The following is a 115,343-nucleotide window of genomic DNA, read 5'->3' as shown; positions in this document are numbered from 1 at the left end:
GTTATAAATTTTTGGTCAAACAATATCGGCCCGGTGATCGAATATTTATTAGTGGTTTCAGTAGAGGAGCCTTTACTGCGCGCTCATTGGCAGGATTGATTTCATATGCTGGTATTGTAAAACCCGTAGACGGTGATGATGAGACGTTTTTGGATTGGTGGCCCTTTAACAGTGGCTATGTTTTTGGCAATAAAATATTAGAAAGAGTAAAGGACGAAATTGATGTAAAGAACTCAACTGAGTGGGCAACTTGGAAACGAGGCGACCAGCCACTATTGAAACAAGTATTCGAATCTGATGTTGACAAGTATGGTGAAGTAATTGCACAGCAAGCCGAAATCGAGTTTTTGGGAGTTTGGGATACCGTGCCCGGAAGTCAATTCAAGAATTATTTTGAGCTAGGTGACTTAGTATGTAAAGAGCAAAAAGATAATTCCGATACCAAGCAGAGGTATCAGTTAGATTCTTATCCGCCGATACATCATATTGCCCACGCTGTTTCCATAGATGAAAAAAGGGAGGCATTTAGACCTCTGTTTTTATGCTCTAAACGCATAGATAAAGAATCAGTGCATAATGAAAAATTAACAGTATTAGATGAAGTAGCTTTTCCAGGTGCACATGCCGATGTTGGCGGTGGTTACGAAGATAAGAATAATCAACTTCCTGATATTTCGCTCAATTGGATGATAGATAAATTAAAAGAACACTACGATTTAAAATCCTGCATAGGCTGCATAGGCGAAGGTGTTCCAGGAGGGTTAGGGCATTTATCAGTATCAGATAATATTATGCATGTATTTCCTTGGAGTTGTAAGGATCGGCATTTGCCATGCAATGTAAAGCTTCACGAAAGCAACGATGAACGTGAAGTAGATGGCGCTGTCCCTTGGAGATATTTTACTAAAAAGCCCTCAGATAATGCGATCGAACAACAGCAAACTTCAGCTACGGTAAATAAATCATGTGAGCCAGACGATGAAGAAAACATACTCTGCATAAAGCAGTCAAACATTACTTGTGATCGCCTGTTTTCCGATGAAAAATAATATATTCATTAAGTTTTCTACAATTTCTATGGTGCTATTGCTTTCAAGTTGCGCAAGCGATGGCGACTGCCCAAGTATTGCAGATTCCCCTGAACCCGAAACGAAAATAGTTAGTTGTAATAGTGTAAAAGAACTGACTGTGGGATCAACTTGCAGGGAGTCTATTATTGCTAAGGATATTGAAACGAACATTGGATTATTCGTAAAGAAAAATGAAAAATACGAAGTAAGCGTTGCAGACTGCAATCAAGTCTGGAAGGATTGTACTCGGCGCAATATTCCTTTGTGTGGCGAGTCTGGATCTTTTGTTATGAATTTAATGGCATTTAATAAAAAACGGCCAGATTCTCTGTGGTTTTCAGTGATTGCCGAAGTTAAATCTAACACAGACAATCAGTCATCTTATTACGACTTATGTGAAAATTTAACTGATCGAGTAAAAGCCAGAATTGCGCAATTTGAAATTATGAATGATGGCCAGTTGTTTATGTATCCAAATGACGCAATCGATTATTACGATAACAATCGTGGAAAGATATGGCTCGATATTAGACGACTGCAATAAATCGTAAGTTAAATGAATGCGTCAGGTGCGTGATTAAAGCTGCCTCCCTTCTGCGACGCCAACACCTTAATTGTGATAATTAATACCCTTGACTGGATCATTTGACTTTAGGGAACCTATTAAAATCTACGATTAATGGGTTTTAGAGCCCAAAACACTCTCAAAAGTCAACTTTTGCAAGGAATGTTCCTCACATCGGAGTCTTTTCGGCTCCGATGTCCGCCATCAAGACACAGCTAACCTACGAATGGCGAAAAACTCATCATGTTGATCACCAAATTCATGAAACCGATACGCACTTCGGCGCGAGTCAGGCCGATGCAGCGCGCCCCATTGCGCCATCGAGGAAAACACGTGGGAAGCAATCAGCCCTACCACGTCGTCATGCCGTCCTAGCTATGATTTAATCCGCGACAGCGAAAGGCAGCAATTCGTCAATGCGGCTATTGGGCCAGGTGGGGAGTTTTTCCAAGGTGTCTTTTAGCCAGGCGCTGGGATCGAGGCCATTGAGCATGGCGGTGCCGAGCAAGGTTTGAATGACGGCAGCCCGTTGTCCGGCGCGTTCGGAACCAGCGAACAACCAATTCTTTTTTCCCAAGGCAATGGGGCGGATGCTGTTTTCAACGGGATTATTGTGTGTGCCTTGCTAAGGCGCATCTGATTCGTCGGTGTAAATCCGACCCGGCTAACTCTCGCTCCAGCCGGAAGCACTTGGGGCGGCTCGGGAGGTAACAAACGGGCTGAAGCACTCCAAGAAAAGGTCTCCCTGGGAGATCAGCGGGCCATGCGGGCCATAACGTGAGTGAACACTGAGCAGGCCTCGAAATGTCGTCGTGGGAGCCGACCCGCCATAATAACGGGGAAGGCCGATGCTTTTACGGAATCGAGCGACAGAGTCGTAAGAGTCCCACCGGGGTAGTGGTGATAGCACGCATGGGAGAGATCAGGTGGGCAACAAGGGAAGTCCCTGTGGGTGCCCTGATGGCACCGGGCAACGGCGATCCCGTGAGGGATGGAGCCGGCCTGCAGGGATGGCGGAGGGGCGCGTAGTAGTGGTGAAGCCGGGTAACGCCGGTAGAGCGAAGGCGCCCTGTTTCGAAACGTGATGAGGAAAGTGATAAGAGCTAAGGGGATTGACGTGAGTCTACCAACCTCGACAAGTACGGTTCAGATATTACAGACTTCATTGCAGGCGAAAGCCAAAGCAGAACCAGACTACCGTTTCTACAGCCTATGGGATAAAGTCTGTCGTATCGATGTGTTGCAAGTTGCCTACCGGCGCTGCCGCGCCAATCGTGGCGCTCCTGGCTATGATGGCATCCGCTTCGAGCAGATCGAAAACCAAGGGCTAGACGGCTGGCTGGAAAGAGTGCGGCAGGAGTTAGTGGTCGGCGAATACCGGCCGCAGCCCCTGTTGCGCGTGTGGATACCCAAGGCCCAAGGCGGACAGCGTCCTCTGGGCATTCCGGCTATCCGTGACCGCGTGGTCCAGATGGCGGTGTTGTTGGTGATCGGTCCGATTTTTGAAGCCGACCTGCTTCCCCGACAATACGGATTCCGACCTGGAGTCGATGCCAAGATGGCGGTCAGAATGATCCATTTCGGTATCTCCCAAAGGGGCAAACGGGAAGTCGTGGACGCCGATTTGTCTAACTACTTCAACACGATTCCCCATGGTGATCTGATGCGCTGCGTTAGCCGCCGGATCGCGGACGGCACGGTGCTGGCTACGATCAAACAATGGCTAAACGTAGCGGTGGTGGAGCATTGCGAACACGGTGAGCGCCGAACCACGGAAGCGAAGGACACGGGTCGAGGCACCCCGCAAGGCGGTATTATCTCGCCCTTGCTCAGTAATCTTTACTTCCGGCGCTTTCTTTTAGCCTGGCAGAAATTTGGTTTTGCCGACCGGCTTCAGGCCGAAGTGGTGAACTATGCCGATGATCTGGTGATTCTCTGTCCGAAAGGACGGGGTCAGGCAGCCATGGAGGCCATGCGGTGGCTGATGAACCGACTGGGGCTGACGGTCAACGAGAAGAAAACCCGTCTGGCTATGCTGCCAGAGGAGCAGTTTGATTTTCTTGGTTACACCCTGGGCCGATTCTACGGCAAGGATGGACGCCCTTACTGGGGAACACGTCCGTCGAAGAAAGCGATCAAGCGATTAAAACAAGGTATCCATGACGCCACGTCATCGCGCTGGAACGCCAAACCGGTGCAAAGCCGGATTGACGAACTCAATCCGATGATTCGAGGTTGGGCGGGTTATTTCAATCAGGGACCGGTCTGCCCAATCTACCGATGCATCCAGGATTACGCGGAGCGACGGCTGCGAATCTGGTTAATGCGCAGACGTGGTCAGCGCGGAACGGGGTATCGCCAATACCCTGACGAGTACCTGTATGAAACTCTGGGGCTCTACCGCCTGCCACGTACGCGCGCCGACCTGCTGAACGCGAAGGCTTGAGGTTCGAAAGAAAGCCGGATGCGGGAAATCTGCACGTCCGGTTTGACGAGCGGGATGTGGAAACGGAGCGATGGTTAGGCTAATGAGGCACTGCCAAACGAAAGAGGCAGCAACAGTTAGGCCTAACCTTAGGCCATCGCGCCACATCTCGACTCTACCGATGGGCAGATCGCCGCTTTCGGCGTAACGCATCAGCGCAATCCAGCGTTTCAGACTGTAATCGATCGCTTTGGCCGTTGCACTGTTGGGCGCGGTGTTCAGGCGGATTTGCTGTAACCAGTCATGCAAGATTGTCAGCACCGGCAAACTTTTTTCGGCGCGCAGACGTTGCCGCTCATCGACTGCCATATCCCGGCCTTCGGCTTCGATGGCATACAGCTCGGCGATGCGGTTCAGGGCTTCGTGCGCCACAGGGCTGTGACTGGCCTGGAACAGGTCGAAGAACTTCCGGCGCGCATGCGCCCAACACGCCAGTTCGATACACGGTTCGAGGATGTATTGGGTTTCGGGATGCGCGCGGGTAGCGGCAAACAGGGTTTTATAGCCGCCATAGTCGTCGACCACAAGGCGGCCTTGCCAGTCTTGCAAAAACTGCTGCGCATACCGGCCACTGCGACCGGCTTGGTAATCGAAGACGATGATCTTGGGGCCTGGTTGCAAGTCGTTGCTGCGGTAGGCCCACAGATAGGCTTTCTTGGTTTTACCGTTGCCGGGATCGAGCTGCGGCACCGGCGTCTCGTCGGCGTGTAAGCTATGTCGTTGCCGTAAATGCCAGGCTAAACGTTCCGCTAAGGGTTGCAAGGCCACGCCTAGACGCCCGACCCAATCGGCCAGCGTGGAGCGGGATAAGATCACGCCGTCCCGAGCGGCGATTTGTTCCAGCCGGTATAGCGGTAAGTGATCGAGGAATTTGCCGATCAGCACCCAAGTCAATAAACCGACCGCCGCCATGCCGCCGTCGATCACCGCCGGTGGAATCGGCGCGGCCTTGATGGTTTCGCAGGCTCGGCAAGCGTATTGCGGACGGATATGCCGATGCACAAAAAACTTGGCCGGCTCGACATCCAGTTGTTCGCTGACATCTTCGCCGATCTTGATCAAGTCCCGGCCGCATTGACCGCAGGTGCAGGCTTCCGGTTCGTGACGGTGTTCGATGCGCGGCAAATGAGGGGCAAGGGTTGACGGCCAGCGCGTGGGCGTTTCGGGCGGGCTACCGTTTCACAAGGGCTATCGTCTTGCAGTTGTTCGACTTCGGCTTCGATGGCCGAGATATCGGTATTCCAGGTTTCCTCGAACACATCGCGTTGCAATGGCGCCAAGGCTTCGCTTTTGGTACTGAAACGGATGCGCTTGTAGTAGGCCAGTTCGTGCGTCAGCGCGGCGATTTTGACATCTTTGGCATGAATGACGGCATCTTTAGATTGGATGATCTTAGAGCTGGCCCCAAAAAATTGAACAACCGGTTAAGTGAAAAACCCTGCTACTTTTGATCGTCCGAAAGGACAAAGAAACGGAGCAGAAGATGTCTAAAAAACCGAGAAGAAAACATTCCCCGGCCTTCAAAGCCAAAGTCGCCCTGGCGGCCTTGGCGGGCGATAAAACCTTGGGGCAGTTGACCCAGGAATTCGAGGTTCATCAAAATCAGATTGTCGATTGGAAGAAGCAGCTGAGCGAGCGGGCCGCCGAGGTGTTTGGGAAGCCCGCGGAGCCGGAATCGCCCCCCGTCGATCTGCAAGCCCTACACGCGAAAATCGGTCAACTGACATTGGAGAACGATTTTTTAGAAGGCGCGCTCACCCAGGCGGGATGGCTGAGCGCAAAACGATGATCGACCGTCAATCGAAATTACCTCTCAGTCGGCAGGCCAAGCTATTGGGCATCAGTCGCGGTAGCGTGTATTACTTGCCCAAGCCGGTTTCGGCGCACGATTTAGACATCATGCGCCGACTCGACGAACTGCACCTGAAGCACCCGTTCATGGGCGCACGCCAGTTACGGGATCAGCTGAATCTGCAAGGCATCCAGATCGGCCGCAAGCATGTGAAGACTTTGATGAAGACCATGGGCATCGAAGCAGTGTACTGCAAACCCAATACCAGCAAGAAGACGCCGGGGCATGAAATCTATCCCTACCTGCTGCGCGGCATGACCATCAATCGCGCCAATCAGGTCTGGGCGCTGGATACGACCTACATCCCACTGGCCAAAGGATTCGCGTATTTAACGGCGGTCGTCGACTGGGCCACGCGCAAAGTCCTGGCCGCCAAGGTCGCGATTACCCTGGAAGCCTGTCATGCGGTGGACGTGCTGGAACAGGCTTTTAAGCGCTACGGCAGGCCGGATATTGTCAACACCGACCAAGGCAGCCAGTTTACCGCCAAGGTGTTTGTCGATGCCGTGAAAGGCCAGGGCTGTCTGCTCAGTATGGACGGTCGGGGCGCTTGGCGGGATAATGTCTTTGTTGAGCGCCTATGGCGATCGGTCAAATACGAGCGGGTTTACCTGCATGCCTACGATTCCGTCGGCCAAGCCCGCACTTCAATCCTGGATTATTTCGAGTGGTACAACCACGAACGACCGCATTCCAGTTTGAAACGAAAAACGCCGCATCAGGTGTATCACGATGGGTTGCCAACCCTCAAGTTGGCCGCTTAAACCATGGCAGGGATTTCACTTTAAATCATCGATTTTTTGTTCAAACCAATGGGGCCACTTCTCTTGGCATCCCGTTCCGCCTGTTCGATCAGCGATTGAATCAGTGCCGCCACCTCGGTTTTGGCAGCCGGTTCCAGGTTCAATTGATCGAGTTTAACGAGTGGATTCATGGCGGTTATTATACCGCAATCCCCTCTGTAAGCCTTGATAGCAATGGGTTTTAGCGGAATTTTGAAGATCGATTTTACACCGATTCAGACCTGCCAATCGGGTTGGCATTTTGCCGATAGCCGCTGCCAATCAACGCCAGCAATCAACCATTGCCACTGCGACTGACTGATCGCAAACACCTGGTCGTCAGCCTTGGGCCAGATAAAACTGCCCTGATGCAAACGGCGCTGGCACAACCACACGCCATTGCCATCCCACAGCAACAGCCGCAAGCGGTTGCCAGCTCGATTACGAAAGATAAAGGCCGATCCGGCGCAAGGCGAATGCCCCAGGTTCTGCTGAACGATGGCCGACAAGCCATCCAGGCCGCGCCGCATATCGACTGGCGCCACTGCCAACCAAATCTGCGCCGGTGTGTCGATCAAGCCAGGCATCGCAACAACTCAGCGACCCAGTTCGCCGACACGGAAGCCGGTAATTCCAAGCGATGACCTTGGGCATGCGTAAAGACAATCGCCGCAGTTGGCGCAGGCTCAACCTGCACCGGTATCAGTGCAGACGATACTGTCGCTGGTAGTTTTCGATAGTCGCTCAGCCGCGCCGTGAACGTGCGGACGTTAATCTGCTGCTCAGCGCAATACTCGGCTTGCGATAGACCGCTACGTTGCCATGCTTCAATATGCTGAAGCCACTTCGATGTGATCGCCATTACTTCTCCTGGTCAAAAAATCACAGGATGCCGCAGGACGTTTATTTTTTACATGTGGAACGGATGGTTGCTTACAACACGTGCTCGACCCGGCAACTTGTTTTGGATCGAGTGCTGTTACCCTGTTTTTCCCGGTCAATCAGCGGTTTGCCGCTCCCCCTTTTGCGGTAAACCCGGGTGCGAGTTAGCCTTACCTCTAAGGCCGGCTTCCGTGCCTTCGGAGCTGTATACACTGTAGCTCTACACATCACGATTGGTGTTGTCGCTTTCAAGCAAATCGTTCAATGCCCGGGAGTCGTGGACGCAGGCATCGGTGACTGTGTATATGCGCACCAACTTATGGGAATTATCAATGGGTGAGGCACGCTTTGAACATCAAAATCCCATGCCAAGGCTTACAGTCAGCTGACGATTTGCGAGGTTTAACTCGAACCCGATCCAGTAACTGACGAAACACGCTTCCCGATACACAGGTGTTTCTAATTCCAACAACGGATTGCCCAATCGATCCGACGCTTAGCTGCTGTTCATTTTACTCGCGAAGCGCGATTTTTTCAGAGGTTTCCTATTGACGTTTAGTAAAAAAAGCAGCGACCATAGAGCTATTAAGATATCCGACTTTGCACAATGAAATGATGAGCTGGGGGTAGAACAAATGATAGCCCAACGCATATTTGAAATTCTTTTTTTGAGATTAATTACCACTGCAAGGAATATAAGTCTTCCAGCTTGTATTATTTTTTTATCTTCATGTTCATCGAGTATACCGTTTTCAGATATGAAAACCATAGGTGCAAATAATGAGTTAGAGCCATTATTTCCTGTTAATAGCGTAGAAAATTGTATAATAACGAATTCCCGAATAAAAAAAATTAAAAACCATCTCATTACGGTCGATAATTATGGTCATTATGAGCCAATAGAATTATATTCAGAGAGTGAGCTATGTAGCGTATATGATCAGGCTAAGAAAAAAAAGATACATTCAATGAAGAGACTATTTCAATTCACGCAAAAAACATTATTGACGAATTATTTTATCAAAATGAAGACATAACTAATATACTAATTTTTATTCATGGCGGTTTAAATTCTCCAGAAGAAAGTCGTAGAAGAGCCATAGAGGAATCATACTTCATTAGCCAATATAAAGGTGATGGAAAATACGAGGGACGCAAATATTTTCCTATTTTCATCAACTGGCACTCGGAAGGGCTAGATACGTACTCTAATCAAATTTTTCATGTTAGACAAGGAAACGAAGTCAGTGATATTCGCGGTATCACAACCGCTCCGCTCTATTTTCTATCTGATGCAATTCAAGCTATTGGACGCGCGCCTTCGACACTTGAAAAAAACATAGCCAGATTAGTAAAAACAAAGTTCACTGAGAATTTTGAAAAATGCGAACCGGATGAGCGACTTGAGAAAATACTTTGTGAATCTCATGAAAGAACTTTCGCTGAAAAATTACCACGTGTATTAAAATTTGTACCAAGTTTTCTTGCACAGTTGGTTGAAGTCTTGCCAGCTGATTCCTTTGGAAAAAACGCCTGGGTGAATATGCTTCGTAGAACCCAGATGTTGTTAAGAAGCAGCAATGAATTTGAGGCACAGAAAATTAATGAACTTTCTGACAGTGAATCAAATGAATTCAACGGTAAAGGAGATTTAGCAATTTTTTTACGCGCACTTAAAAAAGAAATAGAAAAAATAGAGATTATAAATCCAAATAAAAAATACAAAATTACTCTTATTGGTCATAGCATGGGAACTATAATTGCCAATGAAATTCTTAGAGCCTTTCCTAATCTACCATATGAAGAAATAGTTTATATGGCGGCAGCATGCAGTATTCATGATTTCGAAAACTCTGTAATACCTTTATTAAAGAGGGAAAACAACATTAAGTTTTATAACCTAAGTCTTGACCCAGAAGCCGAAGCTCGAGAATACACCCTTGGCGGCTTTGGGCCGACCGGAAGTTTGTTAGAGTGGATTGATTCTTACTATACAGATCCACCCACTGTGTTTGATATGACAATGGGTAAATGGCAAAATATAGCAATAGCAAAAAACTCTTTTCCATCAGAAGCACGCATAAAAATGACATTTAAAGTATTTGCGTTTGACGAAAAATCTCAGCCTACTACGCATGGCGGAATGCATGATACAAAAAGATGCTGGTGGCAACCTAAATATTGGAATGATACATCAAAAAACAACGAAAACTTTTACATAGATGGATGTCCAGCGTACAACCTTGATAGATGAAAGTTTAATAAAATGCATATAATTATTTTCCTAATATATGGCTTTGCGATTTGATAGATTTTTTGTTTTAGCATTAATTGGCATTATTTTGTTAACGGGCTGTGCAGGTGTTGGATTGCCTATAATTGGATCATCTTTTACAAAAAGTGAAAATCAAGTTGGAATTCCGGATTACTTAATTGTCAATAATTTCGAAATATACAGAGGGGGGCAGCCAAATCCGAATGGATTTAAATATTTAAAAGAAAAAAATATTAACACCATTATCAAACTAAACTCAGAGCAATTAGGCTCTGAAAAAACAACAACAAATCAACTTGGAATTAAATTAGTACTGACAATAATAGATTCTAGTGATTTATATTACGCAATCAATAATTCTGTTTATAGTCAAATTAATTTCGCAATGAAAGCTCTAATGAATCGTAAGAACTGGCCTATTTATGTACATTGTCAAAACGGCTGGGATCGTACTGGTTTGATTATAGCTTTATTTCGTGTGTGTCATGATCGTTACAGCAAAGAAGATGCATACAATGAGATGGTTATGAATGGTTTTGGAACCTTTCATAGGTTATTTTTACCAGGAATTCAAGAGTATTGGGATAAATTTGAAATTAGCAACTGTGAAAAATGGCGGCACGAGTAGTCTGCCAACTATTTCTAGATTAATATACTTGTCAATTTTTCCATCAGTTTATAAATTAATTATCTCATTTTGTTGTTGTCGATAATTCAGAGTTATATCGTTTATTCGGCCGTAGACCCTGTCAAATACTTGGCCGATTTCGATTTAAAACCAGACATTCCAGAAAAATACCCGAACTTCCGCTTTGGGTCGGGACAAGACGATCCTGCCCTACCAAACGGTGGATTTTCCGCGCACTGAAATCCAACCTAACCAAACTGGACTTAACATTACATCCCAGTGGCTTTCATCCCAACCTCAGAATGCAAATAGCCTTATTTTCTCTTCACTCCGCCTAAGCTGGCCGCGTTGCCGGACCTTTAACGCTCGATGCCCATATTGGCTAGGATTCGGCAAACCAAGCGGCGCAATCCGCCGCCGCTTGGCGGATCAAGCTTTCATCGAGTTGGCCGGATAGACTCAAGGCGGCGATGCGCAATACCGTGGCGGCTTGTTCGGCCGTAAGCAGGCCGCTAGGCACAATGTCTGCCTATAGACGGTGGCTTCGGTGGCGGTTTTGGCGATTAACGCCGCCGCCAGCAAATCCATTACGCCGGCCGGGTATTGCTGTTCCAGCAAGACTTGCGCGGAACGCAGTTTTTGTGCGGCTATGGCGTGCAAAGGATTGGCAATAGGCGCGTCGGCGGCAGCTTCGTATAGCGCTTGACCGGCGGCCAACGGCGACGCCGCACCCAAGCGTTGCAGGCTGCGCCAAGTGCGGGTAGCTTGCCGGACAGGCTTTGCGCCGTGCTTTCGTCGTCATCCTGCCAATGTTGTACCACGACCAGCAAGCCGCCGGCCTTACCTAGAATGCGTTCTATGCGCGTTCCGAAGGCGGTTTGAATGCTTGCAGGGTTTTGCCCAATCCCATGTCGTCGGCCAATAGCGCCCGGCCGCGCGCGGCCAAAAACGCGACGCCGTCGACTTGGTACGGAAACAGTTTGACTTTCAAACCCGGCAAAATCCCGTTGCTTTGCTTGATTTGCCGGCTGATTTCCTGGCCGCGTAATGCAGTCGCCGCGTCTTCGGCGTATTGCTGTACATAGCGTTTCGCATCGTCGCCGAGTTGGAAATCGTCGCGGCCGTAGACCAGCTGCTCCAAACGGTAAAAGTCTTCCGGAAGTCGGCCGGTAAAGCGGTCTTGCTCATCGAAAAACTCCGTCAGCCGTGTGCTTAAGTCCGTCGGCAAATCGGGACGGCGCTGTAAGCGCAGAATAGGCAGGGTGGCCGATTCCCAGGCCAAGTAGACGAAGGACACCGGGCAGCCGGCGGCTTTTAAGCGCTGATGGTCGCGATGTTTGCGGGCAAAGTGCAGCACCGCTTCGATATGTTTGCAGGTGCCCAGCCGGTTGCTTGCCAGATCCGGGCAGGTGCAATAATTGACGCGCTAATCCAAGGAGCGAATGTGCACTTGGTAGGAGCGCTGCCAATGGCTGGCGGATACTAAAGAGCTTGCCTGCCAAGTGCCGAAACCCGGATTGCCGCTGATCAGCTTGACCTTGACTTCGTTGCGGCCTTTTTTGATGCGTTCTTGAATCGCTTCGTCCAAAGCGCTGTTCAAGCTGCCGGATTCGATAGGGGCATATTGATCGGCGTAGGCGTATAGTGTGGCGACGGCATGCACGCACATACCGTTTGTCGAGCGGCAATCGCAGTCCACCTCCAAGCGCTCATCGGCTTCGTATGACCTCAGCCAATATTGTTCGCCGTTTTCGTCTTCGACTTGGGCTTCCAGGCTGCCGTCTTTGACGCCGACGCCGATAACCCGGTTATCGGTGAAATAGCGCAAGCCTTGCTTGACCAACTCGTCGGAACAAAGCCGATGCAAACCTTCGGTGTCGTAGAGAAAAAGTTGCTTATCCATGATGCCGGGCAAGTGATTTTTTGCCGGATTCTAACGGTATGCGCCTGATTTGACCACAGGCTTGCAAAGCGGGCCGTTGTGCCTCATGGCGCGGCGGCCTGGCCACCGAAAGGTTCGGCTATTTCCCAGCGCAGGATACGGCGCTGATGGGCTTCGCCTGCCACGTCTTCCACGTAGGATATACGCACCGGTAGACCGTCGCGAATGTCGATAGGCGGCTGCTGTGCGTTGGTAAACGCCGGTTCTTGCGCGCCGGGGGACCAGATAAAAGCGATGCCGGCGACGTAAACGATTTCCCAACGGTCATAGCGGCGCCGGCCGTCTTTGCCGCGCGCTAGTTCTTGCTCCCATTGTTGGTGGTTCGCGATAAGGCCCTCGGCGATGAGATAGTCGCCGCCGGAAAGCCTGCCGATCAGGCGTTGTTGATCCCAGGTATTGATGCCGTAACCCAAGCCGCCTATCAGCGTGGCAAATACGGCGATGACTTTGGCGCTGCCGGAGCTCTGCCGGCGGCGGTGCGCGCGTAGTTGAAACAGTAGCGCAAGCAGCAACATGGCGCCGGCGACATATAAAAACGGAGTGAAATCGGTGCGGTCGTTGCCGGCGATGTCGTATAGCATCCGCCAGGTTCTCATAGGCCGGAGGGTGGTTGCATCGATTGAGCTAGGTTGCGTGGGGCGGGAGAGAACGGGCGGAAATCGCTTGAGCTCAATCTTGTCCCCGGTTTTCGGAGAGTGGCAGGCATGTTACGGTAGGCTTTTGACCGAAATGAGTCTTTTGCAGACGGTGTAGCAGTCGTCCACGTGCGAATTGCCTACAAATTTCATGGCTCCGAATCCGACCGCAGCGTTGGCCGCCCAACCGATGATGGGTACGAATTTCAGCACTTGCTTTCCGGCTGTGCGCCCGGCTACTTTGGTGAGGGTTTGCATGGCGACGGTTTTTGTGACTTCCGCGCCTATCATGGCCAGTCCGGCGCCTTTAACGACTTGAAAAACGATTTGTTTGGTCACAGGATCGTAACCCTTTATTTGTTCGCTGCTTAGCCCGAATTTCCGGTTAATCGCCGGAATGAGCTCCATCAATATCGCGACGTCCGCCGCGATGTCGATGCCGGGGGTGGGAAGCAAGGACGAACCGGCCGAGACGGAGGCCCGCGTGGTGACCATCGTGTAGCATTCGCTACGGATTTCGTTGAGTTCTTCTAGGTTTTTAGGCAGCATGGCGAATCGAAACTTAGCAGGGTTGGGTAGTTTTGCCGCAACAAGGCTTTGTGGGAGGCGTGCGGCTACTCCAATTCAATCGGCGCTGCACACGATACCACCGTGCCGACAATTTCACATCACCGCAAAGCCGGGATTTCGTTGATAGCTTGTTTTATAAGGTAGGGGGCGAATTTATTCGCTCTATCACACTGTTATCAATTAGGGGCATTATTTTTGACCAAATCCTTAGCCTATCGGAAATTCCAATGCCGGGCCGCGTTAATACCAAATGCCTTGCAGGCGACGTAGGTAGCGGATGTGGGCTTTGGTGTGCAGGTGGCTGAGTTGATCGATCTTGCGTTGCGGCAAGCGCGACACGCCGCTTTGGCCGATATCCGAAGCGGCGTTGTTTTGTGCGAATTTTTGTTCCAATCCGAGTTTTAGGCGCCAGGCTTGTTCGATTAACTTAAGGGCCAAGGTCGGCCGCTCTATACGGATCGAGCGTTGCTGCAGGCCGTTCACAGTGAGGATGCTGAAAATTGACTAAGGGTGCGGGCGGCGTTACTGCGACGGCGGTTCGGGCGGCGTGCCGGCGGGCGGCGGCGGAAGGTTGGCTGCAGGTGCGGAAATCGGTTTGGGCGTTTGCGGCGCCGAAAACTGCCCGTTTACCGGCACCCGGTGGCCTTTGGCGTACATACATTGGATGTACGTCATGTCGTAGCGTTGTTGGGTGGCGGACATTGAACTGCTTGCCATGCCGGTGCCTACCGCGCTGCCGGTTACCAATCCCGTTCCGGCGCCTATCGCCGCGCCCGTGCCGCCGCCCAAGGCTGCGCCGGCCGCCGCGCCGACTACGGTACCGGCTGCGGCCGAGCTCAGTCCGCTTTGCGTTGCGGCTTGATTGGGGGTTACGCCGCCCACTTGCATCAGGGCATATTGCTGGCAGACATAGTCGTCGCTGCGAAATTGTTCATAGCTTTTACCGTGGCCGGCTAGCGCCATTACGCTGGGGCCGTCCGGCAAACTAGCGCAGCCGCCGAGTAGTAAGGCGGTGGTTATTACTGGAATCATTGAATAGCGCAACATAGCAGTTCTCCCTAAAAATGAGGTATTCCATCGTTCCGTTTAGCCTGCGGCCAAACAACGCCGGCTTATATGCGGTTTCATTGCGGCGGGGTGGGTTCCACCGGTTGCCAGCCGGACGGGCAATGTTTTACGTAAGGATAATAGCCTTGCGGGTTATCGCAGTAATACCAATAGCCCGCCGGGTACTGCCGGGTCGGCGTTTGCTCGATATATACAGGCGGTTGTGACGGTACGGTAATAATAGTCGGCGGATAATACGAATAGGGGTAGCCGAATCTCCAGCTATAGAAGGGATCGGAGAAAAACGGCGAGCCCACGTAAAACCCGAAACGTCCGCCATGGTGATGGTGGCCGGCCCAGCCTCCGCCGCGGCCGTGCGGCCACGCCGCCGAGCTGTGTACCATGCATGCCGCTAAAACGGTTACGGCTAATGATAATCGATATTTCATGCTTCACCCCCCTGGCGGGCGCCTGGAAACTGAACAACGGCTAGTGTCTCTCGGTTAGCTTGGCAAACCATTCTTTAGCTTTGCTTAAGCGGTGCGGGAACGATTCCTCGTCTTCCCTTCGCCCATGCTCCCGGTGGTTGCGAAGCCGCCCCGGCAGGTTTGCACGGCGGCACCGCCGCCAGGTCCTGTTGCAATCATGTTGTTCGTGCAGGCGAAAGTCAAGCCGGAGCGACGTTCCGCCGCTATACGCCGCGCCTTCCCCGGGGTACCATGCTATTCGCCTAAGAACGGTACGGGCCGATTTGCCGGTAAACTTTTGCGGCAAACCTGCTTCTAACGCCGGTAATAGCGGGATTTACAAAGCCGAACCAGCGGCAGGAGGAGAGTATGAAACGCTTAATGTTATTCCTGATCATTGTGTCGACGGTCGCGGCTGCGGACGGCAACCGGACTTCGAGCGGCACGCTGTATTCCGACGATGGTACGAGTTACATCCGGATGGGCAATACCGTGTACGGTTCGGACGGTTCGACCGGGACGGCGATAGGCAGCTCGATCTACCACGACGACGGCAGTACCTCGATACGCATAGGCAACACCGCGGTGGGTACCGGTCGCTCGTCCGGCCCTGCCGATAGCGGGGCGGATGGAAACGCTTGCCGGCAAACCGGCAAGCCGGCCGATTGCGATTGAGGTTGTTCGCTTGGCGTCTACAGAACCCCCGCAGGCCGCGGCTTGCGGGTTCCGTTAGTTGTAAAGCGAGTCCAGCCCGAACGCATTGGGTTATCCGCAAGCGGCCGCGCTTTACTTTTCCAATTTTTGTTTAGCGGCGTCGACTTCGGCAGCGATAGCCTGCACTCTGGCGCGAAAGTCGTCTTGAGCTTTGTTGGCCGAATCGGCGATAGCGTTGTTGTCGGCGTTGGCTTCTTTGATCAGGCATTCGAAATAAGGCTTGGAACGCTGTTGCCAGTCGTTGATCGCCGCGACGCTGGCGTTAAAGTCTTCCACGCTTTGGCCGTTGACGGTCGGCGCCGGCGGGCGTTCGCCGCAGCCGGAAGGGGTCCAGGTGCCGTTGTGCAGACTTCCGGCTTGCGCTTCGGCAATCAATCCGCCGAATGCGACGGTTAAAATGCGCAGTTTGGTTTTCATGCGTTCCTCCTATAGTTTAAAGCCGTCATTTGTAACCGCTTTTCCAAGGCCGCGACAAGCAAAAAAATCCGCCGGATAGCCGGCAAACCGGCGGTTTCACGATCATGAAACCGCGATATCGCCGCCCCGGCGAATGAAAGGAAGTCGCAGGTAACGCCACTTGCGTCTCGGCCGGGGCATCGCTTCCGCAATCACTGGCGTGGCAAGGCCCGCTGAAAAAATGTCTCCGGTTGGATGAGGGCCGTTGGCTCATGCGGCGCCGATTACTCTAAAATCAGCACATGATTAATCGGCCGTTACATCCGGAATCCACGGCGTTTGCCGCTCCCATATTCAAACCCCGTTGCTTGTGCCTGGACATCGAAACCGCGCGGCAGAACAATCTGCAATTGCGCGAGGTCGGCGCCTTCCGCCCGGATACCGGCGAACGGCTGCGGATCTCCGGCAATGCCAGGGATTTCGCCCAGCGTCTGGATCACATCGCCGAAGGTGCGGCGTTTGTGTTGGGTCATAACGTGATTGCTTTCGACCAGCCGGCCCTGTCGCTACTGCATCCGAATCTGGCTCTACACGGTTTGCCGCTGGTGGATACGCTGGAATTGTCGCCGGTGGCCTTTCCGCAAAACCCCTACCACCGGCTGGTCAAGGATTACAAACTGTGCACGACCACCCGCAACGATCCGGTGCGCGACGCGGAGCTGGCTTTTGAGCTGTTTCTGGACCAGCGCGAGGCCTTGCTGCAACGGGTAGCCGAACAGCCCGAGGAAATGTTGTGTCTGCATTTTTTGCTGGCGCCGGAAAACGGCCGCGGCCCGGCCGGTTTTTTTGCCGGCCTGCGGCATGCCGAGCGGCCGAGTTTGACCGAGGCTCAAGCGGCTTGGCTGGCGGCGACGGCCGGCAAGGTGTGCGCTTCGGCGCAACGGGCAATCGCCGAGCAAGGCCTGGCCGATGCCGATATGCGCAAACCGTTAGCCTACGTGCTGGCTTGGTTGCGGCTGGCCGGCGGCAATTCGGTGTTGCCGCCATGGGTCGGCATCCGGTTTCCGCAAAGTAAAGCCTTGATTAACCAGCTGCGCGACATACCCTGCGGCGATCCGAAATGCGCTTGGTGCGCCGAGCAGCACGATCTGAAACAGTTGCTGCCGCGCTATTTCGCCGGCATCAGCAGGTTTAGACCAACGCCGGCGACCGCGGACGGCGGCTCTTTGCAGCAAACCATCGTCGAACACGCTTTGGCCGACAGGCCGAGTTTGGCGATTCTGCCGACCGGCGGCGGCAAGTCCCTGTGTTACCAGCTGCCGGCCTTGGCGAGGTACTATCGTAGCGGCCGGCTGACCGTGGTGATTTCGCCGCTGCAATCTTTGATGAAGGATCAGGTCGACAATCTGGACGCTCGCGGAATTACCTGCGCCGGCTATCTGAACAGTCTGCTCAATCCGCTGGAGCGGCGCGCCGTGCTGGACAAGCTGCGTCTGGGCGACTTGGGGTTGATCTTCGTTGCGCCCGAGCAGTTTCGCAGCAGTGCCTTTGCCAACGCGCTGGCCTACCGCGACATTGCCTGCTGGGTATTCGACGAGGCGCATTGCCTGTCCAAATGGGGTCACGACTTTCGCCCGGATTATTTGTACGTGTCGCGCTTCGTCAAAGCCAGACAAAAAGACAAGCCGTCGCCGGTGTTCTGTTTCACCGCTACCGCCAAACCGGACGTGGTTGCCGACATCGTCGGCCATTTCCGCCAGCGCTTAGGTTTGGAATTGACTTGTTTGGTCGGCGGGGTCAGCCGGGAGAATTTGAGCTACGAAGTGCACGCCGTGCCGCAAAACGGTAAACAGCAGGCGGCCTTGAGTTTATTGGAAGAGGCGTTGCGCGAACCCGGCGGTGCCATCGTATTTTGCGCCCGGCAAAAAACCGTCGAAGACACCGCCGAATTTCTGACCCAGGCCGGTTTGAATTGCGGCTATTTCCACGGCGGCATGTTGCCGGAGCACAAGCGCCGGGTGCAGGAGGCGTTCATTGCCGGCGAATTGCGGGTCATCGCGGCCACTAACGCCTTCGGCATGGGGGTGGACAAGGCCGACGTGCGTCTGGTCATTCACCTGGATACGCCGGGCTCGCTGGAAAACTATTTGCAGGAAGCGGGCCGTGCCGGCCGCGACCAGGACCCGGCTCGTTGCGTGCTGCTGTTCGACGAGGCCGACATGGAGGTGCAATTTCGCTTGCTGCGCAACTCGCGGCTCAGCCAAAAAGACATTTACGCCATCCTGAAGGCCTTGCGCAGTCTGGACCACAAAGAGCGCGCCGAAGGCAAGCTGGTGGTCAGCAGCGGTGAGATCCTGCTGGAAATCCCCGACAAACACGGCATCGATCCGGACGCCGCCGACGCCGATACCAAGGTGCGCATCGCCGTGGCCTGGCTGGAAGAGGCGCGTTTGCTCAAGCGCGAGGAAAATCACGTGCGGGTGTTTCCGGGCAGTTTTCGGGTCGCCAGTCTGGACGAAGCCAAAGCCCTATTGGCGAAAAAGTTGAAAGCGCATGCCGATCCCGGCCCCTATCTGGCTATTCTGACCGAACTGCTGAGCGCAGGCGACGACGCCGGCATCAGCACCGACGATTTGATGCTGGCCACCGGCCGGCCCGTGCACGAGGTGCAGAAGTTGTTGCATGAACTGGCCGGCTTTCAATTGCTGTCCAACGACCAGGAAATCGGCGTGCAATTCTATCGCGAGCCCGACACGCGGCAACGGCTGACCGATTTGGCCAAGCTGGAGCGGGCGCTGATCGATAGCTTGCGCGAAGCGGCGCCGGACGCCGATTCGGAGCAATGGCAGTTGCTGCATGTGCGGCGTTTATGCGATAGCTTGCGGCGCGATGCCGGGGTGGACTTGCAACCGGACCGGCTGACCCGTTTGCTGAAAGCCTTCGCCGAGCCGTTCGGCGACAAAGCCTTCGGTGGCGCCCGCCGGGCGTTTTTCAGTTTGCGCCCCGGCGGTCCGGATTACCGCTACGTCAAATTGCAGCGCGACTGGCGGCAGATCGAGGTCATTTGCGCCAAGCGCCGCCGGGTGGCTGAGGCCCTGGTGGCTTGTTTCGATAATCTGCGCCAGGGCAACAATTTGCTGATTGTGTGCCGGCAGGAAGCCTTGGAGGCGGCGTTGCAACACGATGCGACCTTGCAAGACCTGGATGTGGCCGATTGGCAATTGGCGCTAGCCGCCGCGCTGTTGTACCTGGATGCCAACGACGTGTTGCATTTGGCGCGCGGTAAGGCGGTGTTTCGCTCCGCCATGCATATCCGGCTGAATCCGGACGCCCGTCGCCGCCAGTTCAAAAATGCCGATTACGCCGAGCTGGCGCTGCACTACCGCGACAAAATCATCCAGATTCACGTGATGAGCGAATACGCCAAACTGGCGTTGGGTAAACTTCAAGCGGCGATGGCGTTTATCGTCGATTACTTCGCGCTGCAGCGTGACGAATTCGTGCGGCGCTATTTCGCCGGCCGCGAGGACATATTGACGATGGCCGGCAGCGAAGCCGCGCACCGCCGCATTCTGGTCGACTTGAAGAATCCCGAGCAGCAAGCCGTGGTTGCCGCGCCGGCAAACGCCAATCTGTTGGTGTTGGCCGGTCCCGGTTCCGGCAAGACCAAGGTCATCGTCCATCGTGTCGCCTGGTTGCTGCACGAGGCGGGTGTGCCGGCCGATGCGATCATGGTGTTGACCTATAACCGGGCCGCTGCGGCGGAAATTCGCGGCCGCTTGCGTGCCTTGGCCGGCGCCGATGGGGCTGGAGTCACCGTGCAAACCCTGCATACCTTGGCGCTGCGCCTGACCGGTACCAGCTGCGCGGTAGCCGCCGAGCGCGGCGAGAGCGTCGATTTCCAGTTGTTGTTCCAGCGCGCCGCCGAGCTGCTGCGCGGGGCCGACGTCGATGAAGCCAACGGTGCTTCGCTTCGTCGCGATCGGTTGTTGGCCGGCTTGAGTCACGTATTGATCGACGAATATCAGGACATCAACGCCGACCATTACCAATTGATCAGCGCACTGGCCGGGCGTGGGGTGCAAACGGCCGACGACAAGCTGGCGTTGATGGCGGTCGGCGACGACGATCAAAACATCTATGCCTTCAATCTGGCTGATGCCGGTTTTATCCGCCGCTTTGCCGAGGACTACCAGGCCACGACCCATTATCTGTTGGAAAATTACCGCTCTACCCTGCACATCATCGCGTGTGCCAACCGAGTGATCGCCAAGGCGCGGCAGCGGATGAAACACGATGGCAAAATCCGCATCGACCATGCCCGCGCTGACCAGGCGGACGGCGGTGCGTTTGAGGTGCTGGATCCGCTTGCCCGCGGGCGGGTGCAGATTTTGCTAACGCCGACGCAAGCCGGCGCCGAGCTGGCGGTAGCACTGGCCGAGTTACAGCGATTGCAGGCTGTGCAGTACGGCGAGGGCGTGCGTTACTGGGGGCGCTGTGCCGTGATTGCCCGGCATTGGGCGGCGTTGGAGCCATTGGCCGCGTTGTGCCGCCGGCAAAACATTCCGGCGCGCTTGCTCAGCGAAGAAAACTTGCCGGCCTTGTACACGACCCGCGAAGGCGCGCTGCTGTTGGACTTGCTGAATCGGCAACGCCACGGCCGGCCGCGTCTGTGGCTGCGTTGCGGTGTACTGTCGCGCTGGTTTCGCCGCCGCTACCGGCAAGCGGTCCACGAACCGCTGCAACATCCCTACCGGGCCATGCTGGCGCAGTTCATCGCCGATAGCGAAACCCTGCCTAGCGACAGTGCGGCCGGCAGCGGTTGGCCGTTGGCCTCTCGGCGGGTGGTAGCCGATCTGATCGAAGCCGTGTACGAATTCGGCAGCGGCCGTCAAGCCCGCTTTGCCGACGGCCCGAACGCGCCGTTATTGCTGATGACGGCCCATAGAGCCAAGGGTTTGGAATTCGACCACGTGCTGATTTTGGATGCGGACGGCTGGCAGCAAACCGGCGACGACGAGCGCCGGTTATTTTACGTGGCGATGACCCGTGCCCGCCAGACCTTAACGCTGTGCCGGCGCACCGGCGGCCGCCACGCCTTTGTCGAAGATTGCGCGCCGCTGTGCCTGAGCAGGTCTATCGAAGCGGCGAGCGAGGTGGCCGACGTAAAACGGCGCCTGTGGCAGGCTACTCCGGAGCACGTCATATTATCCTGGCCCGGTTACTTCGCCGCCGCTCATCCCGTCCACCGCGCTATCGCCGCGCTGGACTACGGCACTCCGCTGGTCCTGCGTCCGCGCGGCGACGGCCAGTCCGGTTGGGAGCTGGCCGATGCGAACGGTACCGCGGTTGCCCGCATGGCTCAGGCCTTTACGCCGCCGCACGGCACTATCGCCGCCGTCCGCGTCGCCGGCATTTTGGCGAGGCAGGTCAAGAGCGACGGTTCGGAAAGTTTGCGCTGCCAGCGCTGGGAAGTGGTGCTGCCGGAGCTGGAATATCAGCTGGATGACTGAGATACGCCGTTGGCGTGATCGGGGTGGTGGCGACTGGTGCGGGGCTGATTCTGTGTGTTATCTAAAGTTTGGTTTATATAAACCATTGACATATAAAATTGGCTTATTTCAACCAAATGCTATTAAAATGTCGACCAGTACTATTGTCGATATTTCAACATGACCATTTTAAGTAGCTTGCTGTGGACGCCGGCCGTTGGGGCGCTGTTGTTGCTGCCGGTTTCCGCGCAGCGCACCGGGGTCGTTCGCGGCGTCAGTCAGACGTTCGCTGCCTTGGCTTTGTTGCTGGCTTGTCTGCTGCTGTATCGGTTCGATGCCGGCGACAGCGCCATGCAGTTTAGCGAGTTCTATCCGCTCAATCCCAAACTCGGCAGCGCCTATGCCTTGGGCGTGGACGGTTTGTCCATGCCGATGTTGGTGCTGGCCTGCTTGTTAACCTTGATCGCCTTGTTCGCATCTTTTTCGGTCAAGTACGATACAAAGGGGTATCATATTTGCGTTCTGCTGCTGGAATTCGGCATGCTCGGCGTGTTCATGGCTCAAGATTGGGCCTTGTTCTACATCTTCTGGGAAGTCACGCTGATTCCGCTGTTTTTCCTGATCGACCGCTGGGGCGGTAAGCGCCGCCACGCGGCCAGTTTGAATTTTGTCCTGTATACCATGGGCGGCTCGGTGTTCATGCTGTTGAGCCTGTTGGCCGTCAGCCAGTACGATTTGGAACATCAAGGTTCGTTGATGGCCTCTATGGGGCAAGCGGCGCAGAACATGCCGATAGTAGAGCAAGTGCTGGTACTACTGGGTTTTTTGTTGGGTTTCGGGGTAAAGATGCCGATTTTCCCCTTGCACGGCTGGTTGCCCTTGGCCCACGTCGAAGCCCCCAGTCCTATCAGCATTCTACTATCCGGCATTCTTCTCAAAATGGGCGCGTACGGTTTGTTGCGGACCGTGGTGATGCTGCCGGTAGCCGCCCAGCTTTTGCAACCCGTATTGGTGTTTCTTGCCTTGTTCGGCATGTTGTACGGCGGTCTGCTGGCCTGGCGTCAAGCCGATTTAAAAGCCATGGTCGCTTATTCCTCCCTCAGCCACATGGGCGTGGTGCTGCTGGGCATAGCCACTCTGAATCCGGCCGGATTTAGCGGCGCCATCTTGCAAATGACCGCGCACGGCTTGATCGCCGGGGCATTGTTCTTGCTCGTTGGTTTGCTGTACGAGCGTACTTACACCCGTAACATCCAAGATTACAGCTCCTTAGTGCAAGTCATGCCGGGATTCGCGGCCTTGACGACGTTGACCCTGCTGGCCGCGATGGGTTTGCCGGGCTCGGTCGGTTTTATCGCCGAATTGCATACGCTGCTGGGTGGATTGCAGCAATGGGGCGCGCTAATGGCGTTGTTCAGCCTCAGTATTCTGATTAGCGCCGCTTATGCGATGCGGACCATAGGTTTGCTGTTCACCGGCCCGATCAAGCCGCAGATGCGTGAGATCGCCGACTTGAAACCGATGGAGTGGCTGGCTTCCGGCACGCTGGTGGTCGGGATCGTCGGCTTCGGTTTGTTGCCGTCGCCGTTGATCGCTATATCCGACGCCACCGTGGCCCGGATGATAGAGGTGATAGGGGAGCGGTTGCCATGACTGCGCCTGTTCAGCCGCATGGGCCGGAAACGGCCGAACTGCGCGATTATGTGTTGAATGCCATCGCCCATTTGGATCATATCCTGCCGGGGCAGGCGCCGATACACGATTTCGTGCACCACAACACGCTGCACGGCTTTCAGCATTTGCCGTTCGAACAGGCCTTGGCCGAATTTCAGGCGTTAACCGGGATCGATTGCTATTTGCCCGCTACGGAATTTCGCAAGTTTTACGCCCAAGGGCGGATAGACGATAGCGATTTGGATGCCGCGTTACGGCAAGCCGGCATGCTATCGGAACCGGCGCCGTTATTCGTGTTAGGGCAAAAGTCGATAAGCCGGCGCGATTTGTACCGGGCCGGCTTATTGCACGATTTGACGCCGCTGCCGGCCAACCGGTTGTCGTGGCAGTTGCAGCAAAAGTTGAGTCATGACCCCGAACAGCAGCAGGTGTGGCAAGCGGTGTTGGCGCTACTCAATCTACAGCCTCCCGATCTGCACCCCGAGCAGTTGTTGGATTTGTCCGACGAGCAGGCGCAAGCGTGGAGCGGCGATAGCGGCGCGCTGTTGTCCGCCGAAATGCAGCGGCGGATTGGCGGCGAAATCGATAGCCTATTCGCGCAAGTCGGGCGGGAATTGACGATGCGCGGCTTGTTGCAGGCATTGACCGGCACGGACGCGCTGGAGCAGGTTCGCCCGCAATTGATCCGCTGGTGCGCTATTGCCCTGGACGAAGGCATGGCGGCTTGGCAGCTGCCGGCGGGCGAGCAGGGCTTGTACTCGGCCTGGTTGGCGTCGGCCGGAACGGACCTGTCCGCGACGTTGCAAGAATTGTCCGGCTGGCGCGATTTGATCGCCGAATTGCCGGCCGATCCCGTAGCCGCTATCGTGCAGCAATTGCAAGCCATGGCGATTCCGTGCGAACGCTGGGAAACCTATCTGCAGCGACTGGCGTTGGAGTTGCCCGGTTGGTCCGGTTTGATCAATTGGCGGCAAACCCATCCGTCTTACCGGCGCGGGGCGGTCGGCGCGCCGCGCTTGGCGGATTATCTGGCGTTACGTCTGGTCTTGGACCGGCTCTACCTGGAGCCGCTGTGCCGAGAGCAATGGCGGCATTCGGCCAGACTGGACAAGTTGCGCGGCTATTTCGACAAAAACCCGGCGGAATTCAGTGTGCGGGTAGCGGTTTTTGCCGGCGAATTGCCTGAATATCTGCAGGAAGCCGGCCAAGCCTTGCTGGCCTCGGCGTCGCCCAAGCAAGCTTGGCAGGAGTTGGCCGAAAGGATTTGGACTTGGCGGCGCAGTCCGTTGGGATCTGCGCAATCGGGCCAACTCGGGGTGTGCGACCACGGCTGGCGCGCATTCGGATTGTGCCGGGCATTGGAGTTGAGCGCTGCGGAAATCGGTCGAATCGCGCCAACCGAGTTGCTGGATTGGCTTAAGACGATCGAACAATTCGATCCGGCTCGGCAGAGTCAGGTTTGGCTGACCGCTTACGAGCGTCATTATCGCCAGCAATTGCTGCAAGCTCTGCATGCCAACCGTGGGCGCGGCCGTTGGGCCAAACGCAACGCCCGGCCGCAGGCGCAGATTATTTTCTGCATGGATGACCGGGAAGAGGGCATTCGCCGCCACTTGGAAGAATTGAATCCGGCGATAGAAACGCTGGGGGCCGCCGGTTTTTTCGGGGTGCCCATGAATTATCGCGGTCTGGACGATAGCCAGGCTACGCCGCTATGTCCGGTGGTAGTGGTTCCGGCGCACGAGGTAAACGAGGCAAGCCAGGCCGGGCAGGAGGTCGCGTTGGCTAAACACCGGCGGGCAAATCTCCGGGTGAAGCGAATTGCCGAAGCGGTGTTCCACGGCTTGCGTCGGCACGTATTGGTCGCTTATCCCTTGCTGCATGCGCTCGCCCCGTTGACGCTGCTGAATCTGCTGCTGAAAGGCGTGGCTCCGGCGCGACAGGCGGCCTTAGTCGATGCGCTGCTCGACCGCTTTGATCCGCAAGTGGCGTCCCGATTGGAGTTCAACGCCAAGGACCCCAGCCTGCCGGCGACGCCGGAGCATCCCCGTCACGGCTTTACCGACCGCGAGCAAGCCGAGCGGGTTGCGGGGTTTTTGCGCAATACCGGTTTGACCTACGGGTTTGCCGAGCTGGTTGTGTTGATGGGGCACGGGTCCATCAGCCAGAACAACCCGCATCTGGCCGCTTACGATTGCGGGGCTTGCAGCGGCCGTCACGGCGGGCCGAATGCGCGCTTGTTCGCGGCGATGGCCAATCGCGCCGAGGTGAGGGCTTTGCTGGCCGAGCGCGGGATTAACATTCCGGCCGATACCTGGTTCGTCGGTGCCGAGCACAATACCGGCAACGAGCAACTGACTTGGTACGACGACGATGCAGTGCCCGGCGCACGCCGCCCGGCACTGCAGCGCTTCCAATCCGAAATGCAGCACGCCCGGCAGATGTCGGCCCACGAGCGCTGCCGGCGTTTGGCCTCCGCGCCGCGCCGTCCCAAGCCGGCGCAGGCCTTGCGGCATTTTTTCGAGCGCACGGCCGATTACTCGCAAGCCCGGCCCGAGCTGGGCCACGCCACCAACGCCTCGGCCTTGGTCGGCCGGCGGGCGCTAAGCCAAGGCGCGTTTTTCGACAGGCGGCTGTTTTTGATTTCCTACGATCCGACTCAAGATCCGGACGGCAGTATTTTGGAAGGCATATTGTTGGCGGTCGGTCCGGTCGGCGCCGGCATTAATCTGGAATACTATTTTTCCACGGTCAATAACGAACGCTTGGGCTGCGGTTCCAAGGTGCCGCACAATCCGACCGGGTTTTTCGCGGTGATGGAGGGTGCGGCCAGCGATTTGCGGACCGGTTTACCGCGGCAAATGATAGAAATTCACGAAGCGATGCGCTTGCAGTTGGTGGTGGAAGCCAAAACCCAGGTGTTGGAACGAATTTACGCCCGTCAAGCCGCCTTGCAAGAGCTGGTTGGCGGCGGTTGGCTGCATCTTAGCGCCATCGATCCGGACGACGGCGCCATCCAGGTGTTCGAACGCGGCCGAGGTTTCGTCGCCTGGCAGCCGCAGCCCGGCGAGTTGCCGGTACGCGCGTCCTCGCCGGATTGCTACCGCGAGGAAACCGGCCCGGTTGCCACTCTGCTGATTCAACAACCTACCGTTTGCTGAGATCGCCATGAACGCTTGGATTGCGTTAATCCCTTTATGTCCTTTTCTGGCTGCGCTAGCTATCGGCGGCTTGCATTTTTTTCGCATCGTTGCCGGCGAGTCGGGCGAACGGGCCAGCAGTGGGCTTGGCGTGGCGGCTTTAAGTTTAAGCGGTTTGTTGTCGGTCGCTTGGTGCTTGGCTTTGTTTTTGGGATGGACGACTGCGGAAACCGTGCATTTCGCCGATTGGCTGCAGTCCGGCAAGGTCAGTATCGCGCTCGCACTGCAAGTTCGCCCGTTCAATTTGGCCGTTGCCGCGCTTTTTAGCGTGTTGCTGTGGCTGGTCATGCGCTTTGCAGTCAACTATTTGCACCGGGAAGCCGGGTTTCACCGCTTCGTGTTTTTGTTGAATCTGTTCGGCGCGGCCATGTTGCTGCTGGTGCTGTCGGCGAATGCGCTGTTTACCTTCGTCGGTTGGGAATTGGCCGGCCTGTGCTCGTATTTGTTGATCGCTTACGCCTACGACAGGCCTATCGCCGCGCACAACGCCACCCGCGTTTTTGTCACCAATCGGGTCGGCGACGGCGGATTTTTGTTGGGTATCGCGCTGGCTTTGGTGTGGTTGGGTAGCGCGGATTGGGCGCAGATCAATGCGCGTAGTGCGGAATTAGCCGCGCAAGACGGCAATCTGTTGGCTTTGTGCTTTGCGTTGGCCGCCTGTGCCAAGTCCGCGCAAGTGCCGTTTACCCCATGGCTGGCCCGAGCGATGGAAGGACCCACGCCGTCCAGTGCGGTGTTTTATGGTGGAGTCATGATACACGCCGGGGTTTTCTTGTTGATACAGTTGCAAGCCATGTTCGAACACGCCCCGGTCGCCCGGGCGTTGTTGCTGGCGGTAGGCGCTACGACGGCGCTGTACGGCTACTGGGTAGGCTTGGCGCAAACCGACGTCAAAAGCGCCCAAGCCTATGCGGCCGCCGCTCAATTGGGGGTGATGTTTGCCGAATGCGGTCTGGGTTGGTGGGAAGTGGCGACCTGGCACATGGCGGCGCACGCGGTGGTGCGTTGCTATTTGCTGTTGAGCGCGCCTTCGATTTTGCACGTTACCGGTGCCCGTCCGGTCAAGCCGGTACATGCGTCGTTAAACGACTGGCGTTTTGGATTTTTAGCCGCTCTGCAGCGCGGTTGGCTGGAACCGGCGGTGGATGCGGTGCTGGTCAAACCGGTGCAGGGCTTAGGTGCCGACATGCGCTATTTCGACGAACAATGGGTAGACCCGGCGTTGGGGATGCCGGCCCCGACGATCAGGGCGATTTCTTCGCTGGCGCAATGGGAAGAGCGGCGGATGGGCGCAAATTTGGAAAGCGATGAGGACAGTTTTGCGCAAGGCAGCGGCATTGCCGGCAAGTTGGCGCAGTGGAGCGCGGCAGTGTTGAATTGGTTCGAGTACCGCTTCATTTTATCCGGGATAGGGCGCGATTCGGTTCGGTTCGGGCGCCGTTTGGGCAGGGCCGCCAACCGCTTCGAGCGCTTGTTGCTGAAACCGCGTTATTTGTCGTTGTTCGTGTTGATCGTTTTGATGGCCGCGGCGGGGTATCCGGGATGACGACCGATATTGTGTATTGGCCGGCCGCCAGTGCCTTTCCGTTGTTGAGCAGTTTGACCCTGCTGCCGCTGGTTGCGGCGCTGGCGGTCTTGTTGGCCCGCCCGGCCTTAACCTTCAGGATTGCTTTTGGCGGCGCGGTTGCCAACGTGTTGCTGAGTCTGTATTTGCTGAGCGTGTTCGACGCCGACGCGGCCGGCATTCATTTGGCGGAAAGTTGGAATATTTTCGGATTGGCTTATCGCGCCGGGGTGGACGGGACCAACATCTTGTTCGTGCCTTTGGCGGCTATCGTCGGTTTGCTGACCCTGATCTACACCACCATTACCCGCCATGTGCACGATCGGCTGTTCGTGGTGTGCGTGCTGGCATATCAGGGGGTATTGATCGGCGCGTTCGTGGCGCTGAACGTGTTGCAATTTTGGTTTTGGTGCTTGATGGAGTTAGTGCCGGTGGTGTTGCTGACCCTGTCCGCCGGTACCGGCATGCGGCGCAACCAAGTGATTAAAACCGTGCTGCAATATTGGTTGTCCGGCTTGGCGATGAGTTTGGCCGGCTTTCTGCTATTGAGTTTCGGGCTGGCAGACAGCGGTTTGCCCTTGAGTTTCGACTGGCTGACGCTGAAGCACCATCAATTGGCGATTCCGCATGAGACCCTGATTTTCATCCTGTTGTTTTTCGGGTTTGCGGTGCGGATGCCGCTGTTTCCGTTTCACGCCTGGCTGCCACCCCTGGCCGAGCACGGCACGGCGGCCAGCGCGGCGATTTTTCTGCACGGCTTGAAATTGGGCATTTACGCCGTGATCCGCTTTATCTTGCCTTTGGTGCCCGGTGCTGCGGAGGAGTGGGCGCATTTCGCGCTGACCTTGGGTTTGATCGGGATTTTCTACGGGGCAGTGTTGGCGCTGATGCAGATCAATATGCGCCGTTTGTTGTCGTTTGCGGTGATCAGCCATACCGGGATGCTGGTCATCGGCATGTTTTCGTTCAACGATTTTGCGTTGGAAGGCAGCATCTTGCTGTCTGTCGCTTACGGCTTGGCGACGGCCGGCATGCTGTTCAGCATAGGCTTGATTTACGAACGCACCCGCACCTCGTTCTTGCCGCGCTTGGGCGGCTTGTTCGAAACCAATTCGGCGATTGCGCTGTTGTTTTTGATCTCGGCGCTCAGCACCATGGTGATGCCGGGTACTCCCGGTTTCGATGCGGCGCATTTGTTGATCGAAGGGGTGATAGAAGAACACGGCTGGTTGACCGCCATCGCAATTTTGTTGGGTAACGTATTGGCGGCGGCGTTTTTGTTGTGGGCGTTCCAACGTCTGTTTATCACCCATAGGCGGCGTTTTGCACAGCCTTACAGCAGCATCCATCACCCGGTTTTGCAAGAACGGCTGATTGCGCTGACCGTGTGCGGTTTGTTGATCGCTACCGGTTTTTACACCACCCCCTGGCTCAAATACATCGATCAGGAAGCCAGCGAAATCGGCGAACACTATCCGGAACATCATAGGCACCACAGCAATCTCCCCGACCATGAATAACTTGCCTTTGCTATCAATCTGCGTGTTTTGGCCGCTAGGCGGAGCGTTGCTTCTGGCCGTGTGCAAACCCGAGCGGGCCAAGCCATTGGCGTTGGCGGTCGCGGCGCTGGAGTTGCTGCTGACGCTGGTTGTGGTGGCAGTGTTCGAGCGCGAGCAGGCCGGTTTTCAGCTGCTGGAAGATCGGCTGTGGATAGAGGCTTTGAACGTGCATTATTTGCTGGGCGTGGACGGCATTTCCTTGTTGTTTCTGCCGATGACCGCGTTGTTGACTTTGCTGGCCATAGCCATGGGCTGGCGTTCGGTGACGACGCTGCAACGTTTTCATCTGGCCTTGCTGTTGGCTTTGGAAACGGCGACCTTGGGCATTTTCACCGCACTGGATTTGTTGCTGTTCTTTTTGTTTTGGGAATTGACCCTGCCGCCGCTGTTTTTCCTGATCGGCTTATGGGGCGGCGGGGCGCAACGCCGTTACGCGGCGATGAAATACACCTTATACATGCTGTTCGGCGGAGTGCCCTTGTTATTTGGATTCGCATTGCTGGCATTGCAACATGCGGAAATTACCGGCAGTTTGAGTTTTAGCTTACCGCAGCTTTTGGCTTTGCCCTTGTCCGATTCCCTGCAGCGCTCGATTTTTGCATTGTTGCTGTTGGGATTTGCCGTTAAAGCGCCGTTGCCGCCGTTTCATACCTGGTTGCCGAGCGTAGCCTTCGAAGCGCCCGCCCAGATCACCGCACTGTTGACCGGCTTGAAACTAGGTTTGTACGGTATCGTGCGGTTTGCCATGCCGCTAGCGCCGGACGCAGCCGGCGAGCAGCGCTGGTTGTTGGCGATTGTCGGGGCGGCGACGCTGATTTATGCCGGCTTGATTGCGTTGCAACAAAGCAATCTGCGCAGGTTGCTGGCCTATGCCGGGGTTAGCCACGTCGGCTTGGTTTTAATGGGGATCGCGGCCAGCAATATGCAAGGTCTGCAGGGTGCATTAATGCAAATGTTGAATTTCGGGGTTGCGGCTGCGGCTTTGATGTTGCTGGCCGGCATGCTTCAGCAGCGCTTGGGCGGTACCGATATTTTGCATCTGGGCGGCTTGGCCAAACCGATGCCACGGTTGGCGACCCTGTTCATATTGTTCAGCTTATCCGCTATCGGCGTGCCGGGAACCAACGGTTTTCCGGCCGAATGGTTGTTGCTATGGGCAACGGTAGAGGCGTTTCCGGTGCTGGCGGTGCCGGTATTGTTTGCCGCAGTGGTCGGGGCGGCCTATAGCTTGGGTTTTATCCGGCGCGGCTTATTCGGGCCGGTGGTGCGCGAAGCTGTGCAGAATGGCGAAGATTTGTTGTCCCGCGAGTTGGCGATATTGGCCGTGCCCGCTTTGTTGGTGCTGTGGTTGGGCTTGTTTCCGCAGCATTTGCTATCGATACAAGCTCCCGCACTGACGGCTTGGACGCATCGTTTGCAGCCGCAGCATACGCAAATTCTCACCGCAACAGCCAAGCCGTTACTTTAACCGTATTCCAATCAGTCTGCCGTTTCGCCAAGGCGGGCTTTAGAAATGCTTTAATAATATCGAATCGATAATATAATGACTGTGCGCGGGTTGAACCGAATGTTTTGCAGTCCGTCTATTTCTTGAATATCAACAAGGAGTTCCTTATGCACGCCCCTGAAAAGCTATTATTGGAAAACAAAGCCTGGTCGGAAGAGATCAGTAAAAAAGACCCCGGTTTTTTCAGCCATCTTGCCGCAGAGCAGCGACCGGATTTTTTATGGATAGGTTGCTCGGATAGCCGGGTACCGGCGGAAACCGTGGTAAACGCTCAGCCCGGGCAAATTTTCGTGCACCGAAATATTGCCAATCAAATCATTAACACCGATTTCAATTGTTTAAGCGTCTTGCAATATGCGATTTCGGTATTGAAGGTAAAACACATCATCGTTTGCGGGCATTACGGCTGCGGCGGCGTCAAGGCGGCATTACAACCGCAACGGGCGGATCTGGCGATCACCAATAAATGGTTGTTGCACATCAAAGATATTTACCGTTTGCACCAGGACGAATTGGAATACATGCCGGCGGAAAAAAAGATGGACCGCATGATAGAGCTGAACATCATCGAACAAGTGTACCGCTTGGCGCATACTTCCATTGTGCAATACGCCTGGCGGCACGGCCACAAACCCTCTCTGCACGGTTGGGTGTACGGTTTGCACGACGGTTTGTTGAGCGAATTGATCAAACTGGATCATAACGCCCAGATCAGTTCGATCTACCGCTATACCGATTAATGCCAGGTTTGCTACTTAACGGGGATGTGTAATGGATCGGAAAATTAAACATTGGCGTCAAGATCTTCCCGCCAGTATTGTGGTGTTCCTGGTGGCTTTGCCGCTATGTTTGGGGATTGCCCTGGCGTCCGGAGCGCCGCTGTTTGCCGGGGTGATTGCCGGCATTGTCGGCGGCATCGTGGTGTCCTGGGCCAGCGGCTCGCAGCTTAGTGTGTCCGGACCGGCGGCGGGATTGACGGTTATCGTGTTCAATGCCATCGAGACGCTAGGCGGCTACGGGGCGTTTTTGCTCAGCTTGTTCATGGCGGGCGTTTTGCAGCTCGCTTTAGGCTATTTGAAAGCCGGCTTGATAGGGGCGTTTTTTCCGTCTGCGGTGATTAAAGGCATGTTGGCGGCGATAGGCTTGATTTTGATCATCAAGCAAATCCCGCACGCAACCGGTTACGATACCAGCTTCGATGGCGACGAAAGTTATATGCAGGAAACCGCCGCCTCCAGCTTTTCGGAGCTGGTAGAAGCGTTGGAAGGCGTCTCGCCGGGCGCTACCGTAGTCAGTCTGATCGCCTTGTTGATACTGGTGCTATGGGAAAGCCGTCGGATTAAACAAATCGCTTGGCTGAAGCTCATCCCCGGCCCGCTGTTGGCGGTGGTTTGGGGCGTGGCTTATAACGCCTGGGCCTTACAAACGGCACCGGAATGGGCGATTCAAGACAAGCATTTGGTAACCTTGCCGGAATTGGGCAGCGCCACCAACTTTATCAATCAGTTGCAATTACCCGATTTTAGTCAATGGCTGGAGCCCAAGGTCTACAGCATTGCCTTCACGCTGGCCATCATTGCCAGTTTGGAAACCTTGTTAAGTATCGAAGCGGTAGACAAGCTGGACCCCTTTAAACGCGTGGCGCCGACTAACCGCGAACTGAAAGCCCAGGGTTTGGGCAACATGATCTGCGGCTTAATGGGCGGCTTGCCGATTACCGCAGTGATCGTGCGTAGTTCCGCCAACATCAATGCCGGCGGCTGTACCCGCTGGTCCAGTTTTTTCCATGGGGTGTTGCTGTTCGTCAGCGTGATTTTTTTTGCCGAGTTTCTGAATCAAATTCCGTTGGCGTGTTTGGCGGCAATCCTGCTGCAAACCGGCTATAAATTAGCCAAACCTGCATTATTTATAGAGTTTTATCGGCGCGGTTGGAATCAGTTTTTACCGTTCGCGATTACCGTAACGGCAATTTTATTGACCGACTTATTGGTGGGGATTGCGATAGGCATGTGCATCGGCATCTATTTTGTGCTGCGTACTAATTTCCACGAGGCGATGACATTGACGATACACGGCAACCATTGCTTGTTGCGCCTGCATAAAGATGTTTCGTTTCTGAATAAAGCGGTGCTGCGGCAGCATTTGAGCGAGATCCCGAACGACTGCGAATTGTTGATAGACGGCAGCAAAGCCCTGTTTATCGATCAAGACATACTGGAAACCATTTCCGATTTTCTATTGGCCGCGCCGGATCGTGGAATTCAAGTGGAAACTCAAGGGTTCAATCCTTATTGCGTAGTCCCTTAGCCGGGCGGCATATTTGCTTGGCCGGGCGCGCTGTAAGGCTTTAAACCGGTGGCTAGGTATTCGCGCTTGAGCTAGGCTGTGAAGGTTGCACTATTGCCCGTGGCATCGACTTTGCTTTTGCCTTTAAAATACCTGTATTTTTCTGAGGCCCTAAGGCCTTTTGTTCCGGAAGCGTTCATGACCGATTATAAACTGACCCATCTAAAGCAACTCGAAGCCGAAAGTATTCACATCATTCGCGAGGTCGCTGCGGAATTCGAAAAGCCGGTGATGCTGTATTCCATCGGCAAGGATTCGGCAGTGATGCTGCACTTGACCCGCAAGGCGTTTTTTCCCGGCAAGCCGCCGTTTCCGCTGTTGCACGTGGATACCACCTGGAAATTCCGCGAAATGATCGAATTCCGCGACCGGATGGCGAAAGACCTGGGTTGGGATTTGATGGTGCACATTAATGAAGAAGGTGTCGCCCAGGGTATAGGGCCCTTTACCCACGGCAGTAAGAAACACACCGACGTGATGAAAACCGATTCCTTAAAGCAAGCCCTAAACAAATATCAATTCGACGCGGCCTTCGGCGGTGCCCGCCGCGACGAGGAAAAATCCCGCGCCAAGGAACGGGTTTACTCGTTCCGCGACAAAAACCACCGCTGGGATCCGAAAAATCAACGGCCGGAGCTGTGGAACATCTACAACGGCAAGATCGACAAGGGCGAGTCCATCCGCGTCTTCCCGCTGTCCAACTGGACCGAATTGGACATCTGGCAATACATCCACCTGGAAAACATCCCTATCGTACCGTTGTATTTCGCCAAGGAACGCCCGGTCGTCAACAAGGACGGCATGCTGATCATGGTCGACGACGACCGCATGCCGCTTGGGCCTGACGATAAAATTGAAATGAAAATGGTGCGTTTCCGTACCTTGGGCTGCTACCCGCTGACCGGCGCGGTCGAATCCACCGCGACCACCTTGCCGGAAATCATTCAGGAAATGTTGCTGACTACCACGTCCGAGCGTCAAGGTCGCTTGATCGACCACGACCAGGCCGGATCGATGGAGCAGAAGAAGCGCGAGGGTTACTTTTAGAGTTAGGCGTCTAATGATTAATAGTGTAGAGCTTAAAAATTTTGGTCCAATTGATGATTTAAGCTGGTCCAATTTGGGAAGAGTTAACTTGGTTATTGGTGGTAATAGCGCGGGTAAAACTTGTCTATTAAAGTCCCTTTATACCGCAATACGAACTTTGGAAGAATACAAAAGGGGTAATGAACCTCGCTCTGCATCGGAGATTTTGGCTTCCAAGCTATACTGGACTTTTCAGCCAGATAACAGAATTGGTGATTTGGTTTCTAAAAACTCAGATCAACCTCTTGACTTTAAGTTTACCGTTGATGACAAGGATTTTTCTTACACATTTGGAAAAGATACTACAAAGGCTATTCCTAGGCTTGAGAATCATGTAGCTCCAAGAGGAGATAGCAATTCTATTTTTTTGCCTGCAAAGGAAGTTCTATCAATTCATAACATAATAATTAAGTCTCGTGAACAAGATAATGCTTATGGATTTGATGATACTTACTATGATTTGGCAAAAGCTCTAAGCCAAGTGCCGAGAAAAGGTGGAAACTCCAAGGAGTTTTCGCAGTCTAGGAAGTCTTTAGAGGATATGTTTGGTGGCAAGGTAGAATACGACCAACCATCGAGTCGTTGGCAATTTAAGAAAGGTAACCAGAGGTTTTCAATTGGAGTTACAGCCGAAGGTAGCAAAAAAATAGCCATACTGGATACTTTATTAGGAAACCGCTATTTGTCAGATCGTTCTATAGTTTTCATTGATGAGCCTGAATCAGCACTTCATCCCAAAGCTATTTCGATTTTGCTGGATATTGTCTCTGCCCTTGCTAGTCGAGGCATCCAATTCTTTATAGCCAGCCATTCTTATTTTGTTGTCAAAAAGTTATTTCTAATAGCTCAACAACAAAAAATTTCAATCCCGGTTCTATCAAACCAAGAAGGTTGGGTTCAATCGGATTTGTTGAAGGATTTTCCAGACAATCCTATTATTGATGAAGCAACGCGGTTGTTTAAAGAAGAAATAAGCCTGCCAGCCTGATAGTCATGATAACTATATTAGAATCAGGCATGTCATTTGGGCCTTTTTCAGAGGATCATGTGTTTTTTATAGAAAAAAGCCCTGCATTATTGGAACTCAACAAGAGTTCAAATAAAGGTGAAGGCATAGCTATAGCAGAGTTTTTATTAATCAAGTCTGAAAAAAGTAGGAATTATATTTCCATAATAGAAGCAAAGACATCATCGCCTAAGCCTGGCAATACAGAGGACTTTGATAAATATATTGGCGACATAAAGTCAAAGCTAAGCAATAGCCTGCACCTTTTTGTTTCCTATTATTTAAATCGGCATTCATCTGGCTTCAGCGAGTTGCCTAATCAATTCAAAAAGTTTTCACTTCAAAACATCGATTTTGAATTTATTTTAGTAATAAAAACAAGTGAGGATGCTTGGTTGCGCCCTGTGCTTGATAGTCTTAGACCCGCACTTAAGCCATTGATGAAAATTTGGAACATATCGCCAACGGCAATCAAAGTTTTTAATGAAGCAGAAGCCATACGACACCAATTAGCCAATTGAAATCTACTTCGACAAATATTTTAGGAATCCTTAAATGTCCCACCAATCCGACCTCATCGCTACCGACATCAACGCCTACCTGGCGCAACACGAACGTAAAGAGCTACTGCGCTTTTTGACCTGCGGCAACGTCGACGACGGCAAGAGCACCTTGATAGGCCGCTTGTTGCACGACTCCAAGATGATTTACGAAGACCAATTGGCCGCCGTCGCGGCCGACAGCGTCAAATCCGGCACCACCGGCGCCGGCAAGATCGACTTGGCCCTGCTGGTCGACGGCTTGCAGGCCGAGCGCGAGCAAGGCATTACCATTGACGTGGCCTACCGTTATTTCTCGACTTCGACCCGCAAATTCATCATCGCCGACACCCCGGGCCACGAGCAGTACACCCGCAACATGGCCACCGGCGCCTCGACCTGCGATTTGGCGGTGATTCTGATCGACGCCCGTTACGGCGTGCAAACCCAAACCAAACGCCACAGCTTCATTGCTTCGCTGCTGGGCATCAAGCACATCATCGTCGCGGTCAATAAAATGGATTTGGTGGCGTATAGCGAAGCAACCTTCAATCACATCAAGGCCGATTACCTGGCTTTCGTACAATCCTTGGATTTGCACGATATTTATTTCATCCCGATGTCGGCGTTGGATGGCGACAATGTGGTAAACCCCAGCGACAACATGCCCTGGTATAACGGCAAGCCGATGATGGAATTGCTGAATACCATAGAAATCGGCAACGACCACAATTTCGCCGATGCCCGCTTCCCGGTGCAATACGTGAACCGGCCGAATCTGGATTTTCGCGGTTTTTGCGGTACCGTGGCGTCCGGCGTGTTTCGGCAAGGCGACGAAGTGACTGCGCTGCCGTCCGGCAAAACCAGCCATGTCAAATCCATTGTGACTTTCGACGGCGAATTGCCGGAGGCCTTTGCCGCCATGGCGGTCACGCTGACTCTGACCGACGAAATCGACATTAGCCGCGGCGACGTCATCGTCGGCAAACACCAAGCCGCGCCTAGCGTGGCGGATAAATTCAAGGCAACCATCGTGTGGATGACCGAACAGCCGATGACGCCCGGACGGCAATATCTGCTGAAATTGGCTAGCCGTAGCGTGTCCGGATCGATTTCGATGATTCATCACCGCATCGATGTGAACACCTTGGAGCACCACGACGCCAACGAATTGAAGTTGAACGAAATCGGCTATTGCACGGTGGCAGTCAATGCCCCTGTAGTATTTGACCCCTATAAATTGAACAAAGCCACCGGTTCGTTCATTGTAATCGACCGCTTGACCAACATTACCGTCGGCGCCGGTATGATAGCCGGCGATGCCAGTGCAGAAGATTGGTCGCCGGTTAGCGCGGAAGAGCGGGCCACCCGTTTCGGCCAAACCGCCGGCGCCATCGTGTTAAGCGGCGCGGCGGCCCAGGACGCAGCCTATCGCTTGGAGCGAAAGTTGTTCGATACCGGTCACGCGGCCACCATTCTGGAAACTGTGAGCGACGAATTGGTAACCGCAGTCAAAAATGCCGGCTTGCTGTGTATTTGCGTGCAAGCAAAACCGGCGCAATACGAGGTGGCTTTCGATTGCAGCGAATACAGCGTCGACGAAATCTATGCAGCACTGAAAAATCGCAGTTTGATCCGCTAAGGGAATTTTCGATAGGAATATAAAAAAGCCGGCGACATGCCGGCTTTTTGTTTGAGGTCACGGTTTTAAGCAAGGCTTATTCAGCCTTGGGCTGTACGTAGCCTTCCGGCATTTCGAAGCCGCCGGAGAACAGAAATTTTTCCCGTTCGACTTCTAGGATTTTCTTGGTCATCGGGTCGAAACTGGCCAGCCGCTGTTCGTTGATAATCATGGTTTGCATCGCCAGCCAATCTTTCCAGGCCTGCTTGGAAACCTGTTCGAAAATGCGCTGACCTTTAGGGCCGGGAAACGGCGGGGCCTCCAAGCCTTCCGCTTCCATACCCAGTTTTACGCATTTAACCATTCTAGCCATAGTAGTCCTCTTTCAGTTGTGTTAACAGGCGCTTGATAGGCGCCGGTAGTCCGAGCGTATCGAAGTCGGCGAATTTATACCAGAGCGCTTGATTTGCTTCCATCACAGCATCAGTAGGGTTTTGTGCCTGAGCGACGACGGGGGTGTAATCCAGATGGTAGTGAGAAAAGCTGTGCCGGTTTTCGGGGAGCAAGCGAATGCGTTGCCTATCTACGCCGTGCGGCCCGGCCCAAGCGGTCAACCGGTCCAGATCGTCGAATTCGGGCAAGCTCCACAAGCCCCCCCAAATGCCGGCCGGCGGGCGCTTGAGCAGCAAGGTACGCTGCCGGCGATCGAGTAATACCAATAAGTAGCTGCGTTTTACCGGTAGGATTTTGCGCGGTTTGGCGGCCGGGTAATCCGCTACCGCGTTTGCGTGATAGGCTGCGCAGCCCGTGGCAACCGGACAGCGCTTGCATTGCGGTTTGCTACGGGTACAGAGTGTGGCGCCCAAGTCCATCATTGCTTGGGTGTAAGCGCCGCAGCGCCGGTCCGGCGTATAGCGTCCGGCGATTTCCCATAGTTGTGCGGCGACTTTGCTGTTGCCCGGCCAGCCGGGGACGGCGTGAAAGCGACTCAACACGCGTTTGACGTTGCCGTCCAAAATGGGCTGGGATTGTCCGCAAGCGATACTCAAGATTGCGCCGGCCGTCGAGCGGCCTATGCCGGGCAGAGCACTCAGTTCCTCTATGCCGGTCGGAAAGGCGCCACCGTTTGCGGCGATTGCTTTTGCTGTTTTGTGTAAGTTGCGTGCCCGGGCGTAATAACCTAGTCCTGCCCAATACTGCAGAACATGGTCGGTATCGGCGGCGGCCAATGCGGCGATATTGGGAAAACGTTCCATGAAACGCCGGTAATAGCCGATGACGCTGCTTACCTGGGTTTGCTGCAACATGATTTCGGACACCCAAACCCGGTAGGGGTTGATGTCTTGCTGCCACGGCAAGTCTTTGCGGCCGTGCATGTCGAACCAAGCCAGCAAACGCAGTTGAAATTCTTCCGGGCTCATGGTCGGTAACGGGCGCTGTAAAGCTGCGCTCATTCCAAACTCAGGATGAATTCCCACTGCGGTTGGGTGACGGGCATGATGGACAGGCGGTTGCCGCGCCTTACTAGCGCCAAGTCTGCCAGTTCCGGATAGGGTTTCAATTCCTGCAAGCTGATCGTGCGCGCGAGTTTGCGGACGAAACGGACGTCGACCATAAACCAAGTGGGGTTGTCCGCATTGCTTTTCGGATCGAAATATTTGCTGTCGGGGTCGAAGGCGGTGAAATCGGGATAACTTTCCCGGGCTACCTCGGCGATACCGACGATGCCCGGCAAATCGCAGTTGGAGTGATAAAAAAAGATGGGGTCGCCCACTTTCATTTGATCGCGCATCATGTTGCGGGCCTGATAATTTCGCACCCCGTCCCAATGTTCGGTTTGTTTGGGGCGTTGCTGCAAGTCGTCTATGCCGAACGCGTCCGGTTCGGATTTCATTAACCAATAGTTCACGGCGATACCTGTCATGTTTGCGAGGAATTTAGTCGTTGGCTACGATGTCGACCAATAAAATACGGTCCGCATCCAGGCGTAACGATAGGGTTTTGCACAAAAGCTCGCTACCGAAGTCGCGGTAACGCTCCGAAGTGACGATGCGATGGTTATCCCCAATGGTTTCCAAAGCCAACAGTTGATAAAAATAAGGGCGCCATGACCAGTTGTAGCCGATTTTGCGTGGGTTGGTGAACCATTTGTCCTGTTGGAAATTAAAGTCGGGGGAAAGTTGGTTGCCTTGGTTGTCGCATAAGAAAAAGCGCACGACGCCGCTTTGGGTAAAATTCCAGCTGGCCAATTCGTTCAGGTTGAAATCGCCTTGCAGCGCGTCGGCCAAGCGGTAAATCAGCTGTTTGGTAGCGTTGATGGCGCTGAATTCTTGTTTCAGTTTGCTTAAGGTATTTTTCAAAAATTTGCCGCGCAAGGACACGATGTGCTGCTCGAACAAATTGGAAGGTTTGAATTCCGCACTGGCCGGAGAGAATAAATGCCCTTGCACGAATTGCGCGCCGCAGTTCAAACCGAATAGAAATTCTTCGTCAGTTTCCACCCCTTCGCAAATGATTTGACAGCCGGTGCGTTTTCCTAGCCGGGTCAAGCTGTTCACCAGTTCTCCGGCAATGCCGCCCTTGCTGGCTTGTTTGAACAAGCGCATGTCGATTTTGATGATGTCGGGGTGTAGGGTGGTGACGCGTTGCAATTGCGCGGCGCCGCTGCCGAAATCGTCCAACGCGACTCTGAGCCCTTGGTCTCGGTAGCGGCGTACCAGTTCTTTCAGCTTATGCAAATCGACATGTTCCTCGGTGATTTCCACGATAATCCGCTGCCGGTCGATATTCAGTTCTTCCAGCATTTTTAGGGTGGGCGAGGCGTTCAATTGCCTCAGGTTGTTGATCCAGGCCGAGGAAATATTGATGGCCAAATAAGTGCTGTTGTCCAATTCGGCGAACTTTTGCAGGGCTTTCCAGCGCACTTGACGGTCCAGCTCGGTACGTTGTTTGGCGTCTAAATCCGGCGAAGAAAACAGCGCGCCGGCCGATACGATTTTGTTCTGCGCGTTGCGCTGTCGAGCTAAAGCCTCGTAACCGATGATTTTGCCGTTGGCGACGCTGATAATGGGTTGAAAATGCGGGAATAAGTCGAGTTGTGAGTCCATTGTCGGCGAGAGTGTCCTTTAATGCTGCGGCGCGAAACTTGGGGAGTGGCGGTAAGGAAGATCGAAATGCGAAATCAGGCCGTGCATGACTGTTGCCGGCTTGCCGCTCACGAGTCGGCGTGTTGAGAATATGCTGTGCATAGTGGTAATTCGGTTATTGCTATGGGAGGGTATCGCGCGGATTATATGCTCTAATGGCCTAGCCGTTGCAATAGCCGGGGAGGCAATAGGTAATTGCTTTTTTCCGGTTGAATCGCGTCCGATTTTTTGATGCGGCTGGGTCGATCGAATAAGCAGGTGTTTGTGTGCCGTGAACCTTATCGAAGGCGCTCATCCCACTGATAGGTTTTGATTTACCGGGCGATATAGCCGCGTTATGACCGTTACGTGGCGCTTGGGCAATTGAAAGGGGTGATTCCAACGACAGCTTTGCAGATTTCGATACTATCCTGTGCGGTACATCCTTACGGTTTTAGGCGATTTTCAACAATAAACATATCGGAACGGTGCCGGAATTTTGTGCCCCGAGCAAGCTTAAAAACGAGAGGCACTGCGGCGTGCTGCAAGCATTTCCTAGCTGCAGTAGATGGATAAAAAGACCGGTTAGGCTGGTGTGTTTTCACCGGAAATCGGCTTGGCCAGTAATTACGGTGGAGAATTTAAATGAGCGGTAATCCCGTTGAATCGGTAGCGGTACCTACGGTAACGGGCGGCATGCATTTGGCCGATTTATCGAATTTCAAAGCACTGGGCATCGCGTTGGCGATCGGTTTGTTGATAGGCTTGGAACGGGGCTGGCAGATGCGCGACAAGGCCGAAGGCATGCGGGTGGCCGGATTGCGTACTCACGGTTTGTTGGGGCTGTTGGGCGGGGTGTGGGCGCTGATCGCGCAGCAATTGGGCCCTTTGTTACTGGGGCTGGTGTTTTTGAGTTTGTCTTTGATTTTGCTGGTCGCCTACCGCGGCGGGGTAAAACGCTTCGCAGACTTGAGCATTACCGGCAGCGTAGCCTCCTTGTTGACCTTTTCGCTGGGGGCGTTGACCTTAAGCGGACATAGTATGTTGGCGGTGGCCGCGGCAGTCGTGGTGACCTCGTTGCTAGGTTATAAGCCGCTATTGCACGATTGGATAAGCCGGCTGGACCAAGAGGAAGTACACGCCACATTAAAGCTGTTGTTGATTTCCGTGGTAGTGTTGCCGGTATTGCCGAACCGGGACATCGTGTCTTGGGCGCCGGTAAACCTTTACCAAATCTGGTGGATGGTGGTGCTGATCGCCGCGATTTCGTATTTGGGGTATTTTGCGATACGCATCGCCGGCGATAGGCACGGCCCGCTATTGACCGGGATTTGCGGAGGATTGGTTTCTTCCACCGTGGTGACCTTGAATCTGTCGCGTCTGGCTGTGCAGCTACCGGGCTTGCATAACGCGCTGGCGGCCGGTATTTTGACCGCTTGCGCGACCATGCCGGCCCGTATCGTTTTACTGTCGTGGTTGTTCAATAAAGCCTTGTTTCAGTGTTTGTGGCCGGCATTGGTCTTGATGAGCGTGTCCACCTATCTGGCGGCATTCCTGCTATGGCGTTCGGCGGCGGATTATCGAGAGCAACAGGCATTTAAGCTGGAAAATCCGTTTCAATTGGGTACGGCTTTGAAATTCGGTGCCTTGCTGTTGGCCGTTATGTTACTGACTCAATGGATGCGGGATTATTTCGGCGACATGGGTACTTATGTACTGGCGGCGATTTCCGGTATTGCCGATGTGGATGCGATAACCTTGTCGCTGGCGCAAATGGGCAAATCTACGATGCAGACGCAAACTGCCGCTTACGCGATTTTGTTGGCGGTGATCAGCAACACCGGGTTTAAAGTCACGTTGACTTGGGTGCTGGGCGATAGCCGGTTGGCCAGCCTGGTCGGCGGGATTTCAGTGTTGAGCTTGGGATTGGCGGGGTTGGTTTTGGCGGTGCAGTAGCGGGCGTCCGTGCCCGTAGTGTTCGGCGAAAGCCTTAAGGCATGTACATGCCGCCGTTGACGTGCAGTGTTTCGCCGGTAATGTAGGACGCTTGCTCGGATGCCAGGAAGCTGACCGCGTGAGCGATTTCTTCCGGTTGGCCGAGACGGCCGACTGCTATAGCGGAAAGCAGATTTTTCTTGACTTCTTCCGGCAATTCTTTAGTCATGTCGGTATCGATGAAACCCGGGGCCACGGTGTTGACGGTAATGCCGCGCGAACCTATCTCTTTAGCCATGGATTTTGCGAAGCCGACCATGCCGGCCTTGGCCGCCGCGTAGTTGGCCTGTCCGGCGTTGCCGGTGGAGCCGACAACCGACGAAATGTTGATGATGCGGCCGTAACGGGCTTTCATCATGCCGCGCATCACCGCCTTGCTCATGCGGAAGATGGAGGTCAGATTGGTGTTGATGATGTCGTCCCAGTCTTCGTCCTTCATGCGCATCAGCAAGTTGTCGCGGGTAATGCCGGCATTGTTGACCAGGACGGCCGGGGTACCGTAGCTTTCGTCCACCGTTTTGATGAAGACGTCGATGTCGGTGGCATCGGCAACGTTTAATTTAAAGCCTTTACCGTTATCGCCTAGGTAAGCGGAAATAGCGTCTGCGCCGCTGTCGGAAGTGGCTGTGCCCACCACGAAAAATCCGTCGGCCAGCAATCTTTCCGCAATCGCTCGGCCTATGCCACGGCTGGCGCCCGTGACGATGGCAAGTTTCTTATCCATTGTTGGTTAGCTCCAATACTTTTTGTAAAGAATCAGGATCGAACAAACCGTAATGCGCGGCGTCCGGGGCAATACGCTTGTTAAGTCCCATCAACACTTTGCCCGGACCGCACTCGACAAAGCCGGTGACGCCTTGTTCGTGCATGAACTTCACGCTTTCCACCCATCGTACCGGTTTGAACAATTGCTCTGTCAGCGCGACGCGAATGACTTCCGGCGCCCCGTGCGATTTAACGTCGGCGTTGTGTATCAGGGAGACGCTAGGCGGGACGATCGTTATGCTTTGCAATAGCGCGCCAAGTTTTTCTGCAGCCGGCTCCATCAGCAAGCAGTGCGACGGCACGCTGACCGGTAGTTTTACCGCCCGCTTGGCTCCCAGGGCTTTCATGGCCTCTATGGCCCGATCCACCGCGGCGCTATGGCCTGCAATGACCACTTGGCCGGGCGCATTGAAATTGGCGGCTGCGACCACTTCGCCTTGGGCGACTTCGGCGCAGGCATTGACGACTTGGTGGTCTTGCAAGCCTAAAATAGCCGCCATCGCGCCGACGCCTGCCGGCACCGCTTCCTGCATCAAGCGGCCGCGCTCGGCAACCAGTTTAATTGCATCTTCGAAAGCGATAGCCCCGGAACATACCAACGCGGTGTATTCCCCTAGGCTGTGTCCCGCCATCCAGCCTGGCCGGACTGGCGATTGTTGGCACCAAACCCGCCAGGTGGCGACGCCAGCCGCCAGCATGGCGGGTTGAGTGTTCCGAGTTTGATTTAAATCGGCTTCAGGACCTTCGTTGACCAATTGCCACAAATCGAAGCCCAAGACGTCCGAGGCTTGGACGAAGGTTTCTTTGACCTGAGGAAAGGCATCGGCTAAGGCCGACATCATGCCGATTGATTGCGATCCTTGACCAGGGAATACGAAAGCCAGACTGTAGTTTTGCTGATTCATCATTCAATTCAATACTTGAGCAGGGCGGAGCCCCAGGTAAAGCCCGCTCCGAACGCTTCCATCAACACCGTATGACCGGGTTGGATTCTACCGTCCCTGATGCCTTCGTTCAGAGCCAGCAATACCGAGGCTGACGAGGTGTTGCCTTGATTTTCCAAGGTAAGAATAACTTGCTCCATCGACATGCCGAGCTTTTTAGCGGTAGCGGCGATGATGCGGGTGTTGGCCTGGTGGGGCACCAGCCAGTCGATGTCGCTGTGTTGTAAATTATTGGCTTCTAAGGTTTCGTCGACGATCCGGCCCAAGGTATTGACCGCCACTTTGAACACTTCGTTGCCGCGCATTTTGATATACGCGGGTTCGTGTTGTTTTGCAGCTGCCGCGACTTGCGGATTCGGGCAATAAAGCAAGTCTTCGTAACCGCCGTCGGAATGGATGTGAGTCGACAGAATGCCGGGCTGGTCGGAAGCCGCGAGTACTGCGGCGCCGGCACCGTCGCCGAACAAGATGCAGGTGCCTCTATCGCTCCAGTCGACGATACGGGAACAGACTTCGGAGCCTATCACCAGCACGTGTTTGTAGGTGCCTGCGCGTATGTATTGGTCGGCGACGCTCAGGGCGTAAATTGATCCGGAGCAGGCGGCTTGAATGTCGAATGCGGCGCAATTGCTTACGCCCAAGAGTCGTTGCACCAGGCAAGCCGTGCTAGGGTAGACTCTGTCGGGCGTGCCGGTCGCCACCAAAATCAGGTCTATCGATTCGGGCTGTATGCCCGCCATCGCCAAAGCCTGACGAGCGGCGGCCTCCGCCATGGTCGAGGCGCTTTCGTCGTCTGCGGCGATACGGCGGCTTTTGATGCCGGTGCGTTCGTAAATCCACGCATCGGAGGTATCCACCATTTGCGAGATGTCGTCGTTGCTACGTACGGTGGCGGGCAGGTAGCCGCCGGTACCTATGAGTTTACTCCAGCAAGTCATGCGGTTTCCCTAGGGGCCAGTGCGGTTTCCAGCTTGTCGCTGATTTTGCGTAATACGTCTTTTTCAACCTCCACCTCGGCGAGATGGATTGCGGTCTCGAACGCCAAGGCGTCCGCGCCGCCGTGGCTTTTGATGACTAAGCCGCGCAAGCCGACGAAACTGGCGCCGTTGTAGAGACGCGGGTCTATGCTGTCCTTGAATTGCTTCAGCACCGGGTAAGCGATTAAGCCGGCCAGTTTGGTCAGCCAGTTGCGCGCGAAGGTCGCTTTGAGTTTGACGCCTATCATTTTTGCGGCGCCTTCTATGGATTTCAGCGCGATGTTGCCGACGAAACCGTCGGTTACGATCAAGTCCACTTTAACGTTGCCGGCATTGATGGAATTGCCTTCGACATAGCCGATGTAATTCAGGTTGGAGTTTTCCAGCAATTTGGCCGCGGCTTTGACTTGTTCGTTGCCTTTCATGTCTTCTTCGCCGATGTTCAGCAAGCCGACTCTCGGGCGCTCGATGTTTTCGACGGCCTTGACCACTTCTTCGCCCATTACGGCGAATTGGTATAAATGTTCGGCGCTGGAATCTACGTTGCCGCCCAAATCCAACATGTGGGTATGCCCGAAAGTAGAGGGCAGTGTCGAAATAATGGCCGGACGTTCGATGCCCGGAATCATTTTCAACACGAAACGGGCGGTTGCCATCAAGGCGCCGGTGTTGCCGGCGCTGACGCAGGCGTCGGCGCGACCGTCCTTGACCAGATTGATCGCCACTCGCATGGAGGAGTCTTTTTTATTCTTTAAGGCTTTTTGCGGCGCTTCGTCCATTTCGACGACTTGCGAAGCATGCACGATGCTTAATCTGCCCGGAAATTCTTGCAGAGCGCTCGCCAGCATTTCTTGCAATATCGTCTGGTCGCCGACCATGATCAAGTTAAGCCGGGGATTTTTTCGTAAACAGGATAGCGATGCCGGTATCGTCACTTGGGGACCGAAGTCGCCGCCCATGGCATCAATCGAGAGAGTTGAGCTCACACTTAGGACCTAACCCGTGAAGTTAAAGAATAAAAAGGCACATTGTTGACAATGTGCCGTTACGATGAATGTACATAATGTGCATTCGGCCGCTTCCCGCAGGAGATCGGCTCCGATGCGTATCGCGCGGAAACTCTTGCGCCGATGCGAAATGGCGGTTCGGCGCTTAGAGGTTCGCTTTATTCGTCGTCGCTACGGGTGTTGACGATTTGGCGGCCTTTGAAAAATCCGTCCGGCGTCATGTGGTGACGCAGGTGCATTTCGCCGGTCAACGGATCTTGAGAAAGCGTCCTAGCGGTTAACGCGTCGTGGGAACGGCGTTGGCCGCGTCTGGAGCGTGAGACTTTGCTCTTTTGTACTGCCATTTTTACTCTCCGGTTTTTTTAAGATTGGCTAAAACTGAAAATGGATTATGGGTTTGGTCTTGTTTGCTATCGTCGAAATCCGCATCTTTGGAATGACGGCGGACGATGCAGTCATAATCGTGCTTAGGGTAGTCGGGTAACGTCAGCAAAATTTCGTCTTCTATCAACTCATTGAGCGAAATTTTTTCGCCGTTGAACAGCAAGGGCTCGCAATCGATCTCCAATTGATCGGCTTCTTGTAGCGACGAGACCACGGCCAATTTTATCGGTGCATCGATTGCCCATTCCAATTGTTGCAAGCACGATTGACATTCCAGTTGCAGCACGGTTTTGATGTGGCCCGATACCACCGCGTACTTGCCCTGTTTGTCGAATTGCAACTCGACCAGAATATTTCCGCTATTTTCGGAAACGGCGCTCGACAAACGTTCGAGACTGGCTATTTTCAAAGACCCGGACAAAATGCTTCGCCGTTCGGCAAATAGCACAGGATCGATAAATTCAGGAAGTTTGTCTGACATAACTGTACAATCATACAGATTCGCGTTTGTTGCGTCAAACTAACAGATGGTGGGCGGGTATGAATCAGAGCGCGCAGGCGCTTGTCTTGGCGTCGACTTCGGTTTATCGACGAGTATTATTGCAAAAATTGCATGTGGAATTTACCTGTTGTGCCGTTCAGGTGGATGAAACGGCCTTGCCGGGCGAAACGGGGCCGGCGTTGGCGTTAAGACTGTCGATAGCCAAGGCGCAAGCGGCGGCGGCAAACCGGCGCGGTTTAATTATCGGCTCCGATCAAGTCGCGGTTTGCAACGGCGTGTTACTAGGCAAACCCGGAACCGCGGAAGTCGCAGCGGAGCAACTTGCCCGGCAGTCCGGGCAAGTCGTGGCTTTTTACACGGCCGTGTGCGTCCTCGATACTGCAGCGAATCGGCAATTGACCGATTTGGATAGCTGCTATGTGCATTTCAAGCCGCTGAGTGCGGAGCAAATTCGCAGATATTTAGCCGTTGAACAGCCCTTCGACTGCGCCGGCAGCTTCAAATCCGAGGGTTACGGAATTAGTTTGTTCGAACGGATAAACGGCGACGACCCGAATGCCTTGGTCGGGTTGCCGTTGATCAAGCTGTGCGCTTTACTGAATCAATGCGGTTTGCTGATTCCGTGAGGTGGCGACAGTTTGCGGTTGGGCATCAGTTGTTCGAAGATTTCCAGAAATTCGAGCGGCAATTGTTCCATCGCGCTATGTATGCCGCTGATGCTGAGATTTTTAACTTCCAGCGGTAAGGCCGGACTCTCTAATAGAGTTTCTTCGAAATGCCGGCCGTATTCCTTGTCGTCGATCAACCTACTGGCTAAATATACCAAGCTGGCATCCAATCTGAATTCCGCGGCAAAATCCGGTTGCCGGTAATGGCCTATCACTTGGTAGAGCGAGTCCGGTAATTTCCAGGATTTCAACAGTTCGCGGCCGACGTCGGCATGGGTGAAGCCGACGATTTGCCGTTCCGCCTCGGGTAAAAGGCGCCGGTCTTGGCGTATGGTAACCAATACTTGCGAGGATAGCTCCGGGATAGTTTGGTACATCACCAAGGAGCCTATGTCGTGCAGCAATCCGGCCAGAAACATACGTTCCGCGTTAAGAATCGAACATTGTTTGGCCAATAGCCGAGTGACGATGGCGCATTCGACGCTTCTGATCCAAAACAAGGTCATATCGACCAAATCGGTGGAAATTTTGCGAAAACTATCCACCACGCAGGTGGCGACCACTAAGTTGTAAAGTTCTTGGACGCCGATGATGGCTATGGCCCGCGAAATCGTGTCTATCCGGGATTCGAAGCCGTAGAACGAGCTGTTTACCGTTCTAAGCAGTCTGGCCGTTAACGCCGGGTCTTTGCTGATCACGCTACCAATATCCGCCAGGGTGAAGCGGGGATCGTCCATCATTTCGTTAAGCTGAAAATAGATGTCGGGTAAAGTGACTAAATCCTTGATGGTGGCGACGAGCGTTTGTGGGGAACTGGGTTTCACGTTTAGCTTTTTCCGTAAAGTTTCAGCACGTGCTGCACATAGTTTTGAGTTTCGGGGTAGGGGGGAATGGAATAATGGTATTTCATCACCGCGCCTTCGCCCGCGTTATAGCCGGCTACCGCCAATTTTAGATTGGAGTCGAACATGGCCAACAAGTCCTTCAGATAACGGGTGCCGGCGTCTACATTCTGTTCGGCATCGTGGCGGTCGGTCACCCCGTAACGGCGGGCGGTGTCCGGCATCAACTGCATCAAGCCCACCGCGCCGGCTGACGACACTGCGTGCGGGTTATAGGCCGATTCGGCTTGAATCACGGCGTGCAGCAGCTTGGGATCCATCTGGTGCTTGGCTGCGGCTCGGGCAATCAAGTCGTTATATTTGGCTTTATTGCCCGACATGAATTTTAGATCGCGTTTGTAAGTTTTCGGGGGAGTGCGGATGATGAGCCGATAGTACAAGCCTTTTTCCGGCCGGTCGGTATAGTAGATGCGACCGTCCGAATCCACCCGCTTGTATATGTCGGCAACCGCAATTGCCGGGAGCAATAGTAGTAATAACGGAGCCCTTTGCCATTTCATCCGTCGTACTCCCCGTGATACTCGTTATTCCAAAGCAACAATTTTTATGGCGTGTGCGGCGCTTAGCGCTTTTTGCCGCGCGGCGTCCGGGTTGTCCGCAGTCGCCAGGGCAACCCCCATGCGGCGGGCTGCAAAAGCCTGCGGCTTGCCGAATAGGCGTATCTCGCTGTCGGCAATCGCCAGCGCTTGGGCCAGGCCTTGATATTGAAGCGCTACGGCGTCGATACCGCCCAAAATTACCGCACTGGCGCCCGCATTTTGCAAATCGGTGCAGACCGGCAAGCCCAAGATAGCCCTGGCGTGCAGATCGAATTCGCTTTGCCGTTGACTGACCATGGTGACCATGCCGGTATCGTGCGGGCGAGGACTGACTTCGCTGAACCAGACTTCGTCATGACGCACGAACAATTCCACCCCGAATAGCCCCAAACCGCCCAAGGCTTGAGTGACCTTGCCGGCAATGGCTTGAGCGGCGGCCAAGGCTTTCGGATTCATGGGCTGCGGTTGCCAGCTTTCCCTGTAATCGCCGTTTTCCTGTACGTGGCCTATCGGCTGGCAAAAATAGGTTTGTACGTTGCCGGCCGGGTCCAGTGCCCGGACGGTTAACAAGGTGATTTCGAACTCGAAATCGATTTTGCCTTCGACGATGACTTTGCCGGTATCGGTGCGCCCGCCGGCTTTGGCATAGTCCCAGGCCGCTTGCAATTGATCCGGGCTTTTCACCATGGATTGGCCTTTGCCGGACGAGGACATGGTCGGCTTGACGAAACAAGGATAGCCTATGCCGGCATCGACAGCGGTCTGAAGTTGGGCGAACGTTTGCGCGAAGGCGTATTTCGAGGTCGGCAAGCCCAGTTCTTCCGCCGCCAGTTGACGTATGCCCTCCCTGTTCATCGTTAGTTGAATGGCGCGCGCATTCGGAACCACGGTGATACCGCCCAGCGCTTCGACTTCGGCTAACGCATCGGTAGCGATAGCCTCGAGCTCGGGGACGATTAGGGCGGGTTTTTCGTCGGCGATCAAGCGTTTAACCGCCTCGGGATCGGTCATGTCGATCACGTGGCTGCGATGGGCGATTTGCATGGCCGGCGCGCCGGGGTAGCGATCCACCGCTATCACTTCCACGCCGAAGCGTTGCAGCGAAATGGCGATTTCTTTACCGAGTTCGCCGCTGCCCAACAGTAATACTTTCGTGGCGGTCGGGCTATTGGGAGTGCCTATGTTCATCTGGATTGGGCTAAATATTGGTCGATGTCCTGCTTGGAGAAGCCGATTTTTTTGGCCACCCGATCGGCGTGGCTAATTCTGGAAATACCGTCTATCAGTTTGAAGGTCGGTTGTTCGTCGGCAAATTCCACTTGTTTGGGAACGGCGATGCCGCGTTTGACGAATACGTCCACCAGCTGATGGTTGTGGGTGATCAGGATAGTGGAGTTGCCTTTGCGGTAAAAGCCGTCCAACACGTCGATGGACGATTGCATTTTCTCTTCAAAAGTAGTGCCTTCCGCCATTTCGTCAAGCACGACCAGGCTTTTTGCACTACTGGCCAGGAAAATATCCCGGGTGCGCTTCAGTTCGGTACCGAAGCGGCCTTCGCCGTCGTCCAGGTGGCTGATTTCCGGGGCTTGGTAGAAAATCCGGTCGGCCACGCTTAAACGTGCCGCTTTAGCGGGCACGTAGCAGCCGATTTGCGCCAATAATTGAATTTGCGTCACCGTTTTGCAAAACGCGGTTTTGCCGCCGCTGTTAGGCCCGGTTACGCAGACCAGGCGCTGCTCGTCCATGGCAAAATCGTTGCCGACGTAGTCCGGGTTTTTATTGCCCAATACCGGGTTTTTGGCTTCGGTCAATTGCAGGCTGTGAGATTCGCCGTCGTGCAGCTCGGGCAACACGGTGTCGCTGCCGTAATTTTCAGCGTATTTGATGAAGGCCAGAAGTTCGTCGAGTTGCCCTAAACCGTCCAGTAGTTCGCCCAAGGCTGCCGAGCGGCGAAACCGCTCGCGTAGCGGGATGATGCAATTGTCCCGATCGTAGCCGCCGATGACCGGGATATAGGCCAGCATCAGCGGTAAAAAGAACACCGAAGCGACCGAGATGCCGTCCTTGCTGAATTGGAACATGTCGCTGGGAAAGATTTTCAATACCCCCCAAATAGCCGCGGCGATCAGGCCGAGCAACAGCGGTTTGAACAGGGTGGGGCGAAAAAGAGTAGCCGGCGCGAAGCTGCCTTTTCGCTCTTCTTTGCTCTGGATGCCTTGTTCGCTGTTATAGACCGGGCCCACCATCAGCGAATAGTCGTGGCTGTCGGCAAAACGGCCGATTTTGTCGAACACGCTTTGCAGATAAGGCGATTGCGGTTTGCCGGAATTTTGAATGGCACCGACCAGATTCAGTACGAAGTTGATGCCGCGCCGGTATTGCTTGTAACCGTAACCTTCGATTTGGTTGTCGGCGCGCGCGGTGCCGAAACTGCCTAAAAATTCGCCGAACAGCAGTAAATACAAACGGTGCTCGCCGGGCGCGGCCTGGGCGACGATGTTTTCCACGTTTTCCCGCACTGCCGGGTTGTCGCGGATCTCGCGCACGGCAGCCTGCTTGGCGACAATCTCATTCAGGTCCGCCGGGGGCTGAGTCAGCGAACGGTACAGCACGGTTTGCCCGGCGAGGGTGCCGGCGTAGTTGAGATGGTCGAACAGTTCGTCGACCTCTATGGTATTGAAGGCGCTTGGGTCGAGTACGCCTTGGCCGGTGGGGAGCGCTTGGCTTTTTCGCACCACTGGCCATTCGTCGTCGTTCCAGCTTTGTAATACGTTTTGTTGCATGCTCCCCTCCGGTGTCAAAGGCCGCTCTTATTCGGCGGCTAATATTAATTCGGCCATGAGTTCCACGTGGTTGTCGTTGTCGTTCAGAGCCGGAATGTAGCGGTAACTCTTACCGCCGGCGGCTAAGAATAGTTCTTTGTTGGTAATGGCGATTTCCTCCAAGGTTTCCAGACAATCGACCGCGAAGCCGGGGCAAACCACGTCGACTTGACGGACGTCTTGTTTGGGCAATTCCTGTAAAACTTCTACGCAATACGGTTTGAGCCACTCGGCCCGGCCGAAACGCGACTGGAACACCAGACGCCATTGTTTATCCGTCAACTGCAATTCTTCCGCCAGCAAACGCGCAGTGGTTTGGCAATGATAGAAATAGGGGTCGCCCATTTCGGTCAAGGCCGCCGGCAATCCGTGAAACGACATCAGCAGCAAGCCGGCTTGGCCTTGGGTTTGCCAATGCTGGCGAATCGACTCGGCGACGGCTTTGATATAGGCCGGCGTTTGGTGGTAATCGCTGACGAAGCGCAACGACGGTAGGTGGCGCCATTTGCAGAACTCGGCCGCTACCACGTCGAAAACCGCTGCGGTGGTGGTGGAGGAGTATTGCGGATATAGCGGTACAATCACGATGTTTTGCACGCCTTGCTGTTTGAGTTCCTGCAACTTGTCGGCCAAGGCCGGCTTGCCGTAGCGCATCGCGCAATCGATCAACAACTGTTCGTCGCCTATGCGCTTGGCGAGTTTGTCGCTGAGTTGCCGGGTATAGGCCAGCAGCGGCGAGCCTTTGTCGGTCCAGATCGCTCGATAAGCATGGGCCGATTTGCGCGGTCGCAGCGGCAGGATGAACAGGTTCAATATCAGCCACCACAGTGGCCGCGGCAGATTGACTACCCGTGGGTCGCCTAAAAATTCGCGCAGAAATTGGCGAACGTCGCGGGTGCGGGTGCTGGCCGGAGACCCCAAATTGACCAGCAGCACCCCGGTTTTGCGCGCTAAGCTTGCAGCCATACGTTACTTACGGTTGATCAGATTTAAAAACTCGGAGCGGGTGGAAATTTCTTCGCGGAAGATGCCGGTCATGACCGAGGTGGTCATCACCGAATTTTGCTTTTCCACGCCGCGCATCATCATGCACAAATGCTTGGCTTCGACCACAACCGCCACTCCGCGGGCGTTGATGGAGGTTTCCACCGCGTCGGCGATTTGTCTAGTCAGTTGTTCCTGGATTTGCAAGCGGCGTGCATACATGTCGACGATGCGGGCCAGTTTGGATAAACCCAGTACCCGGCCTTGCGGCAAATAGCCGATATGGCATTTGCCGATAAACGGCAACAAATGGTGTTCGCACAAAGAATACAGTTCGATGTCCTTGACGATCACCATGTCTTCGGTGTCGGCTTCGAAGATGGCGCCGTTCAGTACGTCGTCCAAATTTTTCTCGTAGCCGTTGTTCAAAAATTTGAAGGCTTCGGCCGCCCGTTTCGGGGTATCGCGCAGACCTTCCCGGTTAACGTCCTCGCCGATAGTCTCAATAATTTTGCGGAAATATTCTTCCATTGCCGTCCCCCCTGATGCAAAAAATGGCCCGAGTATACCTCAACCACCGGTAAATTCTAAGGCGCGCAATAGTACCCGCGCGTCGGCTCCCGGCTTGGCGGCGTGTTCGCTGAGATGCCGGCGCCAGGCCCGCGCGCCGTTGGCGCCGTGAAACAGGCCGAGCAGGTGGCGGGCGATGTTGTTCAAGCGCGCACCTTGGGCTAATTGCTGTTCCACGTACGGTATCAGTGCCAATACGACGTCGCGTCGGCTGGGAATCGGGCTGTCGCTGCCGAACAACTCCCGGTCTACCTGGCTGAGAATATAGGGATTGTGATAGGCCTCGCGGCCCAGCATCACCCCGTCCACCGTTTCGAGCAAACTTGTAGCGGTTTGCAGGGTCGTTATGCCGCCGTTGATGACGATTTCCAGATGCGGAAAATCCCGCTTCAGCTGGGCGACCACGTCGTAGCGCAGCGGAGGAATTTCCCGGTTTTGTTTCGGCGATAGTCCGCTCAACCAGGCCTTGCGGGCGTGTACGATGAAGGTGTTGCAGCCTGCTGCGGACACGGTGGCGATAAAGTCGAGCAACTCGGGGTAGGAGTCTTTGTCGTCTATGCCGATGCGCGATTTGACCGTGACCGGAACCGGCACCGCCTGATGCATCGCTGCGACGCAATCGGCCACTAGCTTGGGTTCGGCCATCAGGCAGGCGCCGAAACGGCCGTTCTGCACCCGGTCGCTGGGGCAGCCTACGTTCAGATTGATTTCGGCGTAGCCGTATTCTGCGCCGATGCGGGCGCAGGCCGCCAAATCGCCGGGATCACTGCCGCCCAGTTGCAGCGCGACCGGTTGTTCTTCGGCATTGAAGCGTAAGTGTCTGGCTGCGTCGCCGCGCAAAATTGCGCCGGTCGTGACCATTTCGCTGTATAGCAGGGCGCGTTTGGATAGCAAGCGAAAAAAGTAACGGCAGTGGCTATCGGTCCAATCCAGCATCGGCGCGACGCAAAAACGTCGGCTCAAGCCGGGATGGGGCTGCGGGGCGGCGGCCAGGTCGGCCGCCGTTGAGTCTATTGGTTCGAGCATGTTTGAAAGCGGATTGCAGGCAGGCGGAATTTTCCTCAGGACGCGGAGGACGGCGCGGGTTGATCGGGGGATTGCGGATGGTCGGTTTCGTCGCGGTGGGCTTTTTTCAAGGTAGTGCCGGCTGGTTTGAAGGTGTGCAAATCGGCTTCCGATTCCACGCCCTGCGCCGCACAGCCCCAGGATAATTGTTGATCTTGGGTGAAACGTTTGCCCAATTGCCAGGCGATTTGGGCCCGGGCTAACTCGACGCCCAGATAAAAAGCGTGACCGCCGTCGCTTTCCACCCCCAATTTCGGAAACAGCTCGAACGGATCGACGGCGGTGTGGAAACCGTCGCGGTTGAAGACGTGCAAGCCGTCGCGGCTGACTTGAATGCGATAACTGGGGTCCTTGATTTCGGCCGCTATCGCCTCGATTTCGTCGCGCCGGTACGGGAAAGGCGCGGTATCGTGCACAGTCAGCAAGTCCGCCGAAATGTGTTTGGGCAGACTGTCGTGCTGTTTGGCGGCATACATGATGCGGCGGGCCCGGTCGGCCTCGCGGACGGCGCGGCAGGCGTGTTGGCTGACTTCGGTGGCCAGAATGTGGTTGATGTCCAGCTCGGAACAAATGCCGAGCAAAAGAGCATTCATGCCGGCCGTGTCGGCGTGGGTGAGTTCGGTCAAGTTGCCGACGCCCAGCATCATTTCGACTTCCGGATAACGTTGGCGGAATTGGTAGTTGCGCGCTAACGAGGCGGTGAAGCCGAAGTGGATAGGATCCAGAATCGGGTCGACGATGAAGGCGCGGCCTTTGCGCTGTAAACCTTCGATGGCCGCATCCACGCTGGATAAATCCCCGTGCACCTGCGGAATTACTATCGGCGTGGCCGCCACTTCGTCGGCTATCCACAAGCTGCGCTCGGTCAGGCTGAGCAGATAATCGGCCCCGGCCCGGCCGCCGGCCAGCAAATCGGCGTCTTCCAGCGAATCGATGCTGACCGTGAAACCCTCCTGTTTCAGGGTGCGTATGCTGTCGGTCAGATGCGGAAACGGCGTGCCGGGCAGGCAGCCGATGTCGATCACGTCGGCGCCGTTGGCCCGGTAATAATGGGCTCGTTCGACGATGGCCTCCACCGAGATAGTGGGGGCGTCGACGATTTCGGCAAAAATCTTGGTCCGGTAACGGCTTAAATCATAGTGATGTGCGCCCTTACCGAAATAAAGCGGCAGATCCTTGACTTCCTCCGGGCCGCGCTCGACCGGCACGCCGAGTTGTTGCGACAACGCGGCAATGTCGCCGCGGCAACGGCCGGGGATGACGATGCGGGTGGCGCCGTCGGTGTCCTGCAAACGCCGGCCTATCATCTCGGTGGTCATCAAGGCGGCGACTTTTACTCCCATTTCCTTGACCTTGTACAAAAAGTCCGGCTGCATGGCCGCCAGAATTTGCCGCAATTGTTTTTCGGCCAGTTTGCCGGTCAGAAATAAAATGCGTTCCGGTTCGGCGTTCATAAGCCCAAGTGCGCCAGGCGCCGGTCGACCGCGATTTTTAACTCGTCCACGCTTTCCACGACTTCGGTATAGGGAAAGGTTTTGATTTTTTCGGTGGCTTCCAAATCGATGGGGCGCGGATACACCATGACTTTTTTCTTGCCGGGCGCGGTAGTTTCCATTTCCGGCGCCACGTCGCACGGGTAGACGATACTGGGCACACGGCATTTGCCTGCTTGCGAATACAGATTGGTGACCAGCGAGTCGGCGATGCCCAATACGCATTTGGCGATGGTATTGGATGTGCTCGGCGCCATCACGAAGGTATGATAGCGGCCGGTGTAAAACCAGCCTACCGGCGGCGCGGAAGCCGCTTTATCCCGGTATATCGGCAGTCGGTCGCGGATGTCTTTCAGCTCAACGCCGTACATGCGCAGCACTTCTTCGCCGGCTTGGCTGAGGTATAAATCCACGTCGCTAAGGCTGAGCAGGTATTCGAGGCATTCTTCGATATAATGGCCGGAGCCTGTAATCGCCCAGGCGAGTCGTGGTGGTTTCATCGGCAAATTCAACGAGCAAACAGGTGGGCATTATACCCCAGCCGCCATGCCGGACTCGCTTCCTATGCTGTTTGGCGCAAGCCGATTTGCGCAATCGGTGGCGTTCGGCGGTTTGGATTGCGGGTAGTTTCAATTTCGCTGCTGCCGGTCTTGCGTGCCGGTTCGGAAAGTCGCTATGCAGATCAACAATATTCTCGCTTCTACTCCTGCTGCCGGCCAATCGGCCCAAGTCATGGTGTTTACCAGCGGCAAAGGCGGAGTCGGCAAAACCAGCGTCGCCGCCAATGTGGCGACGGCCATCGCCCGCCGCGGCGGGCGGGTCTGTTTGTTCGATGCCGATACCGGTTTGGCCAATATCAACATTCTGTTGGGATTGCGGCCGGAGTTTACCTTGGAGCAGGTGATCGACGGGCAAAAATCCATTCGCGACATCGTGGTTGAAACCCCGCAAGGCGTATCCGTGGTGCCGGGGGCCAGCGGCGTTGAGGCCTTGGCCAATCTCGACTCGGCCGGGTTAAATCGCTTGAGTGCGGCGATGGCGGAACTCGAGGCCGACTACGACTATTTTTTGATCGATACCGCCGCCGGCGTAGCGGACAACGTGCTGAAAATCATCCAGGCGGCGCCCTACACGTTTTTATTGATCACCCAAGAGCCGACCTCGCTGACCGACGCCTTTGCCTTGTTGAAATTATTGCACGGCCGCAGTTACCCGGGGCGGTTGCGGGTGATCGTCAACATGGCCGGCGATTACGCCCAAGCCACCGAAACCTTTCGCCGCTTTGCCGCGGCCGCGGAGAAATATCTGCAGTTGCAAGTGGAATACGGCGGCTTTGTGGCCGATGATGCCGAGGTCGCCAAATCGGTTCTCCGGCAAACGCCTATCGTCGAATCGTTGCCCAATGCGCCGGCCAGCCGCTGCTTATATGCCTTGGCCGATAACATCATGCGTTATCTGGGGGCGGAAGCCGGCGCATCCGGTTGGACGGATTATTGGCGAAGTTTGTTGGCCGAGGTCGAGCTTAGTCCTGCAGCCGCAGCGGTATCCGGCCCGGTGCCGGACGGCAGCGCGAGCGTGGCCGAGAGCCAAACGTTGGAGGCCTTGTGCCGCCGCGTGTTGGCGGCTTTCACAAATTACCGCGGCGACCAGCCGCAACTTCAAGGCTTTTTCGGCGATTTGCTGACGGCGTATGTCGATGCGCTTGGCGTATATCCGCCGGGATTCGAGGCAGTGTTGTTTCGCTGGCTGGAAGCGGAAGATTATGCCGGCTCCAAGTTGCAGGAATTAGTCGCTAATTTGGAAGTGCTGTACATGCTGCGCCATCAGCAGCCGCTGTTTAGTGTGGAAACTCACGCCGCACGCTTGGTTGCGGCGAGCCAAGGTGACGAAGCGCGTTTGCGCGGCTTGATCGGGCAATTGCGTAGCGCCTACCGGCAGGCCTTTAAAACCGAGGTATTCGACGCCAGGCAGGAACTTGTGGACGGCATCGCGCGCGACGACTTTCATGCCGAGGATTTCCAGCAGTTACTGGATGTCTTGTTGTCGGCTTATCGGCGGCGCTTCGGCCAACCGTATAAGGGGCAAAGCGAGCTGCTGCTGGAATTGACCGCCGAAAAACTGCAGGAAATCAACGCCGGCGAGCAAAATCTCAAGCGGCAAATCGACGGCTTGCAACAAAGTGCGGCCGAACTGCGGCAGCAGCGAGAAGCCTTGTTGGCCGCGTTGCAAACCGCGGCGGAGGCCAATCTTACTCCCGACCGGTTGACGAAGGACTGAGGCGATTGACTGCGAAAATATACTCATACTCGCCTGATAGGCGGCCGCTTTTACACTCGGTAGCCGCACAACAAACCGGTGCCGTTCGGGTGCAGTTATTCCCGGCAATCGACTAAGCGCTTTATTCGTTTAAATCGAAAATTTTGATGTGGGTCAGTTTGCTAAAAAAACCGCTGCCGGCGCGGGTGTGCAGCAAATGGTTGGCGACGTTTTCGAACACCGCGATGCTGCGGCTATCGACGGTATAAGTGGGTTTATTGTGCAGTTTTTGTTGTTCCGGCGGCAGGATATCGTGCGGCGATTTTAACGAGGTGTCCAGCGCCAGGCACCAGGTGCGGCCTTCGATGTGCGGTAGCTGGTGTTTGTGCTTCAGATGCGACATATTCATCACTACGTGCAAATCCGGGTCTTCCGGCGCTACTCCGGCCAAGGTATAAGCCAAAAAGCGCAGCTCGGGATTGTGCCAGTCCGGAGCCTGATTGGGCTCGGTACCGTACCAAGCAATGTCGGCAAGGTCGCGCAGCTCCAATTTGTCGCCACTCAGAAAGTTGCGGCGCATCAGCGAATGATGGCGTTTACGCAGTTGAATCATTTGTTGGACGAAGCGGACGATGTCGGTATTTTGCTGGCAATCGTTCCAGTCCAACCAGCTGAGGTCGTTATCTTGACAATAACCGTTGTTGTTGCCTTTCTGGCTGTTCAAGAACTCGTCCCCGGCCAATAACATCGGTACGCCGTGGCTCAGCAGCAATAGCGCGAAGGCGTTTTTAGCTTGTTTGCGGCGCAGGGCCAGGATGGCGCCATTTTGGGTCGGTCCTTCCGCGCCGCAGTTGTAACTGATGTTGTTGTTGCAGCCGTCGCGATTATGTTCGCCGTTGGCGTAATTGTGTTTATCGTTGTAGCTGAACAAATCGTGCAGGGTGAAGCCGTCGTGGCAGGTGATGAAGTTGATGCCGCTGATGGGCAGCCGGCCTTGATGTTGATACAAATCGCTGCTGCCGCAAATGCGGGTAGCCAGTTCGCTGACTACGCCCCCGTCGCCGCGTAAAAACCGGCGGACGGTATCCCGGTACATGCCGTTCCATTCCCCCCAGCGGTAACCCGGAAAGCTGCCGACTTGGTATAAACCGGATGCGTCCCAGGCCTCGGCGATCAATTTGGATTTGGCTAGTTGTTGCGACAGTTCTATGCCCCAGACTACCGGCGGATCTTGCATCACGTGGCCGTCTTCTCCGCGCGACAGCGCGCTGGCCAAATCGAAGCGAAAACCGTCTACGTGCATTTCCCGCACCCAGTATTCCAGCGAACTGATGATGAAATTGCTGACCACCGGATGGTTGGCGTTCACCGTGTTGCCGCAACCTGTGTAGTCGAAGAAAATTCGCCTGTCGTGCTTATCGGTCAGATAAAAACTATTGCCGGTGATGCCTTTGAAATTGATGACCGGTCCTTCCGCGCCGGCCTCCGAGGTGTGGTTGAACACCACGTCCATGATTACGCCGATGCCGGCTTTGTGCAAAGCCTTGACCAAGTCCCGAAATTCGCGGATATGGCTGGCTTGCTCCGGCGTCACGCAATAGCCGGGGTGCGGACTGAAAAAACTGTGCGTGCTGTATCCCCAATAATTGTTCAAACCTAAATCGGCGGTATGCGGCGGTACGTCTTGGCGGTCGAAGGCCATGACAGGCAGTAACTCGACGTGGGTGATGCCCAAATCGCGCAGATAGGGTATTTTTTCGATCAAGCCGGCAAAGGTACCCGGGTGTTTGACTTGAGACGACTCGTGGCGGGTAAAACCGCCCACGTGCAGCTCGTAAACGATGGCTTTTTCGCTGCGAATCGCCAGCGGCGTGTCGCCTTCCCAGTCGTAATCGCTTTCATCCACCACGGCGGCCCGCATTGCGCGGCCACTGTTGTCGCCCGGCAGGCAGGCGGCGGCACGGTTCCACAACTTGTCGCTGACCGCCCTGGCCCAAGGGTCCAGCAGCAATTTGTCGCGGTCGAACCGCAAGCCGGCTTCCCGGGTGGCGCAAGGGCCGTCTATGCGCCAACCGTACCAAACGCCGGGGGGTAGTGCTTCTACGAACACATGCCAGGAAAAAAACGTGTGGTTTTTATGTCTATCGAGCGGGATGACTTGAAAAGGGGTTGCGCTATCGTCCTGCGCGAACAGTAACAGCTCTACCTGAGTGGCATAGCGGCTCATGATCGAGAAATTCACGCCTTCCGCACTGACTAAGGTGCCGTGAGGGTAAGGGCTGCCCGGTCGTAGATGGTATGTAGGGTGCATGGGTTGGGTAGGAAAACGATGGAATGCGGGGATTTTACTGCAAATCAGCGGCTAGGCCCTATCGGCATTTGGCTTTCCGTCCTGTCCGGGCATGGCTACGAGTAAGAATAGGCCTAGGTTTGCCGAGCTTGCCGGCTTTGATCGTCCGGTCTTGGAGAGGCCGAGTACGGGGGCATGAGACCGGCCGATGAACGCTCAATGTGCGGGAGCGATGTGTTGCCGCGATAGTGTTGGTGTCCGGGGGCGACAGCGGGTTTCACCTGTCTGCCCGTTCAAACCCGGTTCGGATTAAGGATGTTGACGATGAAAGTCATTGTGGGAGCGACGCCCTCGTCGCGACGAGGGCGTCGCTCCCACCGAAAAACTTTCATTTGCCGGGATGATGCCGCTTTTTCATGGGCGTTAGACTTATTCAACGCGTTCCACCGCTGTTCGGCCTACGAGCCGAACAGCGGTGCGCGGTCATGCCATTAGCCAGAAAAAACCGCCGGTTAAGACAACGAGTTGCGTGGCCACCCATTGGATTTTTTGCCGATTGGGCATGGATTCCCAGGCAAACCGGATGTTGAGTTTGCTTTGCTCGAAAAAACAGTGGCAGCGGTGGCGCCAGCGGTGCAGCATGCGCGGCAAGCGCCGCCAGAAACGGTAAGCCATGCCTGCTCCTACCATGCAATTAAAGTAAAACGTCAGCATTTGCGCAGTGGCTTTATTCAGCTCGAAGCTATGGATCAGCCATTCTTCCAACAAAAACGATTCGATTTCGTAAACCATATGCAAAATGATGGCGATGCCGTGCAGCAACTTGGCTTTCAGATCGAACATGACATCGGGTGAAACCAGTAGACCGATCAATACGATCATTATCGCAATGGTTTTTATCGACGGTTTTTTCATGCGGTTGTCCTCCGGCTCTCGGTGTGTCGTATAAGTTAACCGGGAATATCCTCGGTTGGATTTACTGAAGTTGGCCGATGACCGCTTGGTAATCGACATTGGCCTTGAATAAACCGGCGCCGGCCTCGGCGGCCATAAGCGCGGCGTCTCCGGCAGCGATTTCACGCAAGTTCACGAACAAGATCGTGGTTTCGCCCAAATCGAAACGGGTGCGTTCGCCGTCTTCCAGCATGCGGGCCGCCTGTTGTTGCTCGCGGCTGAGCTGTAGACGCTGGCGGGCGGCGTGCAAGGCCGACAATACATCTTTCACTTCCGCTGCGATCCGGTCTTCAGCGCCTTTGCGCTCCCAACGCAGTCGCCGCAAATTGGCCGAGGCGGTTTGCCCGCGGCCGGAAGCGACTCTTTGTTGTAACGGAATATCGACATTGAGACCGACGTAGAGTTCGTCCCGATTGAGCTTGTATTTACCGTCGCCGATGTCTTTGGCACCCAGCACCGATAGGTCGATGCCGGGCGCGCGCTGATTGTCTTGCAACTCCACTTCGGTTTCGCTCTGGCGGATTTGCAAGGCCAGACGTTTGAGTTCCGGCCGTTGCGATAACGCCGTGCCGAGCATGTCGTCGAAAACCTCGCTAATCGGCGGGGCTTGTTCGGGAAAACCGTTAGGTAAGCGTTCGCGGCCCGGCAATTGCGGTTGACCGTCCGCATCGCGCCAGTACAGCGATAATTGAATCGCGCTTTGCTCCAACAGCCGAGTGGCGGCGACCACGCGCTCGCGGCGCTCGATAATCGCCCGCTGATTGTCCAGCGCTTCGAATTCCGGAATGTCGCCGGCCGCCACTCGCTCCAGAATGCCCGCATTGCGTTGTTCGGCGATAGCCAGTAACTTTTCCGCGATGTGCAGGCGCTGTCCCGCCAGCACCCAGTCCCAGTAGCGGTGGCCGGCCATCCGGCGAATATCGATCAGGCTTTGATCGAATTCGTGGCTGGCAATTAGCTTGCCCAATTCCGCCTGTAACAGGCCTGCCCGGCGCCGGTCGATGTCGCGGTTGCGCCAGAGCGGCAGGTTGACGCCGATGCGGGCTTCGCCGTCGGTGGCGGTCAGGCTTTTGCCTTCGTAAACCGGATAATCGCCGCTACCGCGCCGCCATCCGCCGAAGAAGGTCGCGCCCAGGAACGGTGTCGCTTGTTCGAACCCGACGTCGACGTTGCGGTTCTCGTACAAGCCGACGACCGACCATTGGTTTTTAGATTTCAACAAGGTATCGAAGCCGCCTTCGGCTTCCAGCACCCGCCCCTCGGCGGCGTCTTTCAATTGCTCGGATGCCAACAGCCCTGGAAAGGCGCGCAAGGCCGCGGCTTGCACCTCGGCCAAGCTCAGTAGTGCGGGCGGGTCGGCCCGGCTGGTCGGGCAAACCAATAAGACGGCCATCAGCCATGATGTCAAGCGAACCTTCATAATCATTTATCCCGGGTTGCGTCGTTCTGTTTGGCGCCGTCTTTGATGGTTTGCCCGGCAGCGGGTTCCGGCAGCACCAACGGCGGAAAACCGTTGAATATCCGCCACAGCTCGTAACCCAGCGTGACTTGGCTTAGCAACACCCAGCCGTTGACCCGCACGCCTTGGCGCAGAAAACGCGGTTCAGGCCAGGGGATGTCGTCCGGATCGGCGATCACCAGGATGCGAAAGTGGCCTTTGCCGTCGTCGGTGGCATCGATCAGGGCGACGCGTCCGCCGAACGAGCCTACCGAAAATTCCGGCCATCCGCCGAATTGCACGGCCGGATAGCCCTCGAACTGCAGCCGGACGGGGCGGTCGGGCACGATCAGCGGTAAGTCGTTGCCGTCCATCCAAAGTTCTACCGCCCGCTGCTCGCTGTCCGGCACCAAAATCGCCAGGGGCTGTCCGGATTTGACCATTTCGGCGCCGGGATTCGCCAACAAGCGCAGTATGGTGCCGTCGCGCGGCGCGGTAATGCTTTGGGTTTGCTGGCGGGCCAGCCGGGTTTCCAATTTCAGCACGTCGGCACGGACATATTGCTGGTCTTCTACCGCCTTGTTCAAGTCTGACTCGGTCTTTTGGATAGACGCGGCGGTATCGGCGTCGAGTTTGCCCAGGTCGGCTTCCAGCGCCTTGATTTCGCTGCTTGCGGCTCGTAGCGCCGCATCGGCGCGCTCGCTGTCGGCTTGACGCTGTGCGCGTTCCAGTTGCGCCAATTCCAGGGTGCGGCGGGAAGCCAGGCCTTTGTTCTGCAAGTGCTGCTGGCGGTCGAGATTCAGGCCTGCGGTGTGGTGGGCGGCTGTGGCGGCGTCCACTGTTTGCTGAGCGGCTTTGCGGCGTTCGCGAGCCATGGCGATTCGCGCTTCAGCGGCGGCCAGTGCTTGCGGCCGCGCTTGTTGGGCCATGCGCAATTGCTGGCGCAAGGTTTCGACCCGGGCGTCGGTAGCCGCCTGTTTGGCTTGCAAGGCTGCATACTCGGCTTGAATGCGTTGCAATATCAAAGGATCGTTGTCGTTGAGTTCGGCGATGACCTCGCCTTTTTTCACTTGAGTTCCCTCCCGCACCCGCCAGTGGGCTATCCGGCCGTCGACCGGCGCGCCTATGAGTTGTTGGCGTTCGTTCGGCGAGTACGCCACCACCCGGCCGATGCCGCGCACGTTTTGCTGCCAGGGTGTCAGGGCGAGAAAAATCAGTAAACCGACAAACAGCCACGCCATGGAGCGGGCGACGCGTCGGGCAATGCCGGCGGTTTGCGCCTGTTGCAGGGTATCCAGTTCCAACCGGCTCATGACGCGGCTCCGTTGTCGGGTTGTGCGGGAAGCGCCATTACCCGGCCGTTACGAATCTCGATGCGGCGGCGGCAAAAATCCGCGACTGCAGGTTCTTGGCTGACGACGACCAGCGTCCACGGGGCCTGCTCGCTAGTCAGGCTATGCAATATGCCGGGCAGCGCGCGCCGGTCTATACAGTCCGGGACGCGGTCCAGCAATAACAGTTTCGGTTGGCGGCAAACGGCGCGGGCCAGCGTCAACCGTAGCGCTTGTTCCTGATTCAACGGCGCGCCGTTCGCGGCCAGCCGGGTATTCAGACCGTCGGGCAGCGAGAGCACGAAATCCAGTAGCTCAACGGTTGCAAGTGCCTTGCGGCATTGTTGGTTATCGGCATTCCAGCCCAATTTGAGGTTGTCCAGGATGCCGGCTTCGATGATTTCGGCCTCGCGTACCAGCGCGATCCGGTCGCGCAGCCGGAGTAAATTCAACTCCCGCAAATCGTGGCCGTCGATTTCGATGCGGCCGCTAAGCGGCGTGCGCAAGCCGAACAGGCAATCGAGCAGCGTGCCGCGTTCCGCACCAGTGCCTATAAGTAAATGTTCACCGGGCGTCAAGTGCAGGTCGATGTCGTCCAGGCGATCTAGTGTCGGTAGGCGGGCCACGCTTAGATGGTGTATGTCCACCCGGTACGGCTCGCTGATTTCAAGGATGGCTTCGTCGTTGCCGATTTCTTGCGGCAAGTCTTGTAAATGACCGATTTTGTCCAGGCTGGTCAGCAATTCGTAAAAGTTGTCCAAGGTCTTGCCGAGCCGGGTCAGGCCGTAAATCATGGCGCTGACCACCAGTTCGGCGGCGATCAATTGACCCAGGCTGAGTTGGCGCTCGATGACCATCCAGCCGCCCATGCCCAGTAATAAGGTATTGGCGACGGCATGCAGCGACAGGGCGGCAATGTTTTGCCGGTTAAGAATGCGAAAGTGGCGTTGGCAGGCGTTCAAATAGTCGGTTGCCAAGCGTTCGCTACGTTCGTGGAAAAAGCGCTCCCCGGCCGCGTTGCGAGTCAACAGCGGGTGAGTCGCTATGGTCTCCAGCCAGGCGGCCGCTTCGTATTTGGCTTTGGATTGTTCGATGGCGGTTTTGACCCCCTCCTTACCCAGCACGAATAAAATGAAAGCCAGCATGGCCACCATGAACAAATCGAAGGCCAGCAACATCGGGTGGTAAAACGCCAGCAAGATCATGCCTATCAGGGTTTGCAGCAGATAGCCCAGGGTTTCCAGCAGCATGACGGCGGCGGTCTTTTGCAGCGTGACGACGTCGAAAAAGCGGTTTGCCAATTCCGGCAAGTGTCGGCTATCGTGCAGTTCGAAGCGGGCGTGGGCCAATTGTTGCGCAGCCAAGCCAAAATGCCGCACGAACAAACGGCGCTGCAACATTTCCACAACGTAAAACTGCAAAGCCGCCAGACTGTTGCCGAGCAGCATCAGCACCAACAGGATCAGTGTCAATACCGCCAAAGGCTGCAGCAGGGCGCCGAAAGCAATGGTGTTGACCAAGGCTTGAACGGCTATCGGCGTCGCCAGCGACATCAAGCCTATGGCAATGCCGTATATGATCAAGGTATGTACGTCGTCGCGTTCGACGGCGATCAATTCGCGCAGGCGCTGAAGCGGGGACTGCGAGCTTGCCATTGTGAACTCCTTTGTGTGGGATGGTCAGCGATCGAAACTTTATATATGGGGACAAAACGGACGCTAATGTCCGGACGGGTAGGGCGGCGGTAGCCTGGCAGGGCGGTTTCCGGCTGTACCCGCAAGAGTGCGTTTAACAGGCTGTGTTGGTTGCTGCTGGCAGGGAATATCCATGGGCGCTTGGTCGGTTGCCGTTTCAGGTGATTGTAGCGAAAAATGCCTGGCCGCTCCGGCCGCCGGCGCTATACCGGGGCAGCAAATGGCACGTTGGCCTGGGACCGTGGCAGCGGCCTAGGGTTCCGCACGCTTCCGGTTGCCGGTTGCAATTCTGCCCTTGTCTTGCTTAAAGCGGCGACAACAGGTAGAGTTTTCTCCTACCTGCGGCGAGTGATATGAGTCTGTGCTGAACACTTTGAATCAGGAGATTTTCGCGCAACCTTTTAATTGTTTGGCCAATAATGCCGTTTTCGCCTACCCGTTCCCGCCCCCGGGCCGAGCTGTCCCAGCAGGAAATGCGTACCATTAGTCAAGCCATAGGTCGCGAGTTCGCACCGCGTTTTTTTCGGCGCCAGTTAGCGCCGGGGAGCGGTTGCAGTTTTTCGTCCCAAGAATTGCGCGACATCGGTTGCGAAATTAGCCGCGAATTTGCCCCGAACCGTCTCGTCCGTCCGCCCGGTCTGGTGTTGCTGGCCTTGTCGCCGCAGCGTTTGCATGCCTATTGGCAAGCTCCTCAACCCTTGTCGACGGCCATGCCGCAGAGCGCAGAGGCAGCGCAGGAACCGCTGACGCTCAGAGTATTCCCGCATGCCGCGGCAACGGCGGAAAATAGGCTCGAGTCGCCATGGCTTGATCTGGTCGTGGCTCGTAGCGGTTTCCACGCGGACATTCCGCTACCGGATGCCTGGCTGCGAAATGCGGTGAGCGAGTTTAGTGCGGTTCTGGGCGAGACAGCCGCCGACGGGGCTTTCAAACCGTTGCTGGTTTCCAATTCGGCCACGGCGCCGGCCCGGTATTGGGATTCGCTAACCGCATTGCCGCAGGTTTTTTCGCAGTTCATCCTGCCGAATTTGCCCGCAGCCAGTTCCGTTAGCGTCAAGGTATCCCCGGCCGAATCCCACTGAAAAAACAACGATGAATTCAGGTTTGCTTTGTTTCGTTTTGCACGCGCATTTACCCTTTGTGCACCATCCGGAATACGACAGTTTTTTCGAGGAAAACTGGCTGTTCGAAGCGATCACCGAATGTTATCTGCCGTTATTGGCGGTGCTGGACAGGCTGGAGCGGGATAAGGTCAAATGCCGTTTGACCGTGTCGTTGTCGCCGACGCTGACGGCCATGCTGGACAACGCTTTGTTGCGCCAGCGTTATTTAAGGCATTTGGAGCGCCTGATCGAATTGGCGGACAAGGAAGTCGAGCGCACGCGCGGGCAAGCCGAGTTTCACGCTCTGGCGCTAGCTTATCAACAAGGGTTTAGAACGGCCTGGGATAGCTATCGAAACCGCTACCAACAAGACCTATTGGCCGGCTTTCTGCACCATTTTCGTGGCGGACGCCTGGAGTTGATCACCTGCGCGGCGACCCACGGCTTGTTGCCGCTGCTGAACGTAGACCCCGTCGCGGTGCGTCAGCAAGTTTTCCTGGGCGTACACGCTTTTCAAAGCCGTTTCGGCGTCGCGCCTAAAGGTTTCTGGCTGCCGGAATGCGGTTATTATCCTGGCTTGGAGCAGGTGTTGCACGAAGCCGGCGTGGAGTATTTTTTCGTCGATAGCCATGGGCTTTTAGCCGCAAATCCTTGCCCCGGCAGCGGCGTTTACGCGCCGGTGGATTGCGGAAACGGGGTGCAGGCATTCGGCAGAGACCCGGATTGCTCCCGGCAGGTATGGAGTGCACAAACCGGCTATCCCGGGGATGCGAATTATAGGGAGTATTACCGCGACATCGGTTTCGATTTGCCACTGGACTATATCGGCCCGTATATTTTGGACGGAGCGACGCGTATCGACACGGGCATCAAATATTACGCGGTTAGCGAGGCCGGCGCTCAGAAACGGCCGTACCGGCCGGACGCGGCCAGCCGGCAAGCGCAACGGCACGCCGAGGATTTCACGCTCAAGCGGCAACGGCAGGCCGCGGCATTGCAGGCCGAAATGCCGACTGCGCCTATCATGGTGGCGCCCTACGATGCCGAGTTGTTCGGTCATTGGTGGTACGAAGGTCCGCAGTGGCTGGAAGCGGTTTTGCGCCTGGCGGCCGCGGAAGCTAGCGGCATAGAAACGGTCACCGGCGGCGATTATTTGGCGCGCTATCCGCACGCCTTTAAGGCCGTACCGGCCGCATCGACCTGGGGCGATCGGGGTTATTCGGAATATTGGCTGAACGACAGCAACGAGTGGATTTACCCCTTGTTGCACAAAGCCAGTGCCGACATGGCCAAGTTAGTTGGCGATTTGGCCCGGCTGCAAGTGAACGAACTGCAGCAGCGGGCCTTGAATCAGGCCTTGCGTTCGCTGCTGTTGGCACAGGCTTCGGATTGGCCGTTTATCATGAAATCCGGTACGACTGAAGACTACGCGCGTAAACGGGTTAGCGACCATTTGGCCCGCTTTAATTATTTGCACGATTGCTTACGCAAAAACCGGATAGACGAGCGTTATTTGAGCGCGCTGGAAATCATGGACGATATTTTTCCGACTATCGATTTTCGCGATTACCGGTCGGCCGATTGAACAGGAGTAAGCCATGGCAGCCATAGAATTGCTGGCGGTGGAAAATAGCTTAAGCCGAAGCAAGCAAGCCCAATATCAGGTGCTGCAGTTTTGGTTGGTCGTCGAAAACAGGGGTTACGATAAACAGGTCGAAGTGTACTGGGCCGGCCGGGACGGCGTCTGGCAAACCCTGTCGGCCGCTTATCAGGCGCGGCGCGGCGACGGGCGCGAATATTGGCTGGCGCGGGTCAGTATCAGCAACCGCTCCGGATTAGCCTTGCCGGGTGCCGTCAATTTCGCCTTGCGGCTTCGCTACGACGGTGGCGAAATCTGGGACAACAACGGCGGATGGAACTATCACGCGCCGGCACGTAGCGGCGTGGCATTGGCAGCCGGCTTGGCCGTACAAAACCTGGCGATCAAACAGCGCTTGGAGGCCGGACAACACTATTTGCAGATCAAAGTCGCCACCCGCCCGGCCCAGGCCGCCGACAAAGTGGTGATTCACTGGAGCGACGACAATTGGCGCACCAGTCGACAAACCGCCTGCCGGCGCAACCGGCGGGCCAAGCAACATAGCGCGCAGATCTGGACGGCACGCTTGCCGGTGGAGCAGGCGTTCGCGCTGGAGTACTGCCTGTGTTACCGCAGCAAGCTCGGCGAAGTTTGGGACAACAACCACGGCAAAAATTATCGGCTCAGCCGCGAGCCGCTACGGGTTTTAATCTTGAATCTGCATTGCTATCAGGAAGACAGGCAGGACGTCAAACTCAGCCAAATCGCCAAAGCCATAGACGAACAAGCCGTGGACGTGGTGTGTTTTCAGGAAGTGGCCGAACATTGGAATCACGGCCACGGCGATTGGGCCTCCAACTCCGCCAACATCATCAACCGGCGTTTACGGCGGCCCATGCATATCCACACCGATTGGTCGCACTTGGGCTTCGACAAATACCGCGAAGGGGTGGCGATTTTAAGCCGCTATCCCTTTCGGCAGGCCCGGTCCCGCTACGTGTCCGATAGTCAAGACCCTTACAGCATCCATGCGCGCAAAGTGGTGATGGCGCAACTGGATATTCCGTATATGGGCGTCGTCAATGTGTATTCCGCCCATTTGAGCTGGTGGGAAGACGGCTTTCAACACCAATTCGAGCGCCTGTGCGCCTGGGCCGATAGCCAGTTGGGCGGCGAGGTCAAAACCACCTTGTTATGCGGCGATTTCAACGTTGCCGCGGGTTCTGCGGGTTATCGCCTGGTGGTGGACGGCCGCCGCTACGAAGACCAGTATTTGGCGGCCAATCAAATCGGCTTGTTCGAAAAAATATTCCGGGTCAACGACGCGCATTGGCAGCATTTATTGGCCGATGATTACCGTATCGACTACATCTTCATGAACAAATCCGGCGACTTGAGGGTGACGTCGGCTCGGGTATTGTTTACCGATTGGGATTACGGCCGAGTGTCCGACCATTGCGGCTATTTGATGAGTTTCGAACCGAAGTGACCGTGTAGGCAAGCTAAATCGGCACGGTTAACCGGCCTTATCAATACGACGCGGCCCGGCTGCGGAGCACTCACCTGTCGGGTACGCCGATCTTCACAACGCCTTGGATTAGCGGGTGGCCAAATTGACGGTCAACGGCCCTCGGATGCGTCTACGACGCAGCCGAAGAAGAGATAACAGTGTGGGGTGTAATTTTGAAAGACCTGATCCCTATGTGCGAGCGGTCGGCATCGTCTCAGATGTAGGGTACGCGGTTACCCTACATGGCTAAGGGGTTTATCTGGAATCCGAACCCTAACAAGGATCTGATTTGATAGGCAAGGTCGGTCGAGGCAAACACCGTAGGGCGGATAAGCGGAGCGCCATCCGCCATTTGAAAACATTTCAACCACCCAATTCACCTACCTCGAAAGCTTCGGAAATATCGCCAGTCCATTCCAAGGGATAAATGCCGGCAGCGACCAAGCGATGAAAACTGGAATAAGGCCAGTCTTTGACCGTGCGCACCCAACCGTGCTTTACCGGATTGTAATGAATATAATCCATGTGAGCCGCATAATCGGCGTCATCGATAATGGTGTGCTCCCAAAAACGCCGTTGCCAAATGCCGCGTTCGTGACGTTTGATTCTGATTTGGGAGCGATATTCGATTTTTGGGAGTGCTTTTGAAAAAGCTTTTTTGATAGCTCGCCATCGATTGGAGTATTGATCATCACCAGATGGCAATGTCCAAATGGCGTGCATGTGATCCGGCAAAACAACCCAGGCGTCGATATGAAAGGGCTGTTGTTGCCGAGTTGCGCGGACCGCTTCCCGTAATTCGGCAATATGCTCGATCAACAATGCCGATTTTCGCTCAAGCAAATTAACCGTGAAAAAATAAGTCCCGCCCGGAATGCGATTGCGTCGATAGTTTGGCATGGAACAAGTTTATTTCATTCGGCGGATGACGCAAGCTTATCCGCCCTACGGCCCTGAAAAACCGATTTATTCAACAACGCCACCCAACGTTAATCCGCCGTACGGCCCCCTTAACTACATATTTTTATGAATATTATCAAGTATCTTAAAAATATCACTGTTAGGATTTATATCTTTTTTAGCTTGATGCCAATTATTATTGGTATCCATAAAGTTTACAACAACCAATCTTGCATCCGTTATAAAATTAAAACTCAACTTTTCAGAATGAAAAAGGTATGACGGCGCGTATGTGTTGAAATCAGAACGCCATTCATTAACATTATTAACATGCCATTTATACAAAACCTGATAAACCACATCTGTATCATCAATTTTTTTCTCAAAAACTGATGTCCCGTTTTCATAAAAAACGAAATCGAACTCATTAGGAAAATGAACTCTTTCAATTGTTATATCCTTAGAGCAACCAAGTAATGTAAGGAAAAAAATAATTGATACTTTTAAGCTATTCACCAAAGTCACCATTGTTTAGTTTTTCCTTTATAGTATCAAAGGTATTGCTTGAATAATTCCGACAACTATTAAAGAATGGATTATAGTAATCTTTGTTTCCAAGTTGCTGCATCAACCATGATTTTATAGCGGCATCTTGAGTCGGTGTTGTTTTGATTATGTCCTGTACTTCTGTTGTCGGATCTCTATTGTCTTGATAAACCATGCCTTGTCCGTTTCCATCAGGAGTCGGGCCATCCGCAGATGATGCCGCTAATGATCCATCGTTTTCGTCTCCTGTTCGCCCAAATGATTGACCATATTGGCCATCAGGTGTATCAACTGATACTCTTTGATGCAGACCGCCTACTGCAGTTGTGTTCTCGTAGCTGACATCTAAACCCTTCGGATCTTTATACCGAATCGGGTTATTCCTAACATAGGTGTAAGTATTAACGCCCCCAGCCAACCCAATCGGATCGCTCTGGATATACCGGCCCAACGCAGGGTCGTAATTTCGGTGGACATTGTAATGCTTTCCGGTTTCCGTATCGTAATACTGCCCAGGGAAGCGCAGGTTAAAGGCCAAGTGGTTGCCGTCACCATCCGGGTCGTCGTTGGCCGCCGTTTCACCGAACGGTGCGCCTTGCCATTGCCAAATCAGGGTATTGCTGCTGGGGTCGGTGATTTTTCTCGGCGTACCCAGGTGGTCGGTATGGATGTAACCGGCTAAGGCAACACTGCCGTTGCTTTGCGATTTGAGTAGCGCGACCGGGATGTCGTCCAGCCAAATCGTTTCCGTTAACCGGCTTTCGCTATAATCGCCGATCAGGCGTCCGGCTTCGTCGTAGACGAATACCGAGGGGCCGTTCACCGTCAATTTGGCCACCCGCTGCTCTAAGGCGTTGTGAAGGTACACGCTGATCGGCGTACCCGACAGGTGAGCGCCCAGCAGCCGGCCGCTGTTGTCGTAGACAAACCCGAGCGATCCTTCGTTCAGCAAATGGCCGGCCGCGTCGTATTGGTAACTGCGGTTAACCGTGCCGGTCTGGCTGTCCAAGCGATGGTTGTTGGCGCCATAGCCGTATTGCGTCAGGCCCGATGGCTCGCTTTTACTCAGGCGGTTGCCGACGGCGTCGTAAGCAAAGGTTTGCTGGCCCCAATTACCCAAGGCGTCGGTGACGCGATCCATGTCGTCGTAACCGAAGGTTTGTACTTCGGCGCCGCTCGATGCGGATTCCAAGCGGTCGGCATCGTCCCAGGTCAAGTTAACCGCCGCCGTCGGCCCGCTGTCGTTAGCGGTTAGCCGGCCATCCAAGTCATAGCCTCGATACGCGGATTGGCCGTTGCTCCAGGTCCAGCTTTTAACCGGGCCGAAAGGCTCGTAACCGATATCTGTCAACAACGGTTGGCCGTTTAGCGACAAATCGCTAATCCGGTTGTTCGCATAGCCGTATCCGATGGTTTGCCCGGTCGGTGTGGTCATCGATGTCAAATGTCCATCGGCATCGTATGCGTAGGCGATCGATAGGGTTGAACTGCCTACCGTTTGCGTTTTATTGACGACGCGGCCATGAAGATCATATTGGTATTCGGTGGTGTTGGCGAAATCGGTAAGTTGGCACAGGCGGCCAATGCCATTGTTACAGTTATCCCAGATATAGGTTTTGTTCTGGTCGTCGCCGGCCTCGATCGACACTATGCGGTTTAAGGCATCGTAGGCGTAATTGACCGCCAACCCTCGGGCATCGGTACGGATTTTTAGATTGCCGGCTTCGTCGTAGGCGTAGCTTGTGGTCCCCCGGTCGGCCGAGACTTCTTGAATCACTTCGCCGAAGCCGTTTCGAGTATAGCTGGTGGTTTGATTCGACGGATCGGTCAGGCCGATCACACGGTTTTGTCCGTCGTAGCTATAGTGGGTCGTGCCGCCGAGCGGGTCCACGACGTCGGCCAGGCGGTTCAAGGCATCGTAGGTTTGGTGAATGCTGCGATTCAGCGGCTGTAAGTTCGCGGTGCGATTGCCTTCGGCATCGTATTCGTAATCGGTGACCCTACCCGCGCTGCTGCCTAAATCTTGCTGCAATCGGTTCAGAATGTCGTAGGCGCGCGAACGGGTACGAACCAACTGCTGACCGGGATCGAAGACATCTTCGCCGGTGCGATTGCCCATCGCGTCCAAGGTATAAGTGATTTTGTTGCCTTGACCATCCTCTACGCCGGTCAGCGCTGGCGGAAGACACCGGCCTGAATCGGGAAAGCCTGTATAAAGTCTTGTCCGGAAAGACTTAACCTAAATGGGATACTGTGCAGCGGATTATCAAAGCGCTGCATATGGGCGTTCACGGGCGGCATGACAGGCCGCTTGGGTGCGATCAGCGTTGCGTAATCGTGCGAATGTTTCGATTTCCGTTCCGTCAGAGACTGAAAGCGTGCGGTGAGATTGTTCAGCGCATGGTTTGTGGTATTTCTATCCATGACGGCGGCCTCGCTTCTTCAAGTTGCCGGGATTGCAGCCATGATTCAGAAGGTTGTGCGGGATAGGCATGGTTCCGGCTAAGGCCTGCTCCTGCGGAATCATATCGAACGGGCGATGGCACTATTTTCGCCAGGCGGGTTCGAAGCGCTTGTGAGTGAGATCCTACCCGCCTGGTGACGACGCCTCGGCGAATGCGCAAAGTAGTTTTATCCGCAACGTTGGCGGGCGATGGCTTCCAGCATTTCCGCGGGTCCCGGTTTGCCGAATAAATAGCCTTGGTAGGCGTCGCAGCCTAATTCCGCCAGGGCGTTGAATTGGGTTAGGGTTTCCACCCCTTCGGCAATCACCTGCAGGCGCAGGCTGTTGCCCATGCCGATGATGGCGCTGACGATGGCGTAATCGTCTTGATCGGCCGGGATGTCGCGCACGAAGCTTTGATCGATTTTTATTTGATCCAGGGGCAGGCGTTTTAAATTGGTCAAGGACGAATAGCCGGTGCCGAAATCGTCCATCGAAAAACTGACGCCCAGCGCTTTGATTTTATGCATGGTGCTGATGGCCGATTCTATGTTGCCCAATACCGCGCTTTCGGTTAATTCCAGTTTCAACAAGGTCGGGTTGGCCCCCGTTTGCTCCAGAATGTCCTTGACCATTTGTTCCAAACCCGGATCGAGCAGTTGCCGGGCGCTGATGTTGACGGCCAGAACCAATTGGCGGGTGGCGGGGTCTTGCGACCAGGCCACCAGCTGCCGGCAGGCGGTAGTCAGTATCCAATGGCCTATGGCCAGGATGATGGTGCTGTTTTCCGCGATTGGAATGAATAGGGCCGGGGATATGAGCGCTTGTTGGGGCGGTTGCCAGCGTATCAGCGCTTCGGCGCCCAGCAGTTTGCCGTCGCTGGCGACTTGGGGTTGGTAAAACAGGAGTAAGTGCCCGTCCCGCAAGGCCAAACGCAGTCCGGATTCGATGCGGGTGCGGGTCAGCAGGGTTTCCTGCATCGACATTTCGAAGAAACGGAAATTGTCTCGCCCGGATTGTTTGGCTTGATACAGCGCCAGTTCCGCTTGTTTCAGCAATTTTTCCGGCGACTGAGAATCGTGATCGTGAAACAAGGTGATGCCTATACTGGCGGTAATCTGCAATTCCAGGCCGTCTATCCACAAGGGCTGGTTGATGGCGTCGCGCATTTTACCGACGACGGAATCGCAGGCGGCGGCCGCCGTGAGCAAATCGCTGCCGGGTTCGTCCAACAGCACCAGGAATTCGTCCCCTCCCGGCCGCGAGACACTGTCGCCGCCCCTCAGTTGCTGTTGGATGCGTTTGCCGATGTCGATCAATAAGTTATCGCCGGTTTCGTGGCCGTGGCTGTCGTTGATGTCGTGGAAGCGGTCCAGGTCTATCAGCAACAAGGCGCCGTAACCGCCGCTACGATGAGCGCCCAACAAGGCTTGATGCAGCCTGTCGAAGAATAGCCGCCGGTTCGGTAAGCCGGTCAGGTGATCGTACATGGCCAGTTCCAGGATTTTCCGTTGCGCCACCCGGGGTTCGCTAATGCTGGATAAGCTGGCTACGTAGTGGGAGATTCGGCCGTTGCGGTCGTTCACGGAGGAGATGGACAACCACAACATGTCGATCGCTCCGTCTTTGCTACGGCTGCGCACTTCGCCCTCCCAGCGCCCTTCGTGACGCAAGGATTGCAAGATGACGCGATTCAGGTTCTCGTCGATGTGGCCGTTTTGCAGGGTCAAGGGATGTTTGCCTATGGTTTCCGCGCTAGCCAGGCCGGTAATGGTCGAAAACGCCTGATTGACTTGCAAGATGGTGCCGGTTGCGTCGGTGACCACCATACCGTCTTGCGACTCGAATGCAACCGCGGCGATACGCAGTTGCCGTTCGGCCGATTTGGCTTCCGATATGTCCTGAGCATGGCCGTGCCAGAGTATGCCGCCGTCGGCTATACGGTGCGGACGGGCATGGCATTCGATCCAGCGCTCGCCGCGTATCGGATGGTGCATGCGCCACTGCGTGCTCAGCGGCGTTAAGCCTTGCGCGGAAACTTGCATGGCGCTCAGAAAAGCCGTTGCGTCGTCCGGATGGATCTGGGCCAGCAAGCCGGCGGCGTCGTTTTGCACTTGTTCCGGTGTCATACCGAACAGGTCTTCGATGGCCGAACTTGCGAACGGTAGGCTGAGTTGGCCGTCTTGTCGGCGTTGCATCGAAAAAATCAGGCCGGGTACGGTTGCCGCGACGGTGGCCAGTTGGTCCACCAGTTCCAGGCGTTCGCGCAGCAAATCGTTGCGCTCTTTAACCCGCAGCAGATTGCCTATGCGTATGCTGAGTTCGTCTCGGTCCACCGGCCGGTGCAGGTAGTCGTCCGCACCGGCGGCCAAGGCTTGCAGGCAAGCGGCCCGGTCGGCGCTGGCGGTTAGCATGATGATGGGAATGTCCGCGGTAGTCGGATCGGCTTTTAATATTCTGACAATGTCGATGCCGGTCATGTCCGGCAGTATGATGTCCAGCAGCAACAGATCGGGCGCCCAGCTGCGGCATAGCTGCAACGCGGCGTTACCGTTAGCGGCGCCGCGGCAGTCGTGGCCGGCGGTTTTGACGAACATCTCCAGGATTTTGATGTTGCGGGGGTCGTCGTCCACCAATAGCAGGCGTTTCGGCGGACCGGACAGTTTATACATGGCTATACCTTCTGTTTACAGCTGTTGCGCCCTGATACCGAACACTTGATTGCGGCCGTTCAATTTCGCTTTGTACAACGCGGCGTCGGCTCTTTTCAGCAGGGATTCCGCGGTGTCGCCGGGGCGGTAAGTGGTGACGCCGAGGCTTACCGTCACGGTATGGTTGCTGATGGCTTGCAAGCTGTTGTGCGCCATCTCGCACCTTACGCGTTCGGCAATTTGCAACAGCTGGTCGTGATGGGTGTTGGGCATGATCAAGCAGAATTCTTCTCCGCCGTAACGCGCCAGATAGTCGGACGCGCGTAATTGCCGTTGCACTAATTTGGCGATATGTTTCAGCACTTGGTCGCCGACCACATGGCCGTATTGGTCGTTTACGTATTTGAAATGATCGATGTCCAGCATTGCCACGCCCAGCGACTTACCGGGATAGCGGCTCAATTCGCCGGTGCGGTGCGCGAGGTCGGCGTCCAAGTAACGGCGATTCAGCGCGCCGGTCAAGGCGTCGGTAATCGTGTCTATGCAAAGCCTTTCGTATTCGCGTTTGATTTGCTGCAAGGTTTCGGCGCGGCGCAAGGCGGCCTTGCTACGCGCGACCAATTCGTCGCTGTTGACCGGTTTGCTTAAATAATCGTCGGCGCCTTGCGCTAGACAATCGAGTTTTTGTTGCGGTTCGCAGTCCGCAGCGATTTCCAGAATCGGAATGTCTTGCAAGCCGGGCGTCCGTTTTAAAGAGCGTAGCAATTGCAGGTTGCTATTTTCCGGCAAGTCCAGGCCGAGTATGATCAAGCCCGGTAGAATTTGCGTCAAAACTTCCCAAAGCTCCGCTTCGCTTTCCGCTATGAACACGTAAAAACCGGCTTGCTCCAAGACCCCGGTCAATAGTTTGGCCAGGGCAGGGTCGTTTTCGGCGAGCAGTATGCTGTCCATGTCCGGAAAGTCGTTTTCGGCCGGTAGTTTCAATAAGCGGCGGCCGACCTCGGTGCGGGTGCGCAGTTCGCGGTGCATATTGGCCAGCCGGCTCATGGAACGTACCCTAATCCGCAATTCGTCGACGTGCACCGGTTTGCTTAAGAATTCGTCGGCACCCGCCTCCAAACCCTTGGTACGGTTTTCGCTGCCGTCCAACGCGGTCAGCAATATCACCGGGATATCGCGGGTCGATTCGTCGGCTTTCAGGCGGCGGGTTACTTCGAAGCCGTCCAAATCGGGCATCATCACGTCCAATAAAATCACGTCCGGTAATTTTGACTTGGCGATGTACAGGGCTTCTTCCCCACCCCGGGCTTCGTAAAGCAGGTAGTTTTCGCGCTGCAACAGGTTGCGGATTAATTTGAGGTTAATCTGCTCATCGTCGACGATGAGTAAGGACGACTCGTTCATGTCGGCTGCAACATGCGTTGAATTTGGCCGAGCAATTCTTTGTAGCGTATCGGTTTGCTGGTGTAGTCTTCGCAGCCGGACGCCAAGATGCGTTCGCGGTCTCCTTCCATGGCCAGGGCGCTGACCGCGATGATAGGGATTTTAGCGGTGCGAAAATCCGCTTTTAACAAGCGAATCGCGGTTAAGCCGTCCATACCCGGCATTTGGATGTCCATCAAGATCAAATCCGGTTCGGCTTCCCGTATCATCGCAATGCCGGTTTCGGCATTTTCGGCGCTTAATACCCGGTATCCGGCCGTTTCCAACACGTCGGTGAGCAGCTTGCGGCTCGGAGCGTGGTCTTCGATCACGGCAATGCTGCTCATGGACGGTCTCCATATAAAGCACGTTTGATCAAGTCGTGTAGATAATGATTGGATAAGCGGCCTTTTTCGGCGATAGCGGTTACCTTGTCTTGCAACTCTATGTGTTCTTGGGCGCTCAGGCGTCTGGCCGAAATAATCAATACCGGAATGCGGTTGGTAGCGCTGTCTTCTTTTAGCGACGCCAATACTTCGAAGCCGGTTAGATCAGGCATGATCAGATCCAATAGCACTATGTCCGGCTTTTCGCTTTTCGCCAGGGCTAGGCCTTCGCTGCCGCTGAATGCCGTGACCAGTTCGAATTCGCCGCCGCTCAGAAAGCTGGTGATGATTTTGACCGCTTTCGGGTCGTCGTCGATGATCAGCAGCCGGGGTTTGTGATGCTGTTGCCGGTTGGGGGCGAAGCGCGAGACGGTTTCCAGCAATTCGGCGCGGCCGATGGGCTTGCGCAGGACCGCGTCGGCGGCCAGTACCGGCGAGTTTGCTTGCGGGTTGGCTATCGCCGAAACCACGATGACCGGAATGTGTTGCCATTGCGGCCGGGCTGCTTTGGCGTCCAGGAACGCGTAACCGTCCATTTCCGGCATCAATAAATCCAGGACGATCAGGTCCGGTTCGCTGGAAGCCAGATCTTCGAGCGCCAGCCGGCCGTTGTTGGCGATTCTGACTTGGTAACCGGCGTCTTCCAGATAAATGCGCAGTAGCTCCGCGTGCTGCAGATTGTCCTCGACGACCAGCAGTTTGGCCTGATAGCCGCCCGTATCGTGCGCAAGCCGGGTTTTACGTAGCGGCTGCACCATGGATTGTTCGACCAAACGCATGAAGTCGGCCAAATTGAACGAACTTTTTTCCATCCAAATCACTTGGCTGCGTTCCAGATTACGGCGTTCCTGATCGCCCAGTTGCATAGCGGTCAGCACGATGATCGGTATCGATGCGGTGGCCGGCTCCTGACGCAAGGCGGCTATGACTTCGAAGCCGCTGATTTCCGGCATCATCAGGTCGACGATCATTAAATCCGGCGGGGACGATTTGGCCGATTCGATGGCGGCGCGGCCGCCGTTGACCGTGGTGACGCGGAAACCGGCCTGGGTTAAACGCGTGCCGATAAAATCCAGCGCCCGCTGATCGTCGTCGACCACCAATATGTAGGGCTTGGTATGTAGATCGTTTTTGGGCAGGGCCCTGACGACCGCTTCCAACAGCCATTCCCGGCGCAAGGGTTTTTCCAGCACGTCGATGGCGCCCAAGTGCACGCCTTTATCGGCTTCGGCCGCGACCGAAATTACCGGGATAGCCCTAAGTTCCGGTTGGTGGCGCATCAGTTTCAACACCTCCCAACCGTCGATGTCGGGCAGGCGGATATTCAGAATGACTAAGGAAGGCAGCAATTCCGCCGCAAGGCTCAAGCCTTGCCGGCCGGTGGTGGCGCGCAGGACGTGATGGCCGGCCGCCGTCAGTTCGGCGGTAATGATGTCGGCGACCCCGTCTTGCGCTTCTATCAGCAAGATACAGGTTGCCGGCGGCAAGGCCTGAGCTACGGCGGATACGACGACTGCGGAATCCGCTTCGCCGGCCGGTTTTTCGCCGGCGTCCGTTACCGGGTGAACGGGTAAGCACACGCTGAAACAACTGCCCACACCCAATTGGCTGTTGACCGATACCGTGCCGCCGTGCAGTTCGGCCAAGCGTTTGACCATGGCCAAGCCCAAGCCGGTGCCTTCTTGTTTTCTCGCCAGGCCGCCGTCCAATTGTTCGAACGGCCGAAACAGCCGGGCTTGGTCTTTTTCCGCAATACCGATGCCGGTGTCGGAAACGTCTATGCGCAGTTTGTGTTCGTCGAGTCTGGCCGCCAGTTGTACTTGGCCGTTTTCCGGCGTGAATTTGACTGCGTTGGATAGCAGGTTGTAAACGATTTGCCGCAATTTGCGCCCGTCCGCCCGGACGATGCCGATCTCGCCGGCAAATTCCAGATTCAATTTGATCGAACGGGCGTTGGCCTTTTCCTTGACGATGGACATGCAGTTACGCAAGGCTTCTTCTACGTTGACCGGTTCGAGCGCCAATTCCATGCGGCCTTCTTCGATCTTCGACAAATCCAGAATATCGTTGATCAACGATAGAAGATGGCTGGCGCTGTCCAGAATTTCGCCAACGTAGTCGTGTTGCTTGGGATTCAACGGGCCCAGCAGTTCGTCGCGCAGTACTTCCGAAAAACCGATTACCGCATTCAGCGGCGTGCGCAATTCGTGCGACATATTGGCCAGAAATTCGCGCTTCAGTTGATTGGTATGTTCCAGCTCGGCGTTCTTGTGTGTGATTTCCTGGGTACGCAGCTTCAGCTGCTCGGCCATGGCTTTCAACTCTTCGTATTGGCGCAAGTTTTGTAAGGCTGCGCCGAGTTCGGTGGCGATGCGTTGGTTGAATTCCCGGTCGGAAGCCGACACCTGATTGGCTGCGGCCAATACCAGTACGCCCAGGCAGCGTTCTTGATAGCTGATAGGACAGGCCAGTACGGCGACAGGGTTGATCACCAACAAGCCGGTTTCTATGCGTAGCGGCATTTGATCGGCGGATTCTATGGTCAACATGCGTCGCTCGTTAAACGCTTGGCCGACCAGGCCTTCGCCGGGGTTGATCTCCTGGGCCAAATCGTCCGGTGCGCAGTAGCTAGCCTGGCATTGCAGGGTACCGTGCCAGTCGTCGAACAAATACAAGGCCGAAGTCGGGTACTTGCCGGAGTTGCCGAGTATGGTCAAGGTTTCTTGCAGCAAATTGCGCCGGTCCCGGCTGCGGCTCATGGTGCCGAGGATTTCGCCGTGCAGATGTTCATAGGCCGCCATGGCCACCGAGGCGGCGTTTTGTTCCGCCAGTTTGCGTGCGGTGGCGTTGCGCTTGATCGCAACGTAATGGGTAATCGTGCCTTCGCTGCGTACCGGAGTGATGCTTTGATCTTCCGGATAGAGACTGCCGTCCTTGCGGCGGTTGACCATTTCGCCGCGCCATTCCTGGCCGTTGGCGATGGTTTCCCACAGTTTGCGGTACACGGCGTCCGGGGTTACGCCGGATTTGAGGATGCGCACGTTGTTGCCGAGCGCGTCGGCTTCCGTATAGCCGGTCAGACGGGTGAAAGAGGAATTGATCCAGACGATCACGCCTTGCGCATCGGTCAGCACTACCGCGTCGTCCGCGGCTTCCAGGCCGGCGTGCAATAGCTTTAGATCGTTCAGTTGCCGATGTTGTACGGTGAGATCGCGAATGATGCCGACAAATTCGATATGCAGGTGATCGGCTTCTTCGAAGCGCATTTCCGTTACTGCCAAGGACATGGGAAAGACGCTGCCATTTTTGCGTTTACCCTGCACTTCCCGGCCTATGCCGATGATCTTTTTCTCGCCGCTATGCAAATAGTTGGAAAGATAGCCGTCGTGCGCCGAACGATAGGGTTCCGGCATCAGCATGCTGACGTTTTGGCCGACGATTTCTTCGGCTAAATAACCGAACATGCGTTCGGTGGCGGCGTTCGCGGTTTGTATGATGCCGCAATCGTCTATCGTGATGATCGCATCCAATACCGTTTCCAGTACCGATACCAGATATTTGCTGTCGTGCATTTTCACGGATATGCCCTCAAGGATAGGGTGCGAGCGCGCTGTTGCGGTCCGCGCAACGGTTGCCGCCGGATTCGCCGCAGAGTAGCCATGCAAGTCAGCAAGGCCATGAAATCGAATCACACGGAACACCGGCCGTGGACTGGCGTTCCAGTTGCTGCGCCGATAATTTTAGCACCTGTGCCGAAGCTGACATAAACATACTGTTTTAGTAGGATATGTCAATTGTTTGTCTGTTACCGCCCGCAAGACATAAAGCTTGCCGATGTGTAGCCTTTATGGGCTGCTGATGCGGCAGGTATCCGGGTTGCATGGACTACCTTGCTATTTTCGCCGTCCTGCACTGAGTTGTGATAAGCTGCCGCAAGACTTTCACATTAGGTTAATCCTTCTGCTAGTGCCTTTTCGGCCTGCATGTCTCTTCTCTCGAAGTGTTGTGCCCGTTCGATTAGAACCCTCCGCCGCATCACTGCTCACCATGAGAAGACGCCAATCATGCCATCCTATCAAGTTAGATATCAGACCGTTACCGTAGCCGGTAACGAGTATAAAATCCGTTCGCTGCTTGATCTGCAGCAGTTTTCAGACCCTGCCGGAGACGCTCAGCGTATGGGCATTTCCTCAGCCGGATGGCCGCTGTTCGGGCAAATTTGGCCTTCGGCGCTAGTATTGGCTAGGGCCATGCACGACTTCGATTTGGATGGTAAGCGCATTCTGGAAATTGGTGCCGGACTGGCATTGTCCAGTTTGGTGATTCACCGCCGCGCCGGCGATATCACCGTCAGTGACTGGCATCCGTTGAGCAGTGCATTCTTAAACGAAAACCTGGTTTTGAATCGAATGACGCCTTTACCTTATCAAACCGGTAATTGGGCCGGCGATAACCCTGAGCTGGGCTGGTTTGATCTGATCATCGGCAGCGACGTGCTCTACGAACCGCAACACCCCGGTTTGTTGGCACGCTTTATCGACAAGCACGCCGCGGAGGACGCGCAAGTGATCATCGTGGACCCTGACCGCGGCAACCGGGTTGCCTTCTGCCGGGAAATGAGCGCGCTGGGTTATCAAAATAGCTGGCGCCGGGCGGATCGCCGGTTGGAAAACGGCGACCCCTACAAAGGTCGATTTCTGATCTTCAACCGGCCTTCGGCCGCGGTTGCCGCATGACCGGCCGCGACAATCCCTTGTGGTTGCGATGCTGGCAGGAGGAAAACACCGGCGATTTTCATCAAGCCAGCGTCAACCGTTTTCTCCCAAGGTATTGGCCTAGTCTGGACTGTGCGGCCGGCAGCCGGGTATTCGTACCGATGTGCGGAAAAAGTTTGGACATGATCTGGCTGGCACAGCAAGGACATTCGGTCATAGGGGTGGAGTTGAGCCCAATCGCTGTGCGGGATTTTTTTCGGGAAAACCAATTGCAGCCCACCCGCCGTAAACTCGGCCGATTCACCTTATGGCAGGGCGGCAAACTCGGTATATTGTGCGGCGATTATTTTGCCCTGACCGCTGCTGTTTTAGGTCCGGTGAACATCGTTTACGATCGCGCCGCCTTGACTGCGCTGCCGCCAGACTTGCGCAAACGTTATGTGGCGCATTTGTTCAAGATTGTCTCTCCCGGCGCTCAAATCTTGCTGTTGACCACAGAATATGCCGAGGCGAATGAACCCTTAAGCCAAATCTTCGGGATTGACGAAGAAATTGACGCCCTTTACGCGGCCGATTTCGATGTTAAATTGACCTGTATGGAAAGCGTTTTCGAATCCGACCCGCGCTTGCCTGAGCAAATGCCGACCCGTGCGGAAGACAAAGTGTACCGGCTATCGGCGAAGCGCGGCGGCAAACAAGGATAGTGACTTTCCAGCCGGCGCTTGCGGTGAGTGCGGTTTTGCCCGCCGGCGCGGCGATGATCGGACTATCGCTGCGGCGCAAAGCTTTTTCGCGCACTCAAAATCGAATGTATTCGTCAACCTCCCGGCCGCAACCGATACGGGGATTGAGCAAAACCATGCAACTCCTTTTACTTGCGCAGCTATAGTTTCCGCTTGTAGGCATTCTTACGTTATGGTCAATGAAATGTTTTTCCCCCGATGGACGCTAGCGGGATAAGGTTTATGCGGTTACGTACTCGTTGCGACCTTTGTTTTGAAGTCGATCTGCCCACGCCGATCATACTCATGCTGCGGCCACGCAGCGGCTGGAATCAATGGATTGAGAGAGAGTCCTTTGTCATTGAACCGGGCATCCAGCTGTTTGAGTATATCGATGCATACGGAAATTTATGTCAGCGTCTGATAGCTCCGGCGGGTACGCTCTCGATTCATACCGACGCGGATATTCGAACCTCCGAGCAAATCGACATCGCACCCGGCGCACCGTTTGCTGAAATTGGGTCGCTGCCCGATTCGGTATTGACTTATCTTTTGCCCTCGCGGTATTGCGAATCCGACCGCTTTATCGAGCTTGCGCGCGACATAGCGGCGGGAATGGCGCCCGGTTACGACCAGGTGGATGCGGTTAATCGGTGGTTGCGCGAGCACATTCGTTTCAATCAGGACACCGCTCAGCTGCAGCTATCGGCTATAGAGGTCAATCTGGCGGGACAGGGCGTTTGCCGCGACCTCGCGCATTTGGGGATCGCATTGTGCCGAGCGTTATGCATCCCGGCGCGCATGGTCGTGGGCTATTTGTACGGTTTGCACCCCATGGATTTTCATGCCTGGTTCGAGGCTTACGTCGGCGGGCGTTGGTATGCCTTCGATCCTACCCAGCCGACGCCGCGCGGGGGGCGAGTGATAGTCGCCTACGGCCATGATGCCGCCGACGTCGCCATTTTTACCCAATTCGGCTTACCGCTACGTCCTGCTCGCCTGTCCGTCAGCGTCGAACGCTTGCCGAATATTCAGGAATGACGGCGTGCAAAGACTGCGTATCCGGCATGTTACGGAATATGTATTTTGGGCCCCGGTCACGCTGAACAGTCACCGTCTGTTGCTTCGGCCGCGCGAGGGCCACGATGTGCGTATCGAATCTTCGAAATTGGAGATTAGTCCGACCTATTCCATCAAGTGGTATCGAGACGTGTTCGACAATTCCGTGGCTTTGATTCAATTTTCGCAGCCTACGAACAGGCTGCGAATTGTGAGCGAGGTTGTGATCCAACATTACGAAGACTCAGCGCTGAATATTAGCAAAACCGCTTATCCGCTGGTCAACCCGCGAAATTATGATCCGGCCGAGTTGATTGATCTTGCCGCCTACCAACAGCCTATTTTTAAACAAGAACAACCAGCCTTACAGAGTTGGTTGCGGGAAATCGGCTTCGAAATCGGCGATCTGAATATGCCGTATTTGCAGTCCATGCTCAATCACGTCATCAACAGTAAATTTCGCTACACCGTCCGAGAAGAGGCCGGGGTGCAATCGCCGCTGCTTACCCTCAATCTGGGAAGCGGGTCTTGTCGAGATTACGCCACCCTGTTTATCGAGGCTTGTCGCTGTCTGGGTCTGGCAAGCCGTTTCGTCAGCGGTTATCTGCACGCCCCCGCGACGGAAATAGGCAACGCTTCTACCCACGCTTGGGCGGAGGTGTATTTTCCCGGCTCAGGCTGGCAAGGTTTCGATCCGACTGTCGGTTACATGACCGGAAATAGCCACATCGCCGTCGCGGTGGCTCGTAATCCGGAAGCGGTACCGCCCATTTCGGGTAGCTACATCGGGCCCAGGAATCATTCCCCGAGTATGTTGGTGAATGTTCAAGTCAATTTATTGGCCGGTTAACCGGAATCTTCGATGTTCGCTCAGGGTAGCGGGCGGCCAGTGCCGGGGGTGGATGCCGGTCCGTCCATGAAGTCCCAATTCCGGCCATTTCATGCCGGAGCAGGGCGATGACTTTGAACGGAAGTCTCTTTAACTCGCTTGGTCAATTGTTCGGATAGCCGTCTTCGCTAGGATCGTATACCGCTCTAAACAGCGTCCAATGCACCCCGCCGATGCCGGCCCCGGTGAAGGTGAGGACGCCGACGCCTTTGTAAAATTCGTCGGCGCGCATCGTGTCCTGACCGAAGTAAAACGGTATCCATGCCTTGCCGGTTTGGTAGTACTTGGTATCGTTGGGCTGACCGAGGATTTCGTGGATCTGGCCTTGTGCCATGCCCAGGCGAATTTTCGCAAAGGCACTGTCGGGCGGAAAGTTACCCTCGATAAGCGATTCAGGCGGATTGCCTGTCCCTGCCGCCGATGCTTGCGGCGGCGTTTGGTTACGGGAGGCGCATCCGCCGGTTACCAGCAGTGCTGCGATTAGTGTTGCGAAGATAAGGGTTTTCATGGCAGCCTCTAACGGATTGGTTAAATCGGCCAGTATCTCACTGTTTGAGATGGCGTGACTTGTGCCAAAGATAGTAGGCCCAAACAACGATGGCAAGCTCTACGGCAAACGACCAGTGCAGCAGGAAATTGAGCCACCACGGCTTGTAGAGCGCCGGTACCGTGAAGAAAGCGAATGCTTTATTACCCCAAGGCGCGGTCCAGCGGATATCGCCTACTATCGTGTCGAAAAACATATGTGCAAAGCCGTTCAGTGAAAATATCGCCGCATAGGTGGCGATATGTTTAGAGGTAGAAAGGTAAAACCCGATAATAGAGCCGAGTAGCAACATAAGCCAAACCACCGGGTAGTGGGTGACGTAGCTATGGTGAGGGTGTTGTCGGTGGTCGACGAGGTAAAAATAGAACATGTCGAGGTCGGGTGCCAAGGCTCCGACGACACCGGACCAGAGAAATGCGGTTGCCGATATTCCAAGCGGCTCTGCATAGCGGACCAGCAGTTTCGCGATGACCTACCCTGCGGGCATGTGAGCAATGATCATCGGAGTATTCGCTCAAATAAAAGTCAGGATATATGATTGTCGAGGAAAAAGCGGCAAAAAGTAACCCGCCCCCATTTTTAGTACAAATTGAGAACCGAATATGATTCACCATTTATCGATTTCCGCCCATGAACCAGCCCGAGTAGCAGCCGTCGTTGCCGAATTGATCGGCGGCAAGGCTTACCCGTTTCCACCCGCGCATGGCAGTCACGTTGCGATCTGCGACGACGGCCATGCCACGCTGGTCGAGGTCTATCCGCTTGGTACCGTCATGGAACCCGGTTCGGGAGAGCAGGAGGTGCAGTTTCAAACCGATGGGGATCAGCCCGATTACGTGCCTACCCACGCCGCATTATCCGTGTCATTGGACGAAGCCGCTATCAAAGCGATTGCCGCGCGGGAAGGCTGGAGGGCGATCACTTGTGAGCGCGGCGGCATGTTTCAGGTGGTGGAGGTTTGGCTGGAAAACCGGGTATTGTTCGAATTGCTCACACCGGAGATGGCCCAAGCTTACTTGCGCGCGGTAACGACCAGCAATTGGGAAGGATTTGTGGCGCAGAAAGGCGTGAATTGAATTTGAAAAATAGGGGGCTTGCCTCCCGCTCCGGCGCACCCGCAACGAATTGGAGTTTCTCGGGTTTCGCTTCCGGGGCAACCATGCGTTACACCACGTTAAGTATCGCATCAAACAACTCACCGAGCGCTCGCGGGGCGTTAGCCTGGCTTACCGCTACCGCGAACTGCGCCGCTAAATCGTGGGTTGGATGAATTACTTGGTGTTATCGGAATATTAGATTAAGTCAAGCCGGTCCTGTCGAGCAGTCCATAACTTCGCCGTACAGTGCTGCAAGGCCATAGAATACGAACAGCAGTGAGCAGATTCGGAAAAAGGCCCCCCTCCTGCTAAGCATTACAAATCCCGCCGCATCTCCAACCTTGCACTAAACTTCAGCGCAATTTCCCCCATTTCAGGAGGCAGAGCATGGCCGAAACACAAGGCGTTATTCCGTTACGAGCGTTGCGCGCGGGCGCTGTCGGCGAGCTGCCGTCCGCATTTCCCAGCGGGGTAACGATTAGCCGCAGCACTTATGTGTTGACCTTCGTCGAGTCCATCGAGCGCATAGAAAACGGGCCTATTTGCGGGCGGGAAACGGTCGATTGCTGGGTGTTGGACAACGGCGTGTTGCGGGTCAAGGCGATTGCGCTGGGCGGCAATTTGGTGTCCATCGAAAAAGAAGGCCAAGAATATATCTGGCAAAACCAAGCCGGGGCGACGTATTACGGCGCCGGTTCCAACGCGTTTCCGTTGACCCGCGGCTTGATTTTGCACGGCGGCATCCGGGTGGCGGCGGTGACTGCGGAGCACGGACTGTATTACGACAGCGATTGGGACGTGGAATTCGTGGCCGACCAAGCCGGTTCCAACATCGTGCTGAGTATTCGCGATTCGGCGGAGAACCGGGCGTTGCTGTGTGATACCTTGAGTCGCGGCCAGTTTTCGGCGCCGGGTTCCGATTTGCCGATGAGTAAGTATCCGGTGACCGATGCCTTATTCGTGTTCGAGATCGGCCTGCGTCCGGGCGAGGATTTCGTGCGTTTGCGCGCCGGTTTAATCAATAGCCGCGACAGCGAGGTGACCGGTGAGATTTGGCTGCCGCAGACCTATCCGGTCAACGCCGACGGGCAAGTGATTTCCCATCAGCACAAACGCCGCTGCAAGGATTTGTGGGTGTATCAGGGCATGGTGAAAGACAACTTTCTGGCGCAGGACATGCGTTTGGACCCGGATCGGGATTTACCGGCTTATCGCGGCAAAAACGGCTTCGTGTTGGGCTGTCCGCCGACGCCGGCCAATTGGAACGACGCCGATTTGAACAAGCCGCTGGCTTGGCCGACCGGGAGTGGCGGCATTTTGTACGACTATCCGCGCCGGGACGGCGATTACCATGCGTTGAGTTACGGCGACGGCAGAGGCATTGCCTACCTGACGCTATCCGATGCCGGTCGGCCGCACTACACCAAGATGTGGTCCTGGGGTAACCCCGCGTTGTTTAACCGGCAACAGGCTTTGGCGCAGAATCCGCCGTTGGCAGCCGGCCGGCCGAAAACCGAGTATTACGAACCGTGGGGTAGCGCATTCAATACCGGTTTTTTCGAAACCGGCACGTTCCCGCCAGGCGAAAGCGCGTGGCAGGCTTTTATCCTGCCTATCGAGTCCGGTTTGGACAGCGGCAAGAGCCAGCAGCAATTGCTGGAGGCAGTCAATCAACGGGTGGCGCCGATCGTTTCCCAGTTGGGCTAATTCTCGCCAATCGGCAAAGCACATCAGCCGCACGTTCCGGAAAGTTAGTTGAAGTGGTGGGCGCACTGCATATGGCGCCCACCTGAGGACGGACTTTAAACCGCTTCGATCAAGCTCGCATCGTAATCGGTCGGGGCTTCGTAACCGAGCAAGTTAAGTACGGTGGCAGCCAGGTTGGATAAACCGACGGCGGCCAAATCGTCGCGCAGTTTATAACCGGGGTTTTCCTCGCCGGAAATCAGCACGAAGGGCACCGGATTCAAGGTATGCGAGGTTTTGGCTTTGGCGCGGCCTTCGCCGTTGCGGATGACGTTGCCTTTTTTGTCCAGCTCGTACATTTCGTCGGCGTTGCCGTGGTCGGCGGTAATGATCGCCGTGCCTTGGGCTTGCAGGATCGCCGGGATTAGACGAGCCAGCTGAATGTCCAGGCTTTGCATCGCGGTGACGGCGGCTTCGAAGTTGCCGGTGTGGCCGACCATGTCGCCGTTGGCGTAGTTGACCCGTAGATATTGGTAGTTGCCGCTGCGCACCGCGGCTATCAGGGCGTCGGTGATTTCCGCGCATTTCATCCACGGCCTTTGCTCGAACGGTACCACGTCGCTGGGGATTTCCACATAGGTTTCCAGCGCTTCGTCGAATTTGCCGGTGCGGTTGCCGTTCCAGAAATAGGTGACGTGGCCGTATTTTTGGGTTTCGCTGATCGCGTATTGCGACACGCCGTTTTTGGCCAGATATTCGCCCAGGGTGCGGTCTATGGCCGGTGGCTCCACCAGAAAACGCGGCGGCAGTTTGGTGTCGCCGTCGTATTGCATCATGCCGGCGTAGGTCACGTTAGGCAGCGGGCCGCGCTCGAATGCGGAAAATTCCTGTTCGGTGAAGGCGCGGGAGATTTCGATAGCCCGGTCGCCGCGGAAATTGAAAAACACCACCGCATCGCCGTCGACGATGGGGCCTAGCGGCTGGCCGCCTTGGGCGATGACGAAGCCGGGCAGGTCTTGGTCGATGACGTTCAATTCGTTGCGGTAGGTTTGGACCGCTTCGTGCGCGCTGGCGAATTGCCGGCCTTCGCCGCGGACGTGGATGTCCCAGCCGCGTTTGACCATGCTCCAATCGGCTTCGTAGCGGTCCATGGTGATGCTCATACGGCCGCCGCCGGAGGCGATAGCCACGTCGAAATCGGCGCTACGCAATTCGCTTAGATAGACTTCAAACGGATCGACGTAATCCAGCGCCGAGGTTTCGCCGACGTCGCGGCCGTCCAGCAAAATGTGCAAGCGCACTTTACCGACGCCTTCTTGCTTGGCGCGTTCCAGCATGGCTTTCAGGTGGTCGATGTGAGAATGCACGTTGCCGTCTGAAAACAGGCCGATGAAGTGCAAGCTGCCGCCTTGCTTGGCAGCCGCGACGACTTCGTGCCAGGCGTGGCCTTGCCACAAGTGGCCGCTGGCAATAGATTCGGCGACCAATTTGGCGCCTTGGGCAAATACCCGGCCGGCGCCGATGGCGTTGTGGCCGACTTCGCTATTGCCCATGTCTTCGTCGCTGGGCATCCCGACTGCCGTACCGTGCGCGCGCAGGCTGGTCATGGGGTAGCTGGCCATTAGCCGGTCCAGAGTGGGCGTGCGGGCGGCTTTGATCGCGTCGCCGTCTTCGCGCGGCGAAATGCCGACGCCGTCCAGAACGATGGTGACGACCGGGCCGGGGGCAGGCGTGAAACGGGAGGATTTTTCTAATTTCATGGTGATGTTTGCGTCGATGGATAGTGTGAATGCGCCGGAGCGCGGCGTTTGGTGCGTATTTTACCAGTTGTGGACAGGTCTCTGAAGCGGTGCGGCTTACTTGCTAGGGATGAAAAGGGTGGGATGATTTAAGGGGCCGGTGTCGGCAACAAATCCAGCGTTCCGCTCGCGGTATGCGTGCGGCGCACGGTTAGCCGGCCGCTTGGAATCGGGCCGATTACGGTTGCCTCCGAGTTCAATGCCTTGCTCGCTTTTCTGATAGAGTAATGAGGGCGTAACGGAAATTCGGCTATACCGAGCAATCTCGAGATCGATAATTCATGAATATTCAGTCAAACGAAAAAAAATTATTTGTTTTAGATACTAACGTGCTGATGCACGACCCTACTTCGATCTTTCGTTTTCAAGAACATAATTTATTCATCCCTATGGTGGTGCTGGAGGAATTGGACCACGCCAAGAAAGGGTTGTCGGATGTCTCGCGCAACGTGCGGCAAGCGAGTCGTTTTCTGGACGAACTGATTCGAGATGCCGATCGGCATAGTATTAACGAAGGTTTGCCTCTGTCTCGGATAGAGCACGGTCTGGCAAACGAGGTTGACCAGTCCGGGCGTTTGTATTTTCAAACCCGGCAATTGACGCATTTGTTGCCTGACGATTTACCCGGACAAATAGCCGATAATTCGATTTTAAGCGTGGTATTGGCTTTAACTAAAGAATATCCGGACGTCAAAGTCATTTTGGTGTCCAAAGATATCAACATGCGGATTAAAGCCGCCGCCTTACAAATTACGGCGGAAGATTATCACAACGATCAAACGATCGAAGACATAGACTTGCTTTATAGCGGCTCTTTGGCCTTGGACGCCAATTTTTGGGAGGAATGCGGCAATCGAATGGAATCTTGGCAGGAAAACAACAATACCTTTTATCGCATCCATAGCCCTCTGGTTGCTGAATGGTATCCCAACCAATTTCTGTATCTCGACGATGAATCGGGATTCGAAGCGATTGTTAAATCCCGCAACGGGGAAAGCGCGGTATTACAACTTGCCAACGATTATCGGAACAAGCATCACAGCGTCTGGGGAGTGATTGCTAAAAACAGGGAACAAAATTTCGCCTTAAACGCGCTGCTGGATAGAAATGTCGATTTTGTTACGTTGTTGGGCTCGGCCGGTACCGGCAAAACCCTGCTGGCACTGGCGGCCGGTTTGGCTCTGACGATGGAGAGAAAAGAATATTATGAAATTATAATGACGCGCGAAACCGTACCGTTGGGAGAAGACATCGGGTTTTTACCCGGTTCGGAAGAAGAAAAAATGGCGCCCTGGATGGGGGCGTTGATGGATAACTTGGAGTTGTTGGGTAGCCGTTCCGGCGCCAATGAATGGGAGCAGAACGCGAGCCACAACATGGTTATGAATCGGGTGAAGATACGCTCGCTGAACTTTATGCGCGGACGCACCTTTTTAAATCGTTTTTTGATTATCGACGAAGCCCAGAATTTGACGCCAAAGCAAATGAAGACCTTGATTACGCGGGCGGGGCCGGGGTCGAAAATCATCTGTATCGGCAATTTGGCGCAAATCGACACGCCCTATTTGACGGCAACCAGCTCGGGACTGACTTATGTGGTTGATAGGTTTAAAGGCTGGGAAAACAGTGCGCATATCACCCTAAAGCGGGGAGAGCGCTCGCGGCTTGCGGACTATGCTTCCGATCATTTGTAATTAAACGCCTAGCGTATTGTGCGCATGACCGGCTCTGGGCCACGCGGTTAACACGGCTTTAACCAGCGTGGCTAACGGGATGGCAAAAAATACCCCCCAAAATCCCCATAGGCCGCCGAAAAATAATATCGCGATGATGATAGCGATAGGGTGTAAGTTGACTGCTTCCGAAAACAGCAAGGGCACCAGGACGACGCCGTCAATCGCTTGAATCAACGAATAGGCAATCAATACGTACATGAATTCATCGCCGTTGTTACTACCCCATTGCACGTAAGCCACTCCCAGCACGGGCAAGGTGACCAAGGTTGCGCCGACATAAGGAATGATGACCGACGCTCCCATCAGCACGGCCAACAACATTGCATAATTCAGATTCAGCATGGCGAAGGTCAAATAACTGGCCGCCCATAAGATGAATACTTCTAAGAGCTTGCCTCTGACGTAATTGGCGATTTGCAAATCGACTTCTTGCCACACCGTGATGGTCAGCGACATATCGCTAGGTAAATATTGAGACAACCATTTGATTAATATGTGTTTATCTTTTAAAAAAAAGAACACCATCATCGGCACCAGAAATAAATAAATCGCGGCGGCTAATAAACCGGCGAAAGACTGGGCCGAGCCTGAAAGGATGTTTTGGCCGTATTTCAACAAATCTTGTTGTACGACGAACATGATTTCTCGTATTCGCGCTTGGGAGATGAATTCCGGATATACCTCCGGTAATCTGAGAATCTCAGTCTGAGCGCTATAGACCATCTCCGGTATGCGTTGTACCAGTTGCACCGTTTGTTCCGATACGACCGGAACCAGCACAAAAAGTACGAAACCCAATACGGTAAGAAAGCTACAAAACACGGCGTGTACCGAAATCAGATGGGGTAAGCCCAGCTTCTCGGTCTTGACGACCAAGCCATCCAGTAAGTACGCGATGACAATCGACGCAAACACCGGCATTAAAAGGCCGGAAAGGCCGTAAATCAGCAATGAGCCTACGACTAGGCTGATTGCTAAGGCAACGACTTGGGAATTGGGTAGAAAGCGATGGAAAAAATCTCTGACGAAATCCAGGTTGGAAAAATCGGTTTGCTTACTCATCGCATTGTGCAGCGGTCGATTAGGCAAGTGAGTGGGAGGAGCGGACCCATTCAGGAGAACGTTGGTTTTAGTTAAGACAAGGTAAACAGTTTATCGAAGTTGGCGATTTCGAGTATTTTTTTTACTTCGGCATGAGCGCCCTTGATTTCCACAGTATTGCTTTGTGTGGCGCTTTTTTCCCTGAGAACTAATAGCATGCCTAGGGCGGAACTATCAAGATAATCAGTGAAAGACAAGTCTACCACGATCTTGGTGACGTCCGGCTTGACTAGATTGGTGGCTTCCCGCATTTGTTGGTGGACGCCGAAATCAAAACGTCCGCTTATTCGAATGGTCAAGGTTCCGAATTCCACTTTGGCTTCTATGCCCATATTAATGCCTCTTGAAATATCGAGTTGTCAGTTAGAAAAGGAGGGTGGAAAAGACGTATGCAGTCCGCACGAGTAGGGGCTGATCTTAAAGTTTAGCGATTATTGCGGGCTTTGAAAGTCAAAATAACTCGATTTCACCTTCGGCAACCGAGTTTTGGGTTACTACGGTATTCTGGGTGCTACGCCATTCTTGTTTCATGGCTTTCATCCGATCGGTGCCGTCATTCAGTTGTTTTTCCCATTCCGCGGGGTCGCTAGTTTTAAAAACGCTAATGCCGATCTCGATCTCGTCGGATAGCGCGCGTAAGTGTTGAAGATTTTGTTGCAGGCATTCAATGAGTTGTCGGGACATGTCTTCGAATTGCAAGCTTCTGACGGCATCGTTGACGCTCGATTCCACCTTTTCGGTTATCTCTGAAACCTCGGCCACACTCCGGGAAACCTTGTCGTTAATGACTGCAATGTCCGCCATCATTTTACCGATCTTGGCTTTCGAACTGATGGCGAGATTCATATCCTTAGAAGCCATTACTTCTATCATCGACTGTGCAAGGTGAATATTGTGTTTGGACGATACGACGACCGTTCTTATTTCCTCGCTAAATTTATCCGAATGTTTGGATAGGGTTCTGACTTCGTCAGCGACTACGGCGAATCCCCGGCCGGCTTCACCTGCACGTGCGGCTTCTATCGCGGCGTTTAAAGCCAACAAATTGGTTTGGTCCGCTATTTTTTGCACGTCTCCCAGTAGTTTTTCAATTAGTGACATATGACTGCCCACATCGTTGATGACCCCCACCATTTCCATGCTTTGTTTGCTGATTTGGAGGATGTGCTCGATAAAATAACCCAGCACAAGATCGGTTTCTTCCGTGAATTGTTGAAAAGTCATGGTAGCGTCGGATTCGGAATTCCCGCCTTCCAAATCCTTGAGCAGGGCGTGTACGATTTGCGACTGGCCGGACGTCAAGCGGTGCAACGTGTTAAAACTATTGCTCATAGTGGCCACGGCGTCGGCCACGATAAATTTCAATTTATGCAGTTCATCGAAGTAGACTTGCACTTGTTCATCGCTGCAAGACTTAAGTCCGTTTACGTAGCGGTCTATGACACGATGCAGGCGGCCGGACTCTTCGTTAGAGTCGTAGGTATGCAGTGGTTGTTGATGTTTATCCAGTTTCCAGATTTTGTAAATCCAAATACCGGCGATTACAGCGCTCGGCAACCAAACTCCAATGGTCGCAGGCAGAAGGATGGGGGAGGCGCTCAATAATAGCACTGTACAGACTAATGCGACTCCATGATTACGGAGAAATATTATCATAGAGTCATCCGTCAACTAATGCCATGATTTGATTGGCTATTTTGTCTAGGGAAAGCACATGGTGAGCGGCGCCGCGCTTGAAGGCTTCCCCCGGCATGCCCCAAACAACGCACGAGGCTTCGTCTTGAACTATGTTGATTGAGCCGGCTTGCCGCATTTGCAGCATCGCGTTGGCACCATCCGCTCCCATTCCGGTCAACATGACGCCGATTGCATTTTTACCGACGTTTTCAGCGACTGATTGAAACAACACTTCAACGGATGGCTTATGCCGATTAACCAATGGACCGTCGTCTAAACGGCAGATATAGCGTGCGCCGTCTCGCGCTACCTTTAAATGTTTATCTCCCGGTGCGATATAAACGTTTCCCGGAACTATAAGCTGGCCGTCGTAGGCAACGTGAGCGTTCAATAATCCGGCTTCGTCAACGTGCTTGGCAAAGGACGCACTGAAGGCAACAGGTAGGTGTTGAGTAACAACCATGGCCGGAGCATTAGCGGGCAATCTTTTTACCACTTGCTTCAGTGCTTCCGTGCCTCCTGTTGAAGAGCCGACCGCAACAATTTTGTTGGTAGTTCGAAAATGATTTTTGTAAATCGGGGTCGTGTTGTTGTCGTCCCGGTTTGTCACTTGGCTAGAGGAGTTGAATAGTTCCAATGCTTTTACTTTGGCTTTTGCCGCTATACGCACTTTTTCGATAATTTCATCCGCATAAACTTGCAGAGCCTGAGCGACGTCCGCTTTGGGCTTTGCGACAAAGTCTATCGCGCCTAGCCCAAGCGCTTCCAAGGTGACCTCTGCGCCTTGAGATGTCAGCGTAGAAATCATTACCACGGGCATGGGCCGAAGCCGAATCAAGTTGCGAAGAAATGTTAATCCATCCATTCTGGGCATTTCGACATCCAAGGTTAGCACGTCAGGATTCAACGCCTTTATTTTTTCTCGGGCAATTAAAGGATCGCTTGCGGTACCGACTACTTCGATGTCGTTGGTTTCGCTGAAAATTTTAGTGAGCATTTGCCGAATCAATGCGGAATCATCGATTATCAGCAACTTAATTTTATCCATGAAATTTCCTAGAACAATTCTATGTCGCTTTCAATTTCAATGTCTTTAATTTGAGAACCGTATTGTTTTTCCCGCATGATGATGGTTTCGTTATGTAGGTCTTTGATTTTTTTCATTCTAACCTTACCGGTTTTCGGAAAATAGTTTACTTTCCGAGGATAAATATCGCCTAGGTCATGCGATGCCAATTTTAGCGCCTCCATATCCACGTAATCCATAACGAAGGCAATATTCCGGGAGCCTACATCGCCTAAGGTGGCAATAATTTTGCCGCCGCCAAATAATTTGACTTCAAGGTTTTTTCGTTTGCCGCCGTTTTGTAAGATCGTATTGATTAAGTGCTCCATGGCATAGTTTCCGTAACGTAAAGCGGTACCAATAACCGACTCATCCCGGGATGCCAGCTTTGTTTTGCTCGTTTCGGGGAGCATAAAGTGATTCATGCCGCCAACACCGGAGACGCTGTCGCGAATACAGGCCGATACGCAGGAACCTAAAACGGTAGTAATCATTTCGTCTTCATAGGTGACATAATATTCACCCGGTAATAATTTAGCGGAAATGATTTGGTTTTCTTGATCCCAATATCTATTTATCTCGGAAAAGCCGGGAATGGCAGCCGGAGGTATGTCGTGCCGTTTATTCATAAGGCTTTTTGGTATATGGTTTTACCAATAAGGTGAAAAGGGGTGTCCAGCTGATGTAAAGATTCGGAGTGTCCGATAAACAAAGTGCCTCCGGCATTGAGCACGCCAGCGTAACGGTTGGCTAATTTTTCTTTAGTATCCTTGTCAAAATATATCAATACGTTTCGGCAAAAAATAAAATCAAAGCTGCCTTGTATGGGCCACTCTTTTATTAGATTTAATTGCTTAAAACTTATAATTTGTTTAAGTTCCTGTTTAACGCGAATTTTATTGTTTTGGGAGCCCGTTCCTCTTTGAAACCAGCGTTGTAGCCGCTTCTCTCCAATATTTTCAACCAGATCCATCGAATATATTCCTTCTGCCGCTGTCGCCAATACGTTGGTATCCAAGTCCGTGGCTAAAATCTTGATGCTCCAAGCTGGTGGCGTATTTTCCAATAATGTCATGGCTAGAGAATAAGGTTCTTCGCCGGTTGAGCATCCGGCCGACCATATTTTTATTTGTTGCCGATTTTGATTTCTTTTTAGTAAATTCGGTAAAAGCGGATTTATAATGTATTCAAAATGATGATTTTCTCTAAAGAACGAGGTCAAGTTGGTTGTTACCGCATTAATGAATTCAGTAAATTCATGCTCCGGATTGGACTCTAAATATTTGCAATATTCTTTAAAGTTTTTTAAGCCTAACAGGCGAACCCGCTTGGATAAGCGAGAGTAAAACATGTCGAATTTATCATTTGGTACTTGGATGCCGGAGTGCTCGTTAGATATTTTTCTAAGGTAGTCAAAGTCTTCCAGAGTATATTCAAACTCGCGGGGCTTTTCTTTTATATTTGCGCTCATAATATATATGGCTTTTTATAGTTCTTTCTGCATGATAATGTAATAAATTTATTTCGCATCAGGCCGCTATTGGCGTGTATTGCTACTTGTTATGGGGAGTAAGTAGTATATTAAGTTTATTTTACGCCGAATTTTTTAAAAAAATCCTGCGGCGGCGTGGTTAACGTCTAATATTTCGGCAAGCCCCAGCAAATGAGCGGCTGCAATAAACTGGTCTGAAGGAAAGTCGATCGAGATTTGCTTGTGAAGGGGGAGTGCCGTCCGTTTAGCGACTAGCAATAGCTGCAATGTGGCTGTATCGATGGAGATGACCGCAGATGCGTCTATATCGATTTTATTATTTTTATTTAAGGCAGCTAGCAGTTGCTCGTGTAGCAGATTAATGTTCTGAATGCTTGGCGCTTTTTCTAATGTAATTTGAGCGGTGCTCGCTGTGTCAGCGTTTTTATTTGGGGTTATTTCGATGTTATTTTCTGATGGTATGTTTTGAGGGAGATTTGCATTACATTCAGCTTCGGATAACTCGGTAGCGGTGATTAGACTATCCGACGCTAGAGTCTCAGCTTTGGTAGTTTTAAGGATTGATTCCGAGTCGACAAATGCATCGTTTTCTGCAATCAGATGATTTTTAGATTGTTCTGCATCCTTCATCCATGCTAATGGATCGTAACCGATTAAACTATGCTCATTTTGTTCGGACATCACATCACCCTCTCGTTAATAAAGTCGTTTGCTAGTGACGAAAAGTCTTTTGCCGACCGCCATCCGGGGCGATATTCGAAAATGGTTTTACCGAAGCTCGGGCTCTCGGCTAAAGACGCGGTCTCTCGAATCGGGGTTTTTAATATCTGATTGGGAAAATATTTTTGTATGGTTTCCAGTACGTCATGAGAAAGCCGCCTAGTTGGAATGTAGCGTGACATTACCAGTTTAATTTTGTAGTTTTTAGCTAAAGCGGCTTCGAATTTTTTAATTGTACCCATTAAATGCGATAAGCCCTGTAATGCCATATAGTCGCTGGTCATAGGTATTAGCAATTCTTCAGCCGCAAATAAAGCATTTGCTACCAAAATTCCAGACGAAGGTGGACAGTCGATAAATATAAAGTCCAGATCGTTGCAATTGGTCAGTGCGGTTTTTAACAAATCACCTCGGTGGCTGGTTCCGTCGGCAAGCTGTTCGATTTCTTGTAGTCTGGGGCCGGCCACGATCAAGTTTAAATTTTCGCGAACTAATAGCATTTGAATTTCTATCGAGCTCAGGCCAAGCAGAACTTGATCGATTCCAGATTGGGTACGGCTTGTTTGTCCCAGGGCTATTCCCAGATGACTTTGAGGATCGAGGTCTATTGTTAAAACGCGATAGCCCAATCTCGATAAAGCATGAGCGAGATTAACGCATGTGGTGGTTTTACCTGCTCCGCCTTTTTGATTAATAACGGCAACAATTCGCGCACTCATTTTCCGCTTAATACGTCCGGGATATTTGAAATTTCGACAAATTCGTCAGGATTAAGCAATTTGTCTACATCCAGCAACATCACCATATTTTTTCTACCCACATACATGCCGCGAATATAGCGAGTATTAATTTTGACTCCTAAATTAGGGGGAGATTTTACATCCTCCGGATGGATGTCCAATACATCGGAAACCGCATCGGCCACTATTCCCATTACCAGCTTGCCTGAGCTTTCCGTTTGAATACACATTACGATTACGACCGTGACCGGTGTATATTCTGCAGGCTCCATATTAAACCGGTCGCGAAGGTCGATAATCGGCACAATAGTGCCGCGTAAATTTAAGGCGCCCTTTACATATGATGGGGTGTTGGGAATTTTTCTGACTTTTTCCCAGCCGCGAATTTCTTGTACTTTGAGTATTTCTATCGCGTATGCGTCTCCCGCCAGTTCAAAAGTCAGGAATTGTTCGACTTGATTTTCAGGCTTGGCAGTGGAGCTCATTTTGTTTTCCCAATAATTCGGCATCAAATCTACGCTTGCTCTCAAAAGTCTTGCCAATCTTCATCGCCGGCCACACTTTTATAAGTTTTTTTAGGCGCTTGGGTTGACGACTTGCGTGTAGCCTCTACGACAGTACTTGGTCGAGCGGGTTGATGTGTTTTATGTGATTTCGGGCTGCTATGTTTAGAGGATACCGGGTGGTTGTCGAGTTTGAAAAATGATAATAGTTCGACCATGTTATTCGATAAGTCGCTCATCGATACGCTGGCTGCAGAGGCTTCTTCGGCTAATGCGGCATTTTGCTGAGTAATTTCATCCATTTGCGCCACCGCTTGATTGACTTGCGCGATGCCGGACGATTGCTGAGCGCTTGCCGCTGCTATTTGCGCCACGATGTCGCCGACTTTTTTAACGCTGGTGACGATTTCGTTTAACGAAGATCCGGTTTGATTGACAAACTCGCTACCCGCTCTGACTTTTTGGACGCTTGTTTGAATGAGCTCTTTACTCTCCCGCGCTGCCGTAGCACTTCGCTGGGCAAGGTTTCGTACTTCGGTGGCGACCACTGAAAAGCCGCGCCCTTGTTCGCCGGCTCTAGCGGCCTCGACGGAGGCGTTGAGTGCCAATAAATTGGTTTGGAAAGCGATTTCGTCGATCACGCCAATGATGTCCGCAATTTTGTTGCTGCTTTCGTTAATTTCCTGCATGGCGGTCATCGCGGCCGCCACCACGTTGCCGCCTTTTTCGGCCAGCTCCCGCGCATTACTGGCTACGGCGTTGGCTTGTTGAGCGTTTTCCGCGTTGTTTTTTACTGTGCTGGTCAGTTCTTCCATGCTGGCTGCGGTTTGCTCCAAGTTTGCCGCTTGCTGTTCGGCGCGTTGAGACAAGTTATTGTTGCCGCTGGCAATCTCCTGAGAGGAGTTGTTGATGAACGTCGCCGATTCGTTGACTTGCGTGACGATTTCGCTCAGCCTGTCTATCGTCGCGTTGATCGCATTTTTACAATCCAAGTAAATGCCTTCGTAATCGCCCAGTATTTTATGGGTCAAATCACCTTCCGAAACAAAGTTCATCACTTCGCCGACTTCCGAGAAGACTTGTTCCAAGGTTTGTTTGGTTAAGGTCTGTTCCGTTATATCCGCCGCGTATTTGACGACTTTAAACGGCTTGCCGTTCATGTCCATGATGGGGTTGTAAGAAGCCTGCAGCCACACCTCCCTACCGCCTTTGCCGAAGCGCTTGTATTCGCCGCTGTCGAATTCGCCGCGATTGAGTTTTTCCCAAAATTGCCGATACATCGGGCTGGCAGCTTCTTCCGGATCGGCAAACATTCTGTGATGTTTGCCCTTGATTTCGTCGAGGCTGTAACCCATCACGTTTAAAAACAAGTGGTTGGCATTGACTATCGTACCGTCCATGTTGAATTCGATGACGGCCTGCGATTTATGGATCGCGTTGATTTGTCCGGTATAGTCGGCATTGATGAGTTTGGTTTCGGTAACGTCTGTGGCGTACTTAACGACTTTAAACGGTTTGCCGTTCATGTCCATGATGGGGTTGTAAGAAGCTTGCAGCCACACCTCCCGGCCGCCTTTGCCAATACGCTTGTATTCGCCGCTGTCGAATTCGCCGCGATTAAGTTTTTCCCAAAATTGTTTATACGCCGGGCTGGATGCTTCTTCCTGAGAGGCAAATATGCTGTGATGTTTGCCCTTTATTTCGTCCAGACCATAGCCCATAGCCTTCAAGAATAAATCGTTAGCGGTAATAATGGTGCCGTCCATGTTGAACTCGATGACGGCCTGCGATTTTTTGATGGCTTCTATTTGCCCTAGGTAATCCGCGTTTCTAAGTTTGGCTTCGGTGATGTCGGTGGCGAATTTCACCACTTTAAACGGCCGGCCGTTAGTATCCATAATGGGGTTGTAAGTGGCTTGCAACCACACTTCTTTGCCGCTTTTGGTTATCCGTTTGTATTCACCCCTGTCGTATTCGCCTCGGTTCAGTTTTTCCCAAAACTGCTTGTATTCCAGGCTGTTTTGATATTCAGGTGTTGCAAATATACCGTGATGTTTGCCTTTAATTTCGTCCAATGTATATCCCATGGTTTTCAGAAATATATCATTGGCTTTTATTATGGTGCCGTCCAGGTTGAAATGGATTACGGCTTGGGATTTTTCTATCGCATCGATTTGGCCGAGGTAGTCGGTTTGCATCGCGCTCTGGTTGTGTCGATCATTAACAGAATTCGCTTGCTTGTTAAATAATGAGTTAAACATGTATTTCTCCCGACGTATTTTCGAATTCGTGGTTTTTTGCGTATCAGTGAATTGGGCTTTCGCTTGCAAGCCGGGCGTGGCCGGCTTGCATGGAGGTAAAATTAATTAACTGATAAATATTATTTAGCGGCAAAAGTTATAAATAAATGTGTAAGGTTTAATGCGAAGTAGCGGCTTTGACCGTATCGTCATCATCGTCTACGCCATCCAATCTCAGTAATTTATCTACATCAAGCAGCATAACCATGCGATTGTTCACGGATACCAGGCCGCTGATAAATTCGGTACTGACTTTAGTGCCGAAATTCGGAGCGCCTTGTATTAATTTCTTATTGACATCAATGACGTCCGACACAGTATCAACAACGATGCCCATAATCCGAGTTTTATCGCCGATATGGGCCTGAACGACTACGACAACGGTTAACGGCGTATATTCGCTTCGGCCGAGTTGGAAGCGTTCCCGTAAATCGATAATAGGCACAATCGAACCGCGTAAATTAACCACGCCTTTTTCGTAGCTGGGTACGTTGGGGATTCTCGATACCGGTTCCCAGCTACGAATTTCTTGCACGCGCAAAATATCGACGCAATATTCTTCTTTGCCTAGAGTAAAGCTTAAAAACTGCTCGCTATCTAATTGCAGCCTTTTTTCAGTTAATTCGCTTTCTTGTATTTGAGACATAAGCCGTTAGATTATTGATTTGCCAGTCGCACTAAGCCCGGTATGTCAAGTATCAGAGCCACCGAACCGTCGCCGAGTATGGTGGCGCCGGAAACGCCCTCGATTCGCCTGTAGTTCGCCTCTAATGACTTGATGACTACTTGTTGTTGCCCGAGAAGATCGTCCACAAACAAGCCGCAACGTTCGCCTTGACCTTCGACTACCACTAAAAGACCTTCCGTCAGTTTGGTGTGTTTCGCGGTAGGGACATTGAAAATCTCGTGCATCCGAATAATGGGCAGATATTGATCGCGCAATTTGAAGGTTTCGCCTTTGCCTACCACTCGGTTTACCCGCTCTTCTTTTATGTTCAGGGATTCGATGATGGCGCCTAGCGGTACGATATAGGTCTCGTTGCCGACCGCAACCGATTGACCGTCGAGTATCGCCAAGGTCAACGGTAGATGAATCGATATGGTTGTGCCGCGGCCTAATTCGGACACAATTTCGATATTGCCGCCCAGCGATTGAATGTTGCGGCGTACCACGTCCATGCCGACACCGCGGCCGGAAATATCGGTTAGTTTCTCTGCGGTAGAGAAGCCCGGCATGAATATCAGTTCGTAGGTTTGTTTATCCGTAAGAATGGTGTCCGGGTCGATGAGTCCTTTTTCGATTGCTTTGGTTCTGAGTTTTTCTTTATCGAGACCTTTGCCGTCGTCTTTGACTTCTATGACGATATTGCCGCCGCGATGATAGGCTTCCAGCGTCACCGTACCCACTTCCGGTTTGCCGGCGGCAATTCGAACCGAGGGCATTTCTATGCCGTGGTCCAAGCTGTTTCTAACCAGGTGCACTAAGGGGTCGCTGAGTAATTCGACAACCGTTTTATCGACTTCAGTATTTTCGCCAACCAATTTAAGCTCGACTTTTTTGCCGAGTTTGCTGCTAAGGTCGTGGGTGAGGCGTGGAAAACGGCTGAATACGAAGCTGATCGGCAGCATTCGTATATTCATCACGCTTTCTTGCAATTCCCGGGTATGGCGCTCCAGCTGGGAAAGGCCGTTTTTTAGCTGATCCAATTTATTGAGTTCGAAATGCTCACCGATTAGGCTGAGCATGGATTGGGTGATTACCAGCTCACCGACCATATTGATTAATGTGTCGATCTTACTGGTATCTACCCTAATGGAACTGGAACCTTTAGCAGCGGCTTTAGTTTCGTCTTTTTTGTTTTTGTTGGTCGGGTCTTGAATGTCGTTATTCGCAATCGAGGAAGAATCTTCGTCGGACGAAAAGGCGTTCGGCCCTTCTGTGTTATAAACCGCGCCACTGTAGTTGTTGTCTTCGTTGCTATAGCTGCGGCTATCCGCAAGGATGGAGGTTGTTACGTAATGGGCTTGTTTGGCGAAATCGCAATCTTCTTCCACCCAATCAAAAATTTCGTCAATATCGGCTGCGGGAACATTTCCTTTTAACGTGAGGCTCCAAGACAGATGGCATTCTTCCGGGTCAAGATCGAACAAGTCAGGCACGCCCTGTAAATCGGCTTTTACGCTTAACTCCCCTAGCGTAGCCAGTTCTCGAAACATTCTGATAGGCTCGTTGCCGGTTTTCAACATGTGGGCATGAGGGCTGAACGCGATGGTCCACTCGGATACGCAATCGGCAATGGCGGGGGGCAAGCTGGAAAGCTCAGCGGACGGCGATGGGACGAATGATTTTAAATCTGTCGATGTGCCGTCAGGTGAATTGTTCAATTCGTGGTCAAGCGCTTGCTGATGCATGTTTACGGTCAGCCGGTCGATGTCCTGGTTGCTTTGAATGCTCTGAAGCATCTCGCGCAGACAGTCGACCGAGCCTAGCAAGACGTTTACAGCTTGTTGCGTGACTTGGCGGCGCCCGTCGCGCATTTCATCCAACAAGGTTTCCATCACGTGAGTGAAATCGGATACGGCGGTAAACCCGAATGTGCCGCTACCGCCTTTAATCGAATGGGCCGCGCGAAAGATGTTATTGATTTCATCCACATCGACATCTCCCATGTCGAGGTTAAGCAAGCCTGATTCCATTGTGTCAAGTCCTTCGAAGCTCTCCTCGAAAAAGACTTGATGAAATTGCGCCATATCAATAGACATCGTCGCTACCCAGGTTGTGATGTTTGTGTGGACCGAAACGTTTTAGCCCAAAACCTTGTTGATGGTTTTCAATAATTGGTCAGGATTAAACGGTTTAACGATCCAACCGGTCGCGCCTGCTTCTTTACCTTGTTGTTTTTTATCCATTCCCGATTCTGTCGTTAACATTAGCATCGGGGTAAATTTGTAGTTGGGTAGGGCGCGTAATTCCTTAATCAGGGTGATACCGTCTTTATTCGGCATATTGACGTCGGTCACAATACAATCGAAAGCTTGGGACTTTGCCTTGGTTAGCGCGTCAACTCCGTCTACGGCTTCGACGACATTGTATCCGGCGCCTTTTAGCGTGAAAGTAACCATCTGCCTCATCGATGCTGAATCATCAACTGCAAGAATCGTTGCCACGATCAACTCCTAAATTTTGTTTAATGTTTTGAAAGAAAATATAGCAGGAAATTCTATACGCATAAGATGGGCCCGGGCGTATGCTTGGCGCGGTTTGTCTTGGAGAATGCGGGTTACATCACATTCGTGCCCGTCCGTGGGCCGGTAGAGCGTCGGGAAGTTAAATTACCAGCAGTCGCCGGCGGTCACACCGGTGTGCGCGGAGCTGATGCCTCTTTCTCCGGTTTCGCTTAAGGTCAGTGTGCCGCATTTGTCATTGGCTTGAGGGCCTGTTGTCGGTGCGGATTCAATCAAAAAGGTGGATGCAGTAGGTTCGCCGTCTGCAAGAGCAAATGTGTAGAAACCCGCCAAGTCGGTTCTACACTGCGTCGATGGCAAGGTTGCGTTGGCGTAACTCATATTGGTTGTGTAATAGCGTTCCATGTATTGGCCTAGCTCCAGTAAACACGAGCCTGCCGTGGTTCTGCGGGTTTTTCCGACGTGTTCCATATAGGAGGGATAGGCTATCGCCGCTAATATGCCGATTACCGCCACGGCAATCATTAATTCCAACAAGGTGAATCCTCGATTCGTCGAATTACTCGCCATGTTTGCTTGGTCTCCTCGATATCGTAAAAAGGTATTAAATTGCTGAGAGCAGTGTGTTGGCTCTTAGCCGATTTGCGTCAATCAAAAATTAGTTCGCGCCACGATATTCTGCCTTTATTAACGGTGACGTCCACGTTGACTTCGAGGTCTTTGATTTCGCCTTTGGAGCCGCCAACTACCAGCCTGTTTCCGACTAATACCGGTTCGCTGGGCATTCCTACGTCTAAATCGATTGAGCTGATCAGTATGTCGTTCAATTTGTCGTCCTCGAATTTATTTTTTCCGTTAACGTCGAAAATGCCGATGGTTAATCTCGCCCCGGTGTAAGGGTTGACGGCATTGACGTAACCGCTACCCCCGGACTTGCACGGATCGTCGTCAGGAATGATGGAGCTTGCGATTAGGGTAGGTTGGGCAAGCTTATAGACTTTGGACGAGGTCACTATCCGCTCGCCTTGGGCTGTCCCGGCGGCAAGGGTTAGATCCAGATACCAGCCGTTTTTGCCTATCATGTCGCCGTCTGTGGAGGCCGAAAGAGTGCGTACCGGATTGCCGTCGAAAGTTCCTTCCGCTACCACAGTCCGCTGTTTCAGGGTCGTGCGTCCGCTGATTTGCGCGTTTTGGTCTATCAGGCCGTACCAGGTTTGAATGTTCAGGTTTGCGGGATCGGCGCTGACAAAATAGCTGCCGGAGCCGAACCAAATAAAGCGTTTGCCGTAATTCGCATCGCTTTGCACGTCGTCCACCGCCACGGTTATTTGCGCGGTGATCGGTTGGGCCGTACCATTTTCGTCTTGAGCGACGAAAAACGGTGCCGGGGTAATGCCCGATTTGAACGCGACGTCCCAGGAGCCGGCACTGCTCGCCGATACGTCGAACTTCCAGACGTTGCCTTTAAGGTCGCCGGCATAAATGAAGTCGACGTCGCCGTCATTGTCGTTGTCGAATACGCCGGGTGAGGCTAGGCCATTGTCACCGGCGACCAGCGTATCGATTTTCTTGATGACGGCGCCGGTAGTTAGATTGAAGATGTATAACACCGCTTTGCCGTCGCTGCTGTTGTAGCCGTTGCCGACAATGAGCGCGGTAGTGCCGTCATTCATTTTGGCAATGACCGGGCGACCCAACATATAGCCCAGATCGGCATCCGTTGCGTCGAAATATTCCCAAAGAACGTTGCTGGCGGAAAACGAGGAAGGGCTGATTACCTCCAAGCCGAATAAACCCTTGCCGCCGTGACCTAAGGTGGAGATCAAATAATTATGGCTAGGCGTTTGGCTGGTGGACGACACCGCAATTTCGCCGTCTACAAAATAATCGTGCGGGTTGGAATCGCTGCCGTAATTAATTTGAGATAAATATTTAAGTTTGGGAAGTAGTATGCTGGGAATGTAGGCAAACAGTTCGACGCCGGTTTCGGCATCGAAGGCATGCAACATACCGTCGTTGGCGCCGACGAACACCGTCTCGGTGTCTTTAATGTAATAGGGCGACGAGTGCACGATGTCGCCTAAAACCGTAGACGTACGGTCCCGTAGCGTTCCGCTCTCACTCGAGTTCACCTCGTTCGACGAGTCGCCTCGCAGCCAATTGGTAACGTTTTCGCTGATTAATGCCGCCTGGTCGGTAGTGGTCAAGTTGGCCCACAAAAATTCTGTCGCCGTACCGCCCGTTTTGGTGAAAATCTTGCGGCCGGTATGGGTAGGGATTTTTTCTGCGGCATCCCAGTTGAATGTATCGCCCACCCCTGAGCCCGTACTGATCGGGAATGCTCGTAAGCTACCGGACCAAGTCGCCGTACTAAACAGCGATTGAAACACCTGTGTATCGGTAAGGATTGAGGTGCTGTTGGAGGTGACGTTACTGGCACTGGCAGTGCGGTCTATGATTTTATCGAAGGCTTTGCGCAACGATTCTTTGAGTTTTAACGGATTTTGGACGTAGAAATAGGTGTCCGGCGCGTTATCGCTATCGGCGTCCCATTCCAGTTTTAAATCCGGTAGTTTATTGTTGTTTAAGTCGGAAAACCCGCCCCATTTAGCGGCGTACCACAGAGGATCGTGCGGTACGAAACTGCCGCTGGATGTGTTTCCGGGGGTAAAGGTGCGGGTGTTGGTTAACGGCAATGCGCTGCTAGTATCGGGTGTGTCCAGCGCGTAGTTGACGTCCGATGCCGCGTCCGTGTCCGAGTCGCGCACGTCCAAATAGGTGCCGTCGGCGGTAGTGCCGGAGATAACGTAGCCCATGTGCTGAATGCAGCCGCCTGCCGCGTAGTCCGAGGTCAGTTTAACGTCCAATTTATTGCTGGACGTCACGCTGAGTTCGTATTCCACAATCGCATCCATGTCGTGGTCGGAGCCGTATTCCGAATCCTCGTAATTAATCCGGAATTTTGCGTAAGGCCGGCCGCTATTGACGCTGGAGTCCTGGTTGCTGCTGTTGGTATTTTTCAGTGATATGACATAGAAATCGACAATGGTGTTGGTCGGTCTAAAGTTGCTTTCAAGGATGCTGGCCGACAAACAGCCGCCGACGGTTTTGCCGAACGGGACCAAGGTTATGGTTTTGTCGTTTACGCTAAAAGTCATCTGCGGTTTGGGCGAAGCCAATGCCACGCTATAGGTATCGACATTTTGGGCGTCTGTAACCGAATTGATGTCTTTCGTCTTGCCGAAGAAGGCGACGCTGGCGGGATAGTATCCGCCTTGTTGCGTGGGTTCCTCCGGTACCAGGCCGCGTATGCTGCCGAAGCTGGAAGCGCTTTTTACCGTAGGGGCGCCGTCATAAGTATTGCCGGATTGGCCGATGAAAAAGTTCTTGCTCGCGGCCCCCTCGAATTCGGTTGCCCAAACTTGGTCTCCCAGCGATTTGACGCCCAAGGAATTGCCGTTGATGCTGCTGTCGCCGCTGAAGCTAGTCAGGCCGGACGGAGCGGTATATTCGTAACGGCCCGGCAATTGGTCGGTGTCGTAGTTGGGGCTGATGTCGCTGATGACGATTTGCGAGGGTTTCGAGCAACGCGGATAGCCGCCTGTAGTGGTGCGGTACGGATCCAGCCAGTCCGGTTTGGGCAAGCCAAGCGTGGTGTCGTCGTTTCCTGACGCCGAGATGTCGAATGCGGTGGTTGGGGATGTGGCACCGCTTAAATAGCGCAAGCCTTCGTACATGATTTCCGCAATCGGGTTGCCCCACATCCGGCATCTGCCTTGAGCAAGCGGGCCGCCGACTTCCGGTACGCCGCAGTCCTCGTGATAAAAATAATAGTCACCGAAGCCGGTTACTTTTAATTTATCCAGGGCCTTGATGACCCCAACAGTGGAGGTCAACTGGCCGGTGTTCAAATCTATTTCGTTGGTCAACGGGGAAATGTTTTTACGCAATACCCCGCCCGAGGTGTTTTTCTCGTAAGAGCCGGTCATTAAGCCGAAGGCCATGGCGTCCGTTTCGCCGTATTGCTGCAAAATGCCGCCGGGTTTGTAATAAACCGGGCTGGCCGACGGGTAGCCGCGGCATTCCGATTCCAATAAGCCGCTAACACAGGCTTTTACCCGTACCGCGTAATCGGTTAGCGTGGATGCAACCACGGTTTTTTTCCAATACAAATAGTAGCTGTCGCCGCCATCTCGTTCTTGATGGCGGAATTTGACGGTGTGAGCGCCGGCCGACAGATAGATGCTGCCGGAATGACTGGTTAGGCTGGTGTCGCTGTTATTGGAGCCGTGGCCGCCGTACCACCAAGCCACTACCGTACCATCGATGATCACCTCGACGGCATCGTCGCCGTCAACTGCGAAGGTATAGGTGCCGCTTTTCCCGGTTGGGATGGTCAACGTTCCTTCGAAGAGGGTGAGGTAGTTGTCTTGCGAGCCGGAGGCGGAGGAGTTCGGGTTACCGCTGCCGTTGATTTGCGTAACGGATTTGCTGCCGTAGCGTCTGCTGCTGGTGGCGTAATTAGTCTCTAAGCTATTGAATTCCGAGTTAGTAGTGGGGTAGGTGCAATAGCAATTGTTGCCACTGCGCGAGGTATTGCCGGTGTTGTATGTCGCTTGAGTCAAGCCTGAAAAATAGCTGGCCGGTACTATCTCCCAGCTGGTGCTGCCGGCAACGGCGCAAGCGGTGCGCACGTTGTTGCCGGTGGCACAGTCGCTGCCGGCTACCGGGCGTTCAATGGACAGCCATTCCCACACCCTAAACCCGCTATTTTCCAACACGCGCAATAACGGCGTGGTCGTTTCCAGCAGCGTGGTGTTGGCGAACAGATGGCGTTTGTCGGTAGCGGGTTGGGAGAGCGGGGTGTAAGAGCTGATGTCGTAACCGTCCACCGCAGTGCTGGTATATTCTTTTCCCCAGCTGTGGGCGTCTTGCGGGATATAAACTCTTTCCAGAATGGTGGCGCTGTCGGTGTCGGTGCTGCGGTAGCCGCCATACAGCACTCTACGCAATGCGTCCATACGCGACATGGTCAAATAGTTTAGAAAATCGCCGCTCCATTCGCCGCTGGAATTGGCGCACGTTTTGTTGACCGTGGTGTAAGCGGGTTCGAATACGCCGTTAGAGCTGTTATAGCTATAGCATTTGTAGGAATCGAAATAACCGTAATAAGTAATCGTGGGTTGATAGCCAACGTCAATAGAGCCGTCGCCATTCAGGTCGGAGGCGTCGTTATAGGCCTCGTAATACAGCTTGTGGTCTCTGGCGGCGGTTAACAAGGTTAACGGGGTGGCCGAGATATTAACCGCCAAGGGAATATCGGGAATGTCCACTGCGGCAAGCGCCGGATTGAGACAAAACCATGGCAGCACATGCGCTACGTTGAGTAAATAACGGAGAACGAAAGATGCATTTTGCTTCATGGATAGGGTCCTCCAGCGTTAGTTGGTGGCGTAAATCGACTGGAGCATGACGGTGGCCCGCCCTGTTCCCGGATTGCTGCGCGCGGTAATTCGGTAACGTTTACAGTTCTTGGGATCGGAGGCGCCGCCGTCGGTGCATTGAAATTCGCTACCCAAGTATTCGATAAAATATTGGGGGGCGTTGCCTGCCAGGGTTCCCAAGCTGGCGCTGGCATTGGTCCAGCCGGTAAAGCCGGACGCGCTTTCCCAACGCGGGGTACAATCGCTGTCGGCTTTCGGGCAGATGCCGTTCGTGCAGTTGTTGATCACGTTCGGGCTGGTGGGGCAACTGTTGGCGGTGCTATCGGTATAAGATGGCGTAGGTTTATTGTCTTCCGCGTACTTTTCCGCTTCGCGTAATGCGGCTTCGGCGGCTTGGAAGGCTAAATTGCGGTCGAAGCTGTTTGCGGCCATTTTTTCTTCTAACGTGACCGTTCGAATGCCGGCAACCCCTATCAACGTGGTGATGACCAGTAACATTAACGACACAAACAAGGCCACGCCGCGTTGCTTGCTCGCCATTGAGCTTATCGATTTCATGACTGCCGATTCCTGACGGTGATCGTTGCATTCCAGGTGCGCGTTAAGGGTTGTGCGGCGCCGGTCGCTACGTTCTCGAGTGATTGCAAGGTGAATACCAATCTGATCGCGACCACGAGCTTCCAATCCGTGATGCTGGTTGCGTCTACGTAGTCGCTGGCCAAGTTGCCGCTGGCGTCTTTGGCTAAGTATTGCAGCTGCATGTCGGTGATGCCTTCGGCGACTTCGTCGGCCTGAGTGATGGCATTACCGCCGCTGTTAAACATCTTCACCTTATATAAGGATTTACCGCCGCGGCTGTTGTAGCCTATATACCAAGCGTTAGAGGACAACTTGGTCAGAATGCCGCCGTCCTCGAAAGAATAGGATGTGCCGTTGGTGGAGCTGCAATCAGTAGACAAGTCCGGCTTCACGCCCAGGCCCTTGCTGCAATTACCCGGCGATTGTGAACCGCCAGTATTGTGTACGATGGTAACGTTGCTGGAATTGGCGTTGGTGGTTTGAAAAATGGCGGCTTGCTTAAAGTCGCACACTAAAATGACGTCGCCGTCGACGATTTCGTGTTCCGTGGTATTGACTTTGAATTCGGCGGCGGTCGGATTATGGTCGGTGACTGTGGTGCCGTTAAACGCCGTGCCGCTTAATATCGCCACCGCGTCGGTACCGGACACTCTCGAGGCGGTGCTGGTGCCGATCGCTTTGGCCGGCAGTACTTCGGTGCCTTCGTAGCCGTGCAAACCTTCTCCCCAGTTGGCCCACCAAGTGGTGCCGGCACCGAGCAAAACGTTGGCGGTCGGCAGGTTGCTGCCGCACGGTATGCCGCCGGCTTCGCGCAAATCGCGGGCAATCACTTCGAAGGCATAGCGGGCGCTTTCCTGCATGCGAGACAGGTTCTCGTTTTGCCGATAAACCGCCCGATTGGATAAAAACACGCTGACGACGCCGCCGATCAAAAACAGGCCCAGCATCATCGCGATCATTAGCTCGATCAAACTGAATCCCGCTTGGGGGGAGTTGGGGACGTAGGTTTTATTCATAGTCGGGTTTTGATTTCCACGGTTTGGGTGCTGGCGCCGCCGAGGCCGCGACTGTCGTCCCAATAGACTTTCACGGTGCAGCTGGTTACGTTGCAGGTAATTTCGCCGCAGGTACTGTTCAGGTTGCCCAAATTGGTTTTAAGGGCGGAAATCCAGGCCGCTTGGTCGTTTGTGATCAAAGAACCGGTGGCGGGGGCGGAACAGGTTTTGCTCAAGTTGTAAGACGCAATCATGGCGGCATCGCGGTTGGCTCGCATGGCGTCCAGCATGTAATACGCCAGCATTGTGGCTTGGCTGCGTTGAAAGGCGCTTTGGTTATTTTTGAGGGCATTGGTCTGTAGCGCGGCAATGCCAAGCAGGCCGAAGGATAGAATCAATACGGCGATCAACACTTCCAGTAAAGAGAAACCTAGCTGAGGTTGGCGATGTACAGGGCGCATACTAGGGGGACTCGCAACTGGTAAGGTTTCCGTTATCGGTTTCCGGGATGTGGTCGGTATCGCTGCTATTGTCAACCGCGATACGGGGCCGTAACGGCGTAATAATGACGGCTTTGGCGCTTTCTTCGTCACTGTTATGGCAGGCGGCGAAATTACCGTTGCCGGACGTGGCGCCCCTGGGGTCGTACCAGATGATGTGTGGAAAGGCGGAACTGCGCAGGGTGTATTGATTCGGAAGCGCCGGCCAGACTTTCAGAATTTCGGTGCTATCCAAGCTGCCGTTGTTGTTGCTGTCCACATAGGCAATCCAGCCTTGTTCCCAATATTCGCTCGCCGAGGTCGAGCAGGTTCTTGGCGAGGTGGTTTCCGGGCTTTTGCAAATGGCCGCTTTATGCCCGCTCCTAATGGCTTCGGCCCGGATAAAATTCAGCGCAGCGAAAAATTCATTGTTTATGGTGGACAAGCGGTTGCCGACGATGGTTTGTTTGAAGCTGGGAATAGCCATGCTCAGCAATACGGAGGCAACCGCAACGGCGATCATCAGTTCGATCAAAGTTACCCCGCTTTGCCTGATCGGCATGTCTTTCCTCCTAAATTCGATGAGCCCGGTTCGATAAGCGGATAAGCGCCTACCCCTGATCAAGATGCTAGTATAGGCAGGGATCGGGGAATGTGAAATTCAACACAGAGCGTATAAGATTTGCGGCAAGCCACGAAATACCTGCCGGGTCAAAATCCGGACATGCATGAAGTGATGTCCTGTCCGGAGTCTTTTTCGGGGATGCCGTCGCGGTCGCTGTCCGTAGCAATCCTGGGGCGGCCTACCAGGTTGACGATCAGCAATTTTGTGCCTTGCAGTTGCTGGTTCTTACAAAGGGCGAAACTCCCCATGCCGTTGCTGCTGCCGTTCGGTTGATAGCCGACGTAAGATTGAAATCTACTGTTGTTGCCGCGCAAGGTGTAGCCATCGTTCAAACCGGGGTAGGTTTTTAGCAGGATGTCGCTCTCGGCGTCGAAGGCGTTTTTACTCTCCGTTGAATCCCGTTTGAGGTCGATGAAAATCTGCCAGCCGTCTTCCCAATTGCTGCCGGTCTTGCGCATTACCACGTATTGACCGCGTTTGATCGCTTCGCTGCGGGCCAGGTTCAGAGCCGCCAAAAATTCGTTGGCGGTTGCGGATAGTTGGTTGTTGACGACTATTGCGCTAAGGCTAGGCAAAGCCAATGTCAACAGGATTGAGGCTATTGCCACAGTCGCTATCAATTCGGTGAGACTGAAGCCGGTGCGATTGTTTCGCCTAACGCCAAGGCCGAATAATTTGGACATAGTACACCCTTCATTGCTAGGTTGTAATATGAGGCGACTTTAGGTCCGCCATGCTCTGCATGGCTAGAAAATAGCGTAAATATCGGCTTTTGTCGATTTATTTTATGCGAAGGCGAATTAAGAGCTTTGTTAGCAGTCTGGGCTGGTTTAGCGTTTGTTTATTTCCATGGCGCTGTTCATGATGCTTTTGGCGATTATCCGTGAGTTTGACGTAAACCATTGTTTTAGCTACGGTGCATCTTTCGGCGTTAGGCGCAACAGCAATTGTTGTAGGAAAGCGACTTTGCTTTCCAGATCGTCGAAGGTCCGGTTAAATCGTAGCTTATCGGCGCCGTCGAATTTGTATAGCGCGGT

Annotated in this window: 101 protein-coding genes and 2 pseudogenes (2 of these 103 running past the window's edge); 33 read left to right on the top strand and 70 right to left on the bottom strand. The window is 54.1% G+C overall.

Annotated elements, in window-relative coordinates:
- From F1E05_RS17855 to F1E05_RS20770, 3 genes are all read left to right on the top strand, one after another.
- Positions 1 to 1,049: the 3' portion of a phospholipase effector Tle1 domain-containing protein gene (locus F1E05_RS17855; RefSeq protein ID WP_150050873.1), read on the top strand. 322 nt of this gene lie to the left of the window's left edge; 1,049 of the gene's 1,371 nt are visible here — the last part of the coding sequence; its start codon lies beyond the left edge, outside the window; it ends in the stop codon at positions 1,047 to 1,049.
- Entirely contained in the window at positions 1,039 to 1,614 is a 576-nt protein-coding gene (locus tag F1E05_RS17850) for a hypothetical protein (RefSeq protein ID WP_150050871.1), read from the top strand. The genes F1E05_RS17855 and F1E05_RS17850 overlap by 11 nt, the downstream gene beginning before the upstream one ends.
- 264 nt (positions 1,615 to 1,878) lie before the next feature.
- Entirely contained in the window at positions 1,879 to 2,010 is a 132-nt protein-coding gene (locus F1E05_RS20770; protein WP_269473492.1) for a hypothetical protein, read from the top strand.
- Between the two features lie 7 nt (positions 2,011 to 2,017).
- Here the strand turns inward: F1E05_RS20770 and F1E05_RS17845 are convergent.
- Positions 2,018 to 2,248: pseudogene (locus tag F1E05_RS17845) on the bottom strand (transposase domain-containing protein); the annotation flags it as partial.
- Between the two features lie 552 nt (positions 2,249 to 2,800).
- Between F1E05_RS17845 and ltrA the strand changes: the two are divergent.
- The gene (gene ltrA, locus F1E05_RS17840; protein WP_232056697.1) at positions 2,801 to 4,081 is read left to right on the top strand and encodes a group II intron reverse transcriptase/maturase; all 1,281 of its coding nucleotides are present in this window, start codon (positions 2,801 to 2,803) and stop codon (positions 4,079 to 4,081) included.
- A 159-nt stretch (positions 4,082 to 4,240) separates the two neighbouring features.
- Here the strand turns inward: ltrA and tnpC are convergent.
- Positions 4,241 to 5,496 (bottom strand): annotated as a pseudogene (gene tnpC / locus F1E05_RS17835) (IS66 family transposase); the annotation flags it as partial.
- Positions 5,497 to 5,603: 107 nt separating this feature from the next.
- Here tnpC and F1E05_RS17830 point away from each other — a divergent pair.
- Positions 5,604 to 6,736, top strand: a protein-coding gene (locus F1E05_RS17830) for an IS3 family transposase (RefSeq protein WP_197737386.1) whose coding sequence is annotated in 2 segments (ribosomal slippage) — positions 5,604 to 5,865 and positions 5,865 to 6,736 — 1,134 coding nt in all. Because the reading frame shifts where the segments join, the coding sequence is not laid out codon by codon here.
- A gap of 20 nt (positions 6,737 to 6,756) precedes the next feature.
- On the opposite strand, the gene F1E05_RS20335 is transcribed toward F1E05_RS17830, so the two are convergent.
- The 3 genes from F1E05_RS20335 to tnpA form a co-directional block, all read right to left on the bottom strand.
- A complete protein-coding gene (locus F1E05_RS20335) occupies positions 6,757 to 6,906 on the bottom strand; it encodes a hypothetical protein (RefSeq protein WP_190303184.1) in 150 nt (49 codons plus the stop codon).
- 84 nt (positions 6,907 to 6,990) lie between these two features.
- A complete protein-coding gene (gene tnpB, locus F1E05_RS17825) occupies positions 6,991 to 7,341 on the bottom strand; it encodes an IS66 family insertion sequence element accessory protein TnpB (protein ID WP_150050867.1) in 351 nt (116 codons plus the stop codon).
- Positions 7,329 to 7,616 (bottom strand): IS66 family insertion sequence element accessory protein TnpA, encoded by a 288-nt coding sequence (gene tnpA, locus F1E05_RS17820; protein WP_150050865.1) that lies wholly within the window; start codon positions 7,614 to 7,616, stop codon positions 7,329 to 7,331. The genes tnpB and tnpA overlap by 13 nt, the downstream gene beginning before the upstream one ends.
- Positions 7,617 to 9,128: 1,512 nt before the next feature.
- Here tnpA and F1E05_RS17815 point away from each other — a divergent pair.
- Together F1E05_RS17815 and F1E05_RS17810 are read left to right on the top strand one after the other, a co-directional pair.
- Positions 9,129 to 9,890: a hypothetical protein gene (locus tag F1E05_RS17815; RefSeq protein ID WP_150050863.1), complete on the top strand. Its 762-nt coding sequence runs from the start codon at positions 9,129 to 9,131 to the stop codon at positions 9,888 to 9,890.
- Between the two features lie 37 nt (positions 9,891 to 9,927).
- Entirely contained in the window at positions 9,928 to 10,539 is a 612-nt protein-coding gene (locus tag F1E05_RS17810; protein WP_150050861.1) for a fused DSP-PTPase phosphatase/NAD kinase-like protein, read from the top strand.
- A 459-nt stretch (positions 10,540 to 10,998) separates the two neighbouring features.
- On the opposite strand, the gene F1E05_RS17805 is transcribed toward F1E05_RS17810, so the two are convergent.
- The 8 genes from F1E05_RS17805 to F1E05_RS17770 form a co-directional block, all read right to left on the bottom strand.
- The gene (locus tag F1E05_RS17805) at positions 10,999 to 11,256 is read right to left on the bottom strand and encodes a hypothetical protein (RefSeq protein ID WP_150050859.1); all 258 of its coding nucleotides are present in this window, start codon (positions 11,254 to 11,256) and stop codon (positions 10,999 to 11,001) included.
- Between the two features lie 139 nt (positions 11,257 to 11,395).
- On the bottom strand, positions 11,396 to 11,896 hold the full coding sequence (locus tag F1E05_RS17800; protein WP_150050857.1) for a hypothetical protein: 501 nt from the start codon (positions 11,894 to 11,896) through the stop codon (positions 11,396 to 11,398).
- Between the two features lie 69 nt (positions 11,897 to 11,965).
- Positions 11,966 to 12,442, bottom strand: a complete 477-nt coding sequence (locus F1E05_RS17795) for an SWIM zinc finger family protein (RefSeq protein WP_150050855.1) — start codon at positions 12,440 to 12,442, stop codon at positions 11,966 to 11,968.
- 83 nt (positions 12,443 to 12,525) lie between these two features.
- On the bottom strand, positions 12,526 to 13,077 hold the full coding sequence (locus tag F1E05_RS17790; protein WP_150050853.1) for a hypothetical protein: 552 nt from the start codon (positions 13,075 to 13,077) through the stop codon (positions 12,526 to 12,528).
- A 111-nt stretch (positions 13,078 to 13,188) separates the two neighbouring features.
- Positions 13,189 to 13,665, bottom strand: a complete 477-nt coding sequence (locus tag F1E05_RS17785; protein WP_150050851.1) for a hypothetical protein — start codon at positions 13,663 to 13,665, stop codon at positions 13,189 to 13,191.
- A 261-nt stretch (positions 13,666 to 13,926) separates the two neighbouring features.
- Positions 13,927 to 14,169, bottom strand: coding sequence for a hypothetical protein (locus F1E05_RS17780; protein ID WP_150050849.1), 243 nt, complete (start codon positions 14,167 to 14,169; stop codon positions 13,927 to 13,929).
- Between the two features lie 39 nt (positions 14,170 to 14,208).
- Complete coding sequence (locus tag F1E05_RS17775; protein ID WP_150050847.1) at positions 14,209 to 14,733, bottom strand: glycine zipper family protein; 525 nt, start codon at positions 14,731 to 14,733, stop codon at positions 14,209 to 14,211.
- A gap of 77 nt (positions 14,734 to 14,810) precedes the next feature.
- A complete protein-coding gene (locus F1E05_RS17770; RefSeq protein WP_150050845.1) occupies positions 14,811 to 15,182 on the bottom strand; it encodes a hypothetical protein in 372 nt (123 codons plus the stop codon).
- A gap of 387 nt (positions 15,183 to 15,569) precedes the next feature.
- On the opposite strand from F1E05_RS17770, the gene F1E05_RS17765 reads away from it, so the two are divergent.
- Positions 15,570 to 15,875: a hypothetical protein gene (locus F1E05_RS17765; RefSeq protein WP_150050843.1), complete on the top strand. Its 306-nt coding sequence runs from the start codon at positions 15,570 to 15,572 to the stop codon at positions 15,873 to 15,875.
- A 111-nt stretch (positions 15,876 to 15,986) separates the two neighbouring features.
- On the opposite strand, the gene F1E05_RS17760 is transcribed toward F1E05_RS17765, so the two are convergent.
- Positions 15,987 to 16,331, bottom strand: a complete 345-nt coding sequence (locus tag F1E05_RS17760) for a hypothetical protein (protein WP_150050841.1) — start codon at positions 16,329 to 16,331, stop codon at positions 15,987 to 15,989.
- Positions 16,332 to 16,612: 281 nt separating this feature from the next.
- On the opposite strand from F1E05_RS17760, the gene F1E05_RS17755 reads away from it, so the two are divergent.
- The 12 genes from F1E05_RS17755 to cysN all read left to right on the top strand — a co-directional run bounded on the left by F1E05_RS17755 (position 16,613) and on the right by cysN (position 37,925).
- Positions 16,613 to 21,823, top strand: a complete 5,211-nt coding sequence (locus F1E05_RS17755) for a RecQ family ATP-dependent DNA helicase (RefSeq protein WP_150050839.1) — start codon at positions 16,613 to 16,615, stop codon at positions 21,821 to 21,823.
- A gap of 159 nt (positions 21,824 to 21,982) precedes the next feature.
- Entirely contained in the window at positions 21,983 to 23,455 is a 1,473-nt protein-coding gene (locus F1E05_RS17750) for a complex I subunit 4 family protein (protein ID WP_150050837.1), read from the top strand.
- On the top strand, positions 23,452 to 26,637 hold the full coding sequence (locus tag F1E05_RS17745; RefSeq protein WP_150050835.1) for a DUF2309 domain-containing protein: 3,186 nt from the start codon (positions 23,452 to 23,454) through the stop codon (positions 26,635 to 26,637). The genes F1E05_RS17750 and F1E05_RS17745 overlap by 4 nt, the downstream gene beginning before the upstream one ends.
- A gap of 7 nt (positions 26,638 to 26,644) precedes the next feature.
- Positions 26,645 to 28,222 carry a proton-conducting transporter transmembrane domain-containing protein gene (locus tag F1E05_RS17740; protein ID WP_150050833.1) on the top strand — a complete coding sequence of 526 codons (1,578 nt, stop codon included), beginning with the start codon at positions 26,645 to 26,647 and terminating at the stop codon, positions 28,220 to 28,222.
- The gene (locus tag F1E05_RS17735) at positions 28,219 to 29,760 is read left to right on the top strand and encodes a complex I subunit 4 family protein (RefSeq protein ID WP_150050831.1); all 1,542 of its coding nucleotides are present in this window, start codon (positions 28,219 to 28,221) and stop codon (positions 29,758 to 29,760) included. Before F1E05_RS17740 ends, F1E05_RS17735 begins: the two co-directional genes overlap by 4 nt.
- The gene (locus F1E05_RS17730; protein ID WP_150050829.1) at positions 29,753 to 31,267 is read left to right on the top strand and encodes a complex I subunit 4 family protein; all 1,515 of its coding nucleotides are present in this window, start codon (positions 29,753 to 29,755) and stop codon (positions 31,265 to 31,267) included. Before F1E05_RS17735 ends, F1E05_RS17730 begins: the two co-directional genes overlap by 8 nt.
- Positions 31,268 to 31,413: 146 nt before the next feature.
- Positions 31,414 to 32,046 (top strand): carbonate dehydratase, encoded by a 633-nt coding sequence (gene can / locus F1E05_RS17725; RefSeq protein ID WP_150050827.1) that lies wholly within the window; start codon positions 31,414 to 31,416, stop codon positions 32,044 to 32,046.
- 31 nt (positions 32,047 to 32,077) lie between these two features.
- On the top strand, positions 32,078 to 33,613 hold the full coding sequence (locus F1E05_RS17720) for a SulP family inorganic anion transporter (protein ID WP_150050825.1): 1,536 nt from the start codon (positions 32,078 to 32,080) through the stop codon (positions 33,611 to 33,613).
- Positions 33,614 to 33,790: 177 nt separating this feature from the next.
- The gene (gene cysD, locus F1E05_RS17715) at positions 33,791 to 34,699 is read left to right on the top strand and encodes a sulfate adenylyltransferase subunit CysD (RefSeq protein ID WP_150050823.1); all 909 of its coding nucleotides are present in this window, start codon (positions 33,791 to 33,793) and stop codon (positions 34,697 to 34,699) included.
- Positions 34,700 to 34,712: 13 nt separating this feature from the next.
- On the top strand, positions 34,713 to 35,726 hold the full coding sequence (locus F1E05_RS17710; protein WP_150050821.1) for an ATP-binding protein: 1,014 nt from the start codon (positions 34,713 to 34,715) through the stop codon (positions 35,724 to 35,726).
- A 5-nt stretch (positions 35,727 to 35,731) separates the two neighbouring features.
- Entirely contained in the window at positions 35,732 to 36,265 is a 534-nt protein-coding gene (locus F1E05_RS17705) for a hypothetical protein (protein ID WP_150050819.1), read from the top strand.
- 34 nt (positions 36,266 to 36,299) lie between these two features.
- The gene (cysN, locus tag F1E05_RS17700; RefSeq protein WP_150050817.1) at positions 36,300 to 37,925 is read left to right on the top strand and encodes a sulfate adenylyltransferase subunit CysN; all 1,626 of its coding nucleotides are present in this window, start codon (positions 36,300 to 36,302) and stop codon (positions 37,923 to 37,925) included.
- Positions 37,926 to 38,001: 76 nt separating this feature from the next.
- On the opposite strand, the gene F1E05_RS17695 is transcribed toward cysN, so the two are convergent.
- Genes F1E05_RS17695 through F1E05_RS17680 form a run of 4 tightly spaced genes read right to left on the bottom strand, consistent with a single transcriptional unit; the run spans position 38,002 to position 41,011 of the window.
- The gene (locus F1E05_RS17695; RefSeq protein ID WP_150050815.1) at positions 38,002 to 38,277 is read right to left on the bottom strand and encodes an oxidative damage protection protein; all 276 of its coding nucleotides are present in this window, start codon (positions 38,275 to 38,277) and stop codon (positions 38,002 to 38,004) included.
- On the bottom strand, positions 38,270 to 39,358 hold the full coding sequence (gene mutY / locus F1E05_RS17690; RefSeq protein ID WP_332095523.1) for an A/G-specific adenine glycosylase: 1,089 nt from the start codon (positions 39,356 to 39,358) through the stop codon (positions 38,270 to 38,272). The genes F1E05_RS17695 and mutY overlap by 8 nt, the downstream gene beginning before the upstream one ends.
- Positions 39,355 to 39,813, bottom strand: coding sequence for an EVE domain-containing protein (locus F1E05_RS17685; protein ID WP_150050813.1), 459 nt, complete (start codon positions 39,811 to 39,813; stop codon positions 39,355 to 39,357). The genes mutY and F1E05_RS17685 overlap by 4 nt, the downstream gene beginning before the upstream one ends.
- Positions 39,814 to 39,841: 28 nt before the next feature.
- Positions 39,842 to 41,011 (bottom strand): EAL domain-containing protein, encoded by a 1,170-nt coding sequence (locus F1E05_RS17680; protein WP_150050811.1) that lies wholly within the window; start codon positions 41,009 to 41,011, stop codon positions 39,842 to 39,844.
- Between the two features lie 663 nt (positions 41,012 to 41,674).
- Here F1E05_RS17680 and F1E05_RS17675 point away from each other — a divergent pair.
- A complete protein-coding gene (locus F1E05_RS17675) occupies positions 41,675 to 42,985 on the top strand; it encodes an MgtC/SapB family protein (protein ID WP_232056696.1) in 1,311 nt (436 codons plus the stop codon).
- 34 nt (positions 42,986 to 43,019) lie between these two features.
- On the opposite strand, the gene fabG is transcribed toward F1E05_RS17675, so the two are convergent.
- From fabG to F1E05_RS17645, 6 genes are all read right to left on the bottom strand, one after another.
- Positions 43,020 to 43,748, bottom strand: a complete 729-nt coding sequence (fabG, locus tag F1E05_RS17670) for a 3-oxoacyl-ACP reductase FabG (RefSeq protein ID WP_150050809.1) — start codon at positions 43,746 to 43,748, stop codon at positions 43,020 to 43,022.
- The gene (gene fabD, locus F1E05_RS17665) at positions 43,741 to 44,694 is read right to left on the bottom strand and encodes an ACP S-malonyltransferase (RefSeq protein WP_190303334.1); all 954 of its coding nucleotides are present in this window, start codon (positions 44,692 to 44,694) and stop codon (positions 43,741 to 43,743) included. The genes fabG and fabD overlap by 8 nt, the downstream gene beginning before the upstream one ends.
- Before the next feature lie 8 nt (positions 44,695 to 44,702).
- Positions 44,703 to 45,671, bottom strand: coding sequence for a beta-ketoacyl-ACP synthase III (locus tag F1E05_RS17660; RefSeq protein WP_150050805.1), 969 nt, complete (start codon positions 45,669 to 45,671; stop codon positions 44,703 to 44,705).
- Positions 45,668 to 46,696 carry a phosphate acyltransferase PlsX gene (plsX, locus tag F1E05_RS17655; protein ID WP_150050803.1) on the bottom strand — a complete coding sequence of 343 codons (1,029 nt, stop codon included), beginning with the start codon at positions 46,694 to 46,696 and terminating at the stop codon, positions 45,668 to 45,670. Before plsX ends, F1E05_RS17660 begins: the two co-directional genes overlap by 4 nt.
- A gap of 179 nt (positions 46,697 to 46,875) precedes the next feature.
- Positions 46,876 to 47,061: a 50S ribosomal protein L32 gene (rpmF, locus tag F1E05_RS17650; RefSeq protein ID WP_150050801.1), complete on the bottom strand. Its 186-nt coding sequence runs from the start codon at positions 47,059 to 47,061 to the stop codon at positions 46,876 to 46,878.
- Positions 47,062 to 47,063: 2 nt separating this feature from the next.
- Positions 47,064 to 47,582, bottom strand: coding sequence for a YceD family protein (locus F1E05_RS17645; RefSeq protein WP_150050799.1), 519 nt, complete (start codon positions 47,580 to 47,582; stop codon positions 47,064 to 47,066).
- A gap of 59 nt (positions 47,583 to 47,641) precedes the next feature.
- Between F1E05_RS17645 and F1E05_RS17640 the strand changes: the two genes are divergently transcribed.
- A complete protein-coding gene (locus F1E05_RS17640; RefSeq protein WP_150050797.1) occupies positions 47,642 to 48,229 on the top strand; it encodes a Maf family protein in 588 nt (195 codons plus the stop codon).
- Here the strand turns inward: F1E05_RS17640 and F1E05_RS17635 are convergent.
- Genes F1E05_RS17635 through F1E05_RS17595 form a run of 9 tightly spaced genes read right to left on the bottom strand, consistent with a single transcriptional unit; the run spans position 48,205 to position 57,146 of the window.
- Positions 48,205 to 49,095, bottom strand: coding sequence for an HDOD domain-containing protein (locus F1E05_RS17635; RefSeq protein ID WP_150050795.1), 891 nt, complete (start codon positions 49,093 to 49,095; stop codon positions 48,205 to 48,207). The genes F1E05_RS17640 and F1E05_RS17635 overlap by 25 nt on opposite strands.
- A gap of 2 nt (positions 49,096 to 49,097) precedes the next feature.
- Entirely contained in the window at positions 49,098 to 49,673 is a 576-nt protein-coding gene (locus F1E05_RS17630) for a lytic transglycosylase domain-containing protein (protein WP_150050793.1), read from the bottom strand.
- 24 nt (positions 49,674 to 49,697) lie between these two features.
- On the bottom strand, positions 49,698 to 50,900 hold the full coding sequence (purT, locus tag F1E05_RS17625) for a formate-dependent phosphoribosylglycinamide formyltransferase (RefSeq protein WP_150050791.1): 1,203 nt from the start codon (positions 50,898 to 50,900) through the stop codon (positions 49,698 to 49,700).
- Positions 50,897 to 52,495, bottom strand: a complete 1,599-nt coding sequence (locus tag F1E05_RS17620; RefSeq protein WP_150050789.1) for a MutS-related protein — start codon at positions 52,493 to 52,495, stop codon at positions 50,897 to 50,899. Before F1E05_RS17620 ends, purT begins: the two co-directional genes overlap by 4 nt.
- A gap of 27 nt (positions 52,496 to 52,522) precedes the next feature.
- Positions 52,523 to 53,500: a ferrochelatase gene (gene hemH, locus F1E05_RS17615; RefSeq protein WP_150050787.1), complete on the bottom strand. Its 978-nt coding sequence runs from the start codon at positions 53,498 to 53,500 to the stop codon at positions 52,523 to 52,525.
- A gap of 3 nt (positions 53,501 to 53,503) precedes the next feature.
- The gene (folE, locus tag F1E05_RS17610) at positions 53,504 to 54,049 is read right to left on the bottom strand and encodes a GTP cyclohydrolase I FolE (protein ID WP_150050785.1); all 546 of its coding nucleotides are present in this window, start codon (positions 54,047 to 54,049) and stop codon (positions 53,504 to 53,506) included.
- A gap of 39 nt (positions 54,050 to 54,088) precedes the next feature.
- Positions 54,089 to 55,114, bottom strand: a complete 1,026-nt coding sequence (gene dusA / locus F1E05_RS17605) for a tRNA dihydrouridine(20/20a) synthase DusA (protein ID WP_150050783.1) — start codon at positions 55,112 to 55,114, stop codon at positions 54,089 to 54,091.
- Positions 55,115 to 55,149: 35 nt separating this feature from the next.
- Positions 55,150 to 56,607, bottom strand: coding sequence for a DUF6513 domain-containing protein (locus F1E05_RS17600; protein WP_150050781.1), 1,458 nt, complete (start codon positions 56,605 to 56,607; stop codon positions 55,150 to 55,152).
- Positions 56,604 to 57,146, bottom strand: coding sequence for a flavoprotein (locus F1E05_RS17595; RefSeq protein ID WP_150050779.1), 543 nt, complete (start codon positions 57,144 to 57,146; stop codon positions 56,604 to 56,606). The genes F1E05_RS17600 and F1E05_RS17595 overlap by 4 nt, the downstream gene beginning before the upstream one ends.
- Positions 57,147 to 57,321: 175 nt before the next feature.
- On the opposite strand from F1E05_RS17595, the gene F1E05_RS17590 reads away from it, so the two are divergent.
- Positions 57,322 to 58,923 carry a MinD/ParA family protein gene (locus tag F1E05_RS17590; protein WP_150050777.1) on the top strand — a complete coding sequence of 534 codons (1,602 nt, stop codon included), beginning with the start codon at positions 57,322 to 57,324 and terminating at the stop codon, positions 58,921 to 58,923.
- Positions 58,924 to 59,044: 121 nt separating this feature from the next.
- Here the strand turns inward: F1E05_RS17590 and glgX are convergent, their stop codons facing one another.
- From glgX to F1E05_RS17565, 5 genes are all read right to left on the bottom strand, one after another.
- Complete coding sequence (gene glgX, locus F1E05_RS17585; RefSeq protein ID WP_150050775.1) at positions 59,045 to 61,213, bottom strand: glycogen debranching protein GlgX; 2,169 nt, start codon at positions 61,211 to 61,213, stop codon at positions 59,045 to 59,047.
- Between the two features lie 462 nt (positions 61,214 to 61,675).
- Positions 61,676 to 62,107, bottom strand: coding sequence for a hypothetical protein (locus tag F1E05_RS17580; protein ID WP_150050773.1), 432 nt, complete (start codon positions 62,105 to 62,107; stop codon positions 61,676 to 61,678).
- Between the two features lie 61 nt (positions 62,108 to 62,168).
- Complete coding sequence (locus F1E05_RS17575; RefSeq protein ID WP_150050771.1) at positions 62,169 to 63,566, bottom strand: TolC family protein; 1,398 nt, start codon at positions 63,564 to 63,566, stop codon at positions 62,169 to 62,171.
- A 2-nt stretch (positions 63,567 to 63,568) separates the two neighbouring features.
- Positions 63,569 to 64,897 carry an HlyD family secretion protein gene (locus F1E05_RS17570; RefSeq protein WP_150050769.1) on the bottom strand — a complete coding sequence of 443 codons (1,329 nt, stop codon included), beginning with the start codon at positions 64,895 to 64,897 and terminating at the stop codon, positions 63,569 to 63,571.
- A complete protein-coding gene (locus tag F1E05_RS17565; protein WP_150050767.1) occupies positions 64,894 to 66,570 on the bottom strand; it encodes an ATP-binding cassette domain-containing protein in 1,677 nt (558 codons plus the stop codon). The genes F1E05_RS17570 and F1E05_RS17565 overlap by 4 nt, the downstream gene beginning before the upstream one ends.
- 512 nt (positions 66,571 to 67,082) lie before the next feature.
- On the opposite strand from F1E05_RS17565, the gene F1E05_RS17560 reads away from it, so the two are divergent.
- Genes F1E05_RS17560 through F1E05_RS17550 form a run of 3 tightly spaced genes read left to right on the top strand, consistent with a single transcriptional unit; the run spans position 67,083 to position 70,780 of the window.
- A complete protein-coding gene (locus tag F1E05_RS17560; protein WP_150050765.1) occupies positions 67,083 to 67,691 on the top strand; it encodes a hypothetical protein in 609 nt (202 codons plus the stop codon).
- Positions 67,692 to 67,701: 10 nt separating this feature from the next.
- On the top strand, positions 67,702 to 69,297 hold the full coding sequence (locus tag F1E05_RS17555) for a glycoside hydrolase family 57 protein (protein ID WP_150050763.1): 1,596 nt from the start codon (positions 67,702 to 67,704) through the stop codon (positions 69,295 to 69,297).
- 13 nt (positions 69,298 to 69,310) lie between these two features.
- Positions 69,311 to 70,780: an endonuclease/exonuclease/phosphatase family protein gene (locus F1E05_RS17550; RefSeq protein ID WP_150050761.1), complete on the top strand. Its 1,470-nt coding sequence runs from the start codon at positions 69,311 to 69,313 to the stop codon at positions 70,778 to 70,780.
- A 384-nt stretch (positions 70,781 to 71,164) separates the two neighbouring features.
- On the opposite strand, the gene F1E05_RS17545 is transcribed toward F1E05_RS17550, so the two are convergent.
- The 8 genes from F1E05_RS17545 to F1E05_RS17510 form a co-directional block, all read right to left on the bottom strand.
- Positions 71,165 to 71,701, bottom strand: a complete 537-nt coding sequence (locus F1E05_RS17545; RefSeq protein WP_150050759.1) for an REP-associated tyrosine transposase — start codon at positions 71,699 to 71,701, stop codon at positions 71,165 to 71,167.
- Positions 71,702 to 71,815: 114 nt separating this feature from the next.
- Positions 71,816 to 72,217, bottom strand: coding sequence for a hypothetical protein (locus tag F1E05_RS17540; RefSeq protein WP_150050757.1), 402 nt, complete (start codon positions 72,215 to 72,217; stop codon positions 71,816 to 71,818).
- Positions 72,210 to 74,366, bottom strand: a complete 2,157-nt coding sequence (locus F1E05_RS17535) for an RHS repeat-associated core domain-containing protein (protein ID WP_150050755.1) — start codon at positions 74,364 to 74,366, stop codon at positions 72,210 to 72,212. The genes F1E05_RS17540 and F1E05_RS17535 overlap by 8 nt, the downstream gene beginning before the upstream one ends.
- Before the next feature lie 50 nt (positions 74,367 to 74,416).
- A complete protein-coding gene (locus F1E05_RS20330; protein WP_190303339.1) occupies positions 74,417 to 74,671 on the bottom strand; it encodes a hypothetical protein in 255 nt (84 codons plus the stop codon).
- Positions 74,672 to 74,878: 207 nt separating this feature from the next.
- Positions 74,879 to 77,362, bottom strand: coding sequence for a two-component system response regulator (locus F1E05_RS17525; protein ID WP_150050753.1), 2,484 nt, complete (start codon positions 77,360 to 77,362; stop codon positions 74,879 to 74,881).
- Positions 77,363 to 77,377: 15 nt separating this feature from the next.
- Complete coding sequence (locus F1E05_RS17520; RefSeq protein WP_150050750.1) at positions 77,378 to 78,745, bottom strand: diguanylate cyclase; 1,368 nt, start codon at positions 78,743 to 78,745, stop codon at positions 77,378 to 77,380.
- Positions 78,742 to 79,110: a response regulator gene (locus F1E05_RS17515; protein WP_150050748.1), complete on the bottom strand. Its 369-nt coding sequence runs from the start codon at positions 79,108 to 79,110 to the stop codon at positions 78,742 to 78,744. The genes F1E05_RS17520 and F1E05_RS17515 overlap by 4 nt, the downstream gene beginning before the upstream one ends.
- Positions 79,107 to 82,721, bottom strand: a complete 3,615-nt coding sequence (locus tag F1E05_RS17510) for a response regulator (protein WP_232056882.1) — start codon at positions 82,719 to 82,721, stop codon at positions 79,107 to 79,109. The genes F1E05_RS17515 and F1E05_RS17510 overlap by 4 nt, the downstream gene beginning before the upstream one ends.
- A 492-nt stretch (positions 82,722 to 83,213) precedes the next feature.
- Here F1E05_RS17510 and F1E05_RS17505 point away from each other — a divergent pair, with 492 nt between their 5' ends.
- The 4 genes from F1E05_RS17505 (at position 83,214) to F1E05_RS17490 (ending at position 86,495) form a co-directional block, all read left to right on the top strand.
- Positions 83,214 to 83,885, top strand: coding sequence for a class I SAM-dependent methyltransferase (locus F1E05_RS17505; RefSeq protein WP_150050744.1), 672 nt, complete (start codon positions 83,214 to 83,216; stop codon positions 83,883 to 83,885).
- Positions 83,882 to 84,568: a thiopurine S-methyltransferase gene (locus F1E05_RS17500; protein ID WP_150050742.1), complete on the top strand. Its 687-nt coding sequence runs from the start codon at positions 83,882 to 83,884 to the stop codon at positions 84,566 to 84,568. Before F1E05_RS17505 ends, F1E05_RS17500 begins: the two co-directional genes overlap by 4 nt.
- 261 nt (positions 84,569 to 84,829) lie before the next feature.
- On the top strand, positions 84,830 to 85,627 hold the full coding sequence (locus F1E05_RS17495) for a transglutaminase domain-containing protein (protein ID WP_150050740.1): 798 nt from the start codon (positions 84,830 to 84,832) through the stop codon (positions 85,625 to 85,627).
- Positions 85,628 to 85,631: 4 nt separating this feature from the next.
- Positions 85,632 to 86,495 (top strand): transglutaminase family protein, encoded by an 864-nt coding sequence (locus F1E05_RS17490; RefSeq protein ID WP_150050738.1) that lies wholly within the window; start codon positions 85,632 to 85,634, stop codon positions 86,493 to 86,495.
- A gap of 142 nt (positions 86,496 to 86,637) precedes the next feature.
- Here F1E05_RS17490 and F1E05_RS17485 read toward each other — a convergent pair whose 3' ends face one another.
- Both F1E05_RS17485 and F1E05_RS17480 read right to left on the bottom strand, forming a co-directional pair.
- Positions 86,638 to 87,042: a hypothetical protein gene (locus tag F1E05_RS17485; protein ID WP_150050736.1), complete on the bottom strand. Its 405-nt coding sequence runs from the start codon at positions 87,040 to 87,042 to the stop codon at positions 86,638 to 86,640.
- A 37-nt stretch (positions 87,043 to 87,079) separates the two neighbouring features.
- Complete coding sequence (locus F1E05_RS17480; RefSeq protein WP_269473513.1) at positions 87,080 to 87,511, bottom strand: metal-dependent hydrolase; 432 nt, start codon at positions 87,509 to 87,511, stop codon at positions 87,080 to 87,082.
- 172 nt (positions 87,512 to 87,683) lie between these two features.
- Here F1E05_RS17480 and F1E05_RS17475 point away from each other — a divergent pair, with 172 nt between their 5' ends.
- Both F1E05_RS17475 and F1E05_RS17470 read left to right on the top strand, forming a co-directional pair.
- Entirely contained in the window at positions 87,684 to 88,157 is a 474-nt protein-coding gene (locus tag F1E05_RS17475) for a hypothetical protein (protein ID WP_150050734.1), read from the top strand.
- Positions 88,158 to 88,565: 408 nt separating this feature from the next.
- Complete coding sequence (locus F1E05_RS17470; protein ID WP_150050732.1) at positions 88,566 to 89,885, top strand: aldose epimerase family protein; 1,320 nt, start codon at positions 88,566 to 88,568, stop codon at positions 89,883 to 89,885.
- A 95-nt stretch (positions 89,886 to 89,980) separates the two neighbouring features.
- Here the strand turns inward: F1E05_RS17470 and gpmI are convergent, their stop codons facing one another.
- Positions 89,981 to 91,624, bottom strand: a complete 1,644-nt coding sequence (gene gpmI, locus F1E05_RS17465) for a 2,3-bisphosphoglycerate-independent phosphoglycerate mutase (protein ID WP_150050730.1) — start codon at positions 91,622 to 91,624, stop codon at positions 89,981 to 89,983.
- Between the two features lie 320 nt (positions 91,625 to 91,944).
- Here gpmI and F1E05_RS17460 point away from each other — a divergent pair, with 320 nt between their 5' ends.
- Positions 91,945 to 93,357: a PhoH family protein gene (locus F1E05_RS17460; RefSeq protein ID WP_150050728.1), complete on the top strand. Its 1,413-nt coding sequence runs from the start codon at positions 91,945 to 91,947 to the stop codon at positions 93,355 to 93,357.
- Here the strand turns inward: F1E05_RS17460 and F1E05_RS17455 are convergent, their stop codons facing one another.
- The 21 genes from F1E05_RS17455 to mfd form a co-directional block, all read right to left on the bottom strand.
- Entirely contained in the window at positions 93,358 to 94,461 is a 1,104-nt protein-coding gene (locus tag F1E05_RS17455) for an AI-2E family transporter (RefSeq protein ID WP_150050726.1), read from the bottom strand.
- 71 nt (positions 94,462 to 94,532) lie between these two features.
- Entirely contained in the window at positions 94,533 to 94,832 is a 300-nt protein-coding gene (locus F1E05_RS17450; RefSeq protein ID WP_150050720.1) for an STAS domain-containing protein, read from the bottom strand.
- A gap of 118 nt (positions 94,833 to 94,950) precedes the next feature.
- A complete protein-coding gene (locus F1E05_RS20940; protein ID WP_408631339.1) occupies positions 94,951 to 95,634 on the bottom strand; it encodes a methyl-accepting chemotaxis protein in 684 nt (227 codons plus the stop codon).
- 526 nt (positions 95,635 to 96,160) lie between these two features.
- Positions 96,161 to 97,225: a protein-glutamate methylesterase/protein-glutamine glutaminase gene (locus tag F1E05_RS17440; RefSeq protein ID WP_150050715.1), complete on the bottom strand. Its 1,065-nt coding sequence runs from the start codon at positions 97,223 to 97,225 to the stop codon at positions 96,161 to 96,163.
- Positions 97,226 to 97,233: 8 nt separating this feature from the next.
- Positions 97,234 to 97,872 carry a chemoreceptor glutamine deamidase CheD gene (gene cheD / locus F1E05_RS17435; RefSeq protein WP_150050713.1) on the bottom strand — a complete coding sequence of 213 codons (639 nt, stop codon included), beginning with the start codon at positions 97,870 to 97,872 and terminating at the stop codon, positions 97,234 to 97,236.
- Positions 97,869 to 98,714, bottom strand: a complete 846-nt coding sequence (locus tag F1E05_RS17430; protein WP_150050711.1) for a CheR family methyltransferase — start codon at positions 98,712 to 98,714, stop codon at positions 97,869 to 97,871. The genes cheD and F1E05_RS17430 overlap by 4 nt, the downstream gene beginning before the upstream one ends.
- A 135-nt stretch (positions 98,715 to 98,849) precedes the next feature.
- The gene (locus F1E05_RS17425; protein ID WP_150050709.1) at positions 98,850 to 99,416 is read right to left on the bottom strand and encodes an STAS domain-containing protein; all 567 of its coding nucleotides are present in this window, start codon (positions 99,414 to 99,416) and stop codon (positions 98,850 to 98,852) included.
- Complete coding sequence (locus F1E05_RS17420) at positions 99,416 to 100,174, bottom strand: ParA family protein (RefSeq protein WP_150050707.1); 759 nt, start codon at positions 100,172 to 100,174, stop codon at positions 99,416 to 99,418. The genes F1E05_RS17425 and F1E05_RS17420 overlap by 1 nt, the downstream gene beginning before the upstream one ends.
- A complete protein-coding gene (locus F1E05_RS17415; protein WP_150050705.1) occupies positions 100,171 to 100,680 on the bottom strand; it encodes a chemotaxis protein CheW in 510 nt (169 codons plus the stop codon). Before F1E05_RS17415 ends, F1E05_RS17420 begins: the two co-directional genes overlap by 4 nt.
- 41 nt (positions 100,681 to 100,721) lie before the next feature.
- Entirely contained in the window at positions 100,722 to 102,896 is a 2,175-nt protein-coding gene (locus F1E05_RS17410) for a methyl-accepting chemotaxis protein (RefSeq protein ID WP_232056694.1), read from the bottom strand.
- A 220-nt stretch (positions 102,897 to 103,116) separates the two neighbouring features.
- Positions 103,117 to 103,644, bottom strand: coding sequence for a chemotaxis protein CheW (locus F1E05_RS17405; protein WP_150050701.1), 528 nt, complete (start codon positions 103,642 to 103,644; stop codon positions 103,117 to 103,119).
- Between the two features lie 11 nt (positions 103,645 to 103,655).
- Positions 103,656 to 105,761, bottom strand: a complete 2,106-nt coding sequence (locus tag F1E05_RS17400) for a chemotaxis protein CheA (RefSeq protein ID WP_150050699.1) — start codon at positions 105,759 to 105,761, stop codon at positions 103,656 to 103,658.
- Between the two features lie 42 nt (positions 105,762 to 105,803).
- Positions 105,804 to 106,166 (bottom strand): response regulator, encoded by a 363-nt coding sequence (locus F1E05_RS17395; RefSeq protein WP_150050697.1) that lies wholly within the window; start codon positions 106,164 to 106,166, stop codon positions 105,804 to 105,806.
- 165 nt (positions 106,167 to 106,331) lie between these two features.
- On the bottom strand, positions 106,332 to 106,754 hold the full coding sequence (locus tag F1E05_RS17390) for a type IV pilin protein (protein ID WP_150050695.1): 423 nt from the start codon (positions 106,752 to 106,754) through the stop codon (positions 106,332 to 106,334).
- 77 nt (positions 106,755 to 106,831) lie between these two features.
- Positions 106,832 to 111,607 carry a PilC/PilY family type IV pilus protein gene (locus F1E05_RS17385; RefSeq protein WP_150050694.1) on the bottom strand — a complete coding sequence of 1,592 codons (4,776 nt, stop codon included), beginning with the start codon at positions 111,605 to 111,607 and terminating at the stop codon, positions 106,832 to 106,834.
- Between the two features lie 18 nt (positions 111,608 to 111,625).
- Positions 111,626 to 112,186: a pilus assembly PilX family protein gene (locus F1E05_RS17380; RefSeq protein ID WP_150050692.1), complete on the bottom strand. Its 561-nt coding sequence runs from the start codon at positions 112,184 to 112,186 to the stop codon at positions 111,626 to 111,628.
- Positions 112,183 to 113,223 (bottom strand): PilW family protein, encoded by a 1,041-nt coding sequence (locus tag F1E05_RS17375; RefSeq protein ID WP_150050690.1) that lies wholly within the window; start codon positions 113,221 to 113,223, stop codon positions 112,183 to 112,185. Before F1E05_RS17375 ends, F1E05_RS17380 begins: the two co-directional genes overlap by 4 nt.
- On the bottom strand, positions 113,220 to 113,663 hold the full coding sequence (pilV, locus tag F1E05_RS17370) for a type IV pilus modification protein PilV (RefSeq protein ID WP_150050688.1): 444 nt from the start codon (positions 113,661 to 113,663) through the stop codon (positions 113,220 to 113,222). Before pilV ends, F1E05_RS17375 begins: the two co-directional genes overlap by 4 nt.
- Position 113,664: 1 nt before the next feature.
- Complete coding sequence (locus tag F1E05_RS17365) at positions 113,665 to 114,243, bottom strand: GspH/FimT family pseudopilin (protein ID WP_150052073.1); 579 nt, start codon at positions 114,241 to 114,243, stop codon at positions 113,665 to 113,667.
- A 149-nt stretch (positions 114,244 to 114,392) separates the two neighbouring features.
- Positions 114,393 to 114,989 (bottom strand): GspH/FimT family pseudopilin, encoded by a 597-nt coding sequence (locus tag F1E05_RS17360; RefSeq protein WP_150052071.1) that lies wholly within the window; start codon positions 114,987 to 114,989, stop codon positions 114,393 to 114,395.
- Between the two features lie 228 nt (positions 114,990 to 115,217).
- Positions 115,218 to 115,343: the 3' end of a transcription-repair coupling factor gene (gene mfd / locus F1E05_RS17355; protein ID WP_150050686.1), read on the bottom strand. Its footprint extends 3,321 nt past the window's final position; only the last 126 of its 3,447 coding nucleotides appear in the window; its start codon lies beyond the right edge, outside the window; it ends in the stop codon at positions 115,218 to 115,220.

Source organism: Methylomonas rhizoryzae (assembly GCF_008632455.1).
Taxonomy (GTDB): domain Bacteria; phylum Pseudomonadota; class Gammaproteobacteria; order Methylococcales; family Methylomonadaceae; genus Methylomonas; species Methylomonas rhizoryzae.
This window is presented reverse-complemented; position numbering and strand designations above follow the sequence as displayed.

What these genes read in the sequence shown, in the direction of transcription:
- F1E05_RS17450 (WP_150050720.1), bottom strand. Translation starts at nt 94,832, where the DNA reads ATGGGCATAGAAGCCAAAGTGGAATTCGGAACCTTGACCATTCGAATA.
- F1E05_RS17850 (WP_150050871.1), top strand. Translation starts at nt 1,039, where the DNA reads ATGAAAAATAATATATTCATTAAGTTTTCTACAATTTCTATGGTGCTA.
- F1E05_RS17745 (WP_150050835.1), top strand. Translation starts at nt 23,452, where the DNA reads ATGACTGCGCCTGTTCAGCCGCATGGGCCGGAAACGGCCGAACTGCGC.
- F1E05_RS17575 (WP_150050771.1), bottom strand. Translation starts at nt 63,566, where the DNA reads ATGAAGGTTCGCTTGACATCATGGCTGATGGCCGTCTTATTGGTTTGC.
- F1E05_RS17420 (WP_150050707.1), bottom strand. Translation starts at nt 100,174, where the DNA reads ATGAGTGCGCGAATTGTTGCCGTTATTAATCAAAAAGGCGGAGCAGGT.
- cheD (WP_150050713.1), bottom strand. Translation starts at nt 97,872, where the DNA reads ATGAATAAACGGCACGACATACCTCCGGCTGCCATTCCCGGCTTTTCC.
- F1E05_RS17620 (WP_150050789.1), bottom strand. Translation starts at nt 52,495, where the DNA reads ATGCAACAAAACGTATTACAAAGCTGGAACGACGACGAATGGCCAGTG.
- dusA (WP_150050783.1), bottom strand. Translation starts at nt 55,114, where the DNA reads ATGCTCGAACCAATAGACTCAACGGCGGCCGACCTGGCCGCCGCCCCG.
- F1E05_RS17390 (WP_150050695.1), bottom strand. Translation starts at nt 106,754, where the DNA reads ATGGCGAGTAATTCGACGAATCGAGGATTCACCTTGTTGGAATTAATG.
- F1E05_RS17525 (WP_150050753.1), bottom strand. Translation starts at nt 77,362, where the DNA reads ATGTATAAACTGTCCGGTCCGCCGAAACGCCTGCTATTGGTGGACGAC.
- F1E05_RS17595 (WP_150050779.1), bottom strand. Translation starts at nt 57,146, where the DNA reads ATGAAACCACCACGACTCGCCTGGGCGATTACAGGCTCCGGCCATTAT.
- F1E05_RS17455 (WP_150050726.1), bottom strand. Translation starts at nt 94,461, where the DNA reads ATGAGTAAGCAAACCGATTTTTCCAACCTGGATTTCGTCAGAGATTTT.
- tnpB (WP_150050867.1), bottom strand. Translation starts at nt 7,341, where the DNA reads ATGCCTGGCTTGATCGACACACCGGCGCAGATTTGGTTGGCAGTGGCG.
- F1E05_RS17705 (WP_150050819.1), top strand. Translation starts at nt 35,732, where the DNA reads ATGATAACTATATTAGAATCAGGCATGTCATTTGGGCCTTTTTCAGAG.
- F1E05_RS17380 (WP_150050692.1), bottom strand. Translation starts at nt 112,186, where the DNA reads ATGAAATCGATAAGCTCAATGGCGAGCAAGCAACGCGGCGTGGCCTTG.
- F1E05_RS17545 (WP_150050759.1), bottom strand. Translation starts at nt 71,701, where the DNA reads ATGCCAAACTATCGACGCAATCGCATTCCGGGCGGGACTTATTTTTTC.
- F1E05_RS17430 (WP_150050711.1), bottom strand. Translation starts at nt 98,714, where the DNA reads ATGAGCGCAAATATAAAAGAAAAGCCCCGCGAGTTTGAATATACTCTG.
- cysD (WP_150050823.1), top strand. Translation starts at nt 33,791, where the DNA reads ATGACCGATTATAAACTGACCCATCTAAAGCAACTCGAAGCCGAAAGT.
- cysN (WP_150050817.1), top strand. Translation starts at nt 36,300, where the DNA reads ATGTCCCACCAATCCGACCTCATCGCTACCGACATCAACGCCTACCTG.
- F1E05_RS17760 (WP_150050841.1), bottom strand. Translation starts at nt 16,331, where the DNA reads ATGAAAACCAAACTGCGCATTTTAACCGTCGCATTCGGCGGATTGATT.
- F1E05_RS17645 (WP_150050799.1), bottom strand. Translation starts at nt 47,582, where the DNA reads ATGTCAGACAAACTTCCTGAATTTATCGATCCTGTGCTATTTGCCGAA.
- F1E05_RS17570 (WP_150050769.1), bottom strand. Translation starts at nt 64,897, where the DNA reads ATGAGCCGGTTGGAACTGGATACCCTGCAACAGGCGCAAACCGCCGGC.
- F1E05_RS20940 (WP_408631339.1), bottom strand. Translation starts at nt 95,634, where the DNA reads ATGGTGGGGGTCATCAACGATGTGGGCAGTCATATGTCACTAATTGAA.
- F1E05_RS17755 (WP_150050839.1), top strand. Translation starts at nt 16,613, where the DNA reads ATGATTAATCGGCCGTTACATCCGGAATCCACGGCGTTTGCCGCTCCC.
- purT (WP_150050791.1), bottom strand. Translation starts at nt 50,900, where the DNA reads ATGAACATAGGCACTCCCAATAGCCCGACCGCCACGAAAGTATTACTG.
- F1E05_RS17515 (WP_150050748.1), bottom strand. Translation starts at nt 79,110, where the DNA reads ATGAGCAGCATTGCCGTGATCGAAGACCACGCTCCGAGCCGCAAGCTG.
- F1E05_RS17750 (WP_150050837.1), top strand. Translation starts at nt 21,983, where the DNA reads ATGACCATTTTAAGTAGCTTGCTGTGGACGCCGGCCGTTGGGGCGCTG.
- F1E05_RS17580 (WP_150050773.1), bottom strand. Translation starts at nt 62,107, where the DNA reads ATGAAAAAACCGTCGATAAAAACCATTGCGATAATGATCGTATTGATC.
- F1E05_RS17410 (WP_232056694.1), bottom strand. Translation starts at nt 102,896, where the DNA reads ATGCAAACCGACTACCTCGGCCAAATCGATGCGATAGAAAAATCCCAA.
- F1E05_RS17365 (WP_150052073.1), bottom strand. Translation starts at nt 114,243, where the DNA reads ATGCCGATCAGGCAAAGCGGGGTAACTTTGATCGAACTGATGATCGCC.
- F1E05_RS17785 (WP_150050851.1), bottom strand. Translation starts at nt 13,665, where the DNA reads ATGCTGCCTAAAAACCTAGAAGAACTCAACGAAATCCGTAGCGAATGC.
- F1E05_RS17425 (WP_150050709.1), bottom strand. Translation starts at nt 99,416, where the DNA reads ATGTCCGAACAAAATGAGCATAGTTTAATCGGTTACGATCCATTAGCA.
- F1E05_RS17405 (WP_150050701.1), bottom strand. Translation starts at nt 103,644, where the DNA reads ATGTCTCAAATACAAGAAAGCGAATTAACTGAAAAAAGGCTGCAATTA.
- rpmF (WP_150050801.1), bottom strand. Translation starts at nt 47,061, where the DNA reads ATGGCAGTACAAAAGAGCAAAGTCTCACGCTCCAGACGCGGCCAACGC.
- F1E05_RS17400 (WP_150050699.1), bottom strand. Translation starts at nt 105,761, where the DNA reads ATGTCTATTGATATGGCGCAATTTCATCAAGTCTTTTTCGAGGAGAGC.
- F1E05_RS17375 (WP_150050690.1), bottom strand. Translation starts at nt 113,223, where the DNA reads ATGAATAAAACCTACGTCCCCAACTCCCCCCAAGCGGGATTCAGTTTG.
- hemH (WP_150050787.1), bottom strand. Translation starts at nt 53,500, where the DNA reads ATGGCTGCAAGCTTAGCGCGCAAAACCGGGGTGCTGCTGGTCAATTTG.
- F1E05_RS17600 (WP_150050781.1), bottom strand. Translation starts at nt 56,607, where the DNA reads ATGAACGCCGAACCGGAACGCATTTTATTTCTGACCGGCAAACTGGCC.
- F1E05_RS17555 (WP_150050763.1), top strand. Translation starts at nt 67,702, where the DNA reads ATGAATTCAGGTTTGCTTTGTTTCGTTTTGCACGCGCATTTACCCTTT.
- mutY (WP_332095523.1), bottom strand. Translation starts at nt 39,358, where the DNA reads ATGAGCGCAGCTTTACAGCGCCCGTTACCGACCATGAGCCCGGAAGAA.
- F1E05_RS17460 (WP_150050728.1), top strand. Translation starts at nt 91,945, where the DNA reads ATGAATATTCAGTCAAACGAAAAAAAATTATTTGTTTTAGATACTAAC.
- F1E05_RS17550 (WP_150050761.1), top strand. Translation starts at nt 69,311, where the DNA reads ATGGCAGCCATAGAATTGCTGGCGGTGGAAAATAGCTTAAGCCGAAGC.
- F1E05_RS17560 (WP_150050765.1), top strand. Translation starts at nt 67,083, where the DNA reads ATGCGTACCATTAGTCAAGCCATAGGTCGCGAGTTCGCACCGCGTTTT.
- F1E05_RS17730 (WP_150050829.1), top strand. Translation starts at nt 29,753, where the DNA reads ATGAATAACTTGCCTTTGCTATCAATCTGCGTGTTTTGGCCGCTAGGC.
- F1E05_RS17565 (WP_150050767.1), bottom strand. Translation starts at nt 66,570, where the DNA reads ATGGCAAGCTCGCAGTCCCCGCTTCAGCGCCTGCGCGAATTGATCGCC.
- F1E05_RS17710 (WP_150050821.1), top strand. Translation starts at nt 34,713, where the DNA reads ATGATTAATAGTGTAGAGCTTAAAAATTTTGGTCCAATTGATGATTTA.
- F1E05_RS17775 (WP_150050847.1), bottom strand. Translation starts at nt 14,733, where the DNA reads ATGTTGCGCTATTCAATGATTCCAGTAATAACCACCGCCTTACTACTC.
- F1E05_RS17520 (WP_150050750.1), bottom strand. Translation starts at nt 78,745, where the DNA reads ATGAACGAGTCGTCCTTACTCATCGTCGACGATGAGCAGATTAACCTC.
- F1E05_RS17475 (WP_150050734.1), top strand. Translation starts at nt 87,684, where the DNA reads ATGATTCACCATTTATCGATTTCCGCCCATGAACCAGCCCGAGTAGCA.
- can (WP_150050827.1), top strand. Translation starts at nt 31,414, where the DNA reads ATGCACGCCCCTGAAAAGCTATTATTGGAAAACAAAGCCTGGTCGGAA.
- F1E05_RS17505 (WP_150050744.1), top strand. Translation starts at nt 83,214, where the DNA reads ATGCCATCCTATCAAGTTAGATATCAGACCGTTACCGTAGCCGGTAAC.
- fabG (WP_150050809.1), bottom strand. Translation starts at nt 43,748, where the DNA reads ATGGATAAGAAACTTGCCATCGTCACGGGCGCCAGCCGTGGCATAGGC.
- F1E05_RS17535 (WP_150050755.1), bottom strand. Translation starts at nt 74,366, where the DNA reads ATGGGCAATCGCACCGGCGAAGATGTCTTCGATCCCGGTCAGCAGTTG.
- glgX (WP_150050775.1), bottom strand. Translation starts at nt 61,213, where the DNA reads ATGCACCCTACATACCATCTACGACCGGGCAGCCCTTACCCTCACGGC.
- F1E05_RS17415 (WP_150050705.1), bottom strand. Translation starts at nt 100,680, where the DNA reads ATGAGCTCCACTGCCAAGCCTGAAAATCAAGTCGAACAATTCCTGACT.
- F1E05_RS17660 (WP_150050805.1), bottom strand. Translation starts at nt 45,671, where the DNA reads ATGACTTGCTGGAGTAAACTCATAGGTACCGGCGGCTACCTGCCCGCC.
- F1E05_RS20770 (WP_269473492.1), top strand. Translation starts at nt 1,879, where the DNA reads ATGTTGATCACCAAATTCATGAAACCGATACGCACTTCGGCGCGAGTC.
- F1E05_RS17740 (WP_150050833.1), top strand. Translation starts at nt 26,645, where the DNA reads ATGAACGCTTGGATTGCGTTAATCCCTTTATGTCCTTTTCTGGCTGCG.
- F1E05_RS17360 (WP_150052071.1), bottom strand. Translation starts at nt 114,989, where the DNA reads ATGTCCAAATTATTCGGCCTTGGCGTTAGGCGAAACAATCGCACCGGC.
- F1E05_RS17675 (WP_232056696.1), top strand. Translation starts at nt 41,675, where the DNA reads ATGAGCGGTAATCCCGTTGAATCGGTAGCGGTACCTACGGTAACGGGC.
- tnpA (WP_150050865.1), bottom strand. Translation starts at nt 7,616, where the DNA reads ATGGCGATCACATCGAAGTGGCTTCAGCATATTGAAGCATGGCAACGT.
- F1E05_RS17495 (WP_150050740.1), top strand. Translation starts at nt 84,830, where the DNA reads ATGCGGTTACGTACTCGTTGCGACCTTTGTTTTGAAGTCGATCTGCCC.
- fabD (WP_190303334.1), bottom strand. Translation starts at nt 44,694, where the DNA reads ATGAATCAGCAAAACTACAGTCTGGCTTTCGTATTCCCTGGTCAAGGA.
- F1E05_RS17470 (WP_150050732.1), top strand. Translation starts at nt 88,566, where the DNA reads ATGGCCGAAACACAAGGCGTTATTCCGTTACGAGCGTTGCGCGCGGGC.
- F1E05_RS17590 (WP_150050777.1), top strand. Translation starts at nt 57,322, where the DNA reads ATGCAGATCAACAATATTCTCGCTTCTACTCCTGCTGCCGGCCAATCG.
- F1E05_RS17770 (WP_150050845.1), bottom strand. Translation starts at nt 15,182, where the DNA reads ATGAAATATCGATTATCATTAGCCGTAACCGTTTTAGCGGCATGCATG.
- folE (WP_150050785.1), bottom strand. Translation starts at nt 54,049, where the DNA reads ATGGAAGAATATTTCCGCAAAATTATTGAGACTATCGGCGAGGACGTT.
- F1E05_RS17695 (WP_150050815.1), bottom strand. Translation starts at nt 38,277, where the DNA reads ATGGCTAGAATGGTTAAATGCGTAAAACTGGGTATGGAAGCGGAAGGC.
- F1E05_RS17765 (WP_150050843.1), top strand. Translation starts at nt 15,570, where the DNA reads ATGAAACGCTTAATGTTATTCCTGATCATTGTGTCGACGGTCGCGGCT.
- F1E05_RS17630 (WP_150050793.1), bottom strand. Translation starts at nt 49,673, where the DNA reads ATGAAATGGCAAAGGGCTCCGTTATTACTACTATTGCTCCCGGCAATT.
- pilV (WP_150050688.1), bottom strand. Translation starts at nt 113,663, where the DNA reads ATGCGCCCTGTACATCGCCAACCTCAGCTAGGTTTCTCTTTACTGGAA.
- F1E05_RS17510 (WP_232056882.1), bottom strand. Translation starts at nt 82,721, where the DNA reads ATGCACGACAGCAAATATCTGGTATCGGTACTGGAAACGGTATTGGAT.
- F1E05_RS17810 (WP_150050861.1), top strand. Translation starts at nt 9,928, where the DNA reads ATGGCTTTGCGATTTGATAGATTTTTTGTTTTAGCATTAATTGGCATT.
- F1E05_RS17795 (WP_150050855.1), bottom strand. Translation starts at nt 12,442, where the DNA reads ATGGATAAGCAACTTTTTCTCTACGACACCGAAGGTTTGCATCGGCTT.
- F1E05_RS17485 (WP_150050736.1), bottom strand. Translation starts at nt 87,042, where the DNA reads ATGAAAACCCTTATCTTCGCAACACTAATCGCAGCACTGCTGGTAACC.
- F1E05_RS17680 (WP_150050811.1), bottom strand. Translation starts at nt 41,011, where the DNA reads ATGGACTCACAACTCGACTTATTCCCGCATTTTCAACCCATTATCAGC.
- gpmI (WP_150050730.1), bottom strand. Translation starts at nt 91,624, where the DNA reads ATGAAATTAGAAAAATCCTCCCGTTTCACGCCTGCCCCCGGCCCGGTC.
- F1E05_RS17440 (WP_150050715.1), bottom strand. Translation starts at nt 97,225, where the DNA reads ATGGATAAAATTAAGTTGCTGATAATCGATGATTCCGCATTGATTCGG.
- F1E05_RS17640 (WP_150050797.1), top strand. Translation starts at nt 47,642, where the DNA reads ATGAATCAGAGCGCGCAGGCGCTTGTCTTGGCGTCGACTTCGGTTTAT.
- F1E05_RS17385 (WP_150050694.1), bottom strand. Translation starts at nt 111,607, where the DNA reads ATGAAGCAAAATGCATCTTTCGTTCTCCGTTATTTACTCAACGTAGCG.
- F1E05_RS17500 (WP_150050742.1), top strand. Translation starts at nt 83,882, where the DNA reads ATGACCGGCCGCGACAATCCCTTGTGGTTGCGATGCTGGCAGGAGGAA.
- F1E05_RS20335 (WP_190303184.1), bottom strand. Translation starts at nt 6,906, where the DNA reads ATGAATCCACTCGTTAAACTCGATCAATTGAACCTGGAACCGGCTGCC.
- F1E05_RS17790 (WP_150050853.1), bottom strand. Translation starts at nt 13,077, where the DNA reads ATGAGAACCTGGCGGATGCTATACGACATCGCCGGCAACGACCGCACC.
- F1E05_RS20330 (WP_190303339.1), bottom strand. Translation starts at nt 74,671, where the DNA reads ATGGATAGAAATACCACAAACCATGCGCTGAACAATCTCACCGCACGC.
- F1E05_RS17720 (WP_150050825.1), top strand. Translation starts at nt 32,078, where the DNA reads ATGGATCGGAAAATTAAACATTGGCGTCAAGATCTTCCCGCCAGTATT.
- F1E05_RS17735 (WP_150050831.1), top strand. Translation starts at nt 28,219, where the DNA reads ATGACGACCGATATTGTGTATTGGCCGGCCGCCAGTGCCTTTCCGTTG.